General features: G+C 61.1%; 113 protein-coding genes and 1 pseudogene (1 of these 114 only partly in view). 61 read left to right on the plus strand and 53 right to left on the minus strand.

Annotated features, from left to right (window positions below; genetic code table 11):
* Window positions 1-10: 10 nt before the first annotated feature.
* From QD409_RS05415 to dnaN, 6 genes are all read right to left on the minus strand, one after another.
* Entirely contained in the window at window positions 11-991 is a 981-nt protein-coding gene (locus QD409_RS05415; protein WP_092843303.1) for a complex I NDUFA9 subunit family protein, read from the minus strand.
* A gap of 112 nt (window positions 992-1103) precedes the next feature.
* Window positions 1104-1391 carry a DUF1330 domain-containing protein gene (locus QD409_RS05420; RefSeq protein WP_430762067.1) on the minus strand — a complete coding sequence of 96 codons (288 nt, stop codon included), beginning with the start codon at window positions 1389-1391 and terminating at the stop codon, window positions 1104-1106.
* A 27-nt stretch (window positions 1392-1418) separates the two neighbouring features.
* Window positions 1419-2111, minus strand: a complete 693-nt coding sequence (gene pyrF, locus QD409_RS05425; protein WP_092843299.1) for an orotidine-5'-phosphate decarboxylase — start codon at window positions 2109-2111, stop codon at window positions 1419-1421.
* 1 nt (window position 2112) lies between these two features.
* On the minus strand, window positions 2113-2700 hold the full coding sequence (locus tag QD409_RS05430; RefSeq protein WP_092843297.1) for a histidine phosphatase family protein: 588 nt from the start codon (window positions 2698-2700) through the stop codon (window positions 2113-2115).
* Between the two features lie 9 nt (window positions 2701-2709).
* The gene (gene pmtA / locus QD409_RS05435) at window positions 2710-3303 is read right to left on the minus strand and encodes a phospholipid N-methyltransferase PmtA (RefSeq protein WP_092843295.1); all 594 of its coding nucleotides are present in this window, start codon (window positions 3301-3303) and stop codon (window positions 2710-2712) included.
* A gap of 270 nt (window positions 3304-3573) precedes the next feature.
* Window positions 3574-4749: a DNA polymerase III subunit beta gene (gene dnaN, locus QD409_RS05440; protein WP_425348503.1), complete on the minus strand. Its 1176-nt coding sequence runs from the start codon at window positions 4747-4749 to the stop codon at window positions 3574-3576.
* 195 nt (window positions 4750-4944) lie between these two features.
* Between dnaN and rsmI the strand changes: the two genes are divergently transcribed.
* The 5 genes from rsmI to gshB all read left to right on the plus strand — a co-directional run bounded on the left by rsmI (window position 4945) and on the right by gshB (window position 8966).
* A complete protein-coding gene (rsmI, locus tag QD409_RS05445; protein ID WP_092843293.1) occupies window positions 4945-5853 on the plus strand; it encodes a 16S rRNA (cytidine(1402)-2'-O)-methyltransferase in 909 nt (302 codons plus the stop codon).
* The gene (locus QD409_RS05450) at window positions 5846-6226 is read left to right on the plus strand and encodes a YraN family protein (RefSeq protein ID WP_092843291.1); all 381 of its coding nucleotides are present in this window, start codon (window positions 5846-5848) and stop codon (window positions 6224-6226) included. The genes rsmI and QD409_RS05450 overlap by 8 nt, the downstream gene beginning before the upstream one ends.
* 102 nt (window positions 6227-6328) lie before the next feature.
* Window positions 6329-7324, plus strand: a complete 996-nt coding sequence (locus QD409_RS05455; protein WP_092843290.1) for an endonuclease/exonuclease/phosphatase family protein — start codon at window positions 6329-6331, stop codon at window positions 7322-7324.
* Window positions 7325-7421: 97 nt separating this feature from the next.
* Window positions 7422-7925, plus strand: coding sequence for a cupin domain-containing protein (locus tag QD409_RS05460; RefSeq protein ID WP_092843288.1), 504 nt, complete (start codon window positions 7422-7424; stop codon window positions 7923-7925).
* A gap of 93 nt (window positions 7926-8018) precedes the next feature.
* Entirely contained in the window at window positions 8019-8966 is a 948-nt protein-coding gene (gene gshB, locus QD409_RS05465) for a glutathione synthase (protein ID WP_092843286.1), read from the plus strand.
* A 21-nt stretch (window positions 8967-8987) separates the two neighbouring features.
* On the opposite strand, the gene QD409_RS05470 is transcribed toward gshB, so the two are convergent.
* Window positions 8988-9389, minus strand: coding sequence for a hypothetical protein (locus QD409_RS05470; protein WP_139115011.1), 402 nt, complete (start codon window positions 9387-9389; stop codon window positions 8988-8990).
* 136 nt (window positions 9390-9525) lie between these two features.
* On the opposite strand from QD409_RS05470, the gene QD409_RS05475 reads away from it, so the two are divergent.
* Window positions 9526-11058: a YifB family Mg chelatase-like AAA ATPase gene (locus QD409_RS05475; RefSeq protein WP_430762068.1), complete on the plus strand. Its 1533-nt coding sequence runs from the start codon at window positions 9526-9528 to the stop codon at window positions 11056-11058.
* A 72-nt stretch (window positions 11059-11130) separates the two neighbouring features.
* Here the strand turns inward: QD409_RS05475 and cysK are convergent, their stop codons facing one another.
* Window positions 11131-12099 (minus strand): cysteine synthase A, encoded by a 969-nt coding sequence (cysK, locus tag QD409_RS05480; protein WP_092843281.1) that lies wholly within the window; start codon window positions 12097-12099, stop codon window positions 11131-11133.
* Window positions 12100-12233: 134 nt separating this feature from the next.
* Complete coding sequence (locus QD409_RS05485) at window positions 12234-12851, minus strand: LysE family translocator (protein ID WP_092843279.1); 618 nt, start codon at window positions 12849-12851, stop codon at window positions 12234-12236.
* 128 nt (window positions 12852-12979) lie between these two features.
* On the opposite strand from QD409_RS05485, the gene QD409_RS05490 reads away from it, so the two are divergent.
* From QD409_RS05490 to QD409_RS05500, 3 genes are read left to right on the plus strand one after another with little or no spacing between them, the layout of a single operon-like run.
* The gene (locus QD409_RS05490) at window positions 12980-13537 is read left to right on the plus strand and encodes a cysteine hydrolase family protein (RefSeq protein WP_092843674.1); all 558 of its coding nucleotides are present in this window, start codon (window positions 12980-12982) and stop codon (window positions 13535-13537) included.
* Between the two features lie 26 nt (window positions 13538-13563).
* On the plus strand, window positions 13564-14196 hold the full coding sequence (locus QD409_RS05495; RefSeq protein ID WP_092843277.1) for a LysE family translocator: 633 nt from the start codon (window positions 13564-13566) through the stop codon (window positions 14194-14196).
* A complete protein-coding gene (locus QD409_RS05500; RefSeq protein ID WP_092843275.1) occupies window positions 14196-14831 on the plus strand; it encodes a hypothetical protein in 636 nt (211 codons plus the stop codon). Before QD409_RS05495 ends, QD409_RS05500 begins: the two co-directional genes overlap by 1 nt.
* A 3-nt stretch (window positions 14832-14834) precedes the next feature.
* Here QD409_RS05500 and QD409_RS05505 read toward each other — a convergent pair whose 3' ends face one another.
* Together QD409_RS05505 and QD409_RS05510 are read right to left on the minus strand one after the other, a co-directional pair.
* Complete coding sequence (locus tag QD409_RS05505) at window positions 14835-15137, minus strand: NIPSNAP family protein (protein WP_092843273.1); 303 nt, start codon at window positions 15135-15137, stop codon at window positions 14835-14837.
* Window positions 15134-16048, minus strand: a complete 915-nt coding sequence (locus QD409_RS05510; protein WP_092843672.1) for a DMT family transporter — start codon at window positions 16046-16048, stop codon at window positions 15134-15136. Before QD409_RS05510 ends, QD409_RS05505 begins: the two co-directional genes overlap by 4 nt.
* A gap of 108 nt (window positions 16049-16156) precedes the next feature.
* Between QD409_RS05510 and QD409_RS05515 the strand changes: the two genes are divergently transcribed.
* Together QD409_RS05515 and QD409_RS05520 are read left to right on the plus strand one after the other, a co-directional pair.
* Window positions 16157-16621 (plus strand): Lrp/AsnC family transcriptional regulator, encoded by a 465-nt coding sequence (locus QD409_RS05515; RefSeq protein WP_092843271.1) that lies wholly within the window; start codon window positions 16157-16159, stop codon window positions 16619-16621.
* A gap of 62 nt (window positions 16622-16683) precedes the next feature.
* A pseudogene (locus QD409_RS05520) lies at window positions 16684-16872 on the plus strand (IS481 family transposase); the annotation flags it as partial.
* Between the two features lie 61 nt (window positions 16873-16933).
* Here QD409_RS05520 and dut read toward each other — a convergent pair.
* Window positions 16934-17404: a dUTP diphosphatase gene (gene dut, locus QD409_RS05525; protein ID WP_092843267.1), complete on the minus strand. Its 471-nt coding sequence runs from the start codon at window positions 17402-17404 to the stop codon at window positions 16934-16936.
* Between the two features lie 91 nt (window positions 17405-17495).
* Here dut and QD409_RS05530 point away from each other — a divergent pair, with 91 nt between their 5' ends.
* On the plus strand, window positions 17496-19079 hold the full coding sequence (locus tag QD409_RS05530; protein WP_092843266.1) for a peptide chain release factor 3: 1584 nt from the start codon (window positions 17496-17498) through the stop codon (window positions 19077-19079).
* A gap of 85 nt (window positions 19080-19164) precedes the next feature.
* Here QD409_RS05530 and QD409_RS05535 read toward each other — a convergent pair whose 3' ends face one another.
* Window positions 19165-19986 (minus strand): helix-turn-helix domain-containing protein, encoded by an 822-nt coding sequence (locus QD409_RS05535; RefSeq protein WP_092843264.1) that lies wholly within the window; start codon window positions 19984-19986, stop codon window positions 19165-19167.
* A 71-nt stretch (window positions 19987-20057) separates the two neighbouring features.
* Window positions 20058-20450 (minus strand): nuclear transport factor 2 family protein, encoded by a 393-nt coding sequence (locus QD409_RS05540; RefSeq protein ID WP_092843263.1) that lies wholly within the window; start codon window positions 20448-20450, stop codon window positions 20058-20060.
* A gap of 308 nt (window positions 20451-20758) precedes the next feature.
* Here QD409_RS05540 and QD409_RS05545 point away from each other — a divergent pair, with 308 nt between their 5' ends.
* Window positions 20759-21784 carry an iron ABC transporter substrate-binding protein gene (locus QD409_RS05545; protein WP_092843260.1) on the plus strand — a complete coding sequence of 342 codons (1026 nt, stop codon included), beginning with the start codon at window positions 20759-20761 and terminating at the stop codon, window positions 21782-21784.
* Window positions 21785-21806: 22 nt separating this feature from the next.
* Window positions 21807-22331, plus strand: coding sequence for a tRNA (N6-threonylcarbamoyladenosine(37)-N6)-methyltransferase TrmO (tsaA, locus tag QD409_RS05550; protein ID WP_092843258.1), 525 nt, complete (start codon window positions 21807-21809; stop codon window positions 22329-22331).
* Between the two features lie 57 nt (window positions 22332-22388).
* Here the strand turns inward: tsaA and QD409_RS05555 are convergent, their stop codons facing one another.
* The 3 genes from QD409_RS05555 to QD409_RS05565 all read right to left on the minus strand — a co-directional run bounded on the left by QD409_RS05555 (window position 22389) and on the right by QD409_RS05565 (window position 25144).
* A complete protein-coding gene (locus QD409_RS05555; RefSeq protein ID WP_092843256.1) occupies window positions 22389-22598 on the minus strand; it encodes a TOBE domain-containing protein in 210 nt (69 codons plus the stop codon).
* A 63-nt stretch (window positions 22599-22661) separates the two neighbouring features.
* Complete coding sequence (gene betC / locus QD409_RS05560) at window positions 22662-24176, minus strand: choline-sulfatase (RefSeq protein ID WP_092843254.1); 1515 nt, start codon at window positions 24174-24176, stop codon at window positions 22662-22664.
* Window positions 24177-24196: 20 nt separating this feature from the next.
* Window positions 24197-25144, minus strand: a complete 948-nt coding sequence (locus QD409_RS05565; RefSeq protein WP_167667861.1) for a choline ABC transporter substrate-binding protein — start codon at window positions 25142-25144, stop codon at window positions 24197-24199.
* A 99-nt stretch (window positions 25145-25243) separates the two neighbouring features.
* Here QD409_RS05565 and QD409_RS05570 point away from each other — a divergent pair, with 99 nt between their 5' ends.
* Complete coding sequence (locus QD409_RS05570; RefSeq protein ID WP_092843252.1) at window positions 25244-26170, plus strand: choline sulfate utilization transcriptional regulator; 927 nt, start codon at window positions 25244-25246, stop codon at window positions 26168-26170.
* On the opposite strand, the gene otsA is transcribed toward QD409_RS05570, so the two are convergent.
* Together otsA and otsB are read right to left on the minus strand one after the other, a co-directional pair.
* Window positions 26157-27533: an alpha,alpha-trehalose-phosphate synthase (UDP-forming) gene (gene otsA / locus QD409_RS05575; protein WP_092843250.1), complete on the minus strand. Its 1377-nt coding sequence runs from the start codon at window positions 27531-27533 to the stop codon at window positions 26157-26159. The two genes, QD409_RS05570 and otsA, sit on opposite strands and share 14 nt — an antisense overlap.
* A 113-nt stretch (window positions 27534-27646) precedes the next feature.
* Complete coding sequence (gene otsB / locus QD409_RS05580; RefSeq protein ID WP_092843248.1) at window positions 27647-28441, minus strand: trehalose-phosphatase; 795 nt, start codon at window positions 28439-28441, stop codon at window positions 27647-27649.
* A 550-nt stretch (window positions 28442-28991) separates the two neighbouring features.
* Between otsB and QD409_RS05585 the strand changes: the two genes are divergently transcribed.
* Window positions 28992-29807 (plus strand): class II glutamine amidotransferase, encoded by an 816-nt coding sequence (locus QD409_RS05585; RefSeq protein WP_092843246.1) that lies wholly within the window; start codon window positions 28992-28994, stop codon window positions 29805-29807.
* On the opposite strand, the gene coaBC is transcribed toward QD409_RS05585, so the two are convergent.
* The gene (gene coaBC / locus QD409_RS05590; protein ID WP_092843244.1) at window positions 29794-31005 is read right to left on the minus strand and encodes a bifunctional phosphopantothenoylcysteine decarboxylase/phosphopantothenate--cysteine ligase CoaBC; all 1212 of its coding nucleotides are present in this window, start codon (window positions 31003-31005) and stop codon (window positions 29794-29796) included. The two genes, QD409_RS05585 and coaBC, sit on opposite strands and share 14 nt — an antisense overlap.
* A gap of 192 nt (window positions 31006-31197) precedes the next feature.
* On the opposite strand from coaBC, the gene QD409_RS05595 reads away from it, so the two are divergent.
* Window positions 31198-31644 carry an ester cyclase gene (locus tag QD409_RS05595; RefSeq protein WP_208858598.1) on the plus strand — a complete coding sequence of 149 codons (447 nt, stop codon included), beginning with the start codon at window positions 31198-31200 and terminating at the stop codon, window positions 31642-31644.
* A gap of 159 nt (window positions 31645-31803) precedes the next feature.
* On the opposite strand, the gene QD409_RS05600 is transcribed toward QD409_RS05595, so the two are convergent.
* Entirely contained in the window at window positions 31804-32568 is a 765-nt protein-coding gene (locus QD409_RS05600; protein WP_092843240.1) for an SDR family oxidoreductase, read from the minus strand.
* A 119-nt stretch (window positions 32569-32687) separates the two neighbouring features.
* Between QD409_RS05600 and QD409_RS05605 the strand changes: the two genes are divergently transcribed.
* Complete coding sequence (locus QD409_RS05605) at window positions 32688-33590, plus strand: LysR family transcriptional regulator (protein ID WP_092843238.1); 903 nt, start codon at window positions 32688-32690, stop codon at window positions 33588-33590.
* Window positions 33591-33695: 105 nt separating this feature from the next.
* Here QD409_RS05605 and QD409_RS05610 read toward each other — a convergent pair whose 3' ends face one another.
* Window positions 33696-34571: a LysR family transcriptional regulator gene (locus QD409_RS05610; RefSeq protein WP_092843236.1), complete on the minus strand. Its 876-nt coding sequence runs from the start codon at window positions 34569-34571 to the stop codon at window positions 33696-33698.
* A gap of 97 nt (window positions 34572-34668) precedes the next feature.
* Between QD409_RS05610 and QD409_RS05615 the strand changes: the two genes are divergently transcribed.
* Together QD409_RS05615 and QD409_RS05620 are read left to right on the plus strand one after the other, a co-directional pair.
* Window positions 34669-35952 (plus strand): MFS transporter, encoded by a 1284-nt coding sequence (locus tag QD409_RS05615; protein ID WP_092843234.1) that lies wholly within the window; start codon window positions 34669-34671, stop codon window positions 35950-35952.
* 14 nt (window positions 35953-35966) lie between these two features.
* Window positions 35967-36353 carry a VOC family protein gene (locus QD409_RS05620; RefSeq protein WP_092843232.1) on the plus strand — a complete coding sequence of 129 codons (387 nt, stop codon included), beginning with the start codon at window positions 35967-35969 and terminating at the stop codon, window positions 36351-36353.
* A 113-nt stretch (window positions 36354-36466) separates the two neighbouring features.
* On the opposite strand, the gene QD409_RS05625 is transcribed toward QD409_RS05620, so the two are convergent.
* The 9 genes from QD409_RS05625 to ubiE all read right to left on the minus strand — a co-directional run bounded on the left by QD409_RS05625 (window position 36467) and on the right by ubiE (window position 47456).
* The gene (locus QD409_RS05625) at window positions 36467-37135 is read right to left on the minus strand and encodes a spermidine synthase (protein ID WP_430762069.1); all 669 of its coding nucleotides are present in this window, start codon (window positions 37133-37135) and stop codon (window positions 36467-36469) included.
* Between the two features lie 126 nt (window positions 37136-37261).
* Window positions 37262-38923, minus strand: coding sequence for a urocanate hydratase (locus QD409_RS05630; protein ID WP_092843228.1), 1662 nt, complete (start codon window positions 38921-38923; stop codon window positions 37262-37264).
* Window positions 38924-39125: 202 nt separating this feature from the next.
* A complete protein-coding gene (locus QD409_RS05635) occupies window positions 39126-39455 on the minus strand; it encodes a TfoX/Sxy family protein (RefSeq protein ID WP_092843226.1) in 330 nt (109 codons plus the stop codon).
* A gap of 18 nt (window positions 39456-39473) precedes the next feature.
* Window positions 39474-40574 (minus strand): DUF917 domain-containing protein, encoded by a 1101-nt coding sequence (locus tag QD409_RS05640; RefSeq protein ID WP_092843225.1) that lies wholly within the window; start codon window positions 40572-40574, stop codon window positions 39474-39476.
* A gap of 3 nt (window positions 40575-40577) precedes the next feature.
* Complete coding sequence (locus QD409_RS05645; RefSeq protein ID WP_092843223.1) at window positions 40578-41852, minus strand: Zn-dependent hydrolase; 1275 nt, start codon at window positions 41850-41852, stop codon at window positions 40578-40580.
* On the minus strand, window positions 41852-43234 hold the full coding sequence (locus tag QD409_RS05650) for a dihydroorotase (RefSeq protein ID WP_092843221.1): 1383 nt from the start codon (window positions 43232-43234) through the stop codon (window positions 41852-41854). Before QD409_RS05650 ends, QD409_RS05645 begins: the two co-directional genes overlap by 1 nt.
* A gap of 27 nt (window positions 43235-43261) precedes the next feature.
* Window positions 43262-44845, minus strand: a complete 1584-nt coding sequence (locus QD409_RS05655) for an aromatic amino acid lyase (protein ID WP_092843220.1) — start codon at window positions 44843-44845, stop codon at window positions 43262-43264.
* Between the two features lie 197 nt (window positions 44846-45042).
* Window positions 45043-46617, minus strand: coding sequence for a 2-polyprenylphenol 6-hydroxylase (gene ubiB, locus QD409_RS05660; RefSeq protein WP_092843218.1), 1575 nt, complete (start codon window positions 46615-46617; stop codon window positions 45043-45045).
* 62 nt (window positions 46618-46679) lie between these two features.
* Complete coding sequence (ubiE, locus tag QD409_RS05665) at window positions 46680-47456, minus strand: bifunctional demethylmenaquinone methyltransferase/2-methoxy-6-polyprenyl-1,4-benzoquinol methylase UbiE (RefSeq protein ID WP_092843217.1); 777 nt, start codon at window positions 47454-47456, stop codon at window positions 46680-46682.
* A gap of 246 nt (window positions 47457-47702) precedes the next feature.
* Between ubiE and mutM the strand changes: the two genes are divergently transcribed.
* The 4 genes from mutM to dnaA all read left to right on the plus strand — a co-directional run bounded on the left by mutM (window position 47703) and on the right by dnaA (window position 52294).
* Window positions 47703-48593: a bifunctional DNA-formamidopyrimidine glycosylase/DNA-(apurinic or apyrimidinic site) lyase gene (mutM, locus tag QD409_RS05670; RefSeq protein WP_092843215.1), complete on the plus strand. Its 891-nt coding sequence runs from the start codon at window positions 47703-47705 to the stop codon at window positions 48591-48593.
* A gap of 34 nt (window positions 48594-48627) precedes the next feature.
* Window positions 48628-49401, plus strand: coding sequence for an enoyl-CoA hydratase (locus QD409_RS05675; protein WP_092843214.1), 774 nt, complete (start codon window positions 48628-48630; stop codon window positions 49399-49401).
* 192 nt (window positions 49402-49593) lie between these two features.
* Window positions 49594-49869, plus strand: coding sequence for a 30S ribosomal protein S20 (gene rpsT, locus QD409_RS05680; RefSeq protein ID WP_004108374.1), 276 nt, complete (start codon window positions 49594-49596; stop codon window positions 49867-49869).
* An 874-nt stretch (window positions 49870-50743) separates the two neighbouring features.
* Window positions 50744-52294 carry a chromosomal replication initiator protein DnaA gene (gene dnaA, locus QD409_RS05685; protein ID WP_092843212.1) on the plus strand — a complete coding sequence of 517 codons (1551 nt, stop codon included), beginning with the start codon at window positions 50744-50746 and terminating at the stop codon, window positions 52292-52294.
* Between the two features lie 140 nt (window positions 52295-52434).
* On the opposite strand, the gene gcvA is transcribed toward dnaA, so the two are convergent.
* Window positions 52435-53331 carry a transcriptional regulator GcvA gene (gene gcvA, locus QD409_RS05690; RefSeq protein ID WP_208858594.1) on the minus strand — a complete coding sequence of 299 codons (897 nt, stop codon included), beginning with the start codon at window positions 53329-53331 and terminating at the stop codon, window positions 52435-52437.
* Between the two features lie 156 nt (window positions 53332-53487).
* On the opposite strand from gcvA, the gene QD409_RS05695 reads away from it, so the two are divergent.
* Window positions 53488-54411 carry a DMT family transporter gene (locus QD409_RS05695; protein ID WP_092843207.1) on the plus strand — a complete coding sequence of 308 codons (924 nt, stop codon included), beginning with the start codon at window positions 53488-53490 and terminating at the stop codon, window positions 54409-54411.
* A 14-nt stretch (window positions 54412-54425) separates the two neighbouring features.
* On the opposite strand, the gene hemW is transcribed toward QD409_RS05695, so the two are convergent.
* The 4 genes from hemW to rph form a co-directional block, all read right to left on the minus strand.
* Window positions 54426-55601 (minus strand): radical SAM family heme chaperone HemW, encoded by a 1176-nt coding sequence (hemW, locus tag QD409_RS05700; RefSeq protein WP_092843668.1) that lies wholly within the window; start codon window positions 55599-55601, stop codon window positions 54426-54428.
* A 36-nt stretch (window positions 55602-55637) separates the two neighbouring features.
* Window positions 55638-56282 (minus strand): RdgB/HAM1 family non-canonical purine NTP pyrophosphatase, encoded by a 645-nt coding sequence (rdgB, locus tag QD409_RS05705; RefSeq protein ID WP_092843666.1) that lies wholly within the window; start codon window positions 56280-56282, stop codon window positions 55638-55640.
* 11 nt (window positions 56283-56293) lie between these two features.
* Window positions 56294-56710 carry a VOC family protein gene (locus QD409_RS05710; RefSeq protein ID WP_092843205.1) on the minus strand — a complete coding sequence of 139 codons (417 nt, stop codon included), beginning with the start codon at window positions 56708-56710 and terminating at the stop codon, window positions 56294-56296.
* Between the two features lie 196 nt (window positions 56711-56906).
* Window positions 56907-57623, minus strand: coding sequence for a ribonuclease PH (gene rph, locus QD409_RS05715; protein ID WP_092843203.1), 717 nt, complete (start codon window positions 57621-57623; stop codon window positions 56907-56909).
* A 172-nt stretch (window positions 57624-57795) separates the two neighbouring features.
* On the opposite strand from rph, the gene hrcA reads away from it, so the two are divergent.
* Complete coding sequence (gene hrcA, locus QD409_RS05720) at window positions 57796-58884, plus strand: heat-inducible transcriptional repressor HrcA (RefSeq protein ID WP_092843201.1); 1089 nt, start codon at window positions 57796-57798, stop codon at window positions 58882-58884.
* A gap of 24 nt (window positions 58885-58908) precedes the next feature.
* On the opposite strand, the gene QD409_RS05725 is transcribed toward hrcA, so the two are convergent.
* Window positions 58909-59343, minus strand: a complete 435-nt coding sequence (locus QD409_RS05725; protein WP_092843199.1) for a GFA family protein — start codon at window positions 59341-59343, stop codon at window positions 58909-58911.
* Between the two features lie 214 nt (window positions 59344-59557).
* Here QD409_RS05725 and grpE point away from each other — a divergent pair, with 214 nt between their 5' ends.
* Window positions 59558-60199 (plus strand): nucleotide exchange factor GrpE, encoded by a 642-nt coding sequence (grpE, locus tag QD409_RS05730; RefSeq protein WP_092843197.1) that lies wholly within the window; start codon window positions 59558-59560, stop codon window positions 60197-60199.
* Window positions 60200-60457: 258 nt separating this feature from the next.
* Here the strand turns inward: grpE and ptsN are convergent, their stop codons facing one another.
* The 6 genes from ptsN to lptC form a co-directional block, all read right to left on the minus strand.
* A complete protein-coding gene (gene ptsN / locus QD409_RS05735) occupies window positions 60458-60922 on the minus strand; it encodes a PTS IIA-like nitrogen regulatory protein PtsN (RefSeq protein WP_004120731.1) in 465 nt (154 codons plus the stop codon).
* A gap of 86 nt (window positions 60923-61008) precedes the next feature.
* Window positions 61009-61584, minus strand: coding sequence for a ribosome hibernation-promoting factor, HPF/YfiA family (hpf, locus tag QD409_RS05740; protein ID WP_004120733.1), 576 nt, complete (start codon window positions 61582-61584; stop codon window positions 61009-61011).
* Window positions 61585-61834: 250 nt separating this feature from the next.
* The gene (gene rpoN, locus QD409_RS05745) at window positions 61835-63391 is read right to left on the minus strand and encodes an RNA polymerase factor sigma-54 (RefSeq protein ID WP_092843195.1); all 1557 of its coding nucleotides are present in this window, start codon (window positions 63389-63391) and stop codon (window positions 61835-61837) included.
* Window positions 63392-63586: 195 nt separating this feature from the next.
* The gene (gene lptB, locus QD409_RS05750; RefSeq protein ID WP_092843664.1) at window positions 63587-64378 is read right to left on the minus strand and encodes an LPS export ABC transporter ATP-binding protein; all 792 of its coding nucleotides are present in this window, start codon (window positions 64376-64378) and stop codon (window positions 63587-63589) included.
* Window positions 64379-64409: 31 nt separating this feature from the next.
* On the minus strand, window positions 64410-65063 hold the full coding sequence (locus tag QD409_RS05755; RefSeq protein WP_092843193.1) for an LptA/OstA family protein: 654 nt from the start codon (window positions 65061-65063) through the stop codon (window positions 64410-64412).
* The gene (gene lptC / locus QD409_RS05760) at window positions 65060-65746 is read right to left on the minus strand and encodes an LPS export ABC transporter periplasmic protein LptC (RefSeq protein WP_092843192.1); all 687 of its coding nucleotides are present in this window, start codon (window positions 65744-65746) and stop codon (window positions 65060-65062) included. Before lptC ends, QD409_RS05755 begins: the two co-directional genes overlap by 4 nt.
* Window positions 65747-66061: 315 nt before the next feature.
* On the opposite strand from lptC, the gene sppA reads away from it, so the two are divergent.
* From sppA to QD409_RS05775, 3 genes are all read left to right on the plus strand, one after another.
* Window positions 66062-67021 carry a signal peptide peptidase SppA gene (gene sppA / locus QD409_RS05765; RefSeq protein ID WP_092843190.1) on the plus strand — a complete coding sequence of 320 codons (960 nt, stop codon included), beginning with the start codon at window positions 66062-66064 and terminating at the stop codon, window positions 67019-67021.
* 24 nt (window positions 67022-67045) lie between these two features.
* Window positions 67046-67354 (plus strand): integration host factor subunit beta, encoded by a 309-nt coding sequence (locus tag QD409_RS05770; RefSeq protein ID WP_092843188.1) that lies wholly within the window; start codon window positions 67046-67048, stop codon window positions 67352-67354.
* Window positions 67355-67496: 142 nt separating this feature from the next.
* On the plus strand, window positions 67497-67829 hold the full coding sequence (locus QD409_RS05775; RefSeq protein WP_430762071.1) for a LapA family protein: 333 nt from the start codon (window positions 67497-67499) through the stop codon (window positions 67827-67829).
* Here QD409_RS05775 and QD409_RS05780 read toward each other — a convergent pair.
* Both QD409_RS05780 and QD409_RS05785 read right to left on the minus strand, forming a co-directional pair.
* Complete coding sequence (locus QD409_RS05780) at window positions 67821-68240, minus strand: GNAT family N-acetyltransferase (RefSeq protein ID WP_430762072.1); 420 nt, start codon at window positions 68238-68240, stop codon at window positions 67821-67823. The two genes, QD409_RS05775 and QD409_RS05780, sit on opposite strands and share 9 nt — an antisense overlap.
* Window positions 68241-68326: 86 nt before the next feature.
* Window positions 68327-68779 (minus strand): SRPBCC family protein, encoded by a 453-nt coding sequence (locus QD409_RS05785; RefSeq protein ID WP_430762073.1) that lies wholly within the window; start codon window positions 68777-68779, stop codon window positions 68327-68329.
* Window positions 68780-68894: 115 nt separating this feature from the next.
* Between QD409_RS05785 and QD409_RS05790 the strand changes: the two genes are divergently transcribed.
* From QD409_RS05790 to QD409_RS05810, 5 genes are all read left to right on the plus strand, one after another.
* Window positions 68895-70022, plus strand: a complete 1128-nt coding sequence (locus tag QD409_RS05790) for a class I SAM-dependent methyltransferase (RefSeq protein WP_430762086.1) — start codon at window positions 68895-68897, stop codon at window positions 70020-70022.
* Window positions 70019-70879, plus strand: coding sequence for a TrmH family RNA methyltransferase (locus tag QD409_RS05795; RefSeq protein ID WP_092843180.1), 861 nt, complete (start codon window positions 70019-70021; stop codon window positions 70877-70879). Before QD409_RS05790 ends, QD409_RS05795 begins: the two co-directional genes overlap by 4 nt.
* Window positions 70876-71394 carry a signal peptidase II gene (lspA, locus tag QD409_RS05800; protein WP_430762074.1) on the plus strand — a complete coding sequence of 173 codons (519 nt, stop codon included), beginning with the start codon at window positions 70876-70878 and terminating at the stop codon, window positions 71392-71394. The genes QD409_RS05795 and lspA overlap by 4 nt, the downstream gene beginning before the upstream one ends.
* A 55-nt stretch (window positions 71395-71449) precedes the next feature.
* Window positions 71450-73735, plus strand: a complete 2286-nt coding sequence (locus tag QD409_RS05805; protein ID WP_430762075.1) for an ATP-binding response regulator — start codon at window positions 71450-71452, stop codon at window positions 73733-73735.
* A 232-nt stretch (window positions 73736-73967) separates the two neighbouring features.
* Window positions 73968-74846: a GNAT family N-acetyltransferase gene (locus QD409_RS05810; protein ID WP_092843174.1), complete on the plus strand. Its 879-nt coding sequence runs from the start codon at window positions 73968-73970 to the stop codon at window positions 74844-74846.
* 6 nt (window positions 74847-74852) lie between these two features.
* Here the strand turns inward: QD409_RS05810 and QD409_RS05815 are convergent, their stop codons facing one another.
* Both QD409_RS05815 and QD409_RS05820 read right to left on the minus strand, forming a co-directional pair.
* Complete coding sequence (locus tag QD409_RS05815) at window positions 74853-76262, minus strand: adenylate/guanylate cyclase domain-containing protein (RefSeq protein ID WP_092843172.1); 1410 nt, start codon at window positions 76260-76262, stop codon at window positions 74853-74855.
* Window positions 76263-76332: 70 nt separating this feature from the next.
* Window positions 76333-78621 carry an NADP-dependent malic enzyme gene (locus tag QD409_RS05820; protein WP_092843171.1) on the minus strand — a complete coding sequence of 763 codons (2289 nt, stop codon included), beginning with the start codon at window positions 78619-78621 and terminating at the stop codon, window positions 76333-76335.
* 112 nt (window positions 78622-78733) lie between these two features.
* On the opposite strand from QD409_RS05820, the gene mutS reads away from it, so the two are divergent.
* The 20 genes from mutS to trmB all read left to right on the plus strand — a co-directional run bounded on the left by mutS (window position 78734) and on the right by trmB (window position 100728).
* Window positions 78734-81475, plus strand: a complete 2742-nt coding sequence (gene mutS, locus QD409_RS05825; RefSeq protein ID WP_092843169.1) for a DNA mismatch repair protein MutS — start codon at window positions 78734-78736, stop codon at window positions 81473-81475.
* A gap of 27 nt (window positions 81476-81502) precedes the next feature.
* Window positions 81503-81796 (plus strand): hypothetical protein, encoded by a 294-nt coding sequence (locus QD409_RS05830; protein WP_092843167.1) that lies wholly within the window; start codon window positions 81503-81505, stop codon window positions 81794-81796.
* A gap of 59 nt (window positions 81797-81855) precedes the next feature.
* Window positions 81856-84771, plus strand: coding sequence for a [protein-PII] uridylyltransferase (locus QD409_RS05835; protein ID WP_092843165.1), 2916 nt, complete (start codon window positions 81856-81858; stop codon window positions 84769-84771).
* Window positions 84768-86372, plus strand: a complete 1605-nt coding sequence (gene murJ, locus QD409_RS05840) for a murein biosynthesis integral membrane protein MurJ (RefSeq protein WP_430762076.1) — start codon at window positions 84768-84770, stop codon at window positions 86370-86372. The genes QD409_RS05835 and murJ overlap by 4 nt, the downstream gene beginning before the upstream one ends.
* Before the next feature lie 245 nt (window positions 86373-86617).
* Window positions 86618-87010 carry a VOC family protein gene (locus QD409_RS05845; RefSeq protein ID WP_092843161.1) on the plus strand — a complete coding sequence of 131 codons (393 nt, stop codon included), beginning with the start codon at window positions 86618-86620 and terminating at the stop codon, window positions 87008-87010.
* 163 nt (window positions 87011-87173) lie between these two features.
* Window positions 87174-88238 (plus strand): tryptophan--tRNA ligase, encoded by a 1065-nt coding sequence (gene trpS / locus QD409_RS05850; RefSeq protein WP_430762077.1) that lies wholly within the window; start codon window positions 87174-87176, stop codon window positions 88236-88238.
* Window positions 88239-88313: 75 nt separating this feature from the next.
* Complete coding sequence (locus QD409_RS05855; protein WP_092843157.1) at window positions 88314-88805, plus strand: universal stress protein; 492 nt, start codon at window positions 88314-88316, stop codon at window positions 88803-88805.
* Between the two features lie 116 nt (window positions 88806-88921).
* Complete coding sequence (locus tag QD409_RS05860) at window positions 88922-89488, plus strand: NifU family protein (RefSeq protein ID WP_092843155.1); 567 nt, start codon at window positions 88922-88924, stop codon at window positions 89486-89488.
* A gap of 123 nt (window positions 89489-89611) precedes the next feature.
* Window positions 89612-90268 carry a tRNA (adenosine(37)-N6)-threonylcarbamoyltransferase complex dimerization subunit type 1 TsaB gene (tsaB, locus tag QD409_RS05865; protein ID WP_092843153.1) on the plus strand — a complete coding sequence of 219 codons (657 nt, stop codon included), beginning with the start codon at window positions 89612-89614 and terminating at the stop codon, window positions 90266-90268.
* Window positions 90269-90270: 2 nt separating this feature from the next.
* Window positions 90271-90765, plus strand: coding sequence for a GNAT family N-acetyltransferase (locus tag QD409_RS05870; RefSeq protein WP_092843152.1), 495 nt, complete (start codon window positions 90271-90273; stop codon window positions 90763-90765).
* A 39-nt stretch (window positions 90766-90804) separates the two neighbouring features.
* Window positions 90805-91233, plus strand: coding sequence for a Fur family transcriptional regulator (locus QD409_RS05875; protein WP_034488903.1), 429 nt, complete (start codon window positions 90805-90807; stop codon window positions 91231-91233).
* Between the two features lie 30 nt (window positions 91234-91263).
* Window positions 91264-92061, plus strand: a complete 798-nt coding sequence (locus QD409_RS05880; protein ID WP_092843150.1) for a lysophospholipid acyltransferase family protein — start codon at window positions 91264-91266, stop codon at window positions 92059-92061.
* A 61-nt stretch (window positions 92062-92122) separates the two neighbouring features.
* Complete coding sequence (miaB, locus tag QD409_RS05885) at window positions 92123-93535, plus strand: tRNA (N6-isopentenyl adenosine(37)-C2)-methylthiotransferase MiaB (protein ID WP_092843148.1); 1413 nt, start codon at window positions 92123-92125, stop codon at window positions 93533-93535.
* A 30-nt stretch (window positions 93536-93565) separates the two neighbouring features.
* Window positions 93566-94618, plus strand: coding sequence for a PhoH family protein (locus QD409_RS05890; RefSeq protein ID WP_092843147.1), 1053 nt, complete (start codon window positions 93566-93568; stop codon window positions 94616-94618).
* 18 nt (window positions 94619-94636) lie between these two features.
* A complete protein-coding gene (gene ybeY, locus QD409_RS05895) occupies window positions 94637-95143 on the plus strand; it encodes an rRNA maturation RNase YbeY (RefSeq protein ID WP_092843145.1) in 507 nt (168 codons plus the stop codon).
* Window positions 95144-95168: 25 nt separating this feature from the next.
* The gene (locus tag QD409_RS05900; RefSeq protein WP_092843143.1) at window positions 95169-96338 is read left to right on the plus strand and encodes a hemolysin family protein; all 1170 of its coding nucleotides are present in this window, start codon (window positions 95169-95171) and stop codon (window positions 96336-96338) included.
* A 78-nt stretch (window positions 96339-96416) separates the two neighbouring features.
* Window positions 96417-98018: an apolipoprotein N-acyltransferase gene (gene lnt, locus QD409_RS05905; protein WP_092843142.1), complete on the plus strand. Its 1602-nt coding sequence runs from the start codon at window positions 96417-96419 to the stop codon at window positions 98016-98018.
* Between the two features lie 151 nt (window positions 98019-98169).
* Window positions 98170-98589, plus strand: a complete 420-nt coding sequence (locus QD409_RS05910; RefSeq protein ID WP_004120823.1) for a helix-turn-helix domain-containing protein — start codon at window positions 98170-98172, stop codon at window positions 98587-98589.
* A gap of 187 nt (window positions 98590-98776) precedes the next feature.
* Entirely contained in the window at window positions 98777-100030 is a 1254-nt protein-coding gene (gene metK, locus QD409_RS05915; protein WP_092843140.1) for a methionine adenosyltransferase, read from the plus strand.
* The gene (gene trmB / locus QD409_RS05920; protein ID WP_092843138.1) at window positions 100027-100728 is read left to right on the plus strand and encodes a tRNA (guanine(46)-N(7))-methyltransferase TrmB; all 702 of its coding nucleotides are present in this window, start codon (window positions 100027-100029) and stop codon (window positions 100726-100728) included. The genes metK and trmB overlap by 4 nt, the downstream gene beginning before the upstream one ends.
* Window positions 100729-100887: 159 nt before the next feature.
* Here trmB and QD409_RS05925 read toward each other — a convergent pair whose 3' ends face one another.
* Together QD409_RS05925 and QD409_RS05930 are read right to left on the minus strand one after the other, a co-directional pair.
* A complete protein-coding gene (locus QD409_RS05925) occupies window positions 100888-101145 on the minus strand; it encodes a DUF1150 family protein (protein ID WP_092843136.1) in 258 nt (85 codons plus the stop codon).
* A gap of 157 nt (window positions 101146-101302) precedes the next feature.
* A complete protein-coding gene (locus QD409_RS05930; protein WP_092843134.1) occupies window positions 101303-101734 on the minus strand; it encodes an Hsp20 family protein in 432 nt (143 codons plus the stop codon).
* 230 nt (window positions 101735-101964) lie between these two features.
* On the opposite strand from QD409_RS05930, the gene QD409_RS05935 reads away from it, so the two are divergent.
* The gene (locus QD409_RS05935) at window positions 101965-102909 is read left to right on the plus strand and encodes a nucleoside hydrolase (RefSeq protein WP_092843132.1); all 945 of its coding nucleotides are present in this window, start codon (window positions 101965-101967) and stop codon (window positions 102907-102909) included.
* Window positions 102910-102978: 69 nt separating this feature from the next.
* On the opposite strand, the gene QD409_RS05940 is transcribed toward QD409_RS05935, so the two are convergent.
* From QD409_RS05940 to QD409_RS05950, 3 genes are all read right to left on the minus strand, one after another.
* The gene (locus tag QD409_RS05940) at window positions 102979-105324 is read right to left on the minus strand and encodes a methyl-accepting chemotaxis protein (RefSeq protein ID WP_430762078.1); all 2346 of its coding nucleotides are present in this window, start codon (window positions 105322-105324) and stop codon (window positions 102979-102981) included.
* A gap of 193 nt (window positions 105325-105517) precedes the next feature.
* Window positions 105518-106417, minus strand: coding sequence for a ribokinase (locus tag QD409_RS05945; protein ID WP_092843130.1), 900 nt, complete (start codon window positions 106415-106417; stop codon window positions 105518-105520).
* A gap of 102 nt (window positions 106418-106519) precedes the next feature.
* Window positions 106520-107698, minus strand: coding sequence for a DNA recombination protein RmuC (locus QD409_RS05950; RefSeq protein ID WP_092843128.1), 1179 nt, complete (start codon window positions 107696-107698; stop codon window positions 106520-106522).
* 186 nt (window positions 107699-107884) lie between these two features.
* Between QD409_RS05950 and def the strand changes: the two genes are divergently transcribed.
* From def to truA, 5 genes are all read left to right on the plus strand, one after another.
* Window positions 107885-108400: a peptide deformylase gene (gene def, locus QD409_RS05955; protein ID WP_092843126.1), complete on the plus strand. Its 516-nt coding sequence runs from the start codon at window positions 107885-107887 to the stop codon at window positions 108398-108400.
* A gap of 66 nt (window positions 108401-108466) precedes the next feature.
* Window positions 108467-108757 carry a FitA-like ribbon-helix-helix domain-containing protein gene (locus QD409_RS05960; protein WP_092843124.1) on the plus strand — a complete coding sequence of 97 codons (291 nt, stop codon included), beginning with the start codon at window positions 108467-108469 and terminating at the stop codon, window positions 108755-108757.
* Window positions 108754-109173: a type II toxin-antitoxin system VapC family toxin gene (locus QD409_RS05965; RefSeq protein WP_430762079.1), complete on the plus strand. Its 420-nt coding sequence runs from the start codon at window positions 108754-108756 to the stop codon at window positions 109171-109173. The genes QD409_RS05960 and QD409_RS05965 overlap by 4 nt, the downstream gene beginning before the upstream one ends.
* A gap of 72 nt (window positions 109174-109245) precedes the next feature.
* Window positions 109246-110193, plus strand: a complete 948-nt coding sequence (gene fmt / locus QD409_RS05970; protein ID WP_092843658.1) for a methionyl-tRNA formyltransferase — start codon at window positions 109246-109248, stop codon at window positions 110191-110193.
* Window positions 110193-110999, plus strand: a complete 807-nt coding sequence (gene truA / locus QD409_RS05975; protein ID WP_092843120.1) for a tRNA pseudouridine(38-40) synthase TruA — start codon at window positions 110193-110195, stop codon at window positions 110997-110999. The genes fmt and truA overlap by 1 nt, the downstream gene beginning before the upstream one ends.
* Before the next feature lie 16 nt (window positions 111000-111015).
* Here the strand turns inward: truA and QD409_RS05980 are convergent, their stop codons facing one another.
* Window positions 111016-111469, minus strand: partial view of a hypothetical protein gene (locus QD409_RS05980; protein ID WP_092843118.1) — the 3' portion only. 146 nt of this gene lie beyond the right edge of the window; the window shows 454 of its 600 coding nt (coding positions 147-600); its start codon lies off the right edge, out of view; it ends in the stop codon at window positions 111016-111018.

Consider the following 111469-nt stretch of genomic DNA (forward strand, 5'->3'; position numbering starts at 1 on the left):
CTCCGAATCGTCAGGCCGCTTTGCCCGAACCGGTGAACTGACCTTGCGGGCGATAACGCACGAGATAGGACGGCAGCACGGAGACGAGAAGCGTCGGCAGCAGGCCTATGCCCGTCAGCGTGCGTCCCTCTGCTTCCGCCTGCTTGGAAACGACGTTGTCGCTCTTCAGCAGCGTGACCTGATCGGCGGTGATCGGCGGCTTGATGAGCGGCACCAGGGAAGCGATCGAGCCGATCAGCGAAGCGAGGCCGAAGGGGATGGAGACGAGCGTCTTCTTGCGGCTGATGACGGAAAGCGTGGTCTCGAGACAGTCGCGGAAGGACAGCACTTCCGGGCCGCCGAGCTCATAGGTCGTGCCGGCCTTCAGCTTGCCGTCGACGCTGCGGGCAACGGCCTCGGCGATATCCTCGACATAGACGGGCTGGAATTTCGTCTTGCCGCCGCCGATCAACGGCAGGAACGGCGCCGTGCGGGACATGTCGGCGAACTTGTTGAAGAACTCGTCTTCCGGTCCGAAGACGATCGAGGGGCGCAGGATGACCGCGTCCGGCTTGATCGACAGAATGGCGGTTTCGGCGCGAGCCTTGGTGCGGGCATAGACCGAAGCCGATTTGGCGTCGGCACCGAGCGCTGAAATATGCGTCAGCGAAGCGCCGGCGCCGCGTGCGGCCTCCGCAATGGCCTTGGCGCCGAACTCCTGCACGGCTTCGAAGGTGTTGCGGCCGCTTGCGGCGAGGATGCCGACGCAATTGACGACATGCTGCGCGCCTTCGACCGCGCGGTCGATGGAGTTGCGGTAGCGCACATTAGCCTGAACGATCGAAATCTGGCCGAAATTGCCGAGCGGCTGCAAAAAGCCGGCAAGGTCGGGGCGGCGCACGGCGACACGGATGCGGTATCCGCGCTTTGCAAGCGCGCGCACGACGTGCCGCCCGATGAAGCCTGATCCTCCGAACACGGTAACGAGCGGCGGGAGGTTGGACAGGGTCATGGCAGGCTCCTCGAAAGGCTTTGATTGGGCTTGTCTGGTTTCGTCTTAGCCGATCCGAGCGCCGAGGTGAAGTGCTATCGCGCTGCATTGCAGCGTCGCGTTTTCAAAGGATTTAAGCCCCTTCGACGACGACCATTTCAGCGTCTGCCACCTGCTGGCGGATTTTGGCGGCGATCTGGTATTCCGGCGAGTTGTAGCAATCGACGGCATGCTGCAGCGACGGAAACTCGATGACGACGTTGCGACCGCGCGCCTGTCCCTCGAGCGGCGTGAAAGCACCGCCGCGGGCGAGGAAGTTCGCGCCGTATTTCTCGAAAGCCGGCTTGGCGGCAGCAACGTAATCCTTGTAGCGCTCGGGGTCGCGGACATCCACGCGCGCGATCCAATATCCCTTTGCCATATGTTCCTCCATGCTTGTTTGGGTGTTTTAGAGTGCGGCGTCCATCTCGGCGAGAATGGCGCGGGCCGCCTCCTTCGGGTCGGCCGCCTTGACGATCGGTCGGGCGACGACGAGATGGCTGGAGCCAGCCTTGATGGCTGCGGCCGGGGTCATCACCCGCTTCTGGTCGCCCTTGTCGCTGCCCGCCGGGCGAATGCCGGGCGTGACTAGCGCCATATCAGGCCCGATGATCTTGCGGACCGCGGCGGACTCCTCCGCCGAACAGACGATGCCGCCCATGCCGGCCAGATGCGCCTGCTCGGCGCGGCGCAGCACCAGCGTATGCGGATCGTATTCGTAGCCGGCGGCGATCAGGTCCTCTTCGTCCATCGACGTCAGCACCGTGACGCCGAGCAGACAGAGGTTAGACCCCTTGGCCGCTTCGACAGCCGCCTTCATCGCCTTCGGATAGGCATGCAGCGTCAGCATCGACATACCCATCTTGACGATGTTCTCCACACCGGAGGCTACCGTGTTGTCGATGTCGAGCAGCTTCATGTCGAGGAAGATCTTCTTGCCGTCGGCGGCAAGATCGCGGGCGAATTCCAGGCCGCCGGCAAAGGCGAGCTGATAGCCGATCTTGTAGTAGAGGATATCGTCGCCGAGGGCGCCGACCACTTTCTCGGCCTCCTGAAGGTTTGGAACATCCAGTCCAACGATCAAGCGGTCGCGTGCGGTCATCTCAAGCCCATCCCATCCAGTCTTCTATCGGTGTCCAGTCGCACGAGATCGTGCGCTTCGCAAGATCGAAACAGAAAAGATTGCCACCACCCGGCGGCTGGTCGCCCTGCCGTGCGATCGGCTTTCCCTCAAGATGGCATTTCAACAATGTCCCGACGCCGCCATGCCCGACGAAGGCTATCGGCACCTGCGGGTTATGTCGCGAAAGAACGGCCTCGACATTGGAGACGATCCTTGTCTGCGCGTCGATCGCACGCTCCCAACCCATGAAGCTTTCGTGCGGATTGGCGAAGAACCAGTCGGCGGCCTTCTCGAATTCCGGTGGCGGCAAGAAGCCCGTGGCGCTGCGGTCGTTTTCGTGCATGGCCTCGATGATTTCGATCGGGTCGCCGCATGTGGCCGCCAGGATTTCAGCCGTTTCTATCGCCTTGCGTTCGCCGCTCGAGACGATCAGGCCAAGCTGATGCGCCCAGGGACGGGTTGCCGCCACCCGCGCTCTCGCCGCACCGACCTCGGAAAGCCCCCATTCCGGCACGGGAATATCGGCATCGATCCGCACCTGCGGATGCGTAATGTAAAGTGCGTACATCGGATTGCCTCAGCCGCGGGTGTAGACCCAGAGCTGGGCCGGCGGAATGTTGCGGACGATGAAATCGTAGTGGCGGATGTGGTAGCGATCTGGCCGCGCGATGATCGGCGAAACCGGCCCGTAGGAAATCTGTACGACCGGCCGGCCGGCCGGCATGCGATCCAGCAGGCTTTCCAGCAGCGCCACACGCGCCTTCATCGGGAAATTGAGCAGAGGAATACCCGAGACGACAGAATCGAAGGTCTGGCCGCGCAGCACGCCGAGCGTCTTGTCGAGATCGAAGGCATCACCATTGATGAAGTGGACGCCAGGATAGAGCTTGACGAGGTGATTGTAGAAATCGGTCGAGTATTCGATGGCGACGAGGTTTTCCGGCTCGACACCGCGCGCCAGGATCGCCTTGGTGATGGCTCCCGTTCCCGGCCCGAGTTCCAGCACTGGCAGGCCGGATTGCGTGTTGATGATGCTCGCCATCTTGCGGGCAGTGATCGACGAGGTGGGAGCGATCGATCCCACAGTCTTGGGTCCCTGCATCATGCCCTTGAAGAAACGGATCTCCTCATCGAATTTTTTGCCAAGCCGTTCCTTGAGACGCAGCGCCATGCATTCCCCCCTAGATGTTACGGTCGCGACTTACATACCGCTTATCTAAAATCTTGCAATGCGATGACGCAATAACAAGAGAAAATGTCGCAATCCGAAAAGGACCAAATAAAAGCGCCCTCACGTTGTAGAAACGCATGAAAGGGCGCTTTGGTTTCGCCAGAGCCGGATGATTTTAGGTCGAACAGACCTAAAATCATCCGGCTCTTGAATCAAAGAAGTGGAGCATGATGTCGTCCGAAAACCGCTCACACTTTTCGGCATCATGCTCTAGACGCGCATCGGCATCAAAACATAGAGCGCGTCGTCGCCGGCTGTGTCACGAATGAGCGTCGGCGAGCCTGCATCGGCAAGCAGGAACACGGCCGCATCGCCGGAAAGCTGAGCGGTGATGTCGAGCAGGTACTTCGCGTTGAAGCCGATTTCCATCGGATCCATCTCATAGCCGACGGCGACTTCTTCCGTCGCACTTCCCGAATCCGGGTTGTTGACCGTCAGCAGCAGCTGGCCGTCCGACAGAGCCAGCTTCACGGCGCGGCCGCGCTCCGACGAAATTGTCGATACGCGGTCGACGGCCTGCGCGAAGGTCTGGCAATCGACCCGCATTTCCTTGTCGTTGTTGGCTGGGATGACGCGCTGATAGTCCGGGAAGGTGCCATCGATCAGCTTCGAGGTCATGACGATGGAGCCGATCGTCAGGCGGATCTTGGCGTCGGATACTTCGACGGTCACGATCGTATCCGGCGTGTCCACCAGCTTCTGCAGTTCGCCGACCGTCTTGCGCGGGATGATGATGCCGGGCATGCCTTCGGAGCCCGAAGGGGCGCTGACATCGGCACGGGCCAGGCGATGTCCGTCCGTGGCGACAGCCCTGAGCTTCAGGTCGCCGCCGCTTTCAATCGTGTGGAAGAAGATGCCGTTGAGGTAATAACGGGTCTCTTCAGTGGAGATCGCAAACTGCGTCCGGTCGATCAGCATCTTCAGATCGGCCGCCTTCAGCTTGAAGGAATGGCTGAAGTTGCCGGCGGTGAGGTCCGGGAAATCGGATTCCGGCAGGCATTGCAGCGAGAATTTCGAGCGGCCGGATGCGACCGTCATCGAGCTGCCGTCGGCATTGGTGGCAAGAAGCACTTCCGATCCGTCGGACAGCTTGCGCACGATGTCGTAGAGCAAATGCGCAGGAACAGTGGTGGCGCCGGCCTGCTCGACATTGGCGGGTGTTGCCTCGGTGATTTCGAGGTCGAGGTCGGTTGCCTTCATGTCGAGGCTCGTGCCCTCGGCCTTCAGCAGCACGTTGGACAGGATCGGGATCGTGTTGCGACGCTCGACCACGCGATGTACGTGGTTCAGCGACTTCAGGAGGTTCGACCGCTCAATTGTTATACGCATGGATGCTACCGCTTTCGACCGTGACTTGCCGGGCAGCCCGAGGCGCCCGAGCGACATGTTTTCGGACGAGGCCCGAAAGATTGGACAGGCAACTTGGCAGACTTCTCCATCCGAATGCAAGAGGCATGGATCAATTGCCAAGCGCCAATTCGACATTTCGTCGACAATCCTCCACAGGAATTGCACCGCTCTTGCCGTCCGTGCGCGCCTCGCCCATAAAGGCTGCTTATCCCAAGTGAATTCAGGACCGGCATGAACGAAGACCAATCCAGCGGCGGGACGCGCAGTTTCCGTCTGCACAACAATCAGATTCCGGCCCGTCCCCTCGAACCGGCTCTCTATCTTGTCGCCACGCCGATCGGCAATCTCGGCGATATCACGCTGAGGGCGCTTGAGACGCTGGCCGGCGCAGACGTTCTGGCCTGCGAGGACACGCGCGTCACACGCGTCCTGCTCGATCGCTATGGCATCCAGAACAAGCCCTATGCCTATCATGAGTACAATGCCGATGAGGCAGGACCGCGGCTGCTGCAGGCGCTGGAAGCCGGCCGATCGGTGGCGCTGGTGTCGGATGCCGGCACGCCGCTTGTCTCCGATCCAGGCTACCGGCTGGCGACGCAGGCGATCGAGGCGGGATACAAAGTCGTTCCTATTCCAGGCGCCTCGGCGCCGCTCGCAGCCCTCGTCGGCTCCGGCTTGCCCAACGATGCCTTCTTCTTTGCCGGCTTCTTGCCCGCCAAGGACAAGGGCCGGCGTGACAGGCTGGCCGAGCTTGCGGGCGTGCCCGCGACCCTCATCTTTTTTGAGTCGCCGCATCGTATTGCCGCCACGCTTGCTGCCGCCGCCGATGTACTTGGCGGTGAGCGCGTGGGTGCCGTTTGCCGTGAGCTGACCAAGACCTTCGAGGAATTCCGGCGCGGATCGCTCGCTGAACTCGCCGCTTTCTACGATGCCGTGGATAATGTGAAAGGCGAGATCGTTCTGCTCGTCGGTCCGCCGGCGGAAAGCGTGACGGCTGAGGCCGATGTCGACGCCATTCTGGCCGATCTCGCGGGGACGATGCCGACGGCAAAGGCGGCGGCCGAAGCCGCCCGCCTGACTGGCCTGCCGCGCAAGGAACTCTATCAGCGCCTGCTCGACATGAAGGAGCGCCATGCCTGATACAGGGGGTGAGCCGGGCGAAAGGCTGAAGCGGCAAAAGGCCTGGCGGCGCGGCCATGTCGCCGAATATCTCGCTGCCGCCTTTCTGATGCTCAAGGGCTATCGCATCCTCGCCATCCGCCATCGCACGAAACTCGGCGAAATCGATATCGTCGCCCGCAAGGGCGATCTCGCCGTCTTCGTGGAAGTCAAATCGAGGCGCGGTGCGCAAGAGGCGATCGACGCCGTTTCCTTCTCTTCGCAGAGACGCATCCGCGCCGCGAGCGACCTTTGGCTTGCCCGGCAGCCGGATTTCGCCCGTCTGTCGCAACGCTATGACATCGTCGCGATGCTGCCGGGGCGCTGGCCGCAGCATTTTCCCGATGCGTTTTGAGCAGGGCGTTACAGGACCGTCACAAAATCAGCCTATTGCCGGGCGACCGGCACTCGCGATTTTCTCGCCGACGCTCACAATCTCGTTTCGACAGGCCTCACCATGATCCGCAATACCGTTTCCGCCTTCACCGTTCCCTCGCAGGAGGAGCGCAAAAGCCTCGTTTCACTGGAGAAGACCCCGGCCATTCACGCCGCGACGCTGGCATCGCTTGCCTGCATGAACACGGTGCGTGTTGGTGGTGCGGAAGCCAAGGTCGAGGCCCTGTCCTTCCCGTTTACGGTCGCTGCCTGGAATCTGGAGCGCTGCCTGTTTCCGGAGGAAAGCGCGGCCAAGCTGCGGACAACAGGGGCACCGCTCGTGCTGCTGTCTGAGATGGATGAGGGCATGGCCCGTACCGAGCAGCGCGACCCGACTGCCGCTATCGCCGGCGCGCTCGGCATGAACTATGCCTATGGCGTCGAATTCCTCGAACTCAGCCTTGGGTCGGAAATCGAGCGCTCCTTCTGCCGCGACGATTTCAACGAGAAGGGCTTCCACGGCAATGCGCTGATGGCGCCCGTTACCCTGAAGCAGGCTTTCCTTTTTCGTCTGCCGGGCGAAGCCGTCTGGTTCAATGACAGCAACGAACAGCCACGCGTCGGCGATCGCTGCGCCGTCGGTGCCGTCGTCGAGACCGAGGCCGGTCCCTTCGTCGCCGTTTCGGTCCATCTCGAAAGTGTCGCGACCGCTGCCTATCGCGAACGGCAGATGGCGGCGCTGATCGATGCGGTCGAAGCCTTCGCGCCCGGTCTCCCGATCCTGATCGGCGGCGATCTCAACACCGGCAACCACACCGGCGGCGATTTCTCGACAGATACCCTGTTTGCCATGGCGGAAGGTCGCGGCTTCGAATGCCATGGCGGGCCTCTGGATCAAACGAGCACGCGCCCGAGCCTGATCACGCGCTTTCCCGATCGCACCATGAAGCTCGACTGGTTCGTGAGCCGCGGCCTGAAGATTGGTGAAAGCCATCTTGTCTCTTCGCTCAATGAAGAGGGCAAGCCGCTTTCCGATCACGACATGATCGTTTGTACAATCGAAGGTTTTTCTGCCTGATTTTTGCAATCATTAAAATGCTCTCGATTTCATGAACCACCCCGTTACCGCTCCCATGCGATGAGATGGCAGACGCGCATGGAAATTGGGGGTTTGCATGGTCTTGAAAATGATGTTGGCGGGCATGGCGGCCTTTGCCGCGCGTGCCGTTCCTGTCGTCGTTGCTTTGCCGCAGTCGAAAAGCTTCGTAGCCGGCGCCAGCAGCGAAATGGAAATGAAACCGTCGCCGATCGAACGATCCTGGATTCTGTCGGGTGATCCGGTGGCCCGCATCGCCGAGCATTCGCGCGGGCAGGACGATGCTGCGGTAACGGCGCTGTGGGATTGCACGGCCGGCGAATTTCGCTGGTATTTCGGCTGGGACGAAACCGTGATGATCCTCGAAGGCGAGGTGCATATCACCACGGAAGACGGCGTCGAGCGCACGCTGAGTGCCGGTGATGTCGCCTATTTCGCTGGCGGCACATGGGCGACATGGCGCATCGATCGCTATCTGCGCAAGGTCGCATTCTGCCGCAAGCCGTTCCCGAAGCCTTTGACCATGGCTTATCGCCTGCGCAATCTGGTCCGGCAGGGCGGCGCGCAGGGCCTTGCCGCCTGACAGCGGCCAACCCTGACGGAAGTCCTTGAATAGCCGTTGCGTTTGGAGGCGGGCCGACCTACATCTGTCCGCAAATCTGAGCGAGGGCTGACTATGGCTGGTATCAAGAATGTTGCGGTCCAGATGGACCATGTCCGGGGCATCAACATTGCGGGCGACTCGACTTTCGCCATGAGCCTCGAGGCGCAGAACCGCGGCTACAAGCTCTTTCACTACACGCCGGAGCGGCTGAGCATGCGCGACGGCAAGGTCTATGCCTCCGTCGAGCCGATGATCCTGCGCGACGTCAAGGGCGATCACTTCGAGCTCGGCGAGCCTGAGCGCGTCGATCTTTCGACCATGGACGTCGTGCTGTTGCGTCAGGACCCGCCCTTCGACATGGCCTATATCACCTCGACGCATCTGCTCGAGCGCATCCACCCGAAGACGCTCGTCGTCAACGATCCGGCTTGGGTTCGCAACTCGCCGGAAAAGATCTTTGTCACCGAATTTGCCGATCTCATGCCGAAGACGCTGATCACCCGCGATCCCGGCGAAATCCGCCGCTTCCGCGATGAGATGGGCGATATCATCCTGAAGCCGCTCTACGGCAATGGCGGCGCCGGCGTCTTCCACTCGACGCGTGACGACCGCAATCTGTCCTCTCTGCTGGAAATGTTCGGCCAGCTCTTCCGCGAGCCTTTCATCGCCCAGCAATATCTGCCCGACGTGCGCAAGGGTGACAAGCGCATCCTGCTCGTCGATGGCGAGGCCGTCGGCGCGATCAACCGCGTGCCGGCCGAGCATGATGCCCGCTCCAACATGCATGTCGGCGGCCGTGCCGAGGCGACCGAGCTCACGGCGCGCGAAAAGGAAATCTGCGCCCGCATCGGCCCGGCCCTGAAGGAGCGCGGTTTCCTGCTCGTCGGCATCGATGTCATCGGTGATTACATGACCGAGATCAACGTCACCTCGCCAACGGGGCTGCGCGAAGTGAAGCGCTTCGGCGGCGCCGATATCGCCAGCCTGCTCTGGGACGCGATCGAATCCAAGCGGGTCTAAATCCTCTCGCTGTAACCCGACCTATATCGCGATGCCCATCCGCCGGCAGGTCAGGATCACCGCTGACTGCCCGGTGGTGCTGTCGTTGGCGATGACGATGGGTACAAAGCCGAAAAGCGGCTTTACGTTGACCATCATGCCGACGTAAGGCCGCTTGTTCGCGATGCCGCCATAGCCACCCATGGCGGTGATCGTGCCGCAAACGCTGACATAACCCTTGCTGTCCTTGGAAGCCGCCATCGGCCCGAAGAGCAGGACGCTCTCATAGGGGAGCCGTTCGCGCCAACCCTTTTCCACCGCAGCGGTTTCCTTGGTGCTCAATTGATAAGGAGTGCCCTTTTCCAGATTGTCCCCACCATCTATTGACTGGCAGCCGGCCAGAACGGTGCCCATCGGAAGGGATAGCGATATCGCAAGTCTCATAATTTGCCCCCGATTGTAGAAATCACTCCTTTGTTCTTTTATTGTTCTTGTTTCATTTCATTTTCTCTGTCACGTTGCAACCCATGGTCTGTTATGAAAGATTGATAGCGGTAAACGCGTTGGATGAGGGCGGGGGATGGTAGCGCGCGTCAGCACGGTGGCGTTTCAGGGCATTGAGGGCGGACCCGTCGAAGTGCAGGTGATGATCGCGCCGGGCAAGGTGCTGATGCATATCGTCGGCCTGCCCGACAAAGCAGTGGCGGAAAGCCGCGAACGGGTCCAGGCAGCGCTCCACGCCTCCGGTCTCGCCTTGCCGCCGAAGAAGGTCACGGTCAATCTCGCGCCGGCAGACTTGCCCAAGGAGGGCAGCCACTTCGACCTTGCCATCGCGCTCGGTCTGATGGCGGCACTCGGCGCGATCCCGGCTGATGCCCTGTCGTCCTATACTGTCATCGGCGAACTCAATCTCGACGGCACGATCGCACCCGTTGCCGGCGCTCTTCCGGCGGCGATCGCGGCCAACGCCATGGGCAAGGGGCTGATCTGCCCTGCCGAAAGCGGGCCAGAAGCCGCATGGGCAGGCAAGGAGATCGATATTCTGGCGCCCCGCAGCCTGATCGCACTTGCCAACCATTTCCGTGGCACGCAGGTCCTGTCGCGGCCGGAACCATCAGTCCGCGCCGGTGCTGCCAATCTGCCGGATCTGGCCGATATCAAAGGGCAGGAAAGCGCCAAGCGGGCTTTGGAAGTGGCGGCGGCCGGTGGGCACAATCTGCTTTTCGTCGGGCCTCCCGGCTCCGGCAAGTCGATGCTGGCCTCGCGCCTGCCGTCGATCCTGCCGCCCTTGTCGACGAACGAGCTGCTGGAAGTGTCGATGATCCATTCGATCGCCGGCCAGCTTTCCGGTGGCAAGCTCTCCGATCGGCGGCCCTATCGCGCGCCGCATCACTCGGCCACCATGGCAGCCCTTGTCGGCGGCGGTCTGCGCGCCAGACCGGGTGAGGCGTCGCTCGCCCATCACGGCATTCTTTTCCTCGATGAGTTGCCGGAGTTTTCGCCGCAGGCGCTCGATGCGCTTCGCCAGCCGCTGGAAACCGGCGAGTGCGTCATCGCCAGGGCAAACCACCGCGTCTCCTATCCTGCCGGCATCCAGCTCGTGGCGGCGATGAACCCCTGCCGCTGCGGCATGGCCGGCGAGCCGGGCCATACCTGTGCGCGCGGGCCACGTTGCGCGTCCGATTATCAGGGCCGCATTTCCGGTCCGCTGTTGGATCGCATCGACATCCGTATCGACGTGCCGGCGGTATCCGCTGCCGACCTGATCCGACCGGCGGCCGCCGAAAAGAGCGCCGACGTCGCGCTCCGCGTCGCCCGCGCCCGTGAACGGCAGCGCGAGCGTTTCGAAAGGGCAGGCTCGAAGGAGATTACTACGAACGCCCGCTGCTCGACCGCCATGATCGAAACCATCGCCGAGCCGGATGCCGCCGGCCTGCAATTGCTGCGCGATGCGGCCGAGAAGATGAAATTCTCGGCACGCGGCTATCATCGCATCCTCAAGGTCGCACGCACCCTCGCCGATCTCGACGACAAGCCGACAGTCGGGCGTATCCATCTGGCGGAAGCCATCTCCTACCGCATTGCCGGCGAGCGGTTGACTGCGCACGCGTGAAAATCCGAAGAGACGGATATAAGAAAGGGCGCCGTAGCGCCCTTTTCCAGATCAACCCGATAAGGCGATATCTCAGCCGCCAAGTCCTTCGAACAGCGCTGTCGAGAGATAGCGCTCGGCGAAGGACGGGATGATGACCACGATGGTCTTGTCTTCGTTTTCGGGGCGCTGGCCGACCTTGATGGCTGCCGTCAGCGCAGCACCCGAGGAAATGCCGACCGGCACGCCTTCGAGCTTTGCGACCAGCCGCGCCAGCTGAAAGGCCTCGTCATTGGTGACGGTCACCACCTCGTCATAGACGTGGGTGTCGAGGATCTTTGGTGCAAAGCCGGCGCCTATGCCCTGGATCTTGTGCGGGCCGGGATTGCCGCCCGACAGAACCGGCGAATCCGCCGGCTCGACGGCAATGACCTTGACGTCGGGCTTGCGCGCCTTCAGCACCTGACCGACGCCGGTGATCGTGCCGCCGGTGCCGATGCCGGACACGAAGATATCGACCTTGCCCTCGGTGTCGTTCCAGATTTCCTCGGCCGTCGTCTTGCGATGGATTTCCGGATTGGCCGGATTTTCGAACTGCTGCGGGATGATGGCATCAGGCAGCGTCGAGGCCAGTTCTTCGGCCTTGGCGATCGCGCCCTTCATGCCCTTCGGGCCTTCGGTCAGCACCAGCTCGGCGCCGAGCAGCGCCAGCATCTTGCGGCGCTCGATCGACATGGTTTCCGGCATGGTCAGGATCAGCTTGTAACCCTTGGCAGCAGCGGCGAAGGCAAGCGCGATACCGGTATTGCCCGAAGTCGGCTCGATCAGCACGGTCCTGCCGGGCGCGATCTTGCCCTGGGCTTCCAGGCTTTCGATCATCGCGACGCCGATGCGGTCCTTCACGGAAGCGATGGGATTGAAAAATTCAAGCTTTGCCAGGAGGTTGGCCTTGACGCCCTTTTCCTTTGCCAGCTTGTCGAGACGAATGATCGGGGTATCGCCGATGGTCTCGGTGATCGAGGCATAAACGCGGCCGCGGCCTGGTTTGCGGGTGTCGGACATGGGTATCTCCCTCTATGTGAATTATGGGGTGACAATAGGATCAAACGCCGGCGGAAACTAGAGTGCGCACGCGCCCCAGGCTCGCTGCCCGTGAGAAAAGAATCTCTCGATAGGCTTCTTCATAGAAGGTTTTTTCAGGCTGCGCGAGCGGCGATGAAGGCGGCCGTGCCGGCGAGAATGCTGGCGGCGACCCTGTTCAATATCTGCAGGGCTCTCGGCTTCTTGAGAAAGATGCGGGCTCGCGAGGCAAGCAGCATATAGGGCACGAGAACGATCAGCAGTACGACGAAGGTTGCCGCAAGCAATATGGCATACTCGTGCGGGCCGATGTGGTTGATGTCGATCAGCGTCGGCACCAGCGCGATATAGAAGAGCATGGCCTTCGGATTGCCGAGCGTCACCAGCAGGCCCGAGAGAAAGGACATACCGGCACCGTTGGATTTTTTCGCCGCGATATCGGCTGCCAGCAGGCCCGCGGTCCAGAGTTTCCAGGCGATATAGCCGAGATAAAGAGCGCCGGCGATCTTGATAACGATAAAGACCTCGGTAAAGGCCTGCGCCACGACCGCAAGGCCGAGGATGACCGCCGTCAGGTAGATCGTGTCGCCGAGCACGAGGCCGAGGCCCATGAAGAAGGTCTCGCGGAAGCCGGAGCCGAGCGCGCGCGCCACGATCGCCGTAACGCCCGGACCGGGGATGGCGGCTGCGATGAAGAGAGCGCCGCAATAAGCGAGCAGGGCCGCGAGCGTCATGAGGGTTTCCTCCACAGATGGTGGTGTCTCTATCGCACCACCTTTGCGTTTTCAAGCGATTGCGCCGGCGCTGCGAACATATTACCAAGGGGGTAAGGTGCGTCGAAACCGCTTTGCCCAAGGATATCATGTCTTCTGCATTGCTCCTGATCGATCTACAGAATTCCATCCTGACCGGTCTCGGCGCCCCGGATCGTCAGCCGGCCATTGACACCGTGCTGGAGACGGTCGTGACCAAGCTCGCAACGCTGAAGCGCAACGCACGCGCCGCCGGCATTCCAGCCTTCATCGTCCAGCATGACGGCACGGTGGGGCACCGCCTGGCAAAGCGCAGCGAAGGCTGGCAGCTGCGTCGGGAAATCGCGCCCGAGGCGGGTGATGTCGTAGTGCATAAGACGAGCTCAGATTCCTTCTTCGAAACCGATCTTGAGGCGAAGCTGCGTGCCCGCGGCATCACCCGTCTTTTCATCGGCGGCTGCATGACGCAATTCTGTGTCGACACGACAGCCCGTCGTGCCGTTTCGCTCGGTTTCGACGTCTCGCTGATCTCCAATGGCCACACTACGGCTGACATGGGCAAGCTGACCTTCGAAGAGATTGTCACCCATCACAATATGCTGCTTGACGGCTTCGATGCCGGGCCGCATGAAATCAAGCTGATTGCATCCACCGAAATTCTCTTCTGAAGTCTTCTTCCGCCCCGGAGGCCCCGATGCCGCATCTGACCAGCATGATCGCCTTTGCCCTGATCGCTCTGGGCATGGTGCTGACACCCGGGCCGAACATGATCTATCTGGTGTCGCGATCGATCTCGCAGGGTCCTGCGGCCGGGTTGATCTCGCTCGGCGGCGTCGCCTGCGGCTTCGTCTTCTATATGCTCTCCGCCGCCCTCGGCATCACCGCCTTTGTCCTCGCGGTGCCCTTCGCCTATGACGCGTTGCGGCTGGCGGGTGCCGCCTACCTTGCCTGGCTGGCCTGGAATGCACTGAAGCCCGGTGGCCGTTCCGCCTTTCAGGTGCGCGAGCTGCCGAAGGATAGCAAGCGCCGGCTCTTCTCCATGGGGCTGGTCACCAGCCTGCTCAATCCGAAGGTCGCGGTTCTCTATCTTTCGCTGCTGCCGCAGTTCATCGATCCGGCCGCCGGCAGCGTCTTCGCGCAATCCGTCATTTTCGGCTTCATCCATATCGCCGTCAGCCTGACCTTTAATGCCATCTTCGCGCTGACGGCGGGCTCCGTTGCGCAGTTCTTCGTGCGCCGCCCGTCCTTCGCACTGGTGCAGCGCTGGCTGATGGGCACGGTGCTGGCCGGGCTCGCCCTCCGTATGGCTTTCGAGGCGCAGCGCTAATGTCGAAACTTTCGCTACCACTCGCTGCCGGTCTGCTGGCACTTGCATCGGTATTGAGTTCCTCTCCGATTGCTTCGGCTGCGGAGACGGGCGCGCGGACGATCGTCTTTATGCGCCATGGCGAGAAGCCGGAAACAGGCCTCGGCCAGCTCAGCTGCCAGGGTCTCAACCGGGCGCTGGCCCTGCCGTCGGTGCTGGCAAAGCTCTTCGGCAAGCCCGCGGCGATCTTTGCGCCGAATCCATCCAAGCGGAAGAAAGATTCCGGCGTTTCCTACGATTACATCCGCCCGCTGGCGACCATCGAGCCGACCGCGATCGCGCTCGGCATGCCTGTCGATACCAGCTTCGGCTATGATGATATCGATGATCTGAAAGCCGAACTCAAGAAGCCTGGCTATGCCGGCAAGCTGGTCTTAGTCGCCTGGGAGCACAAGAAGATCGTCGATCTTGCCCGCGAGTTGATGAGCGATAATGGCGGCGATGAAAAAGCGGTGCCGAAATGGAACGGCGAGGATTTTGACAGCCTCTATGTCCTGCGCATCGGTGGGAGCAAGGCCGGACCAGGTGCGACGTTCGAAAAGATGGCGGAAGGTCTCGATGGTCGCCCTGAAACCTGTCCGACTCCGGCTAAATAGGCTTTAGAACACTGGCCGCATGAAGCTGCGCTCGTAGCTGACGATGCAGCGTGTTTCCTCGCCATAAGCAAATGCGGCGCGGCATTCCGCGTCCTCGGCCATTTTCTTCCGATAGTCTTCATAGGCCGCAAGGCTCGGAAAGCTGAAGAGCGCCAGCGCGATGTTGTTGGCGCCTTCATGCGGCAGGAAATAGCCGTGATGCTTGCCGCCCAGCCGGTTGACCAGCGGGATCCAAAGTTTGGCATAATGCTCAAACTCGGCAAGCTTGTAGGGGTCGATGACATAGCGCAGGTAGCAGGTGATCATTTGGCGGCCTCCTTGGAGAGATGAGCGTTTCTATGCCAGGGCAGGGGGATCGTCCAGCCGAGATTCATGCCGGCCGCAGCGCCTAGAATGATGATGGCACCGACGATCTGCGCGACGCCGAGCACATGGCCGAAGGCGAGGCGATCGACCACGATGGCGGCGATCGGATAGACGAAGGACAGCGCGCCGGTGAGATGCGTCGGCAGCTTCTGAATGGCGCCATAGAGCAGCACATACATCACGCCCGTATGGACAACACCCATGGTGATGAGGATCGACCATCCGCCGGCATCGTGCGGAGCGGCGGAAAAATTGGTGAAGGGTGCGAGCATTAGGATGCCTGTCGAGACCTGGATCAGCGCAATCAGGTGCGGCGGTGTGCCTTTCAGCCACTTCGCGGCAATGGCCGCCAGCGCGTAGAAGAAGGCCGCACCCAGCGAGAGCAGGATGCCGATCGCATAGCTTCCCGAACCGGCAGCTTCGGCCGGCTTGCCCTCCACGATAATAGCCATGCCGGCAAAGGCGAAGCCAAGCCAGAAGAGCTTGGTGAAGGTGATCCGCTCGCCCAGGAACAGCGCGCCGAGCCCCAGCAGCATGAAGGGTTGCGTATTATAAACGGTGGTGGCGATGGAAATGGAAGCGTGGGAATAGGCGGCGAAAAGCAGCAGCCAGTTGAGGACGATGGCGATGCCGCCGCCGACCGCTATGGAGAACGTCTTGAGATTGAGGATGCCGGGGCGCAGGAGGCCTATGGCCGCGCAGATGGCGAGTAGCGTCAGCGCGCCGAATGAACAGCGCCAGAACACGACGTCGGTCACGGCTTGCCCGGACATCAGCACGAACCAGCCGATCGTGCCTGAAATCAGCATAGCTGCCGTCATTTCTATCGTGCCGTGTCTTATCTCGTTCATGGCCTTGGCTCCCATCTAAGGAGGTCAATCATATTGCGGCGTGAGAGCCGATGATATAGATTTAATGAGGAAAGAGAATTTCAGTGCCTAATTAAATGAGGCTGAAGCATGGGTATACCTAACGGGCCTCTAGGTCTCGATGAGATCGATCAGCGAATGCTTGAGGCTTTGGCGCGCAATGCCAGGATATCGCTGAAAGAGCTGGCGGAAGCAGCGGGCCTGTCGTCCCCCAGCGCGGCGGAGCGGCTGCGGCGGCTGGAGGAACGCGGTATTATCTCGGCTTTTACTGTCGATATCGCGCCCGAGACGATCGGCTATCCCCTGCAGGCGATCGTTCGCATCCGGCCCTTGCCCGGCCAGCTGCATGTCGTCGAGCGGATCATTCAAGAGACGCCTGAGTTCATCGAATGCGACAAGGTCACCGGCGACGATTGCTTCATCGGGCGGCTGGTGGTGCGCTCGATGGGCGAACTCGACGGCATCCTGGACAAGATCACCGAGCGGGCCGAAACGAATACCTCGATGATCAAGGCGACGCCGGTCAAGCGCCGGTTGCCGCCGCTTTCGCGCTAGGTGTGTGGTCCCGGCATAAGATGGCGCATCGTTGATCCTGAGTCGTCAGAAAGAGGATGCATATGGGAAGTATTCTTCACGGCAGCGCCCGCACCACGCCGCGTCTTCGGGCGGAACTCCAAGCGCCGCAAGAAAGCACCCGGTCCCTTGCCGCCCGCTACGGCCTGAACCCAAAGACGGTGGCCAAATGGCGTGAGCGGACCACGACAGCCGATGCCGCCGATGGGCCGCTAAATCCGTCCTCAACGCTGACATCGATTGAGAACGTGTCCTGACGCAGGGTCAGGCCAAGCGCTCGGGCAAGCTCGGACATTACATGCCGGTCGAGCCGAAGCCGCCGGCGCCGCGCTTGGTCTCGCTTGCTTCGGCGGTCTCGAAGATGCGGGCCTGGATCGAGGGGGCAATGACCATCTGCGCGATGCGCATGCCGCGGGTGATCTCGAACGGCTCCTCGCCGAGGTTGATCAGCAGCACCTTCACTTCGCCGCGATAGTCGCTGTCGATCGTGCCGGGCGAGTTCAGGCAGGTGATGCCGTGCTTGAGGGCAAGGCCGGAGCGCGGACGGATCTGCGCCTCGTAGCCATCGGGAACCTCGAAGATGAACCCGGTGGGAACGAGATCCCGCTTGCCGGGAAGGATCGTCAGCGTCGCGCCATCGTCGACTGCGGCGCGTAGGTCCATACCGGCAGCGCCCCTGGTCTCATAGGCGGGCAGCTCAAGGCCTTCGCCATGCGGCAGGCGGATGAGGTTCAGGGTCGGTCGGGTGTCGGTGTGAATGGTCATGCCGTATTAGTTTGCGCTCGAACGCCGCAGGTCAATTGCATTTCGGGCTTTAAGTCGCTAGATACGGCCGCAATTCACAGGATTCACAAGCATGGCCGAAAGTCTCGCCGAGGCGGTCTCCCGCCGCCGCACATTTGCTATTATCGCTCACCCGGACGCGGGCAAGACAACGCTCACCGAAAAGCTGCTGCTTTTCGGCGGCGCCATTCAGCTTGCCGGCGAAGTCAAGGCGAAGAAGGATCGCATGCAGACGCGCTCCGACTGGATGAAGATCGAGCGCGAGCGCGGCATCTCGGTCGTCACCTCGGTCATGACCTTCGAATATGAAGGCAACGTCTTCAACATTCTCGATACGCCCGGCCACGAAGACTTCGCCGACGACACCTATCGCACGCTGACGGCCGTCGACGCCGCGGTCATGGTCATCGACGCCGCCAAGGGTATCGAGCCGCGGACGCTGAAGCTGTTCGAAGTTTGCCGCATGCGCGACATCCCGATCATCACCTTCATCAACAAGATGGACCGCGAAAGCCGCGATCCGTTCGAGATTCTCGACGAGGTCGAAGAGAAGCTCGCGCTCGATACGGCCCCGGTCACCTGGCCGATCGGCCGCTCCAAGACCTTCTGCGGCTCCTATCATCTGGCCACCAATACCGTGCGCGGTTCCGACACCGAGGTCGAGGCGACGCGCGTGAACGGCCCGCAGGCGGTCGCCGACAGGCTGCCGGAAAACGAGCGCCAGGCCTTCATCGACGAGACGGAGCTTGCCATCGAAGCCTGCCGGCCCTTCGACCGCGAATCCTTCCTCGAAGGCCACATGACGCCGGTTTTCTTCGGTTCGGCACTGCGCAATTTCGGTGTTCGCGATCTGATCAATGCGCTCGGCGACTTCGCGCCGCCGCCGCGCGATCAGGTCGCCGATATCAGGACGGTTCACGCCACCGACGACAAGATGACGGCCTTCGTCTTCAAGATCCAGGCCAACATGGACCCGAACCATCGCGACCGCATCGCCTTTGCGCGCATCTGCTCGGGCAAGCTCGAGCGCGGCATGAAGGCGCGCCTGTCGCGCACCGGCAAGCAGCTCGGCTTGACCGCGCCGCAATTCTTCTTCGCTTCGCAGCGCCAGCTTGCCGACACGGCCTTTGCCGGCGATGTCGTCGGCATTCCGAACCATGGAACGCTGCGCATCGGTGATACGCTGACCGAAGGCGAATCCCTCGTCTTCCAGGGCGTGCCGAACTTCTCGCCGGAAATCCTCCGCCGCGTGCGCCTCGAGGATGCCATGAAGGCAAAGAAGCTCAAGGAAGCGCTGCAGCAGATGGCTGAAGAAGGCGTCGTGCAGCTCTTCTCGCCCGAGGACGGCTCGCCCGCCATCGTCGGCGTCGTCGGTGCGCTGCAGCTCGACGTCTTGAAGGAGCGGCTGATGGCGGAATACGGCCTGCCGGTTTCCTTCGAAATGTCGCGCTTCTCCGTCTGCCGCTGGGTTTCTGCCGATCAGGCCGCCGACCTCGAAAAGTTCGTCACTTCGCGTCGTGGCGATATCGCCCGCGATCTCGATGGTGACCCGGTTTTCCTCGCCCAGGATGGCTTCTCGCTGCGCTACGAGGCCGAACGTTACCCGGCTATCAAGATGGTCGCCATCAAGGAATATCACGCCGTCAAGGCGGCGTGATCACTTCGGATTTTGATGTAATGAGTCACAAGCAGCGAATTTGTGACCCATTGCGTTCCCGGACTTCAAGCTTACTCCGGCCTTGCTAGGGCCTGCTCATGAGCTCCGCGTACTGAGCCTCCGTGGCTTCATCCAGCGGAAACATGCACTCAATCCGCAATTCCTGCGTCGTGATCATTTGCGCGATACCGACCGTCGTGACCAGCGAGAAAAATTTCAGAACATGTCCGTCCTTTACGAAGGATAGGGGAATGACCGGCGCATTCTCGATCGTTGGAGATGTTTGCCATTCGGCGTTTACATCGGGGTAGGCGAGCAGATTGTCGACGAGTTCCTTCGTCCGCGCATCGATGACGCGACCGACAGATTCGCGGAAAACTCGCCCCAAAAGACTCTTCGCCGTCTGATCCCAATCCGGAATAAAGGGCCGCATGCCTGCGGGATCGAACATGAGATGCAGGAGATTGCGCGGTGCCGGGCGGGCTTCCATATCGATGAAGTGGCCGAAGAAGCGAAGGGTCGCATCATTGGTCATCACGACATTCCAATAGCGGTCCATCACCACTGCCGGAAAAGGCTCGTGCTGACGAAGCATACGCGTGAGTGCATTCGTAACGCCCCGCATCTCGCGATCATCGAAACTTCCCTCCGAATAGATTGGTGCGTAACCGGCCGCGAGCAGCAAGGTATTGCGCTCGCGGAACGGCACGTCCAACGCGTCGGCGAGACGCAAGACATTCTGGCGGCCAGGCGTACTCCTGCCACTTTCGATAAAACTGATCTGACGCTGCGAAATGCCGGTGTCGAGCGAAAGCTCGAGCTGACTCTTGCCGCGCGTGTCGCGCCATGCGCGTAGCTGCGGGCCGAGTTCGTTTGGTCGTCTCAAATCGGCGTGGGAAGAACTCATCTTGCAAAGGCCTCGCTTCGCCTGTGTCATCGTGGCGGGGCCTTATTCAGCAGCCCCGCCGACGTCGATTCCTATCCGAACGCAATGGGCCCGACTGATCCGTACCAGTGACGCACCTTGGTGGGATCGGCCCCATCCATGTAGAAGAAATGTGTCATGACCGGTATGACCATGGTCTGCGTTCGGTCGTCGGGCGTCATGGTAACAGTCCCGCGGAATACTTTCAGCGATCCGCCGTCCCAATATTCGGTGACGTCATGCAACGCAGTGAAGCCGGTGTCGATGAAGGCGCGCAAGTTTTCACGAATAGTTTCGCGCCCTTTCCAGTCGGCAATGCCGAGATTGCATGTTGCGTCTTCCGCGAAGCAATCGAAGCCGTCGCCGAAGGTCTTGTCGTCAATTTCCCGCCAGAAGGCCAGTAGCCATTGGGGGGCTTCTGTTTTCGTGAACATCATCGTCGTCATGGGTTTCTCCTGAGCCTGCCGCTAACGCGACGGGTCGTGGCCACCGACTTGGTCGCGGGCTGAGGCTCGATATGTTGAAGGGCTCTAAATGCTCTTCCTGCAAGAAGATGGTCGCTAAATACCTCGAGACGAATGCTTCTCTCAATTACATGCGATGTAATGAAAGCCCGCCGATCACGCTTCAAGCCGACTTGATCGCTTCGGATATGTTTCATTTTGGAATAGTGCCTTGGCGATGTTCCATCCCATATAGCGCTATGCCATAGTGCCGGCCCGGAGGATCCTATCGATCGGAACGGGCAGCTTTCATGATGAAAATTCTTGCGGTTCTTGCTCTGGCTTTTGTCGGCTTGTTGCCGGTCGCGGCCGAAGCGCGAATCATCACCGATGCGGCCGGACGCACGGTGTCGGTGCCGGACAAAATCAGCCGCATCGTCGTCGCCGGGCCGCCGGCAGCAGTGCTTGTCTACGTGCTGGCGCCGGAAAAGCTGGCCGGCTGGGTTCATGCGCCAGATGATGCCGCCAAAGCCTATCTGATGCCGTCGGCGCGCGCTCTGCCCATCATTGGGCGACTGACCGGCAAGGGCGGCACGATCAGCGCGCAGACCGTGACGGATGCCAAGCCGGATATCATTCTGGATGCCGGCACGGTCGATCCCACCTACAAGGCGTTGGCCGACAAGGTGCAGTCCGAGACGGGTATTCCCTATGTCCTCATCGACGGCAGCTTTGCCCGCACCGCCGATACGCTTCGCGACGTCGGCGCGCTGATCGGCGTCGGGGATCGTGCCAACAAGCTTGCCGATTATGCCGATTCCGAGATCAAGGATCTGAACGACAAGCTGGCGACGCTGCCGAACGATCCGCGTCCGCGCGTCTATTACGGCCGCGGGGCCGACGGTCTGGAAACGGGGCTCTCCGGCTCGATCAATCTCGAAATCCTCGATGCCGTCGGCACGATGAACGTTGCCGCTGCCGCCGGCAAAGGCGGCCTGACCAAGGTGACGCCGCAGCAGGTCGCCGGCTGGAATCCGGATATCATCATCGCCGACGACGCGAATTTCGCGGCATTGGCGAAGAGCGATCCTCAATGGGCAGGCATCAAGGCCGTCAAGGACGGCAAGGTCTTCCTGCCGCCATCGCTGCCTTTCGGCTGGTTCGACTCACCGCCCGGCGTCAACCGGCTCATCGGCGTGCGCTGGCTGGAAAAGTTGCTTTATCCAAAGCTCTTCCGCAGCGATTTTGCCGGCGACGTGAAGGAGTTCTACAAGCTGTTCTATCAGGTCGATCTGACGGACGATCAGGTGGCGACGCTGCTGAAGGGCGTGAAGTAACAGGCATCGGAGGAGGCAGTTCATGGTTCGTGAAAACGAGATTCGCGAAAACGAGGTGGCCGTCGAACCGCCGGCAGCGTCGGATGCCGGTCTTACCTTCATCGGCCGCATCTCCACACCCTGGACATCGCGCATGGAAACGCCGCGCCAGGGCCGGCCTGACGGACCGATCTGCCGGATCGAGATCTTCGAGCCCTGGGTGGCGGCGCTGCAGGGCGTGGAAGCTTTCGAGCGGCTGGAAGTTCTTTATTGGCTGGATCGCTCCAGGCGGGATCTCGTGCTGCAGAGCCCGGCCAGCAGCGGCAAGGTGCATGGCACTTTCTCGCTGCGGTCCCCGGTTCGGCCCAACCCCATCGGCACATCCATCGTCAAGCTCGAAGCCGTCGAAGGTGCCGTGCTACTGGTTCGCGGCCTCGATTGTCTGGATGGCACGCCGCTGCTCGATCTGAAGCCGGATCGCACGCTGTTCAAACCGATCGCGCCGCCGCAGCCCGGAGATTTCCAGACCGGCGACGGCGAGACAGCGCATTATTGCCAGAAGGCCTAGGCATGATCCCGAAAAGTGCGAAGCGGTTTTCGGATAAGATCATGCCCGCTTTGGTTGTCAGTCGACGGCGACCATGACGTCGGATGCCTTGACGACGGCATAGGCGGCAGATCCCACCGTCAGGCCCAGTTCGTCGACCGCCTCGTTGGTGATCGAGGAGGTAACGATGGAGCCGTTGCCGATATCGATACGGACATGGGCCGTCGTCGCACCTTTGGTGATCTCGACGATCTTGCCCTTGAGACGGTTTCTTGCACTGATTTTCATGGATATTTCTCCCTGTTGGCGGCGCGACGATATCGTCTCAACCCGCGCTGGGCTACCCAAATCCTATTCGCCGCGCGGAAAGCGCTGGTTCTCCTCCAGCACGTTGAGATCCATGTGGTTGCGCATGTATCGCTCCGAGGCCTTCTGCAGCGGCTGATAGTCCCAGGGATAATAGGCACCGTTGCGCAGCGCCGCATAGACGACCCAGCGCCGCGCCTGGCTCTCGCGCACGGCAGCGTCGAAGCTTGCAAAGTTCCAGCGCGTCATGGCCTGCGCGGTCAGGCGGTTCAGCGTTTCGGCATAGGCCGGGTCATCAGCCAGATTGGTCAGCTCCTTCGGGTCCGCTTCGATGTCGAAGAGCATGGGCGGATCCTTCTCGCAAAGGGTCAGCTTGTAGCGGCCGTCGCGCAAGGCTACGAGCGGCGCTTCGGAGCCTTCTGCCGCATATTCCATCGGCACAGGATTGCGGCTCCCGGTGTTCAGAACCAGGGGGGTGAGGTCCTCGCCATCGGTCCAGCGGCGCAGCGATGCGATGTCGATCCCGGCGAGTGCCGCAAGCGTCGGCGTCACGTCGAGCGTCGACACCGGCTGATCGATCCGCTTAGGTTGCCAGCCGGGGGCTGATATCATCAGCGGCACGCGGGCGGAGCCTTCGAAAAAGTTCATCTTGAACCAGAGGCCGCGCTCGCCGAGCATGTCGCCATGGTCCGAGACGAAGAGGATGATGGTGTTGTCGGCCATGCGGCCGCGCTCGAGCGTTTCCAGGATCTCGCCGATCTTCTCGTCGACATAGGAGATATTGGCGAAATAGCCGCGCCGCGCCCGGCGGATCTGCTCCGGTGTGATGTCGAAGGCGGTGTGATCGCACGCCTTCATCAGCCGTTGGGAATGTGCGTCCTGCTGCTCGAAGGGGATTTCGCCGATTTCTGGGTCGAGTACCGGGCAATCCTCATAGAGATCCCAGAAGCGGCGGCGCGCGACGTAAGGATCGTGCGGATGCGTGAAGCTGACCGTCAGGCACCAGGGCCGCTCGTCGTGCCCACGCGAGAGGTCGTAGAGCTTGCGCGTGGCATGGTAGGCAACCTCGTCGTCATATTCCATCTGGTTGGTGATCTCGGCGATGCCGGCCCCGGTCACAGAGCCGAGATTGTGATACCACCAGTCGATGCGCTCGCCGGGCTTGGTATAATCAGGCGTCCAGCCGAAATCGGCGGGATAGATGTCGGTCGTCAGCCGCTCCTCGAAGCCGTGCATCTGATCTGGGCCGACGAAATGCATCTTGCCTGACAAAGCCGTCTGGTAGCCGGCGGCGCGCAGGTGATGGGCGAAGGTCGGGATGTCGGAGCAGAATTCGGCGGCATTGTCGTAGACGCGGGTGCGGCTCGGCAGCTGCCCGGACATGAAGGAGGCTCGCGCCGGCGCACAGAGCGGGCTTGCCGTATAGCTGTTGGCAAAGCGCACGGAGCGCTTCGCTAGGGCCTTCAGAACCGGGGCATGCAGGAAATCGGCCGGGCCGTCGGGAAACAATGTCCCGTTGAACTGATCGACCATGAGAATGAGGATATTCGGGCGGGACATGCGGGTGTCTTTCTTGCAGATCAGAGGCCGATGGCGGCTTTGACGGCATCGAGGCCGGGTTTGCCGTCGATAGTGGTGACGCCGGCAAGCCAGGGCGTCAAGGCATTGGGATGCGCCTTCAGCCAAGCGGTCGCTGCGTCCTTGGCGCTCTCACCGCCGAGGATCGATCCCATCAGCGAATTCTCCATGCCGATGTCGAAGGTCAGGTTGTGGAAGAGCTTGGCGGCATTCGGGCACTGGGTGGCCCAGCCGGTGCGCGCCAACGTATGGACTTCGGCGCCGCCGTAGTTTGCGCCGAAATAGGCATCACCACCGGAGAGATAGGCGATCTGGAACCGTTCGTTCATCGGATGCGGCGCCCAGGCGAGGAAGACGATGGCCTGCTTGTCCTTCGAGGCGCGCTCCACCTGCGACAGCATGGCCTGCTCGCTGGATTCGACAAGCTCCCAGCCCTTGAGGCCGAAGTCGTTGGCGTCGATCATCTTCTGGATATTGGCATTGGCGGGCGCACCGGGTTCGATGCCGTAGATCTTACGGCCGAAGTCGTCGGCATGTTTCTGCAGGTCGGAGAAATCCTGGATGCCCTTGTCGGCGGCATAGATCGGGACCGCCAAAGTGAACTTCGCGCCCTGGAGGTTGCGGTTCAGCACCTCGATGGCCTTCGCCTTGTTGAGATCGTCGACGAAGGCCTTCTGCGCCGGCATCCAGTTGCCGAGAAAGACATCGATCTCGCCGGTTTTCATCGCCTGATAGCCGATCGGCACGGAGAGGGTCTTGATGTCTGGCTCGTAGCCGAGTGCCGTCAGCAGCACGCCGGTCACGCCGTTGGTCGAGGTGATATCGGTCCAGCCGGGATCCGACAGGTGGATCGTTTTGCAGCTGCCGCCATCGGCCCGGGCGATGCCGGCAACGGAAAGGGCGGAAAGAAGAGCGCCGGCGGCCAGCCGACCCATTGCAGACATGCGCATGACGAAAGCTCCCTCTTGTTATTGGATTATTTTATTGAACACCACTAGAGTTCGCCCTGTGAAGCGGGCATTTTTCGATAGCTGCCAAAAGGAAATTTTATGGCTGAACGTTTGGTTGATCTTGGCTGGCTGCGGATCTTTGTGGAGGTCGGGCGCTCCGGTAGCCTGTCTGCCGCAGCCTCGGCGCTTGGCCTGACGCAGCCGGCCGTCAGCTATCAGATTCGCCGCATTGAAGAGCAGATGGGCGTTTCCCTGTTCCGGCGCCAGCATCGCGGCGTCAAGCTCTCGCCTGAGGGGCAGCGCCTGCTTGAGATTGTCGAGAAGGCGGTCGGCGGCGTCGATACGCTGGTGCGCAGCTTCCGCGCCGAGGCGGAGCGCCCGTCGGTCCGGCTCAGAACGGACTACGCCTTCTCCGCTCTCTGGCTGATCCCTCGCATGCATGTATTCCGGCTTCTTCACCCCGAATTGGATATCCAGATCGTCGCCACGCAACGGTTGGATCGCGGTGCGCCAGAAAATGGCGATATCGCCGTTTTCTTCGGTTCGAGAAATGAATTCGGGTCAGGAGCGACGCTGCTTCTGCCGGAAAAGGTCGTGCCGATCTGCACCAAAGGCTTCGCCGAGCGTCATGGACCTTTCACCGATCCCTCTCAGCTGGCGCGCGCGACGCTGGTGCATCTCGATTCCGAAACCCCGTCGCCGTGGTTCGACTGGGAAAGCTATCTTGCGGCTTTCGGCATAGCACGCGACAGCTATGCCGACCGTGGCGACCTGCGCTTCAATACCTATTCGCTGGTCGTCCAGGCGGCACTCGGTGAGCAGGGTGTGGCGATTGGCTGGATGGGCCTTGTCGATTCGCTTCTCGCCGCAGGTACGCTGGTGACGGCGGGTCCGATGTTGGAAGCGCCGGAACGCGGCTACTGGCTTCTGCCGCCGGCAGCGCCAAGCCCGCAGGCGGAGCGGCTGGCTCAATGGCTGCTGGCGGAAGCGGCCGCCGTGCTGCCTCAATCGCTTACTTCGCCGTGAGATCGGCCAGGAAGGTCTCGCACCAGTGCAAGACGTCGTGTTCCAGCAGGTAGTCCATCATGCCGCGCCAGCGTTCCTGCCGCTCCTGCAGCGGCATATTGACAGCGCGGGCCAAGGCGTTGGCGGTACCATCGACATCATAGGGGTTGACCAATAAAGCGCCGTGCAGCTTGCGAGCCGCGCCGGCAAACTGTGACAGCACCAGCACGCCGGGATTTTCTGGATCCTGTGCTGCGACATATTCCTTGGCGACTAGATTCATGCCGTCGCGCAACGGCGTCACCAGCCCGACTTTTGCGAGCCGGTAGAGGCCTGCCAGGATCGGGCGGCTGATCGAGCGGTTGATATAGCGAATGGGAACCCAGTCCACCGTGCCGATCGCGCCGTTGACCCTGCCGGCCTGTTCGGCGACGGCGTGCTGCATCGCCTCGTATTCCGGCACTTCGGAGCGTGATTTCGGGGTGATCTGCAAGTAGGTGACGCTGCGCTGGTGAGCCGGATTGTTGGTGATGAACCGCTCGAAGGCGTCGATGCGCTGCGTGATGCCCTTGGAGTAGTCGAGCCGGTCGACGCCGAGGATCAGGTCGCGGCCCTCGATGCTTTTCCGTACCTTCTGCACCATGCTGTGGGATGCGGCCTTGCGCGCGAAGGCGGCGAAGGCTGCCGTCTCGATGCCGATCGAATAGGCGCCACCGCGAAAATCATGGCCGTGCGCGCTGAAATGACCGGGGCTCTTCTCGATGCCCATGCCTTCGCGCTTCAGGCAGCCCGCAAAGTTCTCGAGGTCGTGGTCCGTTTGAAAGCCGACCAGGTCGTAGGAGGAGAGGCCGCGCATGATCTCTTCATGCACCGGCATGGCCAGCACGACGTCCGCCGGTGGCCAGGGAATATGCAGGAAGAAGCCGATGCGGTTCTTCAATCCCATCTGCCGCAGCTCCGCCGCCAGCGGAATGAGATGGTAGTCATGCACCCAGATGATGTCGTCAGGTTCGATCAGGGGCGCAAGCCGATGGGCAAAGAAGCGGTTGACCCGGAAATAGCCGGTCATTTCCTTGCGGGCATATTCGGCAAGATCGAGCCTGTAGTGGCAGATCGGCCAGAGCACGCGGTTGGCGAAGCCCTGATAATATTCCTCGACGTCCGTTTGCGTCAGGTCGGAGAGGGCATAAGTAATATTGCCATCCTGCGTCATCTGCAGCGGTTCTGGCTCGATGTCGCCGCTCGATTTGCCGGACCAGCCCATCCAGATGCCGCCGCGCTCGGCAAGGGCGGCCTGCAGCGCGACGGCAAGGCCGCCCGCCGCTGCAGCACCCTTGTGATCGGGCACGGAAACACGATTGGAAACGATGACGAGACGACTCAACGAATTCTTCCTTTCGAGCAGGCTAAAGCAATTCCAGGAAAAGTGCGCAGCGGTTTTCCGTTCGGAATTGCGGGAAAATAAGAAGCTAGGAGAGTGTCGAGGTGATCGACGGGCTACTTGAGGAGCGTTCCCAGCACATCTCTTAAACGCGCAGGCGAGCCAATAGATGCACGGGCCAGCGTTTTTCCGTCGGCATCGCCGATGCGTACGGATTGACCGCCGAGACGGTTGGCGGCGGCAAACATCGTCTCGTCGGTCACGTCGTCGCCGATCGTGATCGGGCGGCGCCCCTCGAAGGGGGCTTCGGCCAGAAACGCCTCGACGGCATGCCCTTTGCTGGCGTGAGCGGGGCAGATTTCGATCACCATCTTGCCGCGCTGAAGGTTCCAGTCTGGGCCGGCTTCCTCGATATGGCGCTGCATGGCTTCGCCGATCTCGGCCTCGCTTGCAGGCGCATGCCGGAAGTGAACCGCGACCGCAGCTCCCTTGTCCTCGACGATGGCGCCGGGCCAGGCGATGGCTTCACGCTGGATGATCAGCTTCATTTCCTGGAAGGCGGGCGGGATATGCGCACGCCGCAGCCTTCCACCGGCATCGCGCCGTTCCGCGCCGTGAAGACCGGCAACGGGAAAGCGGAAAGGAGCAAAGAGCGGATCGACGAATTCGATGGCGCGGCCCGTTACCAATGCCAGCGCTCCGCCGAGCTGACGGGATAGCGCATGGAGCGTGCCGGGCAGATAGTCCGGAACGACGATCGCCTCCGGTCTTTCGGCGAGGTCGAGCAAGGTTCCGTCGATATCGAGGAACAGAGCCCAGTCCTGCGGATACAATGAGAGAGCGCTAAGGGCCGGCTCTTTCAGCGGCCGCGGTTCGGCTTCGCCCTGTTTGGGCTGTTCCTGAGAAGACATGGGGGATTAGCTAAGGCGCTCTTCTCATTTGGCAAGGCAAAAAACGAAAGGCTGAAAATCAAAAGGGGCCGCGTTGAGCGACCCCCCATGAGTTTTGGCCCGTAACTGGCCTGAAGCGGCGAACGCTTCGGGAAGGTGTTGATCAGAGCGAGGGCTGCCTCGCAACGCACACAACCATTTCCATGCCGTATACAAAGACCGAAATCTCACTAGACATTGGATCACCTTCCTTTCGTTACGTTTCAGACAGGCTAAAGGTAGCTTAAATCTGAGCCGATGCAAGGGGCTCGGCCTGAGAGAGATTCACACTTATTGTCGCAATGAAATGTCTTGCCTCGCAGCATCTCCGACCAAAGCCCCGTCGCAGCGGGCTTCACGAAGAAAATGTTGCGACGCAGAATGTGATCGGACGAAGCGTCAAATATCTGTCATCTTGCGCCGCGCGGCATGGAAAATTAAGGCTTTATTACCTGTTCCGCATGAACAATCGTCCAAGATTTGCCATTCTCCCGCCGGACAGGAAGACAGCAGGAATCGGAGTGAAAGACGCATGTGTCGCTGGGCAGCCTATCGTGGAGAACCCCTCTATCTGGAGGAGCTGGTGTCTTCGCCTGCCCACTCCCTGATCGAACAATCCCATTGTGCCACGCGCGCCAAGACCGCCACCAATGGTGATGGTTTCGGCATCGCCTGGTATGGCGATCGGGCGGAACCCGGCCGTTATCGCGATATTCTGCCGGCCTGGTCCGATTGCAATTTGAAGAGCCTCGCCCGGCAGATCCGCTCGCCGCTCTTCCTCGCCCATGTCCGCGCGGCCACCGGCGGCGGCACGCGGCGCGACAATTGCCATCCCTTCGTCTTCGAGAACTGGTCGTTCCAGCATAACGGCCAGATTTCCAATTTCGACCGCCTGCGCCGGCCGATGGAAGCCATGCTCGACGACCGCCTGTTTCATGTCCGCAGCGGCACGACCGACTCAGAGCTTCTCTTCCTGCTTGCGATGCAGTTCGGCATGGCCGCCAACCCGATCGCGGCGATGGCCGAAGCCATCGGCTTCGTCGAAGGCCTGTCGCTGCATCTGACCGGCTCGGTGCTGGTGCGCTTCACCGCTGCCTTTTCCGACGGCAAGTCGCTGTATGCCATCCGCTATGCGACCGACCGCAAGGCGCCGACCCTCTATGCCTCGCCGGTCGGGTCAGGCAATTGCCTCGTGTCGGAGCCGTTGAACGACGATGTCGACGCGTGGCGCGAAATCCCCAATGGCAGCGCCGTCATGATCGACGATACCGGCGTTCATGTCCGGCCCTTCCAGCCGGAAGAGCGCGCCGCCGATGACGCACGGACGCCAGCCGCTATCCCTGCATGAGCTTCTCGGCGATCAGGGCCGCGAGCCGTGTCGCCACTTCATCCTTGTCGAGATCGGGCCATTGCTCGACGCCGTCGTGACTGATGATCTTCACGCGATTTCGCAGGCCGCCCATGATGCCGGTTGAGGGCGAGACGTCGTTGGCGACGATGAAATCTGCGCCTTTGCGCTCAAGCTTCGCGCGGGCATTGCTCTCGACATCCTGCGTTTCGGCGGCAAAGCCGATCACGAGCTTCGGCCGTTGCGTATGGTGGCCGACCGTTTTCAATATGTCGGGGTTTTCCGTGAGCGCCAGCGTCGGGATCGACTCGCCCGGATGCTTCTTGATCTTCTGATCGGATGCGGAAGCGACTTTCCAGTCCGCTACTGCTGCGACCATGACGGCGATATCGGCTGGAAGAGCGGCGAGCACGGCATCGCGCATCTCGTCTGCCCGCTCGACATGGATGACATTGAGGCCGATCGGATCGGGTATCGCGACCGGGCCGGAAACCAGGGTGACATCGGCCCCGAGCGCGGCGAGTGCCGCGGCTATGGCATGGCCCTGCCGACCTGATGAGCGGTTGGCGATATAGCGCACAGGATCGATCGGCTCATGCGTCGGGCCCGAAGTGACGATCACCTTCCTGCCGGCAAGCGGCTTGGCGCCGTCATCCAGGCGGCGCTCGACTGCAGCGACGATATCGAGCGGTTCCGCCATTCGACCCGCGCCGACCTCGCCGCTTTCGGCCATTTCGCCGATCACAGGGCCGACGAAGGCGATGCCGTCGGCGCGCAGCATCTCGATGTTGCGCTTGGTCGCCGGATGCGCCCACATTTTCGGGTTCATGGCCGGCGCGGCGAGGACGGGTCGGTCCGTGGCAAGCAATATGGTCGAGGCGAGATCGTCCGCCAGCCCGTTTGCCATCTTGGCGAGCAGATCGGCAGTGGCGGGCGCGATCAAAACGAGGTCGCAGTCGCGCGCGAGCCGGATATGGCCGACATCCTGCTCATCCTGGCGCGAAAACAAATCGGTGAAGACATGGTCGGTTGCGAGCGCACCGACGGCAAGCGGCGTGATGAACTGTTGCGCGCCCGCGGTCATGACGGGCCGTACACTCGCGCCGCGCTCGTGCAGCCGGCGGATGAGGTCGAGGCTCTTATAGGCCGCGATACCGCCGGAGATGATGAGAAGGATGCGCTTTCCTGCGAGAACCATGCCTGAACCCGTCGCCTGTTCTTTTGCCCATAAGCCTAAGCCTTTGGCGGATAATAGGCAATCGCCGCGTGTCTCCCCGGGCATCAACAGGCGGTCGATCACATCGGCATCACGCTCTTGTCACTTGCGGCAGTCATTCGGCTCGACAACATTGAACACGTTAACGATCGAAGGAGTAACGCCTTGAAACTGATGAAAGTCGCAATGATCGCCCTACCAATCATGGCAGCTGCCGCGCCGGCGTTCGCTGAGCGGGCCTATTCGCCGCAAGAGCAGAAGAACGAGGAGATCGTTCTGGACTTTTACCAGAAGGCGCTGAACGACAAGGACTTCGACGCCGCCTCCAAATATCTCGGCAAATATATCCAGCACAATCCGCTGGCCGCCGATGGTCCCGAAGGTCTGCGCAGCTTTCTCGACTACCTGAAGAAGAACTATCCGCAGTCGAAGAGCGAGATCAAGCGCGTCATGGTCGACGGCGACTTTGTGATTCTGCGCGTCCACGCCATTCGTCAGCCAGGCGACCGGGGCAGCGCCATCGTCGATATTTTCCGCGTCGAGGACAACAAGATCCAGGAGCACTGGGACTCGGTGCAGCCGATCCCGGAAAAGTCGATGAACAACAATACGATGTTCTGAACGGAAAGGCCGCAGCGGGAGTAGAACCCACGGCCTGCCCTTTTCATTCAGAGCATTCCAGCTACATGATCCCGCAACCAGTTCAGGCTTTGCGGGATCATGTCGGCGTTCCGGAGACTGCCGATGCGGCCGACGATAGTGGCGCCGTGAAAAGGGCCGTCAGGTACGCGTGATCGATACGCCGCCATCGACCAGCGACGCCGTGCCGGTGACAAAGCTTGCGTCATCGGAGGCGAGGTAGAGGACCGAGCGGGCAATCTCTTCCGGACCGGCGACGCGCTTCAGCGCATGCAGATTGGTTATGAAAGCCTGCTTGTCGGCTGTATCGTTCATCTCGCGATACATATCTGTGTCGACCGCGCCTGGCAGTATGGCATTGACGCGTACATTCTGCGGGCCAAATTCGGCGGCGAGTGTCTGTGTCAGGCCGATCAGGCCGGATTTGCTGGCGGCATAGGCGGCAACCCCCGGGAAGCTGACGGTATGGCCGACAAAGGTCGAGGTGAAGATCACCGAGCCACCGCCGTGCTTGACCATTTCGCCGATCTGGTGCTTGGCGGCCAGGAACGACGCGGTGAGGTTGATCGCCAGCGCGTCGGCAAAGCCTGCCTCTGAAACCTCGGTGCTGGGACCGGCTTCGCCGAGCGTGCCGGCATTGTTGAAGGCAATATCGAGCCTGCCGTAGCGCTCGACCGCAAGGGCGACCAGCGCCTTGTGGTAGTCTTCCGAGCGCACATCGCCGGCCAAGGCGACTGCATCACCGCCTGCGGCTTTGATGTCAGCGACAAGGCTTTCCAGTTCCGCGCCGCGGCGAGCGCCGACGATAACCTTGGCGCCTTCGGCGGCGAAGAGCTTTGCGGTGGTGCGGCCGATGCCGGAGCTTGCGCCGGTGACGATCGCGATTTTTCCATTCAAGCGGTTCATTGTATCAACTCCTATGTGAGGGCGTTTCTTTCAGTCTGTCCGATACGCGGAAGATGGTCTTTTCCGATCGTTCGGGTTAGTCTTCAAATCATGGAACTCGAATTCGGAATTGCCGAACGATGCTGAAGATGGACGGGATCACCGCCTTTGTGGCCGTTGCCGAGGCGGGATCGATCAGCGAGGCGGCGCGGCGCCTGCGCTTGTCGAAATCCGTCGTCAGCGAACGGCTGTCGGAAATGGAGAAGGCATTGGGGGCGACCCTGCTTCACCGCACGACCCGCAAGCTGACCCTCACGGAGGACGGCACGGCCTTTCTGGAGCGGGCAACTCGCATCGCGCAGGAGGTGCGTGAAGCCGCAGCCGATCTCGCCGAGCGGCGCGGCACGTTGATGGGACCGCTGCGCATTGCAGCCCCTGTCACCTTCGGCCGCATGCATCTCGGCCCGGCTCTCTATCCGTTTCTCGCTGACCATCCGGAGATCGAGCTCACGCTTGATCTTGACGACCGAAGGGTTGATGCCGCCTCGGATGGCTATGATGCGATCATACGCCATGGGCTGATTGCCGACTCGCGACTCATCGCATGGAAGCTCGCCCGCAGCCGCCGTCTTCTTGTGGCGTCGCCGGATTATCTCAGTCGCCACGGCAAGCCCGCCTCCTTGTCCGATCTTGAGGATCATCGCGGTATCTTCTACACCAATCGCGGCGTGGCCGACTGGCGCTTCCAAAGCCCGGATGGTGCCGTCGTCATCCGCGGGAAGCTGGCATTGGGCGTCAACAATGGCGATGTCCTCCATGATGCAGCCATTTCCGGGCTGGGAATTGCTTTGTTGCCAGCCTTCATCGCGGGACCTTCGGTCAGAGAGGGGCGGCTCGTCGAGATCGATGTCGGCTACCGGCCGGAGCCGGAGTTCATCTTCATGGCTCACCCGGAAGGACGCAACCCCTCGGCAAAGCTTCGGGCCATCGCCGATCATCTGAAGAAGGCGTTCGGCGATCCGCCTTATTGGGAGCTGGAGTAATTCCAGCAAAAGTGCGAAGCGGTTTTGCGTCCGGAATTGCGAGAAAACAAAGAGATAGAGCATTTCCGTGACTCCGTTTAAAACGGAAATGATCTAGGCGCGCAACTACCCAATCAGGCTCATGAGATTGGCGACGATCGGTGATCGCTGTGCTTTGAGGCTGGCAAGGCCGAGCCGCGCCACCACCGGTGGCCCAGCGATCGGCCGATAGGCGACGCCATCGAGCTTGATCTGCGCGATCGAAGCCGGAACGATGGAAACGCCCAGATTGGCGGCGACGAGATTGACGACGGAGGGGATCTGCGGCGCCTCTTGCATCACGACGAGCTCGAAGCCTGCCTCGCGGCAAGCCCCAACGATATCGTCATAGAGGCTGAGCCCCACCATGCGCGGGAAGAGAATGAAGGGCTCGCCGGCCAGCGCCGCGATCGGCAAGCGCTCCTTCTTCGCCAGCGCGTGATGCGCCGGCAGCGCGATCAGCATAGGCTCGTCGGCAAAGCGCTTCAGACGCACATCCCGCGGGTCTTCCAGGCCAGGACGAATGAAGGCTGCGTCGATCTCGCCGCGCATCAGCCGCTCCATCAGCGCATTGGTATTCATCTCGGTCAGTGACAGCCGCACGTCCGGCCAGTGACCTCGAAACTCGCGAATAGTTGCTGTGACGATGGTGTTGAAGGCGGAGGAGGCGGTGAAGCCGAGCGATAGGCGGCCGATCTCGCCGCGATTGGCGCGCTGGGCGGCAAGCTTTGCTTTTTCCGCGGCATCGACCGCCATTTTTGCTTCCGCGAGAAAGGCCTCGCCGGCCGCTGTCAGCTCCGCGCCATGCGGTACACGGTGGAACAGTTGCGCTCCCACCTCGTTTTCCAGATCCCGGATTTGCTGGCTGAGAGGTGGTTGGCCGATGCCGAGGGTAGCGGCGGCGCGGGTGAAATTTCCCGCTTCCGCGAGTGCCAGAAAATAGCGGATATGACGCAGCTCCATCGCTATCTCCAAAAGCTATTGAAATCGCCTGTGCCATATATTGGACTAATGAAGCTGACCTGACTAGGTTTTAGGGCAAGAAAGGTCAGGTGCCCTCATGTTCCGCGCCGCTAGCAAGCAGGAAACCACTGCTTCCGAAGTCCCCTCCCTTCCCGAACTGACGCTCGTCAAGAGCGAGCCGTCGACCGAGTCCCGCCAATTCCTCACGCGCGGCACGCCAGCCTTCCGCCGCGCGACTATCGCGCTGTTTCTCTCCGGTTTCGCCACCTTCTCGCTGCTCTATTGCGTGCAGCCGCTGATGCCGATCTTCTCCGAGGATTTCGGCGTCACGCCCGCCGCAAGCTCGCTGTCGCTGTCGCTTTCGACTGGTTTCCTGGCCTTTGCGATTTTCGGCGCGGCTGCCGTTTCCGAAAGCCTCGGCCGCCGCAGCCTGATGTTCATATCGCTGCTTGGCGCAGCAATCTGTACGATCGTTTGCGCGGTATCGCCGAGCTGGCATATGCTGCTTGCTATTCGCGCGCTCGAAGGTTTCCTGCTGGGTGGCGTGCCGGCCGTTGCCATGACCTATCTGGCAGAAGAGATCGAGCCGCGTGGCCTTGGCGGCGCTATGGGCCTCTATATTGCCGGCAATGCCTTCGGTGGCATGGCCGGCCGCGTGGTGACGGGTACGATCGCCGAATTCCTGAGTTGGCGACCGGCACTGGCCGCCGTCGGTATTCTCGGCCTGATCGCCGCCATCGGCTTTCTCTATCTTCTGCCGCCGTCGCGCAATTTTACTCTGCGCAAGGGTTTCGATATTGCCTTCCACATGAAGGCCTGGGGTGGACACTTCGGCAATGCGGCGTTGTCTCTTCTGTTCGCCATCGGCTTTCTCGCCATGGGCTCCTTCGTCACGGTCTATAACTATGCCGGCTTCCGCCTCGTCGCCGCGCCCTATGATCTCAGCCAGACCGAACTCGGTCTGATCTTCACCGCTTATCTCTTCGGCATCGTCTCCTCGTGGGCTGCGGGTCTGCTCGGTGATCGCATCGGCCATTTCGTCGTGCTGCCGATTGGCGTGCTGATTGCGGCGCTCGGCGCAGCGGTGACGCTTTCCAGCTCCTTGCCATCAATCATTCTCGGCATCGTTCTGGTGACGATCGGCTTCTTCATGACCCATTCCGTCGCCAGCGCGCTTGTGGGGCGGCTTGCCCACGGCTTCAAGGGTCATGCCTCCTCGCTCTATCTGCTCGCCTATTATCTCGGCTCCAGCATTGCCGGCTCGGTCGGTGGCTATTTCTGGCTCGCCGACGGTTGGAATGCCGTGATCGCCTTCATCCTCGTCATGCTGGCGCTATGTCTCGTCAGCGCTCTTGCCGTTGCCAGGCTGGCGCGTCGCTAGGGCCGGGGGCCGCCATGATCCGCATCGACCATCTCGATCATCTGGTGCTCACTGTTGCGAGCATCGAACAGAGCTGCGATTTCTATGCCCGCGTTCTCGGCATGGGCGTCGAAACCTTCGGAGAGGGCCGCAAAGCTCTCACCTTCGGCAACCACAAGATCAATCTGCACCGTGCCGGGCATGAGTTCGAGCCGAAGGCCGATCGGCCGACGCCGGGCTCGGCTGACCTTTGTTTCATCAGCAAGACGCCGCTGGACGACGTCATCGCTCACCTCAGGGCCGAGGGCGTCGCGATCGAGGAAGGCCCAGTTCGCCGAACTGGCGCGACCGGCCCCATTCTCTCGGTCTATTTCCGCGATCCGGACAGCAACCTGATCGAGGTGTCCAATACCCTCTCTTGAGATTGTAGGATCCAGTCGAAGAGTCGTTCTTTGTCCAGCGTGCGGCTGTCTGGTTCCTGAACTGAGATGAAAATCCTGCGCCGGAGGAAACGCATCGTCATTAAAGCGCGAGATCAGGTCCTGATCGCCAGCCAGATGACGTGACGCGCCCCACTCTTGCCATTGGCGCGCGTATTGACCACCTCGGCAACGAAGCCGCTGTCGCGCAGGCGTTTTGTGAAGCGCTCGTCAGACCCCGAAGACCAGACCGCCAGTACACCTCCAGCGCGCAACGCATCGCGCGCCGCCTTCAGACCCTGATAGTCATACAGGCCGTCATTGGCCTCTGACGTGATGCCATCGGGGCCGTTGTCGACGTCGAGCAGGATGGCGTCGTAAGTCGCTTTACTGGCGCGGATGAGCGGGCGCACATCGCCTTCATGCATGGCGACGCGCGGGTCGTCGAGGCAGCCGTCAAAAAACGTTGCCATCGGCCCGCGTGCCCATGCGACGACTGCCGGAACGAGTTCAGCAACCGTGACCTTGGCGTCTGTACCAAGTTCGCCGAGCGCCGCGCGCAAGGTAAATCCCATGCCGAGGCCGCCGATCAGGATATGCGGAGCCTTCCGGCCCTTGATCTTCTCGCAGGAAAGTGTGGCAAGCGCGCGCTCAGAGCCGCTGAGGCGGCTGTTCATCAACTCGTTGGTGCCGAGCATGATGGAGAACTCCTGGCCACGCTGCTTCAAGCGCAGCTCACCGCCACCGGGGATTTTTGCAGTGTCGAGCAAGGTCCAGGGGATCACGGGCAACTCTCCAAAGCAATTCCGGGAAAAATGCGCAGCGGTTTTCCGTCCGGAATTGCGTCTAAAACAGGTCGTCTTGAATTGCCCGGGACCATAGTCTTTCAATGTCGCTAAGAACAGACGCGCTTATCCCAAACGGATATAGGGCACATCCTTTTTCGCAACTTCGTCCAGCGCCTCCTCATAGCCGGCATCGGCATAGCGCATGACGCCGAGCGCCGTGTCGTTGGTGAGCGCATGGTCGAGCCGTTCGTCGGCGGCTTGCGTGCCGTCGGCAACCACGGTGACGCCGCAGCTCGTCATGTAGCCGGCATAGCCGCCGCCGCCGGAATGAACGACGACGAGATCGGCCATCGACGAGCAGAGCATCATGGCGTCGATCAGCGGCCAGTCGGCGATGGCGTCTGAGCCGTCCTTCATACCTTCCGTCATGATGTTCGGATGCGCCATGGCGCCGGCATCCAGATGATCGCGCGAAAAGGCGATCGGGCCTTTGAGTTCGCCGCTGGCGACAAGCTCGTTGACGCGGCGGGCAAGCGCCGTGCGCTCGCCATGGCCGAGCCATGCGATGCGCGCCGGCAGGCCTTCGAAAGGCACATGCTCGCGGGCAAGGCGGATCCAGTTGGTGACGATCTTGTTGTCCGGGAACATTTCCAGCAGCAGATCGTCGATGCGGGCGATGTCGCTTTCCTCGCCCGAGAGCGCCATCCAGCGGAAGGGGCCGATGGCGCGGCAGAAGAGCGGCCGGAGATAGGCTTCGGTGAAGATCGGGATATCGAAGGCGTTAGTGACGCCGCCTTCCTTCGCCTGGGTGCGGATCAGGTTGCCGTTGTCGAAGACTTCGGAGCCCTTTTTCTGGAAGTCCAGCATGGCCTTCACATGCTCGACGATCGAGGCGCGACTCGCCGCCATGAGCTGGCCCTGGCCGTCGTCACGGAGATCCCTGACTTGGCTGAGGCTCATGCCCTTCGGCACGTAGCCATAGACGAGATCATGCGCCGAGGTCTGGTCGGTGACGATATCGGGCACGATGCCGCGCCGTGCAATCTCGGGATAGATCTCGGCCGCATTGCCGACGAGGCCGACGGAAAGCGCCCGCTTTTCCTTGACCGCCGCATCGATCATCGCCAGCGCGGAATCAAGATCAGGCGCGATTTCCTGTAGATAGCCGATTTCCTGGCGCTTCCTGGCGCGCTCCGCATCGATATCGACGCAGAGGATCGCAGCACCTGCCATGCGGCCGGCGAGCGGCTGCGCGCCGCCCATGCCGCCGAGGCCGGCCGTCAGCACGAAACGGCCGAAGAGATCGCCGCCGAAGCGGCGCTCGGCGATGCGCATGAAGATTTCGTAGGTGCCTTGGATGACACCCTGGCTGCCGATATACTGCCAGGCGCCGGCGGTGAGCCCACCCCAGCAGATCAGGCCCTTGCGCTGCAGTTCGTAGAACACCTCGGCCTTCGCCCATTGCCCGACGATGTTGCAGTTCGCCATGATGACGAGCGGCGCCTTGTCATGCGTGCGGATGAGGCCGATCGGCTTGCCGGATTGAATGAGCAGGGTCTGATCCTCATCCATTTCGGTGAGCGCCTTTACGATGCCCTTATGCGCCGCCCAGTTGCGCGCTGCCTTGCCGAGAGCGGCATAGACGACGAGATTATCCGGATCTTCGCCGACCGAGAGCACGTTTTCGAGCAGGCGCAGCAGGGCCTCCTGCCGCCAGCCCTTGGCACGCAGCTCCGGGCCGCCCGGAATGGGGAATTTCGGGTGACGTGGATTGGCTTTCGGCATGATTGCTTTCCCTCTTGTTTGATAATCTCCCCTTCTCCCCCTGGGGAGAAGGTGGCCCGAAGGGTCGGATGAGGGGGTGGCGCGGCATGTGCCCTCTTCGCTTACCGCTCAGACATTCGCTCCATCGTCGCTCACCCACTCATCTGTCCTCACGGACATCTTCTCCCAGCTGGGGAGAAGAGGAGTGTTCTTCAATACTCATTCATTTCGGCGGCAGGCCTTCGACGAAATTCAGCGCGGCCAGAAGCAGCCGCTTGCGCAGCATATCGTTGCCAAAGGCCTCCGACCCGGCGCGCACCCATCCCTGCATTTCACGGTTGCCCGACATCATTGGTTTGACACCATGCTGCTCGAGCGCCCAGGCATCGTTACCCTTGCCGAGGCGGATCAGCATCCCGTCTTCCCGGGCACCGCAAAGCAGGTGGCCGTTGAGCAGAAAGGCCCAGCCGCCGAACATCGCTTTCTCGTTGAGCCCGGGCCTTTGCCCGAGCTCTTCTCTCAGCAATTCTTCAAGACCGGCGTCGCGGGCCATTCAAGCCTCCTGCGCTTCTCAGCCCTTCTTGCCGGCCAGCGCGTATTTCGCGATCTCGATCCCCATGGCCTTTTCGACGGAGGGATAGACGGTCGGATCAAGCACGCTGGCGGACAGAGGAATGATGTCCATCGGCACATGTAGAATGAAAACCTTCATGCCCTCATGCAACTGGCCGACGCTCAAGGGCTCGCCTTCCGGCGACAGCGTGGTGATGACGGAGGGGAAGGTCGCGAGGCGCTTGCCGCCGGTATCCTCGACGGCCATGTATTCGTTCATGACATGCATGACCACGGCCTTGTCACCGCTGCCGACCGTGACAGTGCCGATGTCGAAGGCTTCCTTCGTGTAGACGACATCCTTCTTGGTGATCGTGCCTTCGGCCAGGATATGGCCGCCGGTGGTCTTGCAGATGGCGTCGATGACGGCGCCGCCGCCCTTCTTTTCCGCCTCGATGATCGCCTCGCCGAGCGAGAGCGCCATGGAGATGCCGCCAAGTGCCGCATGCGTGCGGACATAGGAGGCGCGCAGCGGGTTGCGGCAGGAGGCAATGAAGCCGCCGGACTGATCGGATGCCGCGCGCAGGATCGGCGAGATCTTCGCCGTCGCACCCTTCACGACAAGCTCGATATAGCGATTCTCGGCGCGATTGCCGCCGACGGCGGTCTGGATCATCTGCTCGGGCGAACCCGCCATGCCGATCGAGCCCATGTCGCCCGTCGGATGCGCGCGGATATCGCCGACGGCATCCACCACCTTCGTTCCGAGGATGGCCGATGGCAGCCAGCCGTTCAGCGTCGAGGACTTACCGTTCTGGCCGATGATGAGGCCGGAAAGCTTCTCGCCAAGCTCGTCCTGCAGCAGCTGTGCGGCTTTCACGTAGTCGATGCCCTGCATTTCCCAGGGGGTCGTGGAGGCCGGCGCGCCGATGGCGGCTGCCGTGGCGATCCAGTCATTGTCGTTGAGTTCGTCGATCGACACCAGCTCCGGCTTGCCGACATTGACGGCCGCATAGCCGAGCATGCGGCCGTGATCGGCCCAGCCGCCACCGCCTGCCGCATAAACGGAGCCGCCCTTGACGGCCGCTTCCACATCCTTGGCAACGAGTACCCGTCCCATTGACTACTCCCGGTTCTGTTTGAGGTTCTTGTCCATGTCGCGCACCGCTTCGAAGAGCACGGCGGCGCCCATGGCGATGTCGTCATTCTCGGCCCATTCCTCGGCGCAATGGCTGCGGCCTTCCTTGCAGGGCACGAAGATCATGGCGGCAGGCGCGACCTTGGCGATCCAGGCCGTGTCGTGGCCGGCGCCGGAGGCCATGCGGCAATGCTTGGCGCCGACAGTCTCGCAGGCGCGCTCGAGCGTTTCCAGCAGCACAGGGGCGCCCGGCGTCGGCATGTTGTCGGAGACGCGCACCGGCGCATTGATCGTCACGCCAAAATCGGCTGCAATGGTCTTCACCTCGCCGTCGATCCAGGCCAGGAAATCTTCCATGTCGCTGCGGATTTCGGCGCGGCCGTCGATCAGCAGCACGACCTTGGACGGCACGACATTGGCGGCATTCGGCTCGATGCGGAATTCGCCCACCGTGGCGGCAAAATGGCCAGGCGTCTTCGCCTGTTCAGCGGCACGGCTCCGGATGTCGAGCACGAGCTGCGAAGCGGCCACCAGCGCGTCGGCTCGGCGATCCATCGGTGTCGTGCCGGCATGGTCGGCGCGGCCTTCGACGGTGATTTCGATGCGGGTGATGCCGGCGATCGCGGTGACGATGCCGATGTCCTTGTTCTCGGCCTCCAGCACGGGACCCTGCTCGATATGCAGTTCCAGGAAGCCGGCAAGATCCGGGCGTTTCTGGGCAAGTAGCACCGAAGGGTCGCCGCCGACTTCTGCAATGCCTTGCGAAAGCGTACGGTTGCCGCTGGTGCGCGTGAGCCACGCCTCGGGGATCTGCCCAGTCATGCCGCGGCTGCCAATACAGGATACGCCGAAGATGCTGACTTCTTCGGCGAGGAAATCGACGATCTCCAGATCATGGTCGAGCTCGATGCCGCGATCCCCAAGGGAACGCGCGACTTCGAGAGCAGCAATCGTGCCGGCAATGCCGTCGAAGCGGCCGCCATCGGGAACGGTGTCGGAATGCGAGCCGACAAGGATCGTGCCGAGGCCGGGTTTTGTGCCCGCGCGCCGGCCGATCAGATTGCCAGCGGCATCCATCCGCGTCGTGAGCCCGGCTGCCTTCATGCGCGCCTCGATATAGGCGCGTCCTTCGAGGAAAAGCGGCGAGAAGGCGCGGCGCGTCCAGGGGTGGCCCGGCTCGGTGATACCAGCCAGTGCATCGATGTCCTCGGCGATGCGGTCGGCGTTGACGGGCAGGTTGTGGCGCTTGGGTTCGGTCATTAGGCAGCATCTCCGGCAAGAATTTGGCGAGGCAAGGGACGGACGAAGCTGCCGGAGCCGGGTTCGGCCAGCACCTTCTGTCCCTCGGTGATCTGTTTGCCTCTAAGGTAGGCGGCGGACACCGTCCAGGGCAGACGGATGCCATTATAGGGGCTCCAGCCGACGACGTTGTTGCCGCTTGCAGCGGCGTCATAGACCGTTTCGCGCGGTTCCAGCACGACGATATCGGCGTCTTTGCCTGGCGTCAGCGCGCCCTTGATATGGTCGAGGCGGAAGTGCTTGGCCGGGTTTTCCGCCATCAGTTTCGCCGCCCAGGTCAACGGCACGCCGCGTTCCAGGGCACCCTTGACGAAGAGCGGCACCATGACCTCCAGTCCCGGCACGCCGGAAGCGTTTGCCAGCATGTCCGGATTGGTTTTGCGGTTTTCCGACCAGCTGACATGGTCGGTCGAGACCAGCCAGACATTGCCTTCCGCTACCTTACGCCACAAGGTTTCCACTTCGGCGCGCGGGCGGATCGGCGGATTAATTTTCGCCTTGCCGCCAAGACGCCGCACATCGTTTTCCTCGTCGAGCGTCAGATAGTGGATACAGCATTCGACCGTCGCTTCGAAGCCGTCGCGGCGATAGGCGCGGGCGATGTCGTAGCCGCGCCCCAGCGAGCAATGCACGACATGGGCCGAGCAACCCGTATCCGCACCCGTCTCGAAGATCGTGTGCATGGCGAGCAGCTCGGTGATCGGCGGGCGGGAAAGGCCGTGGGCGCGATAGTCGGTCACGCCGCTCGCCTTCACCTGCTCCATGTAGGTGCGGACGGCTTCGTCATCCTCATTATGGACGCCCGCGGTCAGGCCCGTCGGGGCGATCGCGGCAAAGCAGGCGTCAAGCAGGGCAGGTGGGATACGCGGAAAGCGCTTCGGATCGGTGCCGAAGGTCGAGAATTTGAAGGCGGCAACGCCCGCCTCGACCATCTCCGCGATGCGCGCCGGGCCTTCTTCCGGGTCGATCGTGCCGTAAAGGGCGAAATCGACGCGGGATTGCGGCGCGGCATGGTCGATCTTCTTCTTCACCGCCGCTGCCGAGCAGACGAGATTGCCTTCGTCATAGGGCATATCAACGATGGTGGTGACGCCGCCTGCGGCCGCCGAGCGTGTCGACCAGATGAAATCTTCCTGGTCCTTCTGCGAGAGCGAATGCACCTGCGCGTCGATCGCGCCGGGCAGGATCAGCGCCTTGCCGAGCAGATGCCGCTCGCGTGCGGCCGGCGGCACGCCGATGCCGATCTCGGCGATCTTGCCGTCGCGCACCGCGACATAGCCCGCTTCCACGATGCGTTCCGGCAAGACGACGGTGCCCTGCAGAACAAGATCGAAATCCGCCATGTGCATTCTCTCCGCTGGTCGGTTGGTTCAGATAGCAACGGTGTCGTGATAAAGCCGCTCTTCGACCCGCTCCAGCGAGCCGAGCGCGAAGAAGTCATCATAGGCGAGGATCGGCTTATGGGCGATCATTTCCGAAACGAAGGCCTCGGAAGCAAGTTCCTCCTCGATCGCCTCGACTTCGGCCGAAAGAGGTCGGTCGACCACATAGAAGTCGGCATGCTTGCGCACGACGTCGTAGAGCATGCGCGCAACACCTTCCGGTTTGTCACCGAGGATGTCCATTGCCTGCGCCGAAAGCAGGGCTTCCAGCGCCGCCAGGCGCTTCAGCGCCCGCATCTGCCGCTCGAAGCGCTCGATAACCAACGGCAGGAAGGCCGCCTCGTCCTCCATTCCAGCTGCAACCACCAGCGACTGCGCCGAGACCGGATTGGACATGGAGAGCACGCGCGAAAAGATTTCGCCGGCAAGCTTGATGATCGGGCCAAAGCCGGTGGCGATCCGGCCATCCGGCACGAGATTGACCGGCAGGCCGCGCCGCTGGCCGTTGCCGAGCAGGACGCAGCGATTGAAGGCGTTGCGGGCGGCATGCGCCATGCAGATCAGCGCACCTTCAAGCAGAATGGTGACATCGAGTGGAAGAGAACCGCCTGATGTCATGACGCGTCCGTCGACGATGACCGGATTGTCGTCCGAGCGGCCAGTCGCGGCAAGGATCTTGTGGCCGGCGGTCAGCAGGTTTTCGATGACGGCGCCGAAGACCTGGGCGATCATGCGCAGGCTCAGCGGGTCCTGCACATGGGTCGCCACCGGCCAGGGCCACTCGTCCGAGGCGTTGCAGAGCCACGCGCCGATCAACGCTTCGCGCGGCGTGCCGACATGGCGCACCGAAATCCAGGGATCGCGCGAAGTGCCGAGTGCGCCGGCTGCCATCATGCCGGTCGCAAGCAGCACGCGGATCGAGGAGGCGGCATTGCGGGTGGTTTCCGCGGCCGCGGCGAAGCTGACGGCATTGACGCTGAGCGAGGCCAGGCTGTCGCGCGGCAGCATCCTGACGGGGGCGATGCCGGCAGCATCGAAGGCATCGCCGGCCTGCATGCGGCGGCCGCGATAGACGGCTTCGCCGACCCCGGTCAGAACCGCGCCGATCTGGCCCATCAGGCCGATATCGGCGCAGCCGATCGAGCCCGTACGGCGGACCACAGGAATGACGTCGGCGCCAAGCAGCTGCAGATAGGCTTCGATCAGCTCCTGCGAGCAGCCGACTTGCCCCGTCAGCGCCGTGTTGACACGGATTGCCATGGCATTGCGCACGACGGACATGGAGAAGGGGGCGCCCGTGCCGAAATGATGAGCGCGCACGAGGCCGAGATTGAACGCATCGAGATCTTCAGGAGACCATTCGACATCCTTCATGGCGCCGACGCCGGTCGTGGAGCCGTAGACCGGCATGCCTGACTGAATCGTGTTTTCCAGAATGCTTCGTGCCAGGCGCACCCGGGCCATGCCGTTTTCCGATGCCGAGGGCAGGGCGACGCCCGCCCCGATCCGCACCAGGTCGCTGAACCCCAGGGGTTGCCCGCTGAGCTCGATGCCGGCTCTCTGACGCTCCATGTCTTTTGGTCTCCTTTTTCGCAAGGCTATGCGAGCCTCATCGTCAATGGGATATCCCAAATGACGAACACCTCGATCTGTGGCGTGCCGGTGAATTTTCGGACGAGTTCGTCCGACGCGCAACTCTGTGTTTGCACGGATATATAGGCTTGGAGAGGCGAAACGCGGGCAGGGGGCGCGAAGAAGAACTTCGGGGATCAGCTCGAATGCCAGGCGATGTAGAGCAGCGTCAGCGCAATCACCCACAGCGCAAAGCGGCCGGAGCGGCTGTGCTTGGCCTCGGCCTTGCCGATCGCTTCCGCCGTCTGCGGGTCGAAACGCAGGCCGTTCTCGCTCATATGCAGCAGTTCATGATGGAATTTCTCGGTCTTGGCAGCGATCTCGGGTGCCGCTTCGGCGAGCTTCACAGCTGCCTTCAAGCCATCCTTCAGATCGGTCATGATGCGCTTGGGACCCAGATTGGTGCGGATCCAGTCACCGACGACCGGTTCGGAAGCCTTCCACATATTGAAGCGCGGATTGAGCATGCGCGACACGCCTTCGACGACGACCATGGTCTTCTGCAGCATGACCAGCTCGGGCCGCGTTTCCATATCGAAGAGTTCGGTCACTTCGAAGAGCAGGGTCAAAAGCTTGCCCATGGAGATGGTTTCGGCCGGCTGGCCATGGATCGGCTCGCCGATCGCGCGGATGGCCTGCGCAAAACTCTCCGTGTTGTGGTGGGCAGGCACGTAGCCGGCCTCGAAATGCACCTCGGCGACCCGGATGTAATCGCGGGTGATGAAGCCGTAGAGGATTTCGGCGAGGAAGCGGCGTTCCTTGCGCCCCAAGCGGCCGACGATGCCCATGTCGACGGCGACGATCATGCCGGCGGCATCGACGAAGAGATTGCCGGGATGCATGTCGGCGTGAAAGAAGCCGTCGCGCAGCGTGTGGCGAAGGAAGGACTGGATCAGCGCATCGGCGAGCACATTGAGGTCGTGTCCGGCAGCCTTCAGCCCCTCGACGTCGGACATTTTCACGCCGTCGATCCACTCCATGGTGATGACGTCGCGACCGGTGCGCTCCCAATCCACCTTCGGAACGCGGAAGCCGGGATCCTTCTCGGTGTTCTCGGCGATTTCCGAAAGTGCGGCCGCCTCCAGCCGCAGATCCATCTCGACCTTCGTCGTCTGCTCGAGCGTCTTCGTCACTTCCACCGGCCGAAGGCGCCGGCTGGAGGGCATGAAGCGCTCCTGCAGCCCCGCGACGAGGTACATCGCCTTGATATCGTTGACGAAGCGCTGGCGCACGCCCGGCCTGACCACCTTGACGGCGACCCGCTTGCGGCCCTGAGGTGTCTCGACTTCGGCGGTGTGCACCTGCGCTATGGAAGCGGCGGCAATCGGCTCGCCAAAGCTGGCATAGAGATCGTCGATCCGCCGGCCGAGCGATGCTTCGATCGCAGCCGTTGCCATATCATGCGGAAAGAAGGCCATGCGGTCCTGGAGCTGTGACAGGTCGTCGGCCATATCGACGCCGACGACATCCGGTCGCGTTGCCAGGAACTGGCCGATCTTCACATAGGACGGGCCGAGCCGCTCGACCGCCTTTGCAAGCCGGTCGCTGCGGGCCTGGCTCTTGGCCTTCCTGCGGGCGAAGATGCTGACGAAGGACTTTGCGAAGCTGACGGAAGGCGGCAGCCCCTCGGAGGGGAGCGCAATCACCACGCCTTCGCGCACGAGCACCCAGCCGACCCGGATCAGGCCGAAATATGCGCTGAAAGCACTCATAGCACCTCAAGGTCTCGGAGAGTGGAGGCCGTCAGCCGCGTCACATGGCTCGACATCATACTTCAGAGCTTCCAGCCGGAGTGCAGGGCAGCAATGCCGCCGGTATAATTGGTGAAGCTCACGCGCGAGAAGCCGGCCTCGCGGATCATCGTCGCAAAATTCTGCTGGTTCGGGAATTTGCGGATCGATTCGACCAGATACTGATAGGGTTCGGCGTCGCCTGTTATCGCCTTGCCGAAGCGCGGGATGGCATTGAAGGACCATGTGTCATAGACGCGGTCGAGCAGCGGCAGGTCGACCTCGGAGAATTCGAGGACAAGGAGCCGGCCGCCGCGCTTCAGCACGCGATAGGCTTCCTTCAGCGCGACATCAATACGCGGCACATTGCGGATGCCGAAGGCGATCGTATAGGCGTCGAACGAATTCGGCTCGAAAGGCAGTTCCTCTGCATTCGCCTCGACGAAGGTGAGGTTGTCCGAGAGTTTCTTCTTCGCGGCACGCTCGGCGCCGACAGCAAGCATCGAGCCGTTGATATCGAGCACGGTTGCATGCGCCAGCCGGTTGGAGGCTTCGACGATACGGAAGGCGATATCGCCCGTGCCGCCTGCTACGTCGAGCACCTTGTAATTTTCTTCCTTGCGCGGGTTGAGCGCCGCAATCATCGCGTCCTTCCAGGCGCGGTGCATGCCCATGGACATGACGTCATTCATGACGTCGTAGCGCTTGGCAACCTTGTGGAACACCTCGTTGACGAGGCCCTGCTTTTCGCCATCGGCTACTTCGCGGAAACCATAGGATGTTTCCATGCCGCCATCGGCGGAGGTGCGGCTTTCTGCCATCGGCTCAACTCCGTTACACGACAGCGCCGCGCGTCATATGTGACGCGCAAAGGTCGCTGTAGCACATTAAATCTGCTGCATAATTTTGTACTTAAATCGATTCCGATCTCAGGAATTATGCAGTATTCCGCGGCGGACCATAGCGAAATCGCGTTTGCCACGCTATCTCATCAGCCTGATCACCAGCCGCAATGCCCTGGGCTATAGCTCAGATCATAAGCGGTTGAAACATAAAGATGGATAGCCATGCCGGAATTACCAGAGGTCGAAACCGTCCGACGAGGGCTCGCGCCTTCCATGGAAGGCGCCGTTCTGAAGGAGTTGGAGCTGCGCCGCAGCGATCTGCGCTTTCCGTTCCCGGCCGATTTCGCCCGTACGGTGTCCGGGCGCGGCATCACGTCGCTGTCTCGCCGCGCCAAATATCTACTGATCGACCTCGACGACGGCATGACCATCGTCTCGCATCTCGGTATGTCCGGCTCGTTCCGGGTGGAAGCTGGCGCATCCGCCGACGCGCTCGGAACCTTCCATCATCCACGCTCGAAGGATGAGAAGCACGATCATGTCGTCTTTCATCTGACGGGCGCCGGCGATGATGCACGCGTCATCTATAACGACCCGCGCCGCTTCGGCTTCATGGACATCGTCAAACGGACCGACATGGTCAGCCATCCCTTCTTCCGCGATCTTGGACCGGAACCCACGGGCAACGAACTCGGAGCCGATTACTTGGCTAAGCGTTTCGCTGGCAAGGCGCAGCCGTTAAAGAGCGCGCTGCTCGATCAGAAGAATATCGCCGGTCTCGGCAATATATATGTCTGCGAGGCGCTATGGCGCTCGCATCTGTCGCCGCTGCGCGCTGCCGGCACGCTGGTCACCGATAGCGGCAAGCCGAGCGAGGCGCTGCAGAGGCTGGTCGTCGCTATCCGTGAGGTCATTGCCGATGCGATCGCCGCAGGCGGCTCGTCGCTGCGTGATCATATCCAGACCGACGGCTCGCTCGGCTATTTCCAGCATTCGTTTTCCGTCTACGATCGTGAAGCGCAGCCTTGCAGCACGCCGGGTTGCAGCGGTACGGTCGGTCGCATCGTCCAGGCAGGGCGCTCCTCTTTCTATTGCGCCGCCTGCCAAGGCTGATTGAAGGGCCAAAGCTGATCAAAGGGAGAGACAAGTGGCTTACGAAACCCTCATCGTCGAAACACACGGGGCCGTCGGCCTCATCCGGCTCAATCGTCCGCAGGCGTTGAACGCGCTGAATTCCACCGTGCTCGCGGAGCTGAAGCAGGCCTATGCGGCTTTGCACGCCGATGACGCCATCGGCGCGATCGTGCTTACGGGCTCGGAAAAGGCGTTTGCCGCCGGTGCCGATATCAAGGAAATGCAGTCTCTCGATTTCATGGACGCCTATAAGAGTGACTTGTTCAGCGGTTGGGACGAGATCGCCAAGTCACGCAAGCCGGTCATCGCCGCGGTCAGCGGCTTTGCGCTCGGTGGTGGCTGCGAGCTCGCCATGATGTGCGATTTCGTCATTGCCTCCGAGACCGCGAAGTTCGGCCAGCCGGAAATTACGCTTGGCGTCATCCCCGGCATGGGCGGTTCGCAGCGTCTGACGCGCGCCGTCGGCAAGGCCAAGGCAATGGATCTAGTCTTGACTGGCCGAATGATGGATGCCGCTGAAGCGGAGCGTTCGGGCCTTGTGGCGCGCGTCGTACCGGCCGACAAGCTGCTGGACGAGGCGCTGGCCGCTGCCGCCAAGATCGCGTCGCTGTCGCGCCCCTCGGTGCTGATGGCCAAGGAAGCGGTCAACCGCGCCCAGGAAACCACGCTGGAAGAAGGACTGCGCTTCGAGCGCCGCCTGTTCCACAGCCTGTTTGCAACGGAAGACCAGAAGGAGGGCATGGCTGCCTTTGTCGAAAAGCGCAAGCCGGCCTTCAAGAACCGATGAGGACCAGAATCCGGAATTACGAGCCTTCGGCAAGAATCCGCGTTGACGCCGGGGCTCATTCCGGCTATATGCCCGCCACAGTTTGGAAAGCCGCTCTGGTTTTCCGCAATTGCTCCCGCATTGCTGGATGAAGTGGCCGCAGGGCCCGCGCTGCAACGATGGAGTTTTGTTCGAATTCTAAGAGAGGCATACATGGCCAATACTACCTCGGCGAAAAAAGCGACCCGCAAGATCGCCCGCCGCACCGATGTCAACAAGGCTCGTCGCTCGCGCGTTCGCACGTTCGTCCGCCAGGTCGAAGAAGCCATTGCATCGGGTGATGCAGATCGCGCAAAGGCAGCTTTCGTCGCTGCTCAGCCGGAACTGGCTCGCGCAGCCACCAAGGGCGTGCTTCACGCCAACACTGCTTCCCGCAAGGTTTCGCGCCTTGCCAAGCGTGTGAAAGCCCTTTCGGCTCCGACCGCCTAACTTTCCATTAACGGTTTGATCGTTACATTTAAGCCCGGCCCTTGTGCCGGGCTTTTTGGATTCAGCCAAAAAATTGCCGCATTGCCGAAATCGACTGCCTGATCATGTCATTGGCGTGACAGAAATATACTTTTGAAAACAAAGGGTTATGGCAGGATATCTCAGCGCTGCGTGATCTGCGTGACGCATTGCCGGCTCACAAGTGAGTCAAGGGAATTTTTATTTTTTTTGTTTCGAAAGCTGTGAGAATCGCGCCGAACGGGAATCTCTTTGATTCAACAGCGATTCTTTTTTGAAGGCCTTGTGACAGTCAAATATGGCCTCCCGAGTCAATGGCTGCCTCTTAATTTTGTGTAAAATTCATCGTTGATATCTCCCCTCGATCCTGCCTAAATGCATTTCAACAAGGGGCGCGGATTTCACCTTAAACGGCTTTTGGCGAACACCGTCATTAACGGCGGCGCGGGTGGTTTTGTCTCTTGTGACGGAGCGGTTCAGTTTCGTTTTTTCAAACAGTTGACGAGTTAAAGCCGGGAGCGGCAACGCTTGCGGAACGAGGTAGCTTGTCTGTTCTTTACGGCCCAGGTCTATGACGTGGCTGTGGGGAGGGGAGATAAAGTTGACAGCCGTGGGGCAGCCGGTCGGAATACGAGGGCCGACTGATGCTCCTGCTACAGAGACCGGGACGAAGACCGTTTTGAAGAACGGTTTTCGCCATAGTGTTCCTGTAAAGCCCACTGGTTGGGCTCGGCTGATGAACCGGTATGCGGCGCAGCTTGGACAACGAGCGCGACCACCATACCTTGGCGAAGACCCAGGGGCGATGGCGCTATGGCTGCCTTGCCCCGCAAGAGACTGTGGAAGGCGGCATTATATGCAGATTCATACGAGAGCGGCAGGTGCGTTGGAAAATGGGGACAATGCACAGGCGTTCGGTGCGGTTTGCCTAGAAGCGGCGGGGAAAAAGGGAGACGTGGCGCAAGGTGTATTGTTCGAGCGCGTCAGCGCGCGCTTGAAGGCTCAGGTTGGCCCGGATGTCTATGCCAGCTGGTTTGCGCGGCTCAAGCTTCACTCGGTATCCAAGAGCGTCGTTCGCCTTACCGTTCCGACGACTTTTCTGAAGTCGTGGATCAACAATCGTTATCTTGATCTGATCACCAGCCTTTTTCAGGCTGAGGACGCAGAAGTTCTGAAGGTCGAGATTCTGGTGCGCACCGCGGCCCGTCATGGTACGAAGCCGTCCGCCGAAGAACAGGCCGCCGTGCCGGATCAGGCTGCTGTTGCGCCGATCCGACGCGCGGTTGCACAACCGGCCGGCCAGGCCGCCGCTCAGGCGGTGAGTGCGGCTGCAGCTGCTCGGCCTGCGACTGCAGGCTCGCCATTGTTCGGCTCGCCGCTCGATTCCCGCTTCACCTTCGATACTTTTGTCGAAGGCAGCTCGAACCGCGTCAGCCTTGCCGCTGCCAAGACCATCGCAGAAGCGGGTTCCGGCGCCGTGCGCTTCAATCCGCTCTTCGTTCACGCGACGGTCGGCCTTGGCAAGACGCACCTTCTGCAGGCGATCGCCAATGCAGCCGTTCAGAACCCGCGCGGCCTGCGTGTGGTCTATCTGACCGCGGAATACTTCATGTGGCGCTTTGCAACAGCGATCCGCGACAATGACGCGCTGACGCTGAAGGACTCGCTGCGCAATATCGACCTGCTTATCATCGACGACATGCAGTTCCTGCAGGGCAAGATGATCCAGCACGAGTTCTGCCATCTGCTGAACATGCTGCTCGACAGCGCCAAGCAGGTCGTCGTTGCCGCCGACCGTGCTCCCTGGGAGCTGGAATCGCTCGATCCGCGCGTTCGTTCGCGTCTTCAGGGCGGTGTTGCGATCGAAGTTGAGGCACCGGACTATGAAATGCGCCTTGAAATCCTCAAGCGCCGCCTGGATGCCGCCCGTCAGGACGATCCGTCGCTGGAAATCCCGGCGGAACTCCTTTCTCACGTCGCTCGCAATGTCACGGCAAGCGGTCGCGAACTGGAAGGCGCCTTCAACCAGCTCATCTTCCGCCGTTCCTTCGAACCGAATCTGACGGTCGAGCGTGTTGACGAGTTGCTTGCGCACCTGGTCGGCTCCGGCGAGCCGCGTCGCGTCCGCATCGAAGACATCCAGCGCATCGTTGCGCGCCACTATAATGTCTCGCGTCAGGAGCTGGTTTCCAACCGCCGCACGCGCGTCATCGTCAAGCCGCGCCAGATCGCCATGTATCTGTCAAAGACACTGACGCCGCGCTCCTTCCCGGAGATCGGCCGCCGCTTCGGTGGTCGTGATCACACCACGGTTCTGCACGCAGTGCGCAAGATCGAGGAATTGATCTCCGGTGACAGCAAGCTGTCGCACGAGATCGAGCTGCTAAAGCGCCTGATCAACGAGTAAGCCTCGCGATCGGCATTCCCTCGATGTTTACGGCCGGCCTAACCGCCGGCCGTTTCTTTTGTGCGCTTTGCTCGTGGGTCATAGGCGAAGGCGCAGCGGCCCATCCGGCATCGTTGTCGCCTCTGAAAGCACACGCCGATCTACGCCGGTGGCGTGGTGTGCGAAACCTCGGAGAACAGCCAGGCGCGCAGGGCCGCAATCGCTGGCCGCTCCAGTGCGCCGGGGGGATAGACGAGGTGATAGGCGAGCGCGCTCGCCAACCCGATCGGGAAGGGCGCAACGAGCGTACCATCAGCCAATTCCTGCTCCACGAAGGAGCGGCGCATCAGCGCCACGCCGAGCCCCGCCTTCATGGCGTGATAGGCGCCCATGCCATCGGTAAAGACCGGTCCGTGCATGGCGTCCACGCATGTTGCGCCGGCAGCCTGCAGCCAGAGTTCCCAATCCCGTCGATAGACGTCGTGGATCAGGGTCAGATTGGCGAGAGTATCGACCGCAGGGGAGGTGCCAAGCGCTGCTGCCATCTCGGGCGTGCAGATCGGCACATATTCGTCATCGAGCAGCCTTTCGCTCGCCAATCCCTCATAGCCGCCAAGGCCATGGCGAATGGCGATGTCTATTCCATCCCGCTGGAAATCCATCATTCGATGCGAGGCGCTGATCCGGAGATCGATGTCGGAGTGCGCCTCCTCGAAGCGTCGCAGCCGCGGCACCAGCCAATGCGTTGCAAAGCCGGCGGTGCAGGTGAGGGTCAATACGGTGTCCTTCGAGCGCATGGCGAGCGCCGCGGTCGCCTCGCGGATGAGACGAAAAGCCGTCCGCATCGTTGCGAAATATTCTGCACCGTCCGTCGTCAGGGCAAGGCTGCGCGCCCGCCGTTCGAAGAGCCGCACGCCGAGCGAGCTTTCGAGATCGCGGATCTGCAGGCTGATGGCGCCCGGTGTCACATGCAGCTCGTTTGCGGCCAGCGTCATGCTGAGATGCCGAGCTGAAGCTTCGAAGGCGCGCAGCGCCGAAAGGGACGGCAATTGATCCATGATGATTGAGTTCAGCTAAATCATTCTTCGAAAAAGACTCGTTTGTCAGAGCCCCTGTATCGCGAGATTATTCCAGTAATTCGAATGGTTGGCAATGATGTCAAGCCATGCCATCAGTAAGTAAAACTCAATTGAAAAAATGCTGGAGATGATCTCATGCTGCAGAAATCCATGGGCGCAGTCGAGTGGAGCTTGTTGGTGGGCCTATCCATTCTTTGGGGTGGCTCCTTCCTGTTCAACGGCATTCTGGTGCATGAGCTTCCGCCCTTCACCATCGTCACAGCCCGCGTTGGGCTGGCTGCAATCGCCTTGAACATCATCGTGCGAGCGACCGGGCATTCGATGCCAAGAGATCGTCAGGCGTGGTTCGCCTTCTTCGGAATGGGTTTTCTCAACAACGTCATTCCCTTCCTGCTCATAGTCTGGGGCCAGACGCATATTGCCAGTGGCCTCGCCTCGATCCTCAACGCCACGACGCCGCTGTTTGCCGTTGTCGTTGCGCATTTCCTGACGGCGGATGAGAAGATGACAGGAAATCGCCTGATCGGCGTCATCGTCGGCTTCGCCGGCGTGGCTTTGATGATCGGCCCGTCCGTGTTGGCGAGCCTCGGCTCCAACGTGCTGGCGCAGCTCGCCGTGCTGGGTGCCGCTTTCAGCTATTCGTTGGCCGGCATATTCGGTCGTCGCTTCCGCCGCATGGGGCTGGCGCCCATCATTCCCGCCGCCGGTCAGGTGACGGGCTCGGCCATAATGCTTCTGCCGATTGCGCTCTTCATCGATCACCCATGGACGCTTGCAGTGCCGTCGGGGGAAACCTGGTTGGCGCTCGCCGGTCTCGCCATTCTGTCGACCGCCGTCGCCTATGTGCTGTTCTTCCGCATTCTGGCCACGGCCGGCGCCACAAACCTGATGCTGGTGACCTTCCTCATCCCCGTCAGCGCGATCCTGCTTGGGGCGCTCGTTCTCGGCGAGAGCCTCCAGCCGAAGCATTTCATCGGCATGGCGCTGATTGCGCTCGGCCTTGCGGCGATCGATGGAAGGTTGCTTGCCCTTGGGAGACGGCGGGTGACAGCGCAATAGCGCGCCGCGTCAGTTCAGCAGGCGAGGTCGGCGACCACCGAGTCGAGAACCAGCATTCCCGTCGGCGTGCAGCGCAGGCGGGAATTGCCGATCCGCTCTATGAAGCCGTGTTCCAGTAAAAACGCCTCGCGCTGAGGATCGGGATCGCGGCCGGAAAGCTGCTGCCAGCGGGCGAGATCGACGCCTTCCCGGAGCCGCAGGCCCATCAGCAGCAATTCGTCGGCCTGTTCGTCGAAGCCGAGCATTTCCTGGTCGATCATGCCGTGACCGTCGCGCTCGACCATTTCAAGCCAGCTCTCTGGCTTTCGCTCCGTAGCGGTCGCGAGTTTCTGTGGGCCTTGCGTCAGCCGGCCATGAGCGCCGGGGCCGATGCCGGCATAGTCGCCATAGCGCCAATAGGTGAGATTATGCCGGCTCTCGGCGCCGGGACGCGCGTGGTTGGAGACCTCATAAGCCGGCATGCCCTCGCGCTCGGTAATCTCCTGTGTCGCCTCATAGAGCAGTGCCGATTGATCGCCGTCTGGCACGATCAGCTTGCCGGCCTTGTGAAGGCCGTAGAAGGGCGTGCCTTCCTCGATCGTCAGCTGATAGAGCGAGAGGTGATCGACCGCATAGGAGATTGCCTCCTTCAGCTCGCGTTCCCATTCCTCGACGGTCTGGTTCGGACGGGCATAGATGAGGTCGAAGGACATGCGCGGGAAGATCTCGCGCGCCAGCTTGATCGCCTTCAGTGCATCGGCGACATCGTGCAGGCGCCCCAGAAATTTCAGGTCGCGGTCGTTCAGCGCCTGTACGCCCATCGACACGCGGTTGACGCCGGCCGCACGATAGCCGCGAAAGCGCTCCGCCTCGACGCTCGAGGGATTGGCTTCCATGGTGATCTCGATGCCATCGGGCATATGCCAGGTCTTGGCAATGCCATCGAGGATCGCGCCCACAGTTTCCGGCTTCATCAGCGACGGCGTGCCGCCGCCAAGGAAGACGCTGGTTACCGTCTTCGGGCCGCTGATCATCCGCATCGTCGCCATTTCCTTTAGAAAGGCGGCAGCGAAACGTTCCTGGTCGACCGGCTGGTGACGGACATGGCTGTTGAAATCGCAATAGGGACATTTGGCCGCGCAAAAAGGCCAATGCACATAAACGCCGAAACCGGGTTCGCCGGTATCAGGTAGCAATTGCGCTCCGCGCATCAGGTCCTGCGTATCCACGATCTCCACGAAGTAAGCTTACGCCTCCAGACAGGTTTCGACAAAGACCTTGAAGGCTCGGGCACGATGCGACAGCGCGTGCGAATCGCCATGCTTCCAGCCATGCTTCTGGTCGGCGCTCATCTCGCCGAAGGTGGTCTCGTATCCCTCAGGCTTGAAAACCGGATCATAGCCGAAGCCTTGGCCGCCGCGCGGCGGCCAGACAACGGTGCCTTCGACCTCACCGCGGAAAAGCTCGGTATGCCCGTCCGGCCAGGCGAGGCAAAGTACGCTGACGAAGCGCGCCCTCCGGCTTTCCGCAGAGGTGGCGCCGGCCTTTTCGAGAGCCGTTTCGACCTTCTGCATCGCCATCGCGAAATCGCGGGTCCCGTCAGGCGTCTCAGCCCAATTGGCGGTATAGACGCCCGGATCGCCGCCGAGCGCATCGATCACCAGGCCGGAATCGTCGGACAGCGCCGGCAGGCCGGAGGCATGTGCCGAGGCGAGCGCCTTGATCGTGGCGTTTTCCTCGAATGTCGTGCCCGTTTCATCCGGCTCGATAAAATTGAGGTCGGCGGCCGACTTGGCGGTAAAGCCGAAGGGGCCGATCAGGTCCTGTATCTCGCGGATCTTGCCGGCATTGTGGCTGGCGACGACGATGGTCTTGGTGTCGAGCTTGCGCATGTCTTGTCCCGTCATAGGCCCCAGATGCGGGGTTCGGCGCATTCCAGGCTGTTGCCGGCCGGATCGCGGAAATAGATCGAACGGCCGCCGTTCGGCCAGTGAAAATCGGCTTCGATGGCGATGCCGGCAGCTTTCAGCTTCTGCGCCGTTGCCTCGATCTCGTCGCCATCGACGCGGAAGCAGACATGGCCGGCACCCTTGGTGCCATGCGGTGGCACGGGCAGGGCGCCCGGTTCATGCGGCTTCACTGTTTCCTCGCTGTTGAAGATCAAAAGCACGCCTGGTCCGCAACGATAAAAGACGTGACGCTTGCCGCCGCGCGAGATTTTCTCCAGCCCGAGAATACCGCCATAGAAGGCTTCGGCAGCATCGAGATCGTCCGCGTAGAGCGCGGTTTCAAGGATACCTCCGAGTGTCGCATTGCTCATCGGGCTAGCCCCTCACCCTAGCCCTCTCCCCGCAGGCGGGGAGAGGGGACGATCTCATCCCAATCGCCCTCCAATCCCAGTGCAGCGGAGAGATGCTGGAAGGTGCGTCTTGCCCCTTCTCTCCGTGCGGACGGGGAGAAGGTGGCCGATAGGCCGGATGAGGGGCAAGCCACAGGTTTCGCATTTGCCGATGTCCTCAGGCGATTGCCTGCTTCTGCAATGCCACCAGCTCGGCGATGCCGTTCTTGGCAAGGCCCATCAGCGTGGCGAATTCCTCTTCGCTGAACGGTGTACCCTCAGCCGTTCCCTGGATTTCGACGATGCCGCCCTTGCCCGTCATGACGAAGTTGGCGTCTGTTTCCGCCGAGGAGTCCTCGAGGTAGTCGAGGTCGATCACCGGCTGGCTGGCGAAGATACCGCAGGAGATGGCGGCGATGTGGTCCTTGAGCACGCGCTCGACCTTGAGCATGTTGCGGCTTTCCATCCACTTCAGGCAGTCGTAAAGCGCGATCCAGCCGCCGGTGATCGACGCGGTGCGGGTGCCGCCATCAGCCTGGATGACGTCGCAGTCGACGGTGATCTGCCGCTCGCCCAATTCCTTGAGGTCGACAACGGCGCGCAGTGAGCGGCCGATGAGACGCTGGATTTCCTGCGTGCGGCCGCCTTGCTTGCCGGCTGCAGCCTCGCGCTTCATGCGTTCGCCGGTTGCGCGCGGCAGCATGCCGTATTCGGCCGTGACCCAGCCCTTGCCGCTATTGCGCAGCCATGGCGGCGTCTTGTCTTCCAGGCTTGCCGTGCAGAGCACATGCGTATCGCCGAACTTCACCAGGCACGAGCCTTCCGCATGCTTGGAAAAATTGCGCTCGAACGACACCTTGCGCATCTGATCGGTTTTTCTGCCTGAAGGCCGCATCCCACTCTCCTGAAAGTTCGTTGACCGCTTCTACGACCCATAAGCCGCTTTTGCAAAGGAAAAGCAGGTTGAAAAGCCCTGGTGCGGCGAGGAGCGCATTTTTCCCTTTTGCGATTGCTAACCGAATGATTATATTTTCGCTAAGGCTCAACGGAATGGATTTGGCAGCGAAATGGTATTCACGACATCGTCGGTTTCGGATGTCATTGCTGCGCTCGACGAACGCTCCAAGGAAATATTCCGCCGCATCGTCGAAGGCTATCTGGAGAATGGCGAGCCGCTCGGTTCGCGCAACCTCTCGCGCCTGCTGCCGATGTCGCTTTCGCCGGCTTCCGTGCGCAATGTCATGAGCGATCTCGAAGAGCTCGGGCTGATCTATTCACCGCATATCAGTGCCGGCCGGCTGCCGACCCAGGTCGGATTGCGCTTCTTCGTCGATGCTTTCATGCAGGTCGGCGATCTCTCGGCCGAGGACCGCGCCAGCATCGACCGTCAGGTACGCGGCAGCCATCGCGACCAGCCGATGGAGTCGGTCATGACGGAGGCAAGCCGCATGCTCTCGGGCATTTCGCGCGGCGCCGGTCTCGTCATTACCTCCAAGAGCGATCCCATCCTGAAGCATGTGGAATTCATCCGCCTGGAGGCGACCAAGGCGCTTGCAGTGCTGGTCGGCGATCACGACCAGGTCGAAAATCGCATCATCGAATTGCCCGCCGGCGTCACCTCGTCGCAGCTGACGGAAGCCGCCAATTTCCTCAACGCCCATATGACGGGTCAGACCTTGCCGGAATTGCGCCGGCAACTGCAGAACCTGAAGGATAGTGTTCGCAGCGAGCTGGATAGTCTTTCGCATGAGCTGGTCGAGCGCGGCATCGCCGTGCTGTCGGGCGATGAAGACGACGGCAAGCCGACGCAACTCATCGTGCGCGGCCACGCCAATCTGCTGGCAGAGGTTGGCGGCGCCGAGGATTTGGATCGCCTTCGCCTGCTCTTCGACGACCTCGAAAAGAAGGACAGTCTCATCGAGATCCTCAACCTTGCCGAAAGCGGCCCGGGCGTGCGCATCTTCATCGGCTCGGAAAACAAGCTCTTCTCGCTGTCCGGCTCCTCGCTCATCGTTGCACCCTATCGCGACGAGGATGATCGCATTGTCGGTGCGGTCGGCGTCATCGGCCCGACGCGGTTGAACTATGCCCGCATCGTGCCCATGGTGGATTACACGGCGCAGCTGATCTCGAGGCTATCGCGGCCCGGGATGTGACGAGAGGGGATCTGACGGCAGCGATCAATCGGGAAGCAGCGTTCCGGATCCGCCCATCTCAGCCGGAAAATCCTTCTGCTTCGGTAGCCCGTCTTTTAGATGCAGCACCGTCGTCTCGTAGTTGACGTGCAGCGCCGGCTGAAAATCGAGGTCGGGAAGGACGGCGGCGTAGACGTCGGTTACGCCCCACGGCGGATGCTCGGTCAAGAGATGGCCGCCGCAGACCGTGCACCACTTGCGCACGCTCTTCTCGGTTTTCTGGTAGCTGCCGATCTTGTCCGCGCCCTTGGTAATGTGAACCGCTTGCGGCGGCCAGAGCGAGAAGGCGTTGACCGGCCCCGCCGACCATTCCCGGCAGGAGTCGCAATGACAGTAACCCATCGCCATTGGCTCGCCATCGACTGCAATCTCGACTGCGCCGCAGAAACACTTGCCTGAAAGGGATTTGCCATTAGACATCGATCACACCCCACGCTGGCTGAGATGTATTTTAGCATATCATCATGGAATGGCACTGAACAGCCGACATCCTCAGTGGCATCTTGGCCGAACGGGTATCTTGCTGTGACCGCAATGCTGCGAATTGGCTGTTCTTCTCGACAAAGCCTTGATTTTTTCCGGCTAAACCTCGATATCGGGCACATCCAAAAGACAAAGCAATTCGGAGACCGTCATGACCGACGAAACAACGAAAACCGGACCTGACGCTACGGCGGCCGACACTTCAGCGAATTTCGCGCAGGATGCAGCGGAAGCCGTTGATATGGCGGAACCGTCTCAGCCCGATCCGGTTGAGCTGCTGAAGGCCGAGAACGGCGAACTGCGTGATCGCTATCTTCGCCTTGCCGCCGAGATGGACAATCTTCGCCGCCGCACCGAGCGCGATGTGAAGGATGCCAAATCCTATTCCGTGGCAAGCTTCGCCCGTGACATGCTCGCAGTGGCAGACAACCTGCGCCGCACGCTGGACGCCATTCCGGCAGAGGCGCGTGCTGGTGCCGATGCCGGCCTGAGCACGCTGATCGAAGGCGTGGAGATGACCGAGCGTTCCATGCTTTCGGCTCTGGAGCGCCATGGCGTGCGCCAGCTCGAGCCGATCGGGCAGAAGTTCGATCCCAATTTCCATCAGGCCATGTTCGAAGTGCCGAACCCCGAGGTGCCGAACAATACGGTCGTACAGGTGGTCCAGGCCGGCTTCGTCATCGGCGACCGCGTTCTGCGCCCGGCTATGGTCGGCGTTGCCAAGGGCGGCCCGAAAGTCGTCGAGAATGCCGACGGCGGCAGCAACAGCCCGCTCGACGAAAAAGACGCCTGATCGTCGCACCCCAGAGCGGTTCAGTTTTTACGCAATTCCGGACGGAAAGCCGCTGCGCATTTTTCCTGGAATTGCTCCAACAAAAAATAAGAGCCGGATGATTTCAGATCATCCGGCTCTTATTTTTGCCTTGGTCCGATGCGATCCAGGCCGTTAAAGCATGTCGCGCAAAAGTGTGCAGCGGTTTTGCGACAACGACATGCGCAAAATCAAAAGACCTAAAGCGCGAGAAGCGAATCTGAAAGATCGCGACGCGCTTTAGGCGGCGTTGGAGGCCTGTTCTTCATTGAGGAATGCGTAGATTGCCGAGGCCGATTCCGTGGCGCGTAGCTTCGCGACCAGATCCTGGTCTCGCAAAACGCGGGCGATGCGGGAGAGTGCCTTGAGGTGGTCGGCGCCTGCGCCTTCGGGCGCGAGCAGCAGGAAGACGAGATCGACGGGCTGGTCGTCCAGTGCCTCGAAATCGACCGGCGCCTCGAGGCGCGCGAAAATCCCTGCGATGGACTTGATGCTGGCAAGCTTGCCGTGCGGGATGGCGATGCCGTTGCCGACGCCGGTGGAGCCCAGACGCTCACGCTGCAGCACGACATCGAAGATCTCGCGTTCCGGTAGTCCGGTCAGTTTGGAGGCCTTGGCTGCCAGCTCCTGAAGCAGTTGTTTTTTGGAATTTGCCTTCAAGGCGGGGATGATCGCATCTTGGTGTAGCAAATCTGCCAATGCCATTCTCTTTATCCTTCGTGTCGCCGAGAACCGATAACGGGGAGCGGCGGCCGGCTGACTTACGCACAGTCGCCGCTCTTCTTCTATTCTCAGCCTTTGATATTGGCCGCGTCTATCCAGCCAATGTTACCGTCCTGTCGACGGTAGACGATGTTCAAGTGTTCCTTGCCCGGGCTGCGGAAGAGCAGCAACGGCTCGTCGGTCATATCGAGCGCCATCACGGCGGTCGCGACCGACATGGTCTTCAGTTGTTTCGTGCTTTCGGCAACGATCGCCGGCGCAAAATCGGCTGGGACCTCTTCGTCGTCATCCGGTACGCCGTCCATGACGGTGTAGGCGACTTCGATATGACCGTTTGCGTGATTGCTGGCCTGATGGTCCTTGAGTTTGCGTTTGTAGCGTCGCAGACGCTTTTCGATACGCTCGGACGCCGCGTCGAAGGCAAGCTGCGGGTCCATGGCTTCGCCGGCAGCATGCAATACCACGCCACTGTCGAGATGAAGCTTGCAATCGGCCGCAAAGCGCGAGCTGGACTTATGTACAGTTACCTGACCCGAATACCCCCCGTCGAAGTATTTCGTCACGGCCATACCGATCTGGTCCTCAATCCGCTGACGGAAGGAGTCACCAATTTCCATATGTTTACCGGAGACACGCACACTCATGGAGTTTCCCTTCTTGTAGTGGTTATTGCGCGTACCAGTTTACGCCAAGCCTCAAGCTCATCCAAGCACTTCACGCGGTCAAAGACAAATTGCGTATATCGGCCGCCTTCGCGATGATGGGGATAAGTGTCATGGTCGTGCTGTCCTGCAGCGATTGCGGCGGGCTTCTAGCTCTGCCACATCCGAAAGTCAACTGCATCTTAACGGACTGTTAGCGGATCCGCATCCCAGGGTTGCGTTTCATCAATCGTCAGAAACCGGCGACTTTTGCCAGAGCGCGCTTCTCTCGGCGTCGCTGTACGGACGAGGGGATGTTCATGGCTTCGCGGTATTTCGCAACCGTGCGGCGAGCAAGCTCGATGCCGCCCTTTTTCAGCGTATCGACGATATCGTCGTCCGACAGAACCGCATCCGGGGTTTCGTTCGATATCAGCAGGCGGATCCTGTGGCGCACGGCTTCGGCGGAATGGCCATCGCCGCCCTCGACGGCATTGATCGAAACCGTGAAGAAATATTTGAGTTCGAACAGCCCGCGCGGCGTCAGCATGTACTTGTTCGAGGTTACGCGGCTGACGGTCGATTCGTGCATCTTGATGGCATCGGCCACGGTTTTCAGATTGAGCGGCCGCAGATGATCGACGCCATGGATCAGGAAAGCGTCCTGCTGCCGCACGATTTCGCTCGCGACTTTCATGATCGTCTTGGCGCGCTGGTCCAGGCTGCGGGTCAGCCAATTGGCGCTCTGCAGGCATTCGGAAAGGAAGGCGTGGTCCTGGCTGGTCTTGGACACGGATGCGAAATAGGATTGGCTCACCAGCACGCGCGGCAGGGCATCGGGATTGAGCTCCACCAGCCAGCTGCCGTCGGCGGACGGGCGCACGACGATATCGGGCATGATAGCCTCGGAGATGCCGGTCTCGAATCCGCTGCCGGGTTTCGGGTTCAGCTGGCGGATTTCCGCCATCATGTCGAGCAGGTCTTCCTCGTCGACGCCGCAGAGCCGTTTCAGCGTCGCGAAATCGCGCCGTGCCAGAAGTTCCAGGTTCTGGACCAGTCGTTCCATGGCCGGATCGAAGCGATCCTTCTGGCGAAGCTGGATGGTCAGACATTCGCTGAGGGAGCGGGCGAAAACGCCCGGAGGCTCGAGGAGCTGCAAGGCATCGAGGACACGCTCCACATCACCGAGGGTCGAGCCGAGGCGCTCTGCCGTTTCGTTAAGATCGGCAAGCAGATAGCCGGTATCGTCGAGCTGGTCGACGAGATGCTGCGCAATCAGCCGGTCGCCAAAGGCAGGAAGTGTGAATGGGATCTGTTCGTTCAGATGGTCGCGCAGCGACACCTGACCGGCGACGAAATCGTCCAGATCGTAGCTTTCACCGGCTTCACCGCCGGGCATGGATTTCCATTGGCTCAGCAGTTCGGGCGCGTCCGCGCGCTGCGGACTTGCGTCGTCGGAAAAGACATTGCCGAAATTGGCGTCCAGCTCGTTGCTCAGCCTGTCGGCGTTGCCGGTGTTGTCGCTTTCATACCAGTCGCTCGCAAGATCATCCGCGCCGCCTTCGGCGCTGTCGTTGCGGCTATCGCCCGGCGCTTCGAAAGGATCGCTCTTTGCCTCGCGATCGCCATCACCGCCCAAATCCTCGTCATTTGACGCAAATTCCAGCAGCGGGTTCTTCTCGACTTCCTGGGCGATGAACTGGGTCAGCTCAAAATGCGTCATCTGCAGCAACTGGATGGATTGCATCAGTTGCGGTGTCATCACCAGGCTTTGGCTTTGGCGCAGGAAAAGATTGGCCGATAGTGCCATGGCGGACGCGGAACTCCCCTTGAACTTTTCGGGAATTCGCGTTTTTCATCACCAAGATCTTCGCGAAATTCCAATTGGCCCAAAAATTGCGTTTTTATAGGTTTTGGTCAAGCGGAACTGTGAAGCGAAGATAGATTTCGGCAACGCGCCGGGCTTCTATAATATTAAAGGGTGAGCTGGTCGAATTTCAGCCTATCAAAGGCTGAAATTATCACCGAGATAGAGTTTGCGGACTTCGGGGTTGCTGACGATATCGTTGGCTCTGCCATGGGTCAGCACTTCGCCGGCATGGATGATGTAGGCGCGATCGATCAGGCCGAGCGTTTCGCGAACATTGTGGTCGGTGATCAACACGCCGATGCCGCGCGCCGTCAGGTGATGGACGAGGTTCTGAATGTCGGCGACCGAAATCGGGTCGACGCCGGCAAAAGGTTCGTCGAGCAGCATGAAGGTCGGGTCGGTCGCCAGCGCGCGGGCGATTTCCAGGCGCCGCCGCTCGCCGCCCGAGAGTGCGATGGCCGGCACCGTGCGCAGATTGCGGATGTGGAATTCTTCCAGCAACTCGTCGATCTTGTGCTCGCGCTTCGCCTTGTCCTTCTCGTGAACTTCGAGCACGGCGCGGATGTTTTGTTCCACCGTCAGGCCACGGAAGATCGAGGCTTCCTGCGGCAGGTAGCCGACGCCAAGCCTTGCACGCCGATACATCGGCATCGACGTGACATTGTTGCCGTCGATCTCGATCGTACCTTCATCCACCGGCACCAGCCCGGTAATCATGTAGAAACAGGTGGTCTTGCCGGCGCCATTCGGCCCGAGCAGACCAACCGCTTCACCGCGCCGTACCACCAGCGAAACGCCGTTGACGACGCGCCGGGTGCGGTAGGTCTTGGTGAGGCCACGCGCGATCAGGGTGCCCTGATAACGCGCTTTATCCGCGGCCGGTGTGCCCGATGTCGCAGAAGACGGTCCGGGCACGCCGGGTAGGATGGTGGTTGATGTTGTCACGAGGGGGCCAGTATCAGTTTTTCTTTTGTTGCTGCTGCACTTGCTGCGACTTCGGATCGAGCTGGATCTGGACACGGCCCCCGCACGAGTCCAGCTGCGCTTCGCCCGTCGACATGTGCACGGTGAGCTGACAACCGGTGAAAACGTTCGGACCGTCCGTCAGGACAACCTTCTTGCCTTTGAGGGTGGCGAGCTGGTTGGTCATGTCGAAGGCGCCGTCGTCGGCGGTTGCCGTCTGAGTGCCGGAAACGAGGTAGACTTTGTCAGTCACCAGAATGTGGTCGATGTTCGTATTGCCCGACACCAGCGACTCGTTCTGCTCCTTGGCAACCTTGGCGACCGGATTGTCTGCCTGCTTGGCGGCATCGGCAGCCTGCTTCTTCTTGTAGAAGACGGTCATCTTGCCGGCCTGCATCGTGGTGGTGCCCTGAACGACCTTGACGTTGCCGGTAAAGACAGCCTGGCTTTCCTGATCATGGATTTCCAGCTTGTCGCTTTCGATCTGGATCGGCTGATCCTTGGAAAGGGCAAGACCAGGCATCGAGCTGGTCGTCGACTGTGCGCCTGCTTCGGCCGCTGCGAAGACAGCAAGCGCGCTGAAGGCACAGAAAAGGCCGACCTTGCGTAAGCCGGAGTGAAAAATTGAATTTTGCCAATAATTTATCATGAACCGCCCGGCTTCTGTTCGCTAGCTGAATTGTGAAGAGCGGACGGTTCGATATTCATTTGAACCTGCCCGTCGAATAGGATTACGCTTCCCTTATCCGTCATCTTGAGCGAACGCGCAACAACCGACATGCCGCCTCGATAGATGGCAACCTGATCCTGGCTCGACAGGTCACCCTTCTTGACGTCCAGGAACGCGGTCTTGAACTCGGCGCGCAAGCCATTGTCCATCTGGATGATGAAGGGCTCGGTCAGCTTCAGCGTGTCGGCCTGGCGGTCGAAGTCCGCGCTTTGGGCGTTCACATGTGCCATCACGTTGGTATTGACGGGCATGGATGCCTTGATGGCCTTGAGCGTGATCATGTTCGGATTCTTGATATCCTGCAGCGCCTTTTCCGCGAGCATGGAGTAGCTGATGCCGTCCTTGTTGCGGCCGGAGATGGCGGGGCGTTCCATGACCACCTTGCCGTTCTCGATCTTGGCGCCTTCGATCTGGATCTCTGCGGGCAGATAGGCGCGGATGACCGAGACGGTGATGAAGATCAGCGAGACGATCAATGCGGCCAGCGGCAACAGCACCCTCAGTCTCCGCACGCGGGCGGAGTGGAAGGTCGCGTCCTTATACGCACTCCGCTCCGGCAATGAGCGGATTGTCTCGCCGGGGGTCTCGATCGTATTGAGCATGCAACAGGTCCGTCTTTTCTGATTCCGGAGACCGCATTCACGCCATGCGACGCTGTGTCAAAAAGCCTATCGGATCGTTTCGCATTATTGCGCTGGCTTGCCAATATGGATTTTTTTCCGGAGCCAACGAAATTTGGCAGGAAAATATGCCATAAATCGGTTTCATCTGACGGGACGATACCCTATCTGATGAACCGGCAGAGCGACATTCCGCCGACGACATCGAAGACGGGAGCCGCTTTTCTCTAAGGATTGTGCCAGTTTCAAGGTGTCATATATCCGGTTTCAGTTTGTTGCAGGGAGAAATAAGGCGTGATGGACAGTTCTGCAATCGCGGATCGGCGACAATTACGCCGCAAGCTTGGTTTCTGGCGCATTATTGCCGTTTTGCTTCTCGTTGCGCTTGGTTTCGCACTTTATCGCTTCGTTGCGGGCGACCTGCCCGATGTGCGGGGGCCGCAAATCGCCCGTGTCAAGGTTTCCGGACTCATCCAGGACGATCCCGAGCTCCTCGAGCGGCTGAAAAAGATCCGTGACAACGATCAGGTCAAGGCGTTGATCGTTTCCATCTCGTCGACCGGTGGAACGACCTATGGCGGCGAACGCATCTTCAAAGCCATCCGCGCCATCGCTGCCAAGAAGCCCGTCGTGTCCGATATTCGCACCGTTGCCGCTTCGGCTGGTTACATGATTGCAGCAGCTGGCGACAATATCGTTGCCGGCGATACCTCGATCACCGGGTCGATCGGCGTCATCTTCCAGTATCCGCAGGTGAAGGATCTGCTCGACAAGGTCGGCGTTTCCCTCGACGAGATCAAATCGGCACCGCTGAAAGCTGAGCCGTCGCCTTTCCACCCCCCTACCGAAGACGCCAAGAACATGATCCGCAACATGGTCATGGATAGTTACGGCTGGTTTGTCGATCTAGTTGCGGATCGCCGCAAACTGCCGCGCGAGCAGGTGCTGAAGCTTGCAGACGGCAGCATATTCACCGGCCGTCAGGCGCTGCAGAACAAGCTGATCGACACGCTTGGCGGCGAGGACGAAATCCGCGCCTACCTCGAAACGCGCAAGGTCCAGAAGGATCTGCAGATCGTCGATTGGAAGCCGGAAGACAAGAGCTCGTCGTTCTTTTGGCCGGTTGCAGCTTCCCGATTGCTAAACCTGCTCGGTTATGATCCCTTTTTAAAAGGAGAGGGTCTCCAGAAGATCATGACCGATAAGTTGTTTCTTGACGGCTTGCTTTCTGTTTGGCAGGGTGCAGCCGAACAATAAATCAATGATTTAAAGGGGGTAGCCGTGATCAAATCGGAATTGGTGCAGATTGTTGCCGCCCGCAACCCGCATCTCTATCACCGCGACGTCGAAAATATCGTCAACGCTGTCCTCGATGAGATCACCGATGCGCTCGCCGCCGGAAACCGGGTCGAACTTCGCGGCTTTGGCGCATTCTCCGTCAAGAACCGTCCTTCGCGCTCCGGCCGCAACCCGCGCACGGGCGATACGGTGTTCGTCGAAGAAAAATGGGTTCCTTTCTTCAAGACCGGCAAGGAACTGCGCGAGCGGCTGAATCCGGGCGCTGGCGACGAAGAAGAAGACGATAATTGATCGATCGGTTCGGGCCGAACCTTCCATCGAAGTCCTCTCGGATATGATTGTGCCGCGACGCAGTGGCACTTGAATTCGTCAGCCTCTTTTCTATTCTGCGGCTGGAAGCGGCACGCGTGCCGCGAATATAAGGAGCTGCGCAATGGCCAAGAAGATCGTCAATCTGCTGATATTGCTGCCGCTCGGCATTGTCTTGATCGTATTCTGCGTTGCCAACCGGCAATCCGTGACGCTGGCGCTCAATCCTTTCAGGCCGGATGATCACGTGCTGTCGCTGAATGCGCCACTATTCGTACTGCTGTTCGTGACGTTGATCCTCGGCATGCTCGTCGGCGCCGGCGTGACCTGGTTCAATCAGGGAAAGCATCGCAAGCGCGCCCGCAATCAGGCGCAGGAAGCCGTGCGCTGGCAGGCAGAGGCCGATAAGCACCGCACGCGCGCCGAACAGATCGCCGGACAGCTGCCGTCAAAATGATCCGGCGTCGCCAGCCGTCTCTCTCAGCCGCATTTCCTTGTAATTGCCCTCCGGCGACACGCCGTCGCCGATAATCTCGAAGCCGAGCGTCTCATAAAAGGATATGGCGCGCTTATTATTGACCAGGCATTTCAGCCGATATCGCTGCCTCGGCCAATCCGGCAGGGCGGCAAGCAGAGCCTTGCCGGCACCGCGCCCCTGAAAGGCTGGTAGAATATAGAGCATGTGGATGAAGTCGTCCGGCTCCCAGATCGCGGCAAATCCGGCGATCACGCCGTGCTGATCCTCACAGACGAACAAGCGCTCGCCATTCGAATGCGTGGCGAATTCTTCGAGCGTGAAATGGTCGGGATCGACCCAGAGGAATGTTTCGCGGCGAACGCGCAGATAGATCTCCGCAAGATGCGGCATATCCTGTTCGTGTGCTGGTCGGATGGTCCAGATATCGGATGTCGATGGCATGATTTCTATATGGGCGCGAAACGAGCTCACGGCAATCAGGCGTTGGCTTGATTGTTGATCGCCGAAGTGAAATCGGCAAAAAACTGCTGCGCCAGCTTCTTGGCGCTGGAATCCACCAGTCGCGAACCGAGTTGCGCGATCTTGCCGCCGACTTGGGCCTTGGCTTCATATTGCAGGATTGTCTCGTTGCCGTCTTCTTTCAGCACGACGTCGGCGCCGCCCTTGGCAAAACCGGCGATGCCGCCCTTTCCCTCTCCAGAGATCGTATAGCTTTCCGGGGCATTGATGTTGGAAAGCTTGACTTCGCCGTTGAAGGACGCCGACACCGGGCCGATCTTCAATTTCACGGTTGCGGTCAGTTCCGTGGGAGAAGTCCGCTCCAGGCTTTGGCAGCCGGGAATGCATCGCTTGAGGATCTCGGGATCGTTGAGTGCCGTCCACACTGCGTCCCGGGGTGCTGCGATCCGCTCCTCGCCGGTCATGTCCATGCGCAATCCTCCCTATGTGACATCTTGTGCATGGATCATCGCAGATCGGAAAGCGCTTTGCCAAGTGGCAGTCAGATGCTATTTGCACGCACATATCAATTTTGAGACAAGCATGGTGAAACATAGGGAAAGCCGGCCCGGCCAGAAAGCTGCGGGCGGTCTCGGGGCAAAACCCCGGCGTGACATGCCCGGCAAGCCACCGGCAAAGCCCGCGCATGCTTCAAGGCCAGCCAAGCCTGCGCGCGATCATGGCGAGCGGGTGAACGAGCCGGGCGATACGGCGACCGCCTCTGCCGCGCCCGAACGCCCGCTGATCGTGCGAAGCGGCGAGCGGCCGGCCGAGCGCGTGCCTGTCATCCTGGAATCACTGGGTGCCGGGGATTTTCATCTCATTGACAGCGGCAACGGCCTGAAGCTCGAGCAATATGGTCCCTATCGCATCGTTCGCCCGGAAGCGCAGGCACTGTGGCCGCCGACGCTTGCAGCGCATGTGTGGGACAATGCCGAGGCTATTTTCACCGGCGATACAGACGAGGACGGCATGGGCCGCTGGCGCTTCCCGCGCGAGGCGCTCGGCGAAACCTGGCCGCTGCAATTGCTCGGCGTCGATTTTCTCGGCCGCTTCACCGCGTTTCGTCATGTCGGCGTTTTTCCCGAACAGATCGTGCATTGGGCCTGGATGAAGGAACAGGTCGAAGCTGCCAAGCGGCCGCTCAAGGTCCTGAACCTCTTCGGCTATACCGGCGTGGCGTCGCTGGTCGCGGCTGCGGCCGGCGCGGAAGTGACCCATGTCGATGCCTCGAAGAAGGCGATCGGCTGGGCGCGCGAAAACCAGGCTCTGGGCCGCATGGAAAAGCTGCCGATCCGGTGGATCTGCGAGGATGCGATGAAGTTCATCCTGCGCGAAGAGCGGCGCGGCAACAAATACGACATTATCCTCACCGACCCGCCGAAGTTCGGCCGCGGCCCGAATGGCGAGGTATGGCATCTTTTCGAGCATCTGCCGCTGATGCTGGATATCTGCCGTGAGATCCTGTCTCCGAAGGCGCTCGGCCTCGTGCTGACGGCCTATTCGATCCGCGCCAGCTTCTACTCGATCCATGAATTGATGCGCGAAACCATGCGCGGCGCCGGCGGCGTCGTCGAATCCGGCGAGCTCGTCATCCGCGAGGCCGGCCTTGATGGCCGCACGCCGGGCAGGGCGCTTTCCACCTCTCTCTTCAGCCGCTGGGTACCGAAATGACACAGGATTTCCGTAGTGACGGCCCGCGCAAGGTCGGACAGGTCAAGGAGGTTACCTCGCTTGCCAATCCGATCGTCAAGGATATCAAGGCGCTGACGGTCAAGAAGTCCCGCGAGGAAAGCGGCGCGTTCCTGGCCGAAGGGTTGAAGCTCGTGATCGATGCGCTCGAACTCGGCTGGACGATCCGCACGCTGGTCTATGCCAAGGCGGCCAAGGGTAAGCCTTTGGTCGAGCAGGTGGCCGCCAAGACGGTGGCTGCCGGCGGGCTGGTGCTGGAAGTCAGCGAAAAGGTCATCGGTTCGATCACCCGCCGCGACAATCCGCAGATGGTGGTCGGTGTCTTCGAACAGCGCTGGCGGCAGCTTAAGGACGTCAAGCCGAAGGCGGGCGAAACCTGGGTGGCGCTCGACCGCGTCCGCGATCCCGGCAATCTCGGCACGATCATTCGCACCGCCGATGCGGCCGGCGCTTCCGGCGTCATTCTCGTCGGCGAGACGACCGATCCGTTTTCGTTGGAAACCGTGCGCGCCACCATGGGCTCGGTCTTTGCCGTTCCGGTCGTCAAGGCGACGCCGGAAGAGTTTCTCGCCTGGAAGAAGAAGGCCGATGTCTCCGTCGTCGCCACCCATCTGGCCGGTGCGGTCGACTATCGGACCATCGATTACAAGAGGAAGCCTGTCGTCATTCTAATGGGCAACGAGCAATCCGGCTTGCCGGATGTCCTTGCGAAAGAGGCTGATGCGCTTGCCCGCATCCCGCAAACCGGCCGCGCCGACAGCCTCAATCTGGCGGTTGCCACGGCGGTCATGCTGTTCGAGGCCCGCCGCCATATCCTGACACTGAGCGAGACCCGATGACCGAAAGCGAGACCCACGAACAGCCGACGGCAAAGCCGGCCCTGTTTTCACGGCCCCTGCCGATCCTGATCTTCATCGTGATTGCAGTCATCCTCGACCAGGCTGTCAAGATCATGGTCGATCACTGGTTGCCGCTGCAGGAGACGGTGCCGGTCATTCCGATGCTGGCACTCTATCGCACTTACAATCTCGGCGTCGCCTTCTCGATGCTGTCGGGCATGGATGGCTGGTTCATCGTCGGCATGCGGCTCGTCATCGTAGCCTTCGTGCTCTGGCTCTGGCGGCACACCCCTAATCACCGCTGGCTCGCTCATCTGGGCTTTGCCCTGATTATCGCCGGCGCGCTCGGCAATCTGATCGACCGCTTTCTCTACGGTCATGTGATCGACTACATTCTCTTTCACACGGAGACTTGGTCCTTTGCGGTATTCAATCTGGCCGATAGTTTCATCACCGTCGGGGCGGCCTGCGTCATTCTCGATGAACTTCTGATGCCGAAAAAGGCCAAAGCTTAAAATTCTAGCGAATCCCTGAAGGCATCGGGAACGGTGCCTATGCTAGCCAGATTGCATGAGCACTCTGGCAAAACTGCAGGAAGAGCCTGCCGCTGATATCACTCGCGATGAAACGCGATCGATCGAAGGGTTGACTGGGAACGGACTGCCCCTCGCGGAACCGAGCGAGACCTTGCGGGAGGCGGAACGACGCCCGGCGCCGCCAGCACGGCCACGATGGCTGCAACGCCATTGGCTGAACGGCGGCGGCCTGGTTGCCGGTATCGTCTTTCTCGCAATCGGCTTTGCCGGAGGCCCGCTGGCGCTGGCCGGCGTTCTCGCCCTTGTGGCGCTTACCCTGGCAGTCCTTGGCGTCTTCAACAGTTGGAAAGCCGCCGGAAAACCTGCCGCCGCCGTCGCCGATCTCAGCGAGAGCGACCATGATCGTCTTTGGGAGCGCAAGGAAAGCAATAGCCTGCTTGCCACCATCCATGATGCGCTTGGCGACATCACGGTCATCCGCAGCATCGACCGGCGGATCCTGGATGCCAATGCCACTTTCCGCAAGCTGACGGGCAAATCCAATCCCGAGGGCTTGACGCTGGAAGAGACCGGCCTGGTCTTCCGCGCCGTCACCGATGCCAAGCATCAGGATGCGGAGATCGCCGCGCCCGAAGGCAACCGCATCTTTGCCTGGCACGATGTCATATTTCGCGATCCGTCGAGCGGGCAGCTGTGCATACAAAGCGTTGCCCGCGACGTGACGGAAGAGCGACAGACGGCCCGTCTTCGCGAAGATGCGAGGTTGAAGGCCGAATATAACAGCGCCGCCAAATCGCGGTTGCTCGCCACTGTCAGCCATGAAATTCGCACGCCTCTCTCCGGCATTCTCGGCATGAATCATCTGCTCGCCCAGACGCCGTTGACGTTGGAACAGGCCAATTACCTGACCGGCATCCGTCAGTCGGGACATGCGCTTGTACAGCTGGTCGAAGATCTGCTTGATTTCTCGACAATCGAAGTGGGCCGCTTCCAACTGCATCCGCGCAAGGAAGCATTGCGACCGCTGCTCGAAGGTGTCGTCGAGATGCTTGCCCATCGCGCCCATGAAAAGGGCATCGAAATTGCGGCGAGCGTTGCAGCCGACGTTCCCGAGATGATGGAATTCGATCCTGCCCGACTGCGTCAGGTCTTGTTCAATGTCCTCGGCAATGCGGTGAAGTTCACGCAGACGGGCGGCGTCCTCGTTCGCGCCAGCCTGCAAGGGCAGGACCTGACGATATCGGTGCAGGATAGCGGTCCGGGCATGACCGAAGAAGAGCAGGCCCGCGTTTTCGGCGAATTCGAGCAGGCCGGCAGCGTCGTCGAAAGAAGCGCCGGCACCGGGCTCGGGCTCGCCATCTCCGCACGCATCCTGCGGGAGTTCGGTGGCAGGCTCAAGGTTGCCAGCGAACGCGGCAAGGGCACCGAGTTCACCATCAGCTTCCCCGTAGGCCTGGTCGCCGAGGAGACCGGAAACGGCCGGCACGATACCGTGCTCAAGGGCGCGCGCGTCCTGCTGCTGGCGCCCGAAGGGGCAGCAAGCACAGCGATCGCCCAGACCATTCGCACCTTGGGTGGCAATTGCCGCGTAATCGGCGCCGAGGATATGAATGTCCTGACGCGATCGTTCGCCAGCGAGGATGGCCCTTGGACGGACCTGATTGTCGATCACCGTATGGCGCCGCTTTATTTCCGCGAGGGTAACGAGTTGGTGATGCCGGCGCTACGCAAGATTTTCCTCGTCAATCCCGAGGAGCGCAATACGCATCCGCTCGATCTTTTTGACGCCTGGCTCATCCGCCCGCTGCGCGAGCAATCGCTGATCGACGTGCTGAGCGGCCGCATGCGCGGCATGGAAAAGCGCGACACCGTAATCGATGGCGTGTCCGAGATCGGCATCACCACGCCCGAGTCGGAAGATCCCGCACTTGAGATCCTGCTCGGCGAGGATGATCCGGTCAACGGCATGCTTGTTCGCGCCATGCTCGCCAAGGCGGGTCATAGAGTTCGCCTGGTCGAGGATTTCGATGGCCTGCGCGCCCGTGCTGAGAATGCCGAAGCACGGCCGGACGTGATCGTCACCGATTTCAACATGCCTGGAGGCTCCGGCGCTGCCGTGCTCGCACAATTGCGCGCGCAGGAACGCCGGCAATCCCTGCCGGCGCTGCCGATCATCGTGCTGACCGCCGACAGCCGCGATGCAATCCGCCGTCAGGCATTGCTTGCGGGAGCTGATGCCGTCATCGTCAAGCCCGTCGATCCCGATCGCCTGATGACCACCGTGCAGAACCTGTCGCGGCGGACGCTCGAACGCGCCTAGCAGAGGCGATCCCACTTTCGCATGAAAGTCCCGACGCCGGCTCACCAATGCCCGATGGTGAGCCGGGGCGATCCTCAACCGCAGGCTATCGCTCTCCCTAAGTTGGGGACGGCGCGTTCATTCGAAAATTTGCAATGGGCACGCTTCTTGCTTTTAGCCAGGCTGCGTGTCACTTTCCTGTCGCACGAATTTGGTTTATGGCGCTATATCGGCCCGCAGGGGGAGAGTCGCCATGTCCATCGAAATTTTGAATCGCGAAGCTCAGGGCGAAATGGTTCAGTCTTCAAAGGCAACGGTCGAGCCGGTTGCCAGCGATGTGCTTGGACGCATCGGAAATCTAGAAACGCGCCTTGCTCGCACAGCGCGCGAAATCGATGCAGCTCAGGCTGTCCGCTATCGCGTTTTCGTCGAGGAGATGAACGCGCAGCTGCCGGCCGACGCCATGCGTCGGCAGCGTGATATCGATAGCTGGGACGCAATCTGCGATCATCTTCTGGTCTTGGACCGTTCGCTCGAAGGCGATTCGGAAGACCAGATCGTCGGCACCTATCGCCTGCTGCGCCAGGAAGTGGCGATGGCCAATGGCGGCTTCTATTCCTCTTCGGAATTCGACATCGACGCGCTGCTCGTCCGCCATCCCGACAAGCGCTTCATGGAACTCGGTCGCTCCTGCGTCCTGCCGGACTACCGTAACAAGCGTACCGTCGAGCTGCTGTGGCAGGGCAATTGGGCCTATGCGCTGAAGCATGGCATGAGCGCGATGTTCGGTTGCGCTTCCTTCCCCGGCGTTCTGCCGGAACAGCATGCGCTGGCCTTGTCCTTCCTCTATCACAATGTTGTCGCCAAGGATGAGTGGGCCGTCGACGCTCTGCCGTCGCTCGCCCGCACCATGGACCTGATGCCGGTCGAGGCCGTCAACCCGAAGAAGGCGTTGATGGCGCTGCCGCCGTTGATCAAGGGCTATTTGCGCCTCGGTGCAATGGTTGGCTCGACCGCCGTCGTTGATCAGGCCTTCAACACGACCGATGTCCTGATCGTCCTGCCGATCGCCAGCATCTCGGATCGCTACGTCAACTATTACGGCGCTGATGCCGGTCGCTTTGCGAGCTGAACCTTACTAAGGGATCGAAAAAATATCGATCGCGTCCGTGATGCCGCGCAGCGCGACGTGATGCGATTGCGGCTTCAAGCCTCGCGTCGTCAACAGTTCGGCGGCGCGGACATTTTCCAGCACCGCACTTGTCGCGAATATCTCGCTCGACGTCGCCAGATGTTGCACGCGTGAAGCAATATTGACGGTTTGTCCGAAATAATCCTGCCGTTCGTTCAGGCTGACCGCGATGCACGGTCCCTCGTGAATGCCGATTTTCAGCAGAAGATCGTCGTTGCCTCGTTCCTTGTTGAGGCTCGACATGGCCTCTCGCATCCGCATTGCCGCCGCCACCGCCCGGTCCGGCGTCGGGAAAGTGGCCATGACGGCGTCGCCGATGGTTTTGACGACCGCGCCCGCCTCCGCCCCCACGATTTCATGCAGGATGCTGAAGTGCGTTTTGACGAGATCGAAAGCCGCAAGATCGCCCACCCTCTCATAGAGTTCCGTCGAGCCGCGCAGGTCGGTGAAGAGAAAGGTGAGACTGGCGATCTTCAGCCTTTGGTTGATGTCGATAGTCTCCGTTCGGTATATGTCGCGGAAGGTCTGGTTGGAGAGCAGCCGCTTGGCGGTCAGGAATGGCCGGCGGTGGCCGAGCAAGGCGTGGAGCGCGTCGTTGGCAATGCACACAGAGGGCAGCGTGCGGACCTCCGTGTGATTTTCTATGACGATGCGCAATGGGCCTGGCCTGAGTTCAATGGTGTCGCTCTGCCGATGCATGCGATCGAAGACGAGCAATATGTTCTGCCGCTCCTTGGACGGTTCGCCTTTTACGTCGATGAATTGTGCGCTATGGGTAACCGGTTCAAAGATAATGACGAATTCGGCCGGCAACTGCAGCGATACCACGGCCTTTTCACCCGCGGGCAATTCCAGCGTTTCCAGCATGAATTGGTCTACTCTTTCCTCATAACCCTCGTCCGGAAGATCGACGCCCGAACTCCAGTAGATCTGGCGAAAATACTCCAGAGGCGACAAATTATGTGGATTGTGGGCGCTGATGTGGCGTATGCGCGGACTGACGGTGAAGGTGACTTCGACCATTTCGTCGAGCGTCGGCTCGTAGCCGGCAGCGCACAAAGTACAGCTATAAGTATCGCTCTGGACGGTTTTCAGCGAGGTATTGGCATCCAGCACGCCGCCGCATCCTGGGCACAGCACATTCCAGGACATCTCGAACAGGCCCAGACGCGCAGCGTGCAGGAACGCGCTGATGGTTTGTTCCTCATCGAAGCCATAGTCTGCGGCGAAGGCAAGCGCATTCATGCGATTGAGCTTGCGGTCGGGTGCCTCAAGGACCAGCCGCTCGATGACGTCGACGATATCCGGCCGCGCTGAATGGCGCAGCACTTCGAATAGGGGCTGAGCTTCACTCATACCCCTATCCTACACCTATTTCACAGGGCAGCCAGCATCTTTGTTTGGCTGCCGGGCGGTCCCGCAAGAATTAGGCGCCGGCGCCATAGGCGGCGATGGCGGCCATGTTGACGATGTCGGAATCCTTGGCGCCCATGGAGGTGATCTGCACCGACTTGTCGAGCCCGACGAGGAGCGGCCCGATCACCGTGGAACCGCCGAGTTCCTGCAGCATCTTGGTGGAGATTGCAGCCGAGTGGAATGCCGGCATGACGAGCACGTTCGCAGGCCCGGAGAGCCGCGAGAAGGGATAGAGGCTCTCCATGATCTTGCGGTTCAGCGCGACGTCGGCCGCCATTTCGCCATCGAATTCGAAATTCAAATGGCGCTTGTCGAGGATGTTCACCGCCTCGCGCACCCGCTCGGACCGCTCGCCCGACGGATGGCCGAAGGTGGAATAGGCAAGCATGGCGACGCGCGGTTCGTAACCCATGCGGCGAGCGAAACCGGCTGCCTCTTCGGCGATCTCGGCCAGCTCCTCGGCGGCCGGCATGTCATGCACTGCTGTGTCGGCAACGAAGACGGTGCGGCCGCGGGCAAGCACGATCGATACGCCGATGACCCGGTGCCCCGGCTTGGCGTCGATGCAGCGGCGCACGTCTCCGAGCGCGGTCGAATAGTTGCGCGTCACGCCGGTCACCATGCCGTCGGCATCTCCCAGCGCGACCATGCAGGCGGCGAAGTGATTGCGGTCGTTATGGATCAGGCGCGTCACGTCGCGGTGCAGATAGCCGTCGCGCTGCAACCGGGCGTAGAGATAGTCGATATAGGCGTCGACCCGCTTGGAAATGCGGGCATTGACGATTTCGAGGCCGGGGCGGTTGAGGTCGATACCGGCGCGTTCTGCGGTGGAATGGATCAGATCCTCGCGGCCGAGCAAGATGGCGGTGCCCAGTCCCTGGTTCGCGTAGGAGAGGGCGGCGCGCATGACCTGCTCTTCTTCCGCTTCGGCGAAGACGATGCGCTTCTGGTGGCGGCGCACACGCTCATAGAGTTGCGACAGCGTCGAGGCGATCGGATCGCGCCGGGCCGAGAGTTCGCGGGCATAGGCGTCCATGTCAGGCATTTCGCGCCGGGCGACGCCGCTTTCGATCGCCGCCTTGGCGACGGCTACCGGAATGGCCGAGATCAGGCGCGGGTCAAACGGCACGGGGATGATGTATTGCGCCCCGAAGCGGGGCCTTGCGCCCTGATAGGCGGCCACCACGTCATCAGGCACGTCCTCTCGCGCCAGGCTCGCCAGCGCGTTGACGGCGGCGATCTTCATCTCGTCGTTGATGGTGGTGGCGCGCACGTCGAGCGCGCCGCGGAAGATATAGGGGAAGCCGAGGACGTTGTTGACCTGGTTCGGATAGTCCGAGCGCCCGGTCGCCATGATGGCGTCATCGCGGATGCGCGCCACTTCCTCCGGCGTGATTTCCGGGTCGGGATTGGCCATGGCGAAGATGATCGGCCGGTCCGCCATGGAGCGGATCATGTCTTCGGAGAAGGCATCCTTCTGCGAAAGGCCGAACACGACGTCGGCTCCCTTCATCGCTTCGGCCAGCGTGCGCTTGTCGGTCTTGACCGCATGCGCCGACTTCCACTGGTTCATGCCTTCGCTGCGGCCCTGGTAGATCACGCCTTTTGTATCGCAAAGGGTGACGTTCTCCGGGTTGAAGCCCATGGCCTTGATCAGCTCGATGCAGGCGATCGCGGCGGCTCCCGCGCCGTTGCAGACGAGCTTGGTGGTCTTCAGGTCGCGGCCGGTCAGCTCCAGCGCGTTGATCAGGCCGGCGGCGGCGATGATGGCGGTACCGTGCTGGTCGTCATGGAAGACGGGGATATCCATGAGCTCGCGCAGCCGCTGTTCGATGATGAAACAGTCGGGCGCCTTGATATCCTCGAGATTGATGCCGCCGAAGGAGGGGCCGAGATAGCGCACGCAATTGATGAATTCGTCGACATTTTCCGTGTCGATCTCAAGGTCGATCGAATCGACGTCGGCGAAGCGCTTGAAGAGAACGGATTTGCCTTCCATGACCGGCTTCGAAGCCAGTGCGCCCAGATTGCCGAGGCCGAGAATGGCTGTGCCGTTTGAGATGACGGCGACCATGTTGCCGCGTGTCGTATAGTCATAAGCCGTGGCCGGATCGGCGGCGATCGCTTTCACGGGAACGGCGACACCGGGCGAATAGGCAAGGGAAAGATCGCGTTGTGTCGCCATCGGCTTGGTCGGATTGATCTCAAGCTTGCCGGGCCGGCCTAGCTTGTGGAAGTCCAATGCTTCCTGATCCGTGATCCCCGTCCCCGGACGCGACTTGCTCTTGCTGTCAGCCATTGTTTCTCCAAACCTCCTGTGGGCGACCGGTCCCTCTTGCCCGATAGCTGTTGTCTTCTATAGCGGCGCGCGGATAGGGTGACACCTCATTTTTTGGAAAAACTGCACCTCCGTGAACGAACGTATAACCACCGGCATCGATGCTTTCTCGGCCGCCGAGCTTGCCTCGGAGGAAAGTCGCGCTTCTGCGACTCCGATGATGGAGCAATATATTGAGATCAAGGCGAACAATCCCGGTTCGCTTCTCTTCTATCGCATGGGCGATTTCTATGAATTGTTCTTCGAGGACGCCATCGATGCGTCGCGCGCGCTCGGCATCACGCTGACGAAGCGCGGCCAGCACATGGGGCAGGATATCCCGATGTGCGGCGTTCCGGTTCATGCCGCCGACGATTATCTGCAGAAGCTGATTTCGCTGGGTTTCCGCGTCGCCGTGTGCGAGCAGGTGGAAGATCCGGCGGAGGCCAAGAAGCGCGGCGGCAAGTCTGTGGTGCGGCGCGATGTTGTGCGCCTCGTAACGCCCGGCACCATTACCGAGGAAAAGCTGCTCTCGCCCTCGGAATCCAACTATCTCATGACGTTGACGCGCATTCGCGGCGGCGCAGAACCGCAGCTTGCGCTCGCCTGGATCGATATTTCCACGGGTGTCTTTCGGCTGGCGGAAACGGAAGCTTCGCGGCTGCTAGCCGATATCCTGCGCATCGATCCGCGCGAGCTGATCCTGCCGGATACGATGTTCCATGATCCGGAACTGAAGCCGGTCTTCGACATACTCGGCCGCACCGCTGTTCCGCAGCCGGCCGTTCTATTCGACAGCGCCAGCGCCGAGGGGCGCATTACCCGCTATTTCGGCGTGTCCACGCTCGATGGCTTTGGCACCTTTAGCCGCGCTGAATTGGCCGCAGCTGCAGCCGCGATTGCCTATGTCGAAAAGACCCAGCTTGCCGAACGGCCGCCGCTCGGACTGCCGGAACGCGAAAGTGGCGCCTCGACCCTTTTCATCGATCCCGCCACCCGCGCCAACCTCGAACTGGTGCGTACGCTCTCCGGCGACCGCAACGGCGCGCTCTTGAAGGCGATCGACCGCACCGTGACCGGCGGCGGCGCCCGACTTCTCGCCGAACGGCTGATGTCGCCGCTCACCGATCCCCAGCGTATCAACGAGCGCCTGGATTCGATTGGCTTCCTGACGGAGGAGCCGTCGCTTTCAAGCGATCTGCGTGCGGCGCTGAGGCATGTGCCTGACATGCCGCGCGCCTTATCGCGCCTCGCGCTCGATCGCGGCGGCCCACGTGACCTTTGGGCGATCCGGCAGGGGTTGGCCGCGGCGGCCGATGTCGGCCGCATGCTTGGAACAGCACTTCTGCCGGAAGAGCTGAAGGCTGCGCTGGCCGGGCTCAGCGCCTTGCCCGCCGATCTGGAAGCGCTACTCGCCGCTACGCTTGCAGATGAACTGCCCTTGCTGAAGCGCGATGGCGGCTTCCTGCGGGAAGGGGCGAATGCCGAGCTGGACGAAGTGCGGGCATTGCGCGATCAGTCTCGCCGCGTCATCGCCGGCTTGCAACTGCAATATGCCGAGGAAACCGGCATCAAGTCGCTGAAGATCAAGCATAACAATGTGCTGGGCTATTTCATCGAGGTTACGGCCGGCAATGCCGGGCCGATGACCGACACCAGCGAGGCCAAGGCGCGCTTCATCCATCGCCAGACCATGGCGAACGCCATGCGCTTCACCACGACCGAGCTTGCCGATCTCGAAAGCCGCATCGCCAACGCCGCCGACAAAGCGCTGGCCATCGAGCTGGAGGCCTTCGATCGCATGGTTGCGGCGGTGGTGGCCAATGCCGAGGCGATCAAGGCCGGCGCCCGTGCGCTGTCGGTGATCGATGTCGCGGCGGGGCTTGCGCTGCTCGCCGAGGAGCAGGCCTATTGCCGGCCCGTGGTCGATGCGAGCCGCATGTTTGCCATCGAAGGCGGCCGTCATCCGGTGGTGGAGCAGGCGTTGCGCCGCCAGGCGGGTGGGCCTTTCGTTGCCAATAACTGCGATCTCTCGCCGAAAGCCGGCGGCAAGGATGGCGCCATCTGGCTGCTGACCGGCCCGAACATGGGCGGTAAATCGACCTTCCTGCGCCAGAATGCCCTGATCGCCATTCTCGCGCAGATGGGCTGCTTCGTGCCGGCTGCCTCGGCCCATATCGGCGTCGTCGACCGGCTGTTCTCGCGTGTCGGCGCCTCCGACGATCTGGCGCGCGGTCGTTCGACCTTCATGGTCGAGATGGTCGAGACGGCGGCGATCCTTAATCAGGCGAGTGAAAATTCGCTCGTCATCCTCGACGAGATCGGTCGCGGCACCGCCACCTTCGACGGTCTTTCGATCGCCTGGGCCGCTGTCGAGCATCTGCATGAAGCCAATCGATGCCGCGGCCTCTTCGCCACGCATTTCCATGAGCTGACCGTCCTGTCGGAGAAGCTCGGCCGGCTGTCCAATGCCACCATGCGCGTCAAGGAATGGGATGGCGACGTTATCTTCCTGCACGAGGTCGGGCCGGGGGCTGCCGACCGCTCCTACGGTATCCAGGTGGCGCGCCTCGCCGGCCTGCCTGCCTCGGTGGTAGCGCGCGCCCGCGACGTTCTGACGCGGCTTGAAGATGCGGACCGCAAGAATCCGGCAAGCCAGCTCATCGATGATCTGCCGCTCTTCCAGGTGGCGGTCCGCCGGGAGGAGGCGAGCGGGCGGCGCGAACCCTCCAAGGTCGAGGAGCGGCTGAAAACGCTCGATCTCGACGATCTGACGCCACGAGCCGCTCTCGACGTGCTCTATGAATTGAAGAAAAATCTGACCAAGGCCGGCTGACCGAAGGCGACTTCCAAGGACAAAAGCATGCATCTCGAAAATCTTCTCGCCGAAGTCCGTATCCTGGCAGAGCGCTTTTCCCCGATCGCCGCGCGCGGCAAGATCTGCGGTGAAGGCGAGGCGCCGGATTGCGAGTCTGACCGCGGTCTTCTCAGCATCACCTTGTCGTGCAGCCGCATTTCCGACATCTGTTCGAGCATCGCCAAGGCCGGCTATTGGGAATGTGAGCGCGAAATGGTGACGCAGATCGGTGCTCAATCGCGAAACATACTATATAGCTTGAATGAGCTCAGGCGGACGCTTGAGATGCCGAGGCCCTAAAACTGCCGATTTCTGCGTCGATTGCCTGTGTCAATCGCCGGGCAAAGAGGCTATAGCGCATGCAGACGAAAAGACAGGCGCGCCGGCGGTGGCCCGCCGCCAAAGAACAGGAATCCGGTCGGCAGAGCATGGAAATGCATGACATCGATTTTCCGGCTATTCTCGACGTTCCCTCGCTGAGAGCGGAATGCGAGGCTCTTGCCAAGCGTAATCTGGATAAGAACGAAGAGCGGTCCGCTCTGCTTGCTCTATTGAAGAAGGCAAGCCAGGAGGGACGCGAAGAGGCGCGCCGCCTGCTGGCCTTCCAGGGCAGCGGGCTAGATTGCGCCCACCGCATTTCCTGGCTGCAGGACCAGATCATCACGGTTATCTACGATTTCACCGTCCATCACGTTTTTCCGAAGCGAGCCGGTAGCTTCTCCGTCACGGCCGTCGGCGGTTATGGCCGCGATACGCTGGCGCCCGGCTCGGATATCGACCTTCTTTTCCTGTTCCAGCCGAAGCCGGACAGCGAGACGCACAAGGCGGTCGAGTTCATTCTCTATATGCTCTGGGACATGGGCTTCAAAGTCGGCCACGCCACGCGCACGGTCGAGGAATGCATCCGCGAGGCCAAGTCCGATATGACGGTGCGCACCGCGGTTCTCGAAACCCGCTATATCTGCGGTAACGAGCCGTTGACGCGGGAGCTGCAGGCGCGTTTCGACAAGGAAATCGTCACCAATACCGGCCCGGAATTCATTGCCGCCAAGCTCGCCGAGCGCGACGAGCGCCACAGAAAGGCGGGCGATACCCGCTATCTGGTCGAGCCGAACGTCAAGGAAGGCAAGGGCGGCCTGCGCGACCTGCACACGCTGTTCTGGATCTCCAAATATTACTATCACGTCCGCGATCCGGTCGAATTGGTGAAGCTCGGCGTGCTCTCGAAGCAGGAATACCGCCTCTTCGAGAAGGCGGAGGATTTCCTCTGGGCCGTGCGCTGCCACATGCATTTCCTGACCGGCAAGGCGGAAGAACGGCTTTCCTTCGATATTCAGCGCGATATCGCGGCGGCACTCGATTATCACGCTCGCCCTGGCCTTTCGGCGGTCGAGCGCTTCATGAAGCACTATTTCCTTGTCGCCAAAGATGTCGGCGATCTCACCCGCATCCTCTGCGCAGCGCTCGAGGATCAGCAGGCAAAGGCGACGCCGGGGCTTACCGGCGTCATCAGCCGCTTTGCCAATCGCTCGCGCAAGATCCCCGGCACCGTCGAATTCGTCGAGGATCGCGGCCGCATCGCGCTTGCCAATCCCGATGTATTCAAGCGCGATCCTGTGAGCCTCATCAGGCTGTTCTTCGTCGCCGACATCAACGGCCTGGAATTCCATCCGGATGCGCTGAAGCGCGTCACGCGCTCGCTGAACCTGATTGATAACGATCTGCGCGAGAACGAGGAGGCGAACCGGCTCTTCCTCTCCATCCTTACCTCCAAACGCGATCCGGCGCTGATCCTGCGCCGCATGAACGAGGCCGGCGTGCTCGGCCGCTTCATTCCGGAATTCGGCAAGATCGTCTCGATGATGCAGTTCAACATGTATCATCACTATACTGTGGACGAGCATCTGATCCGCGCCGTCGAGGTGCTGTCCGAGATCGACAAGGGCAAGGCCGAGGATATCCATCCGCTGACCAACAAGCTGATGCCCAGCATCGAAGATCGTGACGCCCTCTATGTCGCCGTGCTCCTGCACGATATCGCCAAGGGCCGCGAGGAGGATCACTCGGAAGCCGGCGCCAAGGTGGCGCGCAAGCTCTGCCCGCGCTTCGGCCTTTCGCCGAAACAGACCGAGCTTGTGGTATGGCTGATCGCCGAGCATCTGACCATGTCGATGGTCGCCCAGACGCGTGACCTGACCGATCGTAAGACGATCATCGATTTCGCCGACCGGGTTCAGTCGCTCGACCGTTTGAAGATGTTGCTGATCCTGACTGTCTGCGACATCCGCGCCGTCGGCCCGGGCGTCTGGAACGGCTGGAAAGGCCAGCTGCTGCGCACCCTCTATTACGAGACCGAGCTTCTGCTGGCCGGCGGCTTCTCGGAAGTGTCGCGCAAGGAGCGGGCGGAAGCCGCAGCCGCAGCGCTCGAACAGGCGCTTGCGGACTGGAGCGCGAAGGAGCGCAAGGCTTACGTCAAGCTGCACTACCAGCCTTATCTGCTGTCCGTGCCGCTGGAGGATCAGATCCGCCATACGCAGTTCATGCGCCAGTCGGACAAGGCAGGCAAGGTGCTCGCCACCATGGTGCGCACCGACAGCTTCCACGCCATCACCGAGATCACCGTGCTCTCGCCCGACCATCCGCGTCTGTTGACCGTAATTGCCGGCGCTTGTGCGGCCGCCGGCGCCAATATCGCCGATGCGCAGATCTTCACGACCGCCGACGGCCGCGCCCTCGACACCATCCATGTCAGCCGCGAATTTCCCGACGATGCCGATGAGCTGCGCCGTGCCGGCACCATCGGCAAGATGATCGAAGACGTGCTTGCCGGCCGCAAGCGGTTGCCGGAAGTCATTGCGACGCGGACGAAGAATCGCCGCAAGAACAAGGCCTTCGTCATCCCGCCGTCGGTCATCATCTCCAACAGCCTGTCCAACAAGTTCACGGTCATCGAGGTCGAATGCCTCGACCGCACCGGCCTGCTGTCGGAGATAACGGCTGTCCTCTCGGATCTGTCGCTCGATATCCAGTCGGCCCGCATCACCACGTTCGGCGAGAAGGTCATCGACACCTTCTACGTCACCGATCTGGTCGGACAGAAGATCTCCAACGAGAACAAGCGAGCCAACATTACCGCACGCCTGAAGGCCGTCATGGCGGGTGAGGAGGACGAGATGCGCGAACGCATGCCGTCCGGCATCATCGCGCCTGCAGCCACGCGCGCTGTTGCCGTCGAAAATCCAGATACTGAAAAGAAAGCCGGTTCAGCCGTATGAGCCTAGTCAAGAAATTCATCACGGTCGGTGGCGCGACGCTTGGCAGCCGCATCTTCGGCTTTGCCCGCGAGACGCTGATGGCCGCGGCCCTCGGCACCGGCCCGATGGCCGACGTGTTCTACGCTGCCTTCCGCTTTCCGAATCTCTTCCGCCGCCTGTTTGCCGAGGGCGCTTTCAACGCCGCCTTCGTGCCGCTCTTTGCCAAGGAGATCGAGGCGAACGGTATCGAGGGCGCGAAACGCTTCTCCGAGGAAGTGTTCGGCGTTCTCTTCTCGGTCCTGTTCCTGATCACCGTCGTCATGGAACTGGGTATGCCGCTGATCGTGCGCTGGATCATCGCGCCCGGCTTTGCCGACGATCCCGACAAATTCGCGATCACGGTGCGCATGGCCGCCGTGATGTTCCCCTATCTCATGTGTATGTCGCTGACGGCGATGATGAGCGGCATGCTGAACTCGCTGCATCATTTCTTCGCGGCAGCGGTGGCGCCCGTCTTCCTTAACGTCGTGATGATCGGCGCGCTGTTCTATTCGCTCTATTTCGGCGCGGTGCCGCTGCAGACCGCCTGGTATCTCTCCTGGGGCGTGCTTGTCGCCGGTATCCTGCAATTGCTCGTCGTCTATATCGGCGTGCGTTTTGCCGGCATCAGTATCGGCTTCCGCTGGCCGCGTTTCACGCCGAACGTCAAGCGGCTCTTGATCCTCGCCATTCCGGCCGCTGTCACCGGCGGCATCACCCAGATCAACCAGATGATCGGCCAGGCGATCGCCTCCAGCCGCGAAGGCGCGATCGCCGCCCTGCAATATGCCGACCGCATCTATCAGCTGCCGCTCGGCGTCGTCGGTGTCGCCGTCGGCGTCGTCCTGCTACCGGAGCTGGCGCGCGCCTTGAAATCAGGTCATCTGAAAGAAGCCGGCAATCTGCAGAACCGCTCGATCGAGTTCGTGCTGTTCCTGACCTTGCCGGCCGCCATGGCGCTCTGGGTTCTCTCCGACGATATCATTCGCGTGCTCTACGAACGCCGCGCCTTTCATCAGGAAAACACCGTCATTGTCGGCTCGATCCTGGCGATTTATGGCCTGGGCTTGCCGGCCTTCGTACTGATCAAGGCGCTGCAGCCGGGCTTCTATGCCCGCGAGGACACCAAGACCCCGATGCGGTTCTCCGGCGTTGCCGTTGCCGTCAATTGCGCGATCGCGCTCAGCCTCTTTCCTTATTTGGGTGCTCCGGGCATCGCCGTTGCCGAAGCGACGGCCGGCTGGATCAGCACCGTGCTGCTCTTCACCACGTTGCTGCGCCGGGGTCATCTGGCCTGGGAATGGGCCCTTGCCCGCCGCGCCGCCCTCCTGCTCGTTTCAGCCGGCGTCATGACCGGAGTGATCATCTATCTCCAGCACCGCTGGGGCGCATATCTGGCTTCGGGCACGTCGCTTTTGACCAAGGTAAGCACGCTCGGCTTGCTGATCGCGATTTCCATGCTGGTCTATTTTGCGGTCTCCTTCCTGATCGGCGGCGCCGATCTCGGCATGATCCGCCGCAATATCAACCGCAAGCGTCCGACTGCAGCTGCAACGGATGCGAAGGCGGTGAATGGGGAATAACAAGGCTCCTTCGCCCCGCAATGCGGGGAGAAGGTGGCTTGGCGCGATCGAGCGGAGTGAAATTGCGACAAGTCGGATGAAGGGCCTTCACTGATGCCTCCGCAGAATTAAAGTATGCAGGCGCCGCCATTTTAATGACTGGCCAAGATAGTCTGCATAGGCCGACGTTTGTGCGTGGCCCTCACCCTAGCCCTCTCCCCGCAAGCGGGGCGAGGGGACGATTTTGCCAGATGCGGAGTCCTTCCATGTCTCAATCTCTCTTCCTCGTCGCCCTTGTCGTCGATGATTACGACCGCGCAAAAGCCTTCTACTGCGATATCCTCGGCTTCGACTGCTTGCAGGACGAAGTGCAACCGGAGGGCAAGCGCTGGGTCGTCATTAAGCCGAAAAGCACAGAGGGCGCTGCGCTACTGCTTGCCCAAGCCGCAAGCGACAGCCAGCGCGCTGCGATCGGCAATCAGACCGGCGGCCGCGTCGGCTTCTTCCTCAAGACCGACGATTTCGGCCGCGATCATGCCGCGTTGCTTGCCAAGGGCGTCGAGTTCCGGGAAGAGCCCCGCCACATGGTCTATGGCACCGTGGCGGTCTTCGCCGATCCCTACGGCAACACCTGGGATCTGATCCAGCATTCTTCGTGAGGCATGATCCTGAAAACTGTGCAGCGGTTTTCGAGCAGGATCACACAAGATCGAATCCGCGACATAGCCTCTTGATCCCAGCCTGTCCGCCGTGCATAAGCCGCTCGAAACCAAGGGTCGAGCGTCGCTCGCCCGGGCCCTCCACAAGCCTTTCGAGGACGACATGACCGAATTCAAGCCGCTCGTATTCTCCGGCGTTCAGCCCACAGGCAATCTTCACCTCGGCAATTATCTCGGCGCGATCCGCAAGTTCGTGGCCCTGCAGGCCAACAACGACTGCATCTACTGCGTCGTCGACATGCATGCGCTGACGGCTCAGCTCGTCCATGACGACATGCCGAACCAGACGCGCTCGATCACCGCGGCCTTCCTTGCCGCCGGCATCGACCCGGAAAAGCATATCGTCTTCAACCAGTCGGCCGTGCCGGGGCACGCCGAGCTTGCCTGGATCTTCAACTGCGTCGCCCGCATTGGCTGGATGAACCGCATGACGCAGTTCAAGGACAAGGCCGGCAAGGACCGCGAGCAGGCTTCCCTCGGCCTTTACGCCTATCCGAGCCTGATGGCCGCCGATATTCTGCTCTATCGCGCCACGCATGTTCCTGTTGGAGACGACCAGAAGCAGCATCTCGAGCTGACCCGCGACATCGCCATGAAGTTCAATCTGGACTACATGGAGCATATTCGCCGCACGGGTTACGGCATCGAGATCACCGTCGGCGACGAGCCGGTGCATGCCTATTTCCCGATGGTCGAGCCGCTGATCGATGGCCCGGCGCCGCGCGTCATGTCGCTGCGTGACGGCACGAAGAAGATGTCGAAATCCGACGCTTCCGACCTATCGCGCATCAACCTGCTAGACGACGAGGAAAACATCTCGAAGAAGATCCGCAAGGCCAAGACCGATCCGGATGGCTTGCCGAGCGAAATCGCCGGTCTCGCCGGTCGCCCCGAAGCCGAAAATCTGGTCGGCATCTATGCAGCACTTGCCGACAAGTCGCGGTCGGAAGTTCTGTCCGAATTTGGCGGCCAGCAGTTCTCGGTCTTCAAGCCGGCGCTGGTCGATCTTGCCGTGCACGCGCTATCGCCGATCACGGCGGAAATGCGCCGCCTCATGGCCGATCCCGGCCATATCGACGCCGTGCTGCGCGATGGCAGCGCCCGCGCCCGCGCTCGTGCCGACGTGACGATGAAGCAGGTTCGCGACATTATCGGCTTTCTCTATTGATGATGTCGTAATGCAGGGCTCCCGCGTGAAAACGGGGGCTTGCAAAACGCCGTTTTCGGGTGTCAGAGTCGCTCCATGGTATCCACACGACTTTCACGGCTCGAAGGCCATCGCCGCAAGTTCATGGCGGTCATCGATGGCACACCCGAATGCCAGCGCGCCGTCCACTATGCCGGCCGGCGCGCCAAGAATTCCAATGGCGGCCTCGTGCTGCTCTATGTGATTCCCGAGGGCGATTTCCAGCAATGGCTCGGCGTCGAGGAGATCATGCGGGCGGAAGCGCGCGAGGAGGCCGAAGCGGCAACCGCCAAGGCCGCCCAGAGCGTCCGCGAGAATGTCGGCATCGATGCGGAAATCGTCATCCGCGAGGGATCATCAGCCGAGCAGATCAATGCGGTGATCGAAGAGGATCGGGACATCGCACTGCTCGTTCTCGCCGCAGGGTCTGCCAAGGAAGGGCCGGGTCCGCTGGTTTCGTCGATCGCCGGCCGCGCGGCCGCCTTTCCGATCCCGGTAACGGTGCTGCCGGATACGCTGACGAACGAGGAAATCGACGCGCTCAGCTGATGCCAGGCGACCATTTCTTGAGAATCATTCTCTTGAATTGAGTGGTCAAAAGGCCTATCTCTTTTGAAATATTCTAAAGTTGGGACCGGGTTTGTGCCCGCCGCATGGAGATCAAGATGTTCATTCAGACCGAAGCGACACCGAACCCCGCGACCTTGAAGTTCCTGCCGGGCAAGGTGGTGATGGAAAGCGGCACGGCCGAGTTCCGCAGCGCCGAGGAAGCCGAGGCTTCGCCGCTCGCTGCCCGTCTCTTCGAGATTCCGGGCGTGATCGGCGTCTATTTCGGCTATGATTTCATCTCCGTTTCCAAGGAAAATCAGGAGTGGCAGCATTTGAAGCCCGCCATCCTCGGTTCGATCATGGAGCATTTCATGTCCGGCAAGCCCGTTATGGGCTCGACCTCGGTTTTGTCCGAAGTGCGGGATGCCGGCGGCGAATTCTTCGATGAAGGCGATGAGGCCATCGTGCTGACCATCAAGGAACTGCTCGATACCCGCGTGCGTCCTGCCGTTGCCCAGGATGGCGGCGACATCACCTTCCGCGGCTTCCGCGATGGCAAGGTCTATCTCAATATGAAGGGATCCTGCGCCGGCTGCCCGTCTTCGACGGCAACGCTGAAGCATGGAGTGCAGAACCTCCTGCGCCACTTCGTTCCGGAAGTGCAGGAAGTCGAAGCCGTCTGAGCATGATCTCAAGGGGCGCCCAGCGGTTTTGGATGGGATCATGCCGAGACACCCGCTGGAGCCCAGGGGCGTTCGAAGATAAAAATATCCGCGTTGCAGGCGCGGCTTTTCGGAATTGTTAACATGATCGTACTGGCGCTCGACACGGCAGGTGTGGATTGCGCTGCCGCTGTGTATGATAGCGGCAGTGATTCTGTGATGGGGGAGGTCACGGAAACGATCGGACGGGGGCATGCCGAGCATTTGATGCACGTTGTCGACGAAGCGCTGGCGAAAGCCAGGACGACGCTTTCGGCGATCGAACGTGTCGTCGTGACCGTCGGTCCCGGTTCCTTCACCGGCATCCGCATCGGCGTCGCAGCCGCGCGCGGTTTTGCTCTCTCCCTCAATGTTCCTGCGGTTGGCGTCACGACCCTCGAGGTCATGGCGGCAACAGCGCGAGCGCAGAATCCGGGCAAGTCGGTTCTGGCTGCCATCGATGCCAAGCGCGAGGAGATTTATCTCCAGAGCTTCGATGCCGATGGCAACCCGCTGGACGAGGCTCGGGCCGTGACGATCGACGAAGCGCGGACAATTGCTAGCGCCTTCGACGGCATCGTCACAGGAACGGCTGTCGCCCGGTTGAGCGACGCGCCGCCGGCGGAGCGGCCCGACGCATTTCCGATTGCCATCGTCGCCCGGCTGGGCGCTGGCAAGCCTGTCAGCGAAAAGCCGAAGCCGCTTTATCTTCGCGGACCCGACGCCAGACCGCAGGCCGGATACGCAGTTGCCAGGCAATAGAAATGCTCGAATCCTATCTGACTCTGAAAGCCGAATACGAAATCATCCCAATGGAGCTGAAGGATTGCGTCGAAGTGGCGCTCCTGCACGGCGAACGATTTCCGCGCGTTTGGGATGAGACCGAATTTCAGGATCTCCTCTCGCAGGAGACGACCTTCGGCTTCGTCGCCCGCCAGACCAATGCCATCCTGAAAAAAGCGCTTCCCGGCTTCGTGCTGGCACGGCAAGTGGCAGGCGAGGGTGAGATCCTGACGATTGCCGTCAATGCCAAGCTCGGCCGCTCCGGTCTCGGATGGCGACTGATGCAGGCGGCCCTCCGCGAGACTCGCGATCGCGGCGGTGAAACCATGTTCCTGGAGGTCGATGGCGGCAATCAGCCGGCGCTTGGCCTCTATCGAAAGCTGGGTTTCGAGACGGTCGGCGAGCGCAAGGCCTATTACGTCAGCGATAATGGCGCGAAGTCGACGGCGCTTGTCATGCGGCGCGTTCTTCGTTAGTCCGTTGTCAAAGTCCAAATAGACCGAAGACAGCAATTGATGGATGACGCCGTAAAATCCCTCGAGGAACTTTGCGCCGAGCGCGGCATGCGCATGACAGAGCAGCGCCGGGTCATCGCGCGCATTATCGAGACATCAGAGGATCACCCGGATGTCGAGGAGCTCTATCGCCGCTCCGTGCTGGTGGACGCGAAAATCTCGATCTCGACTGTGTACCGCACCGTGAAGCTGTTCGAGGATGCCGGGCTGCTCGCCCGCCATGATTTCCGCGATGGACGCTCCCGCTATGAAACGGTCCCCGAAGAGCATCACGATCACCTGATCGACCTGAAAAGCGGCGAAGTGATCGAATTTCACTCGCCGGAAATCGAGGCTTTGCAGGAGCGTATTGCCCGCGAACACGGCTTCAAACTCGTCGACCACCGGCTGGAGCTTTACGGCATCCCGCTGAAGAAGGACGAAGCTTGACGTGAAGGCTGTCATGCAGGAGCAAATGATTTGATGACCTGGCTGCGCATCGGCTGTGCTGCCGCGGTCATCTGTGTCGTCAGCGCCGTGATGCTGCCGCTGCAGATCCTCTGCCTGCGCTTCGATTGGAGGCTGAGGCGCTACCTGCCGCGCTACTGGCATCGTATCGTCTGCTATTGGCTTGGCGTGCGCATTCATGTGGTCGGCAAGATGGAGACGAGCCGACCATTGATGCTGGCTTCCAACCATTCGTCCTGGCTCGATATTCTCGTCCTCTCGGCGGTGGCCGACGTCTCCTTCATCGCCAAGTCGGAAGTGCGGGATTGGCCGATCTTCGGTCAGTTCGCGCAGTGGCAGAAGAGCGTGTTCGTCGAGCGCGAGCAGAAGCGCAAGACGGGCGAGCAGGTGAACGAGATCGCCGATCGCATGGCTGATGGCGAAATCATGGTGCTGTTTCCGGAGGGAACCACCTCGGACGGCAATCGGCTTCTGGAGGTCAAGTCCTCGCTCTTTGGCGCCGCTGCGGCAGCCCTTCCGAAGGCGCCGGATGCCGTCGTGCATGTCCAGCCGGTTGCGGTCGTCTATACCCGCGTTCATGGCACGCCCATGGGCCGCTATTATCGCCCGCTCACGGCATGGCCCGGCGATATCGAGCTCGCGCCGCACCTGAAGGGCATCGCCCAATGCGGTGCCATCGATGTCGATGTCTGCTTCGGTGAGGCCGTGGATTATCGCGCCGGCACCAACCGCAAGGAAGTCAGTGTCACCATTGCGCGGCGTATCCGCGCGATGCTCGCCAGCCGCCTGCTCGGCCGCGAGATCGCTTGATTTCCAGGTGATTTCAACTTTTTCATTTTCTCCGAAAGCAAAAGCCACTACATAGCGGCCCATGACCAAGGACAGCCTGACCCTCGACGCCCCGGCGACCGACGCTTTGCAGCTCGGCTCCCGCGACGGCTCCAACAGCCGCAAGGTCTTCATCAAGACCTACGGCTGCCAGATGAACGTCTATGATTCCACGCGGATGAGCGATGCGCTCTCCCGCGATGGCTATGAGCCAACCGAGGATATGGAGGAGGCAGATCTCGTCCTGCTGAACACCTGTCACATCCGCGAGAAGGCGGCGGAAAAGGTCTATTCCGCGCTTGGTCGCCTGCGCGAGATGAAGAAGCGCAAGGCTGCCGACGGTCGCGAGATGATGATCGGCGTCACCGGCTGTGTCGCCCAGGCCGAAGGCGAGGAGATTCTTCGCCGCGCGCCCGCTGTCGATGTCGTCATCGGCCCGCAGACCTATCATCGCCTGCCGGACGCGCTTCGTCGCGCCAAGCAGGGCCAGCGCGTCGTCGATACGGAATATGCGATCGAGGACAAGTTCGAACATCTGCCCATTGCCGAGAAGACGAAGATCCGCGCGCGCGGCGTCACCGCCTTTCTGACGGTGCAGGAAGGGTGTGACAAGTTCTGTACTTTCTGCGTGGTTCCTTATACGCGCGGCTCCGAAGTCTCCCGTCCGGTCTCCCAGATCGTCGAGGAGGCCGAAAAACTTGTGGATGGCGGTGTGCGCGAAATCACGCTGCTCGGCCAGAATGTCAACGCCTGGCATGGCGCTGGTCCTGCTGGCGAAGCCTGGAGCTTGGGCGATCTTCTCTACCGCCTGGCCGAGATCCCCGGTCTTGCTCGTTTGCGTTACACGACCAGCCACCCGCGCGACATGGATGATCGCCTGATCGGTGCGCACCGTGATCTGCGCACGCTGATGCCCTATCTGCATCTGCCCGTTCAGGCCGGTTCGGACCGGATTCTGAAGGCGATGAACAGGCGGCACACAGCCGCGGAATACCTCACGCTCATCGAGAAAATCCGCACCGCACGGCCGGATATCGCCCTTTCGGGCGATTTCATCGTCGGCTTCCCGGGGGAGACAGATCAGGATTTTGAGGATACACTCAAGCTGATCGAGGAGGTGAATTATGCACAGGCCTTCTCGTTCAAATATTCCACGCGGCCGGGTACGCCCGGCGCGGAATTGAAGGACCAGGTGCCCGAAGAGGTCAAAACCAAGCGGTTGGAACGGTTGCAGGCGCTGTTGCTAAGGCAGCAGCATGCGTTTGCCGAGGCCTGCGTGGGCAAAACAGTGGATATCCTTCTGGAAAAGCCGGGCCGCATGCCTGGCCAGTTGATTGGACGCTCTCCCTGGCTGCAATCTGTGAATGTTGATGCAAAAGCATCGCAAATCGGTGACATTATTAACGTACGAATCACCGGAACTAGCACCAACAGCCTGTTTGCTGATTTGCTCTAGGTTCCGGACCGGCACAAGGAGCCACACCGCTTGAACGGACAGGAATTGGTTTCTTCTTCATCGCGCCAGCCCCGCACCGCGAGCGACGCAAATCACTTCATCTTGACGTTCGAAAATAATCGGTTCGCCAGCGAGCTGTTCGGTCAGTTCGATCAGAACTTGAAGCTGCTTGAGGAGCGCCTCGGCATCGATGCCAGAGCTCGCGGCAACTCGGTCGTCATAACAGGCGATGTGCCAGCCACCAATCAGGCGCGCCGGACGCTCGATTATCTCTATGACAAGCTGCAAAAAGGCGGCAATGTAGAGCGTTCCGATGTAGAAGGCGCGATCCGCATGGCGGTTGCCGCCGATGACCAGTTGACGCTGCCGACCATGGAGAGAAAAGCCAAGTTGACGATGGCGCAGATTTCGACGCGCAAGAAGACGATCATTGCGCGCACGCCGACGCAGGATGCCTATATGCGGGCGCTTGAGCGGTCCGAAATGGTCTTCGGTGTCGGCCCGGCCGGTACCGGCAAGACCTATCTCGCCGTCGCGCACGCCGCCCAGCTTCTGGAACGCGGTGCGGTCGAGAAGATCATCCTGTCGCGCCCGGCCGTCGAAGCCGGAGAGCGCCTCGGCTTCCTGCCCGGCGACATGAAGGAAAAGGTCGATCCCTATCTGCGTCCGCTCTATGACGCGCTCTACGACATGATGCCGGGCGACAAGGTCGAACGTGCCATCACCGCCGGCGTCATCGAGATCGCGCCGCTCGCTTTCATGCGTGGCCGCACGCTCGCCAACGCCGCCGTCATCCTCGACGAGGCGCAGAACACGACATCCATGCAGATGAAGATGTTCCTGACCCGTCTCGGCGAGAATTCGCGGATGATCATCACCGGCGATCCGAGCCAGATCGACTTGCCGCGCGGCGTCAAGTCGGGGCTGGTCGAGGCGCTGCAGCTGCTGAACGGCGTCGAGGGCGTCACCATCGTCCGCTTCAAGGATACCGATGTCGTCCGTCATCCTCTGGTGGCGCGCATCGTCCGGGCCTACGATTCCACCTATGCCGCCCAGGCAGAGGAAAGCGCACCGCAGATCTGATCTGCGGTGCGGAAACCTATGACCGAACTCGACATACAGATTAGCTTAGAGGAGGGCGATTGGCCCTCCGAAGAGGAATTGCAGTCGCTCGCCGAGCGCGTGCTGGGCAAGGCTGCAGCCTATCTGAAGAAGCACGAGAAGCAGCCTTTTCCGAAAATGGCGCCGGAATTGTCGCTGGTGTTTACCGACGACGCTTCGATCCGCGAGATCAATGCGGAATGGCGCTCGCAGGACAAGGCGACGAATGTACTTTCGTTCCCCGCCTTTCCGCTGGAGCCCGGCGGCAAGCCCGGCCCTATGCTCGGCGATATCATCATCGCCAGAGAGACGGTGGAGCGTGAAGCCGCCGATCTCGAAAAGAGTTTTGACGACCATCTGACCCATTTGATGGTGCATGGTTTCTTGCATCTCTTCGGCTACGATCATATGAATAATAGCGAAGCTGAAAGAATGGAGGGGCTGGAGACTCGCATTTTGGCGGAGCTTGGCCTATCTGATCCCTATGCGGGACAGGACCCCATTTGATTTGAACCCTGTCTGACCAGGAACAATGAGCGACTTTACGACAAGACCGGCCCCTGAGGCCAAAGATGGAGCCGATGTGGCCTCCTCCGATGAGGCTGGCAGTAGTAGCACCGGCAAGCGATCTCAATCTTCATTTTGGGCGCGTGCAGCGCGTATTCTTCGCCCGGCGCAGGGCGCCGCGCGGTTGCGTGAGGATCTCGCCGACGCGTTGATGACCAACGCCGCCGATGACGATGCCTTCTCCCCGGATGAGCGGGCAATGCTGCACAACATCCTGCGCTTCCGCGAGGTGCGCGTCGAGGATGTCATGGTGCCGCGCGCCGACATCGAGGCCGTGGACCAGAACATCACTATCGGCGAGCTGATGATCCTGTTCGAGGAAAGCGGCCGCTCGCGCATGCCTGTTTACGCCGACACACTGGATGATCCGCGCGGCATGGTCCATATCCGCGACCTCCTGTCCTTTGTCGCCAAGCAGGCCCGCAACAAGCGGCGCGCCGGCAGTGCCAAGACGGCCGCCGCTGCGACGACGGGTGCCACCACCGAGAAGGCGCCACGCTCCGCCAAGCCGAATTTCGATCTTTCGCGCGTCGATCTGCAGAAGACGCTGGCCGAGGCCGGCATCATCCGCAAGATCCTGTTCGTTCCGCCCTCGATGCTCGCCTCCGACCTCCTACGCCGTATGCAGGTCAACCGCACGCAGATGGCGCTTGTTATCGACGAGTATGGCGGCACGGACGGCCTGGCCTCGCATGAGGATATCGTCGAAATGGTCGTCGGTGACATCGACGACGAGCACGATGACGACGAGGTGATGTTCAAGCGCGTCTCCGAAGATGTCTTCGTTGCCGATGCCCGTGTCGAGCTGGAAGAGATCGCCGCGGCGATCGGCCCGGATTTCGACATCAGCGAGCAGGTGGACGAGGTGGACACGCTTGGCGGCCTGATCTTCTCGGCGCTTGGCCGCATTCCCGTGCGCGGCGAGCTCGTGCAGGCGCTGCCGGGCTTCGAGTTCCATATCCTCGATGCCGATCCGCGCCGCATCAAGCGGGTGCGCATCACCCGCAAGCGGCATGCTGTGCGTCGAAGGCCGGCAAAGGCTGAAGGCGAGAGCGGCACGCCGGAGCGCGGCTTGTCGTCACCGGATGCAATTGCTGAGGAAACTCCAATCGAGCGCAACGCCGCCGGCCAATAAGTTCCGCTTCGGCGGGACAAACCGGCAATTCTTTGAAAGACTGCCGCCAGTTGATTCGCAGTTGGACGGAGCTGGCGCATGGAATGGCTTTCGGGCAGGGTGATCCTCGTCTGGGGTTTAAAACGTGCGTTGCTTGCGATTTTGGCCGGTGCCGTCGGCGTGCTGGCGCTGCCGCCCTTCGGCTTTTTTGCGGCGATGTTCATCTCCTTCACGCTGCTCGTCTGGCTGCTCGATGGCGTCGCTGCCAGTCCCGATAGCGGGCTTCTCGGCCGGCTGTGGCCGGCCTTCTTCACGGGCTGGCTGTTCGGCTTCGGCTATTTCGTCGCCGGCCTATGGTGGCTCGGTCATGCGCTGCTGATCGATGCCGAAGAGTTTGCCTGGGCCTTGCCGCTGGCAATCTTCGGCCTGCCGGCCTTCCTGGCGATTTTCTACGGCGTGGCGACAGTGCTCGCCCGCATCCTGTGGTCCGACGGGATGGGCCGTATCGCGGCGCTCGCTTTCAGCTTCGGCATCCTCGAATGGCTGCGCAGCTTTCTCTTCACCGGCTTTCCCTGGAATGCCATCGGCTACGGCGCCATGCCCGTTCCGCTGATGATGCAGTCGGCGCATCTGATCGGCGTGCTCGGGGTGACGGTGCTTGCCGTCTTCGTCTTCGCCGCGCCGGCCTTGCTCGGCACGCGCCAGGGGCGGGTGCCCGGGATCGGGCTTGCTGTCATGATCGCCGCCGCCCATTTCGGCTATGGCTATTATGCGCTGAACCTGCCGGATACGCCGGCGGCGAGCGGCAAGGTGACCCCCGTCGTGCGCATCGTCCAGCCGTCCATCGACCAGGAAGCGAAGATGGACACGGATGCGGATCGCACCGCCATCTTCGACAAGCATCTGGCGCTCTCCGTGCAGCCGTCTGCAAATGGCGGCAAGCGCCCCGATATCATCGTCTGGCCCGAGACGGCCGTCCCGTTCATCCTCACAGACAACAGGGATGCGCTCGCTCGCATCGCCGATCAGCTGGAGGACGATCAGGTCCTGATCACAGGCGCCGTTCGTGTCGAGGATATGGGCCCTGGCGCCGCGCCGCGCTACTACAATTCGATCTACGTCGTCGATGGTCGCGGCCAGATCCTCGACGCCTCGGACAAGACCCATCTCGTGCCCTTCGGCGAATATGTGCCCTTCGAGCATATACTGAGTTATCTCGGCATCGAGAATGTCGTGGAACTGCCGGGAGGGTTTTCCGCGGCCACCAAGCGGCAGCTGTTGGCCATGCCTGACGGTATCAAACTCTACCCGCTGATCTGCTACGAGATCATCTTTCCGAACGAGATGACGCCGGAAATCCGGCAAGCCGACGCGATCCTGAACGTGACGAACGACGGCTGGTTTGGAGATACGCCAGGCCCTTATCAGCACTTCCTGCAGGCAAGGGTGAGGGCAGTCGAACAAGGGCTTCCTCTGATTCGCAGCGCCAATACGGGCATCTCAGCCTTCGTCGATCCGCATGGCCGGGTGATCTCCGGAATCGGCTATAATCAGGAGGGATTTATCGACACGACTTTAAGTGGTGCAACTGTGTCGAGCGTCGATGATAAAGCCCGGAAAACATACTTTTGGTTGATTGTCGGTCTGGTCGGCATGGTCGCCGCCATTTCACGCATGGGTTTTATTCCAAGGGTGAATTGACCAAAAAACCCTAAAATTGCATAGTGCTGGCTATCCGCCTTTTGAACGTAGACTGGAGGCCTTGGGGGCGTCGGCTGCAACGTGGCGTTATAGGGGTGGAGAAGGGTACCGGGTGGCAGGTCCTGAATTCAACCTATGTTAGGGTAAAATGATGATTGAAAACAAAAAGAAGCCGAACCCCATCGACATTCATGTCGGTAGCCGCATACGCCTCCGCCGCACGATGCTTGGCATGAGCCAGGAGAAACTCGGCGAAAGCCTTGGAATCACGTTTCAGCAAATCCAGAAATACGAAAAGGGCACCAACCGCGTTGGCGCCAGCCGCCTCCAGAATATCTCCAGCATTCTCAATGTCCCGGTCTCTTTCTTCTTCGAAGACGCTCCGGGCGAGCATACGGCTACTGCGGGGGGCATGGCCGAAGCATCCAGTTCTAATTATGTCGTCGATTTCCTGTCCTCTTCGGAAGGGCTGCAGCTCAATCGCGCCTTCGTGAAGATTTCCGACGGCAAGGTCCGGCGCAAGGTGGTCGAGCTGGTCAAGGCGCTTGCCGCCGAGGCGGATGCCGAATAGGCCTTCCGTGACGATACAAACCGAAGAAGCCGGGAGGCGGTCATTTTGGCCGCCTTTTCTGCATTTACGGCAAAATTTTATCACTTCGGCCGGGATATAAAGATATATTTATGTCCTTGTTCGTCTTGTTTTTCGAGGCAGAGACGAATATCAAGAGCGAAGATTTGTTCTTTGAGGGGAATCCCACATGCGCGCGAATTATCTGTTCACGAGTGAGTCCGTTGCCGAAGGTCACCCGGATAAAGTTTGTGACCGCATTTCTGATGAAATCGTCGATCTGGTCTACCGCGAGGCCGCAAAGACCGGCGTGAATCCTTGGGGCGTGCGCATTGCCTGCGAGACCCTTGCCACCACCAACCGTGTCGTCATCGCCGGCGAAGTTCGTCTTCCGCCGAGCCTGATGAAGAAGGACAAGGATGGCAACGACGTCATCAATCCTTCGAAGTTCAAGGCTGCTGCCCGCCGCGCCATCAAGGATATCGGCTACGAACAGGACGGCTTCCACTGGAAGAAGGCGCGCATCGACGTGCTCCTGCACTCGCAGTCTGCCGATATCGCCCAGGGCGTCGACAATGCTGCCGACCAGCAGGGCGACGAAGGTGCCGGCGACCAGGGCATCATGTTCGGCTACGCCTGCCGCGAAACCCCGGATCTCATGCCGGCGCCGATCTACTATTCGCACAAGATCCTGCAGCTGCTCGCAACCGCCCGCAAAAAGGGCGATGGAGACGTTGCCAAGCTCGGCCCGGACGCCAAGAGCCAGGTAACGGTCCGCTACGTCGACGGCCAGCCGTCCGAAGTGACCTCGATCGTGCTGTCCACGCAGCATCTCGACGATAGCTGGGATTCAAACAAGGTTCGCGCCGTTGTCGAACCCTATATCATCGAAGCACTCGGCGACCTGAAGATCGCCTCCGATTGCAAGTGGTACATCAACCCCACTGGTAAGTTCGTCATCGGCGGCCCGGACGGCGACGCCGGCCTGACCGGCCGCAAGATCATCGTTGACACCTACGGCGGCGCAGCTCCGCATGGCGGCGGCGCTTTCTCGGGCAAGGACACGACCAAGGTTGACCGTTCTGCAGCCTATGCCGCCCGCTACCTCGCAAAGAACGTCGTTGCCGCCGGCCTGTCCGATCGCTGCACGATCCAGCTCTCCTACGCCATCGGCGTCGCTCAGCCGCTGTCGATCTATGTCGACCTGCACGGCACGGGCAAGGGCGTAACCGAGGACCAGGTCGAAGCGGCTATCCGCAAGAACATGGACCTCTCGCCGACGGGCATCCGCCGTCACCTCGACCTCAACAAGCCGATTTATGCCAAGACCTCGGCCTATGGCCATTTCGGCCGCAAGGCCGGCCGTGACGGTTCCTTCTCCTGGGAGCGTACCGATCTGGTGAAGGCCCTCAAGGAAGCTGTGAAGGTCAAGGAAGCTGCATGATCGACGTCGAGCGCCGGTCGCGGGCGACGGAAGCATTCTTCGGGCGGCGCAAGGGTAAAGCCTTGCGCGGCCAGCAGGCGGAAACGCTGGAAGCAATGCTGCCGCAATATATCGTCGATCTTTCCGCTCCGGCGCCGCAGCCGCTGAATGATCTCTTCCCCGAGCAGACCGAGCGTCTGCGCTTGGAGATCGGTTTCGGTGGCGGCGAGCATCTGATTCATAGGGCATTGGAACAGCAGGCGACCGGCTTCATCGGCGTCGAGCCCTTCGTCAATTCGATGCAGAAACTGCTTGCGCGCATCGGTGAGACCGGCGCCCGCAATATCCGCGTTTACAACGACGACGCCACCCAACTGCTGGACTGGCTGCCGGATGGCTGCCTGGATCAGATCGATCTGCTCTATCCCGATCCCTGGCCGAAGAAGAAGCACTGGAAGCGCCGTTTCGTTTCGCAGGTCAATCTCACGCGCTTCCATCGCGTGCTGAAGCCGGGCGCGCGCTTCTGCTTCGCATCCGACATCGATACCTATGTCAATTGGACACTGCAGCATTGCCATGCTCATGGTGGCTTCGAATGGACTGCGCGGAATGCTGCCGATTGGCTGACGCCCTACGAGGGTTGGCCGAGCACGCGCTACGAGGCAAAGGCCCGGCGCGAAGGGCGCTCGTCGGCTTATCTGACCTTCAGGAAAATCTGATCGCTTGATTTATGGCTGGAGCAGGTGACTGCTCCTGTCGCATCACCCCGTCAGGACCGCCGCGCAAGGGGCGGTCTGGATCATGCACGCGCGTCGCAATACGGGGCCGTTCGGCGGTCCTTGCGAACGGTGAACCTCACCGTTGAGCGGCACTTCCGGTCAGTGCAGGCTAACCGTCTTCAGTTCGTCTTCGGCAGCACGATAGAACGTGCTGGACCGATTGTCCGTCAGCAGAATTGGTGTGCCATCCGCGCCGAAAAGCGCCCAGAGGTCGACATCCGGATCGATTTCAGGCGCTTCCGGAAAGCAGCGGGAGACCTCGTTCCAGTCCATTTTCCTGATATAGGCTACCTCGCCGGCGCCAATGTCGGCAAGCTCGGATTGGGTCAGGCGGGCGGTGGCTTCTTTCAACAACACCTTCGTACCTCCAGTGTGAGGGACCAACGGCCTAGAGCATGATGCCGAAAAGTGTAAGCGGTTTTCGGGCGACATCATGCTCTAGTTATTTGATTCTAGAGCGGATTCAGATTTTAGGTCGATTCGACCTGAAATCATCCGGCTCTAGTCCGTTGTCCTACTGTGAGACCGAAATGTTAATTTTCTTTACCATGCGGTTCGGTTCCGGCCGAATGAGATCGACTGAGAGCAGGCCATTCTTCAGAATGGCGCCAAGGACTTGCATCCCATCAGCAAGCACGAAGATGCGCTGGAACTGCCGGGCCGCGATGCCGCGATAAAGATAGTCGCGCTCGCTCTGTTCGACCTGGCGCCCGCGGATCAGAAGCTGGTTTTCTTCCGTGCTGACATCGAGCTCATCTTCCGAGAAACCGGCCACAGCAAGCGTGATGCGCAGGCGCTCCGGCTCGCCCGAAAGGCGGTCTGCCTGCATGCGCTCGATATTGTAGGGAGGATAACCGTCACTGGCCTTGGAAATCCGCTCCAGCGTCTTTTCCATAGTGTCGAAGCCCAGAAGCAGCGGGCTGGCAAAGGGAGTCGTCCGGCTCATCGTCTCAAGTCCTTGGGTAACAAGCGACCGTTCCGGACCTGATTTTCAGCACCCGGTTGCCACTAATATGGGAGTACGCGCCTTTGAGTGCAAGGCATGGCGTCTTCGCATTTGCGAGATCGAATCGCGCAGCGAAGAATCGTTTGGTGACATGCTGCCCGAGCGCTTGACAAAGCCGGACCGGACTCGCGACAAAGCCTCTCAATCTGCACCGGAGGAAAGTTACAGACATGACCGAACCCAGAAAAATCATCATCGATACAGACCCTGGTCAGGACGACGCTGCAGCGATCTTTCTCGCCTTCGGCAGTCGCGAGGAAGTCGATGTGCTCGGTATCACGACCGTTGCCGGCAACGTGCCGTTGCGGCTGACGAGCCGCAACGCCCGTATCGTTTGCGAGCTCTGCAATCGTCGCGACGTGAAGGTTTTTGCCGGCGCCGACGCACCGCTCAAGCGCAAGCTGGTCACCGCCGAGCATGTGCATGGCAAGACCGGCCTGGACGGTCCGGAACTGTCCGAACCGACCATGGAACTGCAGCCCGGCCACGCCGTCGATTTCATCATCGACACGCTGCGTAAGGAACCGGAAGGCGCTGTCACGCTTTGCACGCTTGGTCCGCTGACCAATATCGCGACGGCCTTCCAGAAGGCGCCTGACATCATCGGCCGCGTGCGCGAGCTAGTGATGATGGGCGGCGGTTTCTTTGAGGGCGGCAACATCACGCCGGCCGCCGAATTCAACATCTATGTCGATCCGGAGGCGGCGGATGTCGTGTTCCGCTCGGGCGTACCGATCGTCATGATGCCGCTCGATGTCACGCACAAGCTGCTGACGCGCAAGGATCGCGTCGCCCGCATCGCTGCCGTCGGCACGCCGGCCGCCAAGGCCATGGTCGAGATGCTGGAATTCTTCGAGCGCTTCGATATCGAGAAGTACGGCTCGGATGGCGGCCCGCTGCACGACCCGACCGTCATCGCCTATCTGCTGAAGCCCGAGCTCTTCAAGGGCCGCGAGTGCAATGTCGAGATCGAGGTGACATCCGAGTTGACGGTCGGCATGACCGTCGTCGACTGGTGGCATGTCACCGACCGCAAGCACAATGCCAAGGTCATGCGTGATGTCGATGCCGATGGCTTCTTCGCGCTGCTGACGGAACGCTTCGCTCGCATCTGATCGTCTGATACAAATGAAAAGGCCGCCGGATCGCTCCGGCGGCCTTTTCGTAGCTTAAACTAAGCCGGCTCAGAATTCTTCCCAGTCGTCCTGTGCCAGAGCGTTGGCACCGTGCGTCTGCGGCTGAGCCTTGCGCATCGGGGCCGCCGCAGGCGCTGCCGCTCTGCGCGGGGCTACGGGTGCCCGCATCTGCTGAGCCGCTGCTCTCAGGGCGCCGGCATTGTCCTGTACACTGTGCGAGGTGCGGAAACGCGCGACAAGGCCTCTCAGGGTCTGGGCTTCTTCGGCAAGGGTCACGCTGGAGGCCGTGGTCTCCTCGACCATCGCGGCATTCTGCTGCGTCACCTGATCCATCTGGTTCATAGCCGAATTGATTTCCTTCAGCCCGATCGCCTGCTCGCTCGCGGAGGCGGAGATCTGGCGGATTAGGCCGTTGATCTCCATGACCTGCTGGGCGATCTTGTGCAGGGCGTTGCCGGTGCGACCGACCAGATCGACGCCTTCCTTGACCTGACCCGCCGAGGTGTTGATCAGCGTCTTGATCTCCTTGGCGGCATTGGCCGAGCGCTGGGCCAGTTCGCGAACTTCCTGGGCGACGACGGCAAAGCCCTTGCCCGCTTCGCCTGCACGGGCGGCTTCGACGCCGGCGTTCAGGGCGAGCAGGTTCGTCTGGAAAGCGATTTCGTCAATGACACCGATGATGCGCGAGACTTCCAGAGACGATTGCTCGATGCCGTGCATGGAAGCGATAGCCTTCTGCACGATCTCGCCGGAATGCTCGGCATCCTGGGAGGCCGCATTGACGCTGCTTGCGGCTGTGCGGGCGTTTTCGGCGCTGGAGTTGACCTGCGCGGTAAGCTCGTTGAGGGCTGCTGCCGTTTCCTCGAGACTTGCTGCCTGCTGCTCGGTGCGGCGGGCAAGGTCGGAGGCGCTGTTGCTGATTTCGCCCGTGCCGCTGCCGATGTTGCCGACGCTGACATTGACGGTGTGTACCGTCTCTTCGATGCTGGCGAGAGCGGCGTTGAAATCCTGCTTCAGCTGAGCATATTCGCCGGGGAAGTCGTCGGTGATGCGGTGGCTGAGATTGCCCTTCGACAGCTCGGCCAGGTTATGGCCGAGAATGCCGACGATATGGCGCTGCAGGGCGACGCTCTCATTGCGCTCCGTTTCCGAGCGGCGACGCTCGCCTTCGGCGGCCTGACGCTGATCGTTGGCTTCGCCTTCCAGGCGCTTGGTATCGGCAAGCGCAAAGCGGAAGCCTTCCAACGCCTTTGCGACCGAGCCCACTTCGTCTGCCCGTTCCTGACCGTCGATCGGCTTGGCATAGTTGCCGGCGCTGAGACCATTGACGCTGGCAACGAGGCCGGCAAGCGGCTTCTGCACGAAGCTGCGCACAGCCGCGTAGAGAGCGAACATGACGGCGGCAAGCACGAGGATGCCGGAGATGACCATCGTGTAGGTCTGATCGCGCACCGGTGCTGCGATCGCGCTGTGCGGCACGTCGATGAGAACGACCCACGTGGCGTTGAGGCCCGGAACCGCGAAAGGATAGACGACGCGGTCGAATTCTTCGCCGCCGTTTTCGGAAAGATTCTTGAGGATGCTTGCGGAAGACGAGGTCAGTGCCGCCTTAACGACGTCGACGCCTGAACCATTATAGTCCTTCATCAGCAGGTCAGCGGTCGGTGCTACCAGCCACTTGTTATCCTGCGAAACCAGCAGGACGCGGCCAGACCCGAACGGATGCAGCTTCTGCAGCTTCGTGTAGAGCGAGGAGAGAGAGAGGTCGACGCCCGCGACGCCGATCATCTTGCCGCCGGACATGACCGGATAGGCGATGGAGCTCATGGTCGTCGGAACGTCGGTGCCCTGTGCAAGGTAGGGCGGCGTGATCGCGCCCTTGCCGCTGTCAGCTGCGAGCTTCCACCAGGCGGCGGTATAATCGTTGTCGAAGGTGGAGAACTGGATGCCGCCATCCTTCGTCTTCGACCAGTAAGGTGCGAAGGCGCCCTTCTCATTGACGCCCTGATCCTTGTTGTTGGCGAGTTCGGTCGTCTTGCCGTCTATGGCGCCGAGCTGCTCGCAGAACCAGCTGCCGAAGGCAAAGGCGTTCTGCTCGACATTGGCCTTGAGGATGTTGATGATACCCTTGCGATCGAGATTGTGGCCCTCGTGGGCGCGGCCGATGACGGCGGCCATGGAGCGGGCGGCACTGGCCATTTCGCCGACATTGGCGGCGATCTCGTTGGAAATGGATTTGGCCTCGGTGTTGGCCTGATCCATCGTCAGTGTCTCGACGCGGTCGCGCGTCTGCGAAATCAGCAAAAAGTTGGAGACCAGCAGGACAAGCGCAATCGCCAGCCCGGTGACCAAGATCAGCTTGGCCGCAAGCGACTTCATACGAAAGATGAACATCATTTCCTCAAAAAAGCGATGCGTCGGATACACATTATCCGGATGCAAAGTCGGCGCAGGATGGCCCTGTCATGGAGCCGCCGTGAGAATTGCCGCCGCGGCCGGAAGGTATACGCGCCAGGCCAGAGGAATATGATACGGAAGCGCAAAAATTTAATTAATTGCGCTTCGCTGTATTCATGAAATTTTATACTTAAAGATTCTCGGCAACTTCGCTGGCAACCGGAATGGATGGCTGAGCGCCAGGCTTGAGGCAGGCGAGCGAACCGGCGACGGCGGCGCGGCGCAGGCTGGCGTGGAAATCAAGGCCCTGGTCGAGGCTGGCTGCGAAATAGCCACAGAACGTATCACCCGCGCCGACGGTATCAACCGGCTCGATGACCAGACCCTTGGCGCGGGAAACCTCGCCGTCGCGGATCGCGATCACGCCATCACCGCCAAGCGTCACGATCAGCGTCTGGCCGGTTTCGCCGTGAAGGCGCACGAGGGCTGCCTCACGCTCGGCCGCCGACATGTTGTCCTGGCCGGCCAGCCTCTCAAATTCCGTCTCGTTGGCAATGACGATATCAGCGAGCCTCCCAAGGCGCGCGGCTTCGGGGATCAGGGGAGCGAGATTGAGCACGGTCCGCACACCCTTGGCCTTGGCGGCACTCAGGGCCGTCTCGACGGCGGCAACCGGAATTTCGAGCTGAAGCATCAGCGTGTCGCCGGGGTTCAGCGCCGCGACGGCGGCCGTTGCGTGCTCGGCCGTATTCGTGCCGTTGGCGCCGGGAACGACGGCGATCATGTTCTCTCCGTCGCCGCCCACCAGGATCAGGGCCGTGCCGGTTGGCTCGGCGACGCGGCGGGTGGCGGAAAGGTCGGTGCCGGCAGCGCCGAGCAGCGCGAGCGCGGGTTCTGCAAAGCTGTCATTGCCGACCGCACCGCTAAGCCTCACCGTTGCGCCGGCGCGGCGTGCTGCAAGCGCCTGGTTGGCGCCCTTGCCGCCGGCGGCGGTGGCAAAGCCGTTGCCGGCGACGGTCTCGCCCGGCTTCGGCAGACGATCCGTGGTGGCAATAAGGTCCATGTTGATGGAGCCAAAAATAGTGATCATGCGATATCCTGCCCTGGGTGTTGATCCTGCATGATCCTGCCCGAAGGCCTGTTATGTCTTTTGGGATCACACATCGATTGAGCGCGACACTGCCCGAAGCGATCAGTCTTCGTCAACCACCCTGAGCTTGAGTTGGCTGGTACGGTTGTCGACCGGCTTGGGCCTTTCTTCCGGGCGCGTCTTTGCCGGCTCCTTTGCTGCCTCGAATTCCAGCGCCTCTATCCGCTCGCCACGCCTTGCCAGCTTGTCGGCCGAGGTGACGATCGTGTCGACATCCTTCTGCGCCATGGCGAAATGACCCTGAAGCTTGCGCACCCTCTCATCCAGGCGCGAGAGATCCTCCATCAGATGCGCCACTTCGCTCTGGATGACATGCGCCTGCTCGCGCATGCGCTGGTCCTTCAGCACCGCCTGGATGACCTGGATCGACAGCATCAGCAGCGAAGGCGAAACGATAACGATGCGGGCGCGCTGGGCTTTCTGCACGATCGCCTCGAAATTCTCGTGGATCTCGGCGAAGATCGATTCCGAGGGTACGAAGAGAAAAGCCGTGTCCTGCGTCTCGCTCGGAATGAGATATTTCTCGGCGATGTCGCGGATATGCAGCTCAAGATCCCGGCGGAACTGCTGCGCGGCGATCTTGCCATGCTCGGGACTGGCGGCGCTGCGAATGGCGTTCCAGGCTTCGAGCGGAAACTTGGCGTCGATGACCAACGGCGGCGAGCCGTTCGGCATGCGAATGGTGCAATCCGGCCGGGAGCCGTTCGAAAGCGTCGGCTGGAACGCATAGGCGCCCATCGGCAGCCCGTCGGCGACGATGGTCTCCATGCGTGCCTGGCCGAAGGCGCCCCGCGTCTGCTTGTTGGAAAGAATGGCCTGCAGACCGACGACATCCTTCGCCAGCGACTGGATATTGGTCTGCGCCGCGTCGATGACGGCGAGCCTCTCCTGCAGGCGGCGCAGGTTTTCATGCGTCGAGCGCGTCTGCTCGCCGATCGTCGCGGTCACCCGCTGCGACATGCCATCCAGACGCTGCCCAATGGCCTGATTGAGTTCGGCCTGCCTGGAGCCGAAGACTTCGGCCATGGTGGCGAGCCGCCCCTGCATCTCCGCCTGCGACCGCAACAGCGCGGCCATCGTATGCTCGGCATCAAGCATATCGTCTTCCGCGCGTGCCTTGCTGCGAACGAAAAGGACGATCACCGCGATAGCAAGCAGGATGACAAGGCCGGTCAGAACCTGGACGGTGGAAATGGATTGGCCGAAGATGATGAAGGACATGAAACCTGGCGTGCTTGTGAAAGTCTTATTGGCACCATAGCAAAATTGTTGCGAACATCCAGATCAAACCATGAACAAAATTTCAGAGCCATTTCCGTCGACCAGGATGGCGCTCGATGAAAAAACAAGCCTTCACCGCCATCTTGGCGATTCCATCGTACAACAAGATGCGTTATGGGAAACGTCATGACGATCAAGCCACTCATCATTTTGCCCGACCCGCTGCTCCGCCAGGCTTCCAAGCCCATCGAGCAGATCGACACCGAAATTCAGCGCCTCGCCGACGACATGCTGGAAACCATGTATGACGCGCCAGGTATCGGCCTTGCGGCGATCCAGGTCGGCGTTCCCCGCCGCTTGCTTGTCATCGATGTCGCGCGCGAAGGCGAAGAGAAGAAGCCGCTGGTCTTCATCAACCCGGAGATCGTCGCTTCGTCCGACGACCGTTCGGTCTACGAGGAAGGCTGCCTTTCCATTCCGGATTACTATGCCGAAGTTGAGCGCCCGGCGCGCGTCACCGTCAAGTATCTGGATCGCAGCGGCAAGGAACAGATCACGGAGGCTGACGGCCTGCTGGCGACCTGCGTGCAGCACGAGATCGATCACCTGAACGGCGTGCTGTTCATCGACTATATTTCTCGCCTGAAGCGGGAGATGGTGATCAAGAAGTTCACCAAGGCTGCCAAGGCCAAGGCGCTCTGATCTCTCGCCATTGAAAGACCGGGTTGATGCGCCTATGATATCATTGATATCAGTGGGAGATAGCGTATGAGTGATCTTTTGATTCGCGATATTTCCGAGCCGATGAAGCAGGATATCGCAGAACGGGCAAAGCAGGCTGGGCGCAGCCTCTCGGACGAAGCGAAGGAACTCTTGCGGAAGGCCTTGGTGGCAGAGAACAGCGAAAAGGAGAGCTCCCGATTGTCTGCTTGGGAACTACTTCGGCCAATTCTCTACGATGGCGATGATGCCGCGGCGACGGAATACGCTCGTATCATGGATGAAATCGAGGTGGAGCGAAAGAAGGACTTCGGCCGTCCGGTCGAGGATTTCGAATGATCGTCCTCGATACGAACGTCATTTCCGAATTGGAAAAGCCTGTACCCGATCAAGATGTTACTATCTGGATGAAAGCTCAGCCAAGCACCGAGCTCTATCTTTGTGATGTCGTGGTGATGGAGCAATCCTATGGTGCGGAGCGTTTTTTACTTCGCACACAATCTGATCGCTACGCGCGAATTTTCAATACGTTGCTAACGTCGTTCCATGGCAGGATACTTCGGTTCGATCAGAATTCCGCCATCGAGACGGGACGTATTCGCGCCCGTCGCGAGCGCACGGGCCATCAGATTTCGGTGCAGGACGCCATGATCGCCGCCATCTGCCTTGCGAACGGTGCGACATTGGCGACGCGCAACACAAAAGACTTCGAGGGGCTTGATCTCAAGCTCATAAACCCGTTTGAAGGCGGCTAACGTTTGACCCCGATGGCGCGCGCAGTTGCCGCCAGGTCACTCGAAACTTGATACTTTAGCCGGATGGATCGCATGTCGCTCAACATCATTTTCATGGGAACGCCCGAATTTTCCGTACCGACGTTGCGGTCTTTGATCGATGCCGGGCATAAGGTGCGCGCCGTTTATACGCAGCCGCCGCGGCCGGGCGGCCGGCGCGGGCTCGACCTGCAGAAATCGCCGGTGCATCAGGCGGCCGAATTGCTGGGCCTGCCGGTTTTCACGCCAGTCAATTTCAAGGATCCCGACGAGCGCCAGCGCTTTCGCGATCTGGATGCCGATGTCGCGGTCGTCGTCGCATACGGCCTGCTGCTGCCGGAAGCGATCCTCACCGGCACGCGCCTCGGCTGCTATAACGGTCACGCCTCGCTGCTGCCACGCTGGCGCGGCGCGGCTCCGATCCAACGGGCGATCATGGCGGGCGACGCCAAGACCGGCATGATGGTGATGAAGATGGACAAGGGGCTCGATACCGGGCCGGTCGCTCTGACACGCGAAGTCGAGATCGGCGACACCATGACATCAGGCGAGCTGCATGACAGGCTGATGCTCGTCGGCGCCAAGGCGATGGTCGAGGCGATGAACAAGCTGGAGCATGACGAACTGCCGCTGACCGCTCAGCCGTCCGAAGGCGTTCTTTATGCAGCAAAGATCGACAAGGGCGAAACCCGCATCGATTTCGGCAAGCCAGCGACCGACGTTCACAATCATATTCGCGGTCTGTCGCCTTTTCCCGGCGCATGGTTCGAGGCTGATATCGCCGGTCGGCCGGAGCGCATCAAGGTGCTCGGCTCGGAATTGGCCGATGGCAACGGAGCGTCCGGCCAGGTCCTGACGGATGATCTTGTCATTGCCTGCGCTTATGGTGCCATCAGGCTTACGAAGCTGCAGAAGGCCGGCGGCAAGCCGCTGGCGGCGGCCGATTTCCTGCGCGGCACGCCGATCGCGCCTGGCACCGTGCTTGCGTCGGAGCAAGCGTGATGCCGCGTTACAAAATGACCGTCGAATATGACGGCGTCCCCTATGTCGGCTGGCAGCGCCAGGAGAACGGTCCTTCCGTGCAGGGCGCGATCGAGGGTGCCATCTTCTCGCTGACGGGCGAGACGGTTTCGATCCGTGGAGCGGGACGCACCGATTCCGGCGTTCATGCCATGGGTCAGGTCATGCATGCCGATCTTTCCAAGGAATGGAAGATCTACACGCTGCGCAATGCGCTCAATGCCCATCTGAGGCTCGCCGGAGAGCGGGTCGCCATTCTCGATATCGCCGAGGTCGATAAGAGCTTCGACGCGCGCTTTTCGGCCATTCGCCGCCACTATCTCTATCGCATCATCGCCCGCCGCGCGCCCCTGGCGCTGGAAGCCGGACGCGCATGGTGGGTGCCGAAGGACATGGATTACGAGGTCATGCATGCCGCCGCGCAGACACTTGTCGGCCGGCATGATTTCACCACCTTCCGTTCGGCGCATTGCCAGGCGAATAGCCCGGTGCGCACGCTCGACCGGCTGGATGTGACGCGCAGCGGTGAACTGATCGAGATCCGCGCCACGGCGCAAAGTTTCCTGCACAATCAGATCCGTTCTTTCGCCGGCACGCTGAAGCTCGCAGGCGAGGGCAAGTGGACGCCGGACGATGTGCGCGCAGCGCTCGAAGCTCAGGATCGCAAGGCCTGCGGTCCTGTTGCTCCGCCGGACGGGCTTTACTTCATGCAGGTGGATTATCGCGATGGCACCGGTGCGGCTGGCGGCGATGGCGATAATGTCGATGAGGGCGAGGATCTCTCGTAGTCCTGCCCCGCGTGTCTCAACCCGGCGGATAGACGCCGAGGAAGCGCTGCAGGAAGTCCGTCAGCAGCATGCTGGGGATCATCAGCACCAGCGTCAGCGCACCGATGAAGAGCGGATGGGCACCGCAGATCATCCTGAGGATGCGCGCCAGCGAGAAGATGACCGCCATCATCAACACCAGCCAGAGTAGCGCCACCAGCCCGCTGGAGCCAGGGACAAAGGCGATCAGCGCAATGAGCAATGCGTTCAGATAGGACGTCGGTACCCCAAGCCAGTTCACCGCAACAACGATCGGCGCGAACTTGTCGCCGAATCGGAAGATGAGCAGCAGCACGCCGGCGAGAACGAGTGGGATCACCCAGTTTGTGGCTTCGACCAGCGCCAGCCGCAGGAAGAAGGCAAGACCCGTCGACGTTTCGGGCGGCATCGCGGTCAGATAGGCCCGCTGCCACCACAGCCAGGAAATGCCG

The sequence above is a fragment of the Rhizobium sp. BR 315 genome, from assembly GCF_050577975.1.
Taxonomy (GTDB): Bacteria; Pseudomonadota; Alphaproteobacteria; order Rhizobiales; family Rhizobiaceae; genus Rhizobium; species Rhizobium miluonense.

Coding starts and splice junctions, on each gene's coding strand:
- QD409_RS05635 (WP_092843226.1), bottom strand. CDS start 39,455: ATGGCCCGCGACGCCGGTCTTGAAGAATTGCTGAGAGAAGAGCTCGGG.
- def (WP_092843126.1), top strand. CDS start 107,885: ATGACGATCAAGCCACTCATCATTTTGCCCGACCCGCTGCTCCGCCAG.
- ubiB (WP_092843218.1), bottom strand. CDS start 46,617: ATGAGTGCTTTCAGCGCATATTTCGGCCTGATCCGGGTCGGCTGGGTG.
- QD409_RS05505 (WP_092843273.1), bottom strand. CDS start 15,137: ATGATCACCTGCTACCTGCGCTATGTCATCGACCCCTACAAGCTTGCC.
- QD409_RS05725 (WP_092843199.1), bottom strand. CDS start 59,343: ATGTCTAATGGCAAATCCCTTTCAGGCAAGTGTTTCTGCGGCGCAGTC.
- murJ (WP_430762076.1), top strand. CDS start 84,768: ATGAGCCTAGTCAAGAAATTCATCACGGTCGGTGGCGCGACGCTTGGC.
- QD409_RS05420 (WP_430762067.1), bottom strand. CDS start 1,391: ATGGCAAAGGGATATTGGATCGCGCGCGTGGATGTCCGCGACCCCGAG.
- QD409_RS05810 (WP_092843174.1), top strand. CDS start 73,968: ATGTCCATCGAAATTTTGAATCGCGAAGCTCAGGGCGAAATGGTTCAG.
- rsmI (WP_092843293.1), top strand. CDS start 4,945: ATGAACGAAGACCAATCCAGCGGCGGGACGCGCAGTTTCCGTCTGCAC.
- hemW (WP_092843668.1), bottom strand. CDS start 55,601: ATGCGCGGAGCGCAATTGCTACCTGATACCGGCGAACCCGGTTTCGGC.
- QD409_RS05485 (WP_092843279.1), bottom strand. CDS start 12,851: ATGACGCTCGCGGCCCTGCTCGCTTATTGCGGCGCTCTCTTCATCGCA.
- QD409_RS05530 (WP_092843266.1), top strand. CDS start 17,496: ATGGCCGAAAGTCTCGCCGAGGCGGTCTCCCGCCGCCGCACATTTGCT.
- tsaB (WP_092843153.1), top strand. CDS start 89,612: ATGATCGTACTGGCGCTCGACACGGCAGGTGTGGATTGCGCTGCCGCT.
- QD409_RS05475 (WP_430762068.1), top strand. CDS start 9,526: ATGGTAGCGCGCGTCAGCACGGTGGCGTTTCAGGGCATTGAGGGCGGA.
- coaBC (WP_092843244.1), bottom strand. CDS start 31,005: ATGGTTCTCGCAGGAAAGCGCATCCTTCTCATCATCTCCGGCGGTATC.
- QD409_RS05805 (WP_430762075.1), top strand. CDS start 71,450: ATGAGCACTCTGGCAAAACTGCAGGAAGAGCCTGCCGCTGATATCACT.
- dnaN (WP_425348503.1), bottom strand. CDS start 4,749: ATGTCGCTCGGGCGCCTCGGGCTGCCCGGCAAGTCACGGTCGAAAGCG.
- tsaA (WP_092843258.1), top strand. CDS start 21,807: ATGGTTCGTGAAAACGAGATTCGCGAAAACGAGGTGGCCGTCGAACCG.
- mutM (WP_092843215.1), top strand. CDS start 47,703: ATGCCGGAATTACCAGAGGTCGAAACCGTCCGACGAGGGCTCGCGCCT.
- QD409_RS05785 (WP_430762073.1), bottom strand. CDS start 68,779: ATGGACATGACCGGCGAGGAGCGGATCGCAGCACCCCGGGACGCAGTG.
- rph (WP_092843203.1), bottom strand. CDS start 57,623: ATGCGGCCTTCAGGCAGAAAAACCGATCAGATGCGCAAGGTGTCGTTC.
- QD409_RS05775 (WP_430762071.1), top strand. CDS start 67,497: ATGGCCAAGAAGATCGTCAATCTGCTGATATTGCTGCCGCTCGGCATT.
- QD409_RS05910 (WP_004120823.1), top strand. CDS start 98,170: ATGATTGAAAACAAAAAGAAGCCGAACCCCATCGACATTCATGTCGGT.
- QD409_RS05455 (WP_092843290.1), top strand. CDS start 6,329: ATGATCCGCAATACCGTTTCCGCCTTCACCGTTCCCTCGCAGGAGGAG.
- QD409_RS05460 (WP_092843288.1), top strand. CDS start 7,422: ATGGTCTTGAAAATGATGTTGGCGGGCATGGCGGCCTTTGCCGCGCGT.
- QD409_RS05640 (WP_092843225.1), bottom strand. CDS start 40,574: ATGGGACGGGTACTCGTTGCCAAGGATGTGGAAGCGGCCGTCAAGGGC.
- QD409_RS05545 (WP_092843260.1), top strand. CDS start 20,759: ATGATGAAAATTCTTGCGGTTCTTGCTCTGGCTTTTGTCGGCTTGTTG.
- QD409_RS05510 (WP_092843672.1), bottom strand. CDS start 16,048: ATGAACGAGATAAGACACGGCACGATAGAAATGACGGCAGCTATGCTG.
- trpS (WP_430762077.1), top strand. CDS start 87,174: ATGACCGAATTCAAGCCGCTCGTATTCTCCGGCGTTCAGCCCACAGGC.
- dnaA (WP_092843212.1), top strand. CDS start 50,744: ATGCAGATTCATACGAGAGCGGCAGGTGCGTTGGAAAATGGGGACAAT.
- QD409_RS05870 (WP_092843152.1), top strand. CDS start 90,271: ATGCTCGAATCCTATCTGACTCTGAAAGCCGAATACGAAATCATCCCA.
- QD409_RS05570 (WP_092843252.1), top strand. CDS start 25,244: ATGGCTGAACGTTTGGTTGATCTTGGCTGGCTGCGGATCTTTGTGGAG.
- QD409_RS05555 (WP_092843256.1), bottom strand. CDS start 22,598: ATGAAAATCAGTGCAAGAAACCGTCTCAAGGGCAAGATCGTCGAGATC.
- gcvA (WP_208858594.1), bottom strand. CDS start 53,331: ATGGATCAATTGCCGTCCCTTTCGGCGCTGCGCGCCTTCGAAGCTTCA.
- otsB (WP_092843248.1), bottom strand. CDS start 28,441: ATGTCTTCTCAGGAACAGCCCAAACAGGGCGAAGCCGAACCGCGGCCG.
- trmB (WP_092843138.1), top strand. CDS start 100,027: ATGATCGACGTCGAGCGCCGGTCGCGGGCGACGGAAGCATTCTTCGGG.
- pmtA (WP_092843295.1), bottom strand. CDS start 3,303: ATGGCGCTGCGTCTCAAGGAACGGCTTGGCAAAAAATTCGATGAGGAG.
- QD409_RS05470 (WP_139115011.1), bottom strand. CDS start 9,389: ATGAGACTTGCGATATCGCTATCCCTTCCGATGGGCACCGTTCTGGCC.
- QD409_RS05430 (WP_092843297.1), bottom strand. CDS start 2,700: ATGTACGCACTTTACATTACGCATCCGCAGGTGCGGATCGATGCCGAT.
- QD409_RS05515 (WP_092843271.1), top strand. CDS start 16,157: ATGGGTATACCTAACGGGCCTCTAGGTCTCGATGAGATCGATCAGCGA.
- QD409_RS05415 (WP_092843303.1), bottom strand. CDS start 991: ATGACCCTGTCCAACCTCCCGCCGCTCGTTACCGTGTTCGGAGGATCA.
- QD409_RS05605 (WP_092843238.1), top strand. CDS start 32,688: ATGCTGAAGATGGACGGGATCACCGCCTTTGTGGCCGTTGCCGAGGCG.
- QD409_RS05945 (WP_092843130.1), bottom strand. CDS start 106,417: ATGATCACTATTTTTGGCTCCATCAACATGGACCTTATTGCCACCACG.
- QD409_RS05535 (WP_092843264.1), bottom strand. CDS start 19,986: ATGAGTTCTTCCCACGCCGATTTGAGACGACCAAACGAACTCGGCCCG.
- lptC (WP_092843192.1), bottom strand. CDS start 65,746: ATGCTCAATACGATCGAGACCCCCGGCGAGACAATCCGCTCATTGCCG.
- grpE (WP_092843197.1), top strand. CDS start 59,558: ATGACCGACGAAACAACGAAAACCGGACCTGACGCTACGGCGGCCGAC.
- QD409_RS05610 (WP_092843236.1), bottom strand. CDS start 34,571: ATGGAGCTGCGTCATATCCGCTATTTTCTGGCACTCGCGGAAGCGGGA.
- QD409_RS05820 (WP_092843171.1), bottom strand. CDS start 78,621: ATGGCTGACAGCAAGAGCAAGTCGCGTCCGGGGACGGGGATCACGGAT.
- QD409_RS05815 (WP_092843172.1), bottom strand. CDS start 76,262: ATGAGTGAAGCTCAGCCCCTATTCGAAGTGCTGCGCCATTCAGCGCGG.
- QD409_RS05650 (WP_092843221.1), bottom strand. CDS start 43,234: ATGGCGGATTTCGATCTTGTTCTGCAGGGCACCGTCGTCTTGCCGGAA.
- QD409_RS05495 (WP_092843277.1), top strand. CDS start 13,564: ATGCCGCATCTGACCAGCATGATCGCCTTTGCCCTGATCGCTCTGGGC.
- fmt (WP_092843658.1), top strand. CDS start 109,246: ATGTCGCTCAACATCATTTTCATGGGAACGCCCGAATTTTCCGTACCG.
- QD409_RS05595 (WP_208858598.1), top strand. CDS start 31,198: ATGAAAGTCGCAATGATCGCCCTACCAATCATGGCAGCTGCCGCGCCG.
- QD409_RS05860 (WP_092843155.1), top strand. CDS start 88,922: ATGTTCATTCAGACCGAAGCGACACCGAACCCCGCGACCTTGAAGTTC.
- ybeY (WP_092843145.1), top strand. CDS start 94,637: ATGACCGAACTCGACATACAGATTAGCTTAGAGGAGGGCGATTGGCCC.
- QD409_RS05855 (WP_092843157.1), top strand. CDS start 88,314: ATGGTATCCACACGACTTTCACGGCTCGAAGGCCATCGCCGCAAGTTC.
- hpf (WP_004120733.1), bottom strand. CDS start 61,584: ATGAGTGTGCGTGTCTCCGGTAAACATATGGAAATTGGTGACTCCTTC.
- rpoN (WP_092843195.1), bottom strand. CDS start 63,391: ATGGCACTATCGGCCAATCTTTTCCTGCGCCAAAGCCAAAGCCTGGTG.
- QD409_RS05875 (WP_034488903.1), top strand. CDS start 90,805: ATGGATGACGCCGTAAAATCCCTCGAGGAACTTTGCGCCGAGCGCGGC.
- ubiE (WP_092843217.1), bottom strand. CDS start 47,456: ATGGCAGAAAGCCGCACCTCCGCCGATGGCGGCATGGAAACATCCTAT.
- QD409_RS05930 (WP_092843134.1), bottom strand. CDS start 101,734: ATGAGCCGGACGACTCCCTTTGCCAGCCCGCTGCTTCTGGGCTTCGAC.
- QD409_RS05450 (WP_092843291.1), top strand. CDS start 5,846: ATGCCTGATACAGGGGGTGAGCCGGGCGAAAGGCTGAAGCGGCAAAAG.
- QD409_RS05835 (WP_092843165.1), top strand. CDS start 81,856: ATGCAGACGAAAAGACAGGCGCGCCGGCGGTGGCCCGCCGCCAAAGAA.
- truA (WP_092843120.1), top strand. CDS start 110,193: ATGCCGCGTTACAAAATGACCGTCGAATATGACGGCGTCCCCTATGTC.
- QD409_RS05900 (WP_092843143.1), top strand. CDS start 95,169: ATGAGCGACTTTACGACAAGACCGGCCCCTGAGGCCAAAGATGGAGCC.
- QD409_RS05755 (WP_092843193.1), bottom strand. CDS start 65,063: ATGATAAATTATTGGCAAAATTCAATTTTTCACTCCGGCTTACGCAAG.
- hrcA (WP_092843201.1), top strand. CDS start 57,796: ATGGTATTCACGACATCGTCGGTTTCGGATGTCATTGCTGCGCTCGAC.
- QD409_RS05845 (WP_092843161.1), top strand. CDS start 86,618: ATGTCTCAATCTCTCTTCCTCGTCGCCCTTGTCGTCGATGATTACGAC.
- QD409_RS05795 (WP_092843180.1), top strand. CDS start 70,019: ATGACACAGGATTTCCGTAGTGACGGCCCGCGCAAGGTCGGACAGGTC.
- lspA (WP_430762074.1), top strand. CDS start 70,876: ATGACCGAAAGCGAGACCCACGAACAGCCGACGGCAAAGCCGGCCCTG.
- QD409_RS05965 (WP_430762079.1), top strand. CDS start 108,754: ATGATCGTCCTCGATACGAACGTCATTTCCGAATTGGAAAAGCCTGTA.
- QD409_RS05615 (WP_092843234.1), top strand. CDS start 34,669: ATGTTCCGCGCCGCTAGCAAGCAGGAAACCACTGCTTCCGAAGTCCCC.
- QD409_RS05565 (WP_167667861.1), bottom strand. CDS start 25,144: ATGCGCATGTCTGCAATGGGTCGGCTGGCCGCCGGCGCTCTTCTTTCC.
- QD409_RS05585 (WP_092843246.1), top strand. CDS start 28,992: ATGTGTCGCTGGGCAGCCTATCGTGGAGAACCCCTCTATCTGGAGGAG.
- QD409_RS05950 (WP_092843128.1), bottom strand. CDS start 107,698: ATGTCCTTCATCATCTTCGGCCAATCCATTTCCACCGTCCAGGTTCTG.
- miaB (WP_092843148.1), top strand. CDS start 92,123: ATGACCAAGGACAGCCTGACCCTCGACGCCCCGGCGACCGACGCTTTG.
- ptsN (WP_004120731.1), bottom strand. CDS start 60,922: ATGGCATTGGCAGATTTGCTACACCAAGATGCGATCATCCCCGCCTTG.
- gshB (WP_092843286.1), top strand. CDS start 8,019: ATGGCTGGTATCAAGAATGTTGCGGTCCAGATGGACCATGTCCGGGGC.
- QD409_RS05695 (WP_092843207.1), top strand. CDS start 53,488: ATGCTGCAGAAATCCATGGGCGCAGTCGAGTGGAGCTTGTTGGTGGGC.
- QD409_RS05630 (WP_092843228.1), bottom strand. CDS start 38,923: ATGCCGAAAGCCAATCCACGTCACCCGAAATTCCCCATTCCGGGCGGC.
- rpsT (WP_004108374.1), top strand. CDS start 49,594: ATGGCCAATACTACCTCGGCGAAAAAAGCGACCCGCAAGATCGCCCGC.
- QD409_RS05540 (WP_092843263.1), bottom strand. CDS start 20,450: ATGACGACGATGATGTTCACGAAAACAGAAGCCCCCCAATGGCTACTG.
- lnt (WP_092843142.1), top strand. CDS start 96,417: ATGGAATGGCTTTCGGGCAGGGTGATCCTCGTCTGGGGTTTAAAACGT.
- cysK (WP_092843281.1), bottom strand. CDS start 12,099: ATGTCCGACACCCGCAAACCAGGCCGCGGCCGCGTTTATGCCTCGATC.
- metK (WP_092843140.1), top strand. CDS start 98,777: ATGCGCGCGAATTATCTGTTCACGAGTGAGTCCGTTGCCGAAGGTCAC.
- QD409_RS05620 (WP_092843232.1), top strand. CDS start 35,967: ATGATCCGCATCGACCATCTCGATCATCTGGTGCTCACTGTTGCGAGC.
- QD409_RS05600 (WP_092843240.1), bottom strand. CDS start 32,568: ATGAACCGCTTGAATGGAAAAATCGCGATCGTCACCGGCGCAAGCTCC.
- QD409_RS05710 (WP_092843205.1), bottom strand. CDS start 56,710: ATGAGCAATGCGACACTCGGAGGTATCCTTGAAACCGCGCTCTACGCG.
- QD409_RS05960 (WP_092843124.1), top strand. CDS start 108,467: ATGAGTGATCTTTTGATTCGCGATATTTCCGAGCCGATGAAGCAGGAT.
- QD409_RS05780 (WP_430762072.1), bottom strand. CDS start 68,240: ATGCCGCATCTTGCGGAGATCTATCTGCGCGTTCGCCGCGAAACATTC.
- QD409_RS05645 (WP_092843223.1), bottom strand. CDS start 41,852: ATGACCGAACCCAAGCGCCACAACCTGCCCGTCAACGCCGACCGCATC.
- QD409_RS05940 (WP_430762078.1), bottom strand. CDS start 105,324: ATGTTCATCTTTCGTATGAAGTCGCTTGCGGCCAAGCTGATCTTGGTC.
- QD409_RS05935 (WP_092843132.1), top strand. CDS start 101,965: ATGACCGAACCCAGAAAAATCATCATCGATACAGACCCTGGTCAGGAC.
- QD409_RS05500 (WP_092843275.1), top strand. CDS start 14,196: ATGTCGAAACTTTCGCTACCACTCGCTGCCGGTCTGCTGGCACTTGCA.
- betC (WP_092843254.1), bottom strand. CDS start 24,176: ATGTCCCGCCCGAATATCCTCATTCTCATGGTCGATCAGTTCAACGGG.
- QD409_RS05830 (WP_092843167.1), top strand. CDS start 81,503: ATGCATCTCGAAAATCTTCTCGCCGAAGTCCGTATCCTGGCAGAGCGC.
- QD409_RS05490 (WP_092843674.1), top strand. CDS start 12,980: ATGTCTTCTGCATTGCTCCTGATCGATCTACAGAATTCCATCCTGACC.
- sppA (WP_092843190.1), top strand. CDS start 66,062: ATGGACAGTTCTGCAATCGCGGATCGGCGACAATTACGCCGCAAGCTT.
- rdgB (WP_092843666.1), bottom strand. CDS start 56,282: ATGCGCAAGCTCGACACCAAGACCATCGTCGTCGCCAGCCACAATGCC.
- QD409_RS05655 (WP_092843220.1), bottom strand. CDS start 44,845: ATGGAGCGTCAGAGAGCCGGCATCGAGCTCAGCGGGCAACCCCTGGGG.
- dut (WP_092843267.1), bottom strand. CDS start 17,404: ATGACCATTCACACCGACACCCGACCGACCCTGAACCTCATCCGCCTG.
- pyrF (WP_092843299.1), bottom strand. CDS start 2,111: ATGACCGCACGCGACCGCTTGATCGTTGGACTGGATGTTCCAAACCTT.